The sequence below is a fragment of the Citrobacter sp. CFNIH10 genome, assembly GCF_002934585.1.
In the GTDB taxonomy this organism is placed as follows: domain Bacteria; phylum Pseudomonadota; class Gammaproteobacteria; order Enterobacterales; family Enterobacteriaceae; genus Citrobacter_A; species Citrobacter_A amalonaticus.
The window spans coordinates 1,671,784-1,787,126 of the sequence record NZ_CP026216.1 but is presented as its reverse complement, the minus strand read 5'-3'; the positions used below and the strand labels follow the sequence as shown (position 1 = coordinate 1,787,126).

Annotated in this window: 103 protein-coding genes and 7 pseudogenes (2 of these 110 only partly in view); 51 read left to right on the top strand and 59 right to left on the bottom strand. The window is 53.8% G+C overall.

What is annotated here, in order from left to right:
• From gltP to nrfA, 8 genes and pseudogenes are all read right to left on the bottom strand, one after another.
• On the bottom strand, window positions 1–576 hold the beginning of the coding sequence (gltP, locus tag C2U53_RS12030) for a glutamate/aspartate:proton symporter GltP (protein WP_042999068.1). Its footprint begins 735 nt before the window's first position; the window shows 576 of its 1,311 coding nt (coding positions 1–576); it begins with the start codon at window positions 574–576; its stop codon lies beyond the left edge, outside the window.
• A 397-nt stretch (window positions 577–973) separates the two neighbouring features.
• The gene (gene nrfG / locus C2U53_RS12020) at window positions 974–1,582 is read right to left on the bottom strand and encodes a heme lyase NrfEFG subunit NrfG (protein WP_104445950.1); all 609 of its coding nucleotides are present in this window, start codon (window positions 1,580–1,582) and stop codon (window positions 974–976) included.
• The gene (gene nrfF / locus C2U53_RS30725; RefSeq protein ID WP_369700154.1) at window positions 1,569–2,033 is read right to left on the bottom strand and encodes a heme lyase NrfEFG subunit NrfF; all 465 of its coding nucleotides are present in this window, start codon (window positions 2,031–2,033) and stop codon (window positions 1,569–1,571) included. The genes nrfG and nrfF overlap by 14 nt, the downstream gene beginning before the upstream one ends.
• Window positions 2,015–3,786 (bottom strand): annotated as a pseudogene (locus tag C2U53_RS12010) (heme lyase CcmF/NrfE family subunit); the annotation flags it as partial. The gene nrfF and the pseudogene C2U53_RS12010, both read right to left, overlap by 19 nt.
• A 26-nt stretch (window positions 3,787–3,812) precedes the next feature.
• Window positions 3,813–4,769, bottom strand: coding sequence for a cytochrome c nitrite reductase subunit NrfD (nrfD, locus tag C2U53_RS12005; protein ID WP_042999064.1), 957 nt, complete (start codon window positions 4,767–4,769; stop codon window positions 3,813–3,815).
• A complete protein-coding gene (nrfC, locus tag C2U53_RS12000) occupies window positions 4,766–5,437 on the bottom strand; it encodes a cytochrome c nitrite reductase Fe-S protein (protein ID WP_042999063.1) in 672 nt (223 codons plus the stop codon). The genes nrfD and nrfC overlap by 4 nt, the downstream gene beginning before the upstream one ends.
• Complete coding sequence (gene nrfB, locus C2U53_RS11995; RefSeq protein WP_042999062.1) at window positions 5,434–5,997, bottom strand: cytochrome c nitrite reductase pentaheme subunit; 564 nt, start codon at window positions 5,995–5,997, stop codon at window positions 5,434–5,436. The genes nrfC and nrfB overlap by 4 nt, the downstream gene beginning before the upstream one ends.
• 44 nt (window positions 5,998–6,041) lie before the next feature.
• Entirely contained in the window at window positions 6,042–7,478 is a 1,437-nt protein-coding gene (gene nrfA / locus C2U53_RS11990) for an ammonia-forming nitrite reductase cytochrome c552 subunit (RefSeq protein WP_042999061.1), read from the bottom strand.
• Between the two features lie 431 nt (window positions 7,479–7,909).
• Here nrfA and acs point away from each other — a divergent pair, with 431 nt between their 5' ends.
• The 3 genes from acs to actP all read left to right on the top strand — a co-directional run bounded on the left by acs (window position 7,910) and on the right by actP (window position 12,064).
• Window positions 7,910–9,868 (top strand): acetate--CoA ligase, encoded by a 1,959-nt coding sequence (gene acs, locus C2U53_RS11980; RefSeq protein ID WP_044257356.1) that lies wholly within the window; start codon window positions 7,910–7,912, stop codon window positions 9,866–9,868.
• Between the two features lie 235 nt (window positions 9,869–10,103).
• Window positions 10,104–10,418 carry a DUF485 domain-containing protein gene (locus tag C2U53_RS11975; RefSeq protein WP_042999058.1) on the top strand — a complete coding sequence of 105 codons (315 nt, stop codon included), beginning with the start codon at window positions 10,104–10,106 and terminating at the stop codon, window positions 10,416–10,418.
• The gene (actP, locus tag C2U53_RS11970) at window positions 10,415–12,064 is read left to right on the top strand and encodes a cation/acetate symporter ActP (RefSeq protein WP_042999057.1); all 1,650 of its coding nucleotides are present in this window, start codon (window positions 10,415–10,417) and stop codon (window positions 12,062–12,064) included. The genes C2U53_RS11975 and actP overlap by 4 nt, the downstream gene beginning before the upstream one ends.
• 42 nt (window positions 12,065–12,106) lie before the next feature.
• Here actP and C2U53_RS11965 read toward each other — a convergent pair whose 3' ends face one another.
• Both C2U53_RS11965 and C2U53_RS11960 read right to left on the bottom strand, forming a co-directional pair.
• A complete protein-coding gene (locus C2U53_RS11965; RefSeq protein ID WP_044257358.1) occupies window positions 12,107–12,796 on the bottom strand; it encodes an LrgB family protein in 690 nt (229 codons plus the stop codon).
• Complete coding sequence (locus C2U53_RS11960; protein ID WP_042999055.1) at window positions 12,789–13,199, bottom strand: CidA/LrgA family protein; 411 nt, start codon at window positions 13,197–13,199, stop codon at window positions 12,789–12,791. The genes C2U53_RS11965 and C2U53_RS11960 overlap by 8 nt, the downstream gene beginning before the upstream one ends.
• A gap of 103 nt (window positions 13,200–13,302) precedes the next feature.
• On the opposite strand from C2U53_RS11960, the gene C2U53_RS11955 reads away from it, so the two are divergent.
• Window positions 13,303–14,205, top strand: coding sequence for a LysR family transcriptional regulator (locus C2U53_RS11955; protein ID WP_042999054.1), 903 nt, complete (start codon window positions 13,303–13,305; stop codon window positions 14,203–14,205).
• A gap of 369 nt (window positions 14,206–14,574) precedes the next feature.
• On the opposite strand, the gene mgtU is transcribed toward C2U53_RS11955, so the two are convergent.
• The 4 genes from mgtU to C2U53_RS11940 all read right to left on the bottom strand — a co-directional run bounded on the left by mgtU (window position 14,575) and on the right by C2U53_RS11940 (window position 18,368).
• A complete protein-coding gene (gene mgtU, locus C2U53_RS30575; RefSeq protein WP_252997361.1) occupies window positions 14,575–14,661 on the bottom strand; it encodes a magnesium transporter protection protein MgtU in 87 nt (28 codons plus the stop codon).
• Between the two features lie 12 nt (window positions 14,662–14,673).
• Window positions 14,674–14,766, bottom strand: coding sequence for a protein MgtR (gene mgtR / locus C2U53_RS11950; RefSeq protein WP_094030729.1), 93 nt, complete (start codon window positions 14,764–14,766; stop codon window positions 14,674–14,676).
• An 18-nt stretch (window positions 14,767–14,784) separates the two neighbouring features.
• A complete protein-coding gene (gene mgtA / locus C2U53_RS11945) occupies window positions 14,785–17,517 on the bottom strand; it encodes a magnesium-translocating P-type ATPase (protein WP_104445949.1) in 2,733 nt (910 codons plus the stop codon).
• Window positions 17,518–17,672: 155 nt separating this feature from the next.
• Window positions 17,673–18,368 carry an MgtC family protein gene (locus C2U53_RS11940; RefSeq protein ID WP_042999052.1) on the bottom strand — a complete coding sequence of 232 codons (696 nt, stop codon included), beginning with the start codon at window positions 18,366–18,368 and terminating at the stop codon, window positions 17,673–17,675.
• 107 nt (window positions 18,369–18,475) lie between these two features.
• Between C2U53_RS11940 and C2U53_RS29915 the strand changes: the two genes are divergently transcribed.
• On the top strand, window positions 18,476–18,613 hold the full coding sequence (locus tag C2U53_RS29915; protein ID WP_154294380.1) for a hypothetical protein: 138 nt from the start codon (window positions 18,476–18,478) through the stop codon (window positions 18,611–18,613).
• Between the two features lie 491 nt (window positions 18,614–19,104).
• Here the strand turns inward: C2U53_RS29915 and C2U53_RS11935 are convergent, their stop codons facing one another.
• The 4 genes from C2U53_RS11935 to soxR all read right to left on the bottom strand — a co-directional run bounded on the left by C2U53_RS11935 (window position 19,105) and on the right by soxR (window position 23,984).
• Window positions 19,105–20,751 (bottom strand): Na+/H+ antiporter, encoded by a 1,647-nt coding sequence (locus C2U53_RS11935; RefSeq protein WP_042999051.1) that lies wholly within the window; start codon window positions 20,749–20,751, stop codon window positions 19,105–19,107.
• 149 nt (window positions 20,752–20,900) lie between these two features.
• A complete protein-coding gene (ghxP, locus tag C2U53_RS11925) occupies window positions 20,901–22,250 on the bottom strand; it encodes a guanine/hypoxanthine transporter GhxP (protein WP_042321123.1) in 1,350 nt (449 codons plus the stop codon).
• A 346-nt stretch (window positions 22,251–22,596) separates the two neighbouring features.
• Window positions 22,597–23,265 carry a glutathione S-transferase family protein gene (locus tag C2U53_RS11910; protein ID WP_054176721.1) on the bottom strand — a complete coding sequence of 223 codons (669 nt, stop codon included), beginning with the start codon at window positions 23,263–23,265 and terminating at the stop codon, window positions 22,597–22,599.
• 254 nt (window positions 23,266–23,519) lie between these two features.
• Window positions 23,520–23,984: a redox-sensitive transcriptional activator SoxR gene (gene soxR, locus C2U53_RS11900; protein WP_042321119.1), complete on the bottom strand. Its 465-nt coding sequence runs from the start codon at window positions 23,982–23,984 to the stop codon at window positions 23,520–23,522.
• Between the two features lie 86 nt (window positions 23,985–24,070).
• Between soxR and soxS the strand changes: the two genes are divergently transcribed.
• Window positions 24,071–24,394: a superoxide response transcriptional regulator SoxS gene (soxS, locus tag C2U53_RS11895; RefSeq protein WP_042321117.1), complete on the top strand. Its 324-nt coding sequence runs from the start codon at window positions 24,071–24,073 to the stop codon at window positions 24,392–24,394.
• Between the two features lie 2 nt (window positions 24,395–24,396).
• On the opposite strand, the gene C2U53_RS11890 is transcribed toward soxS, so the two are convergent.
• Complete coding sequence (locus tag C2U53_RS11890; RefSeq protein ID WP_042999049.1) at window positions 24,397–25,983, bottom strand: EAL domain-containing protein; 1,587 nt, start codon at window positions 25,981–25,983, stop codon at window positions 24,397–24,399.
• Window positions 25,984–26,579: 596 nt separating this feature from the next.
• Between C2U53_RS11890 and C2U53_RS11885 the strand changes: the two genes are divergently transcribed.
• Both C2U53_RS11885 and C2U53_RS11880 read left to right on the top strand, forming a co-directional pair.
• Entirely contained in the window at window positions 26,580–26,861 is a 282-nt protein-coding gene (locus tag C2U53_RS11885; RefSeq protein WP_042999048.1) for a YjcB family protein, read from the top strand.
• Between the two features lie 558 nt (window positions 26,862–27,419).
• The gene (locus C2U53_RS11880; protein WP_104445948.1) at window positions 27,420–30,128 is read left to right on the top strand and encodes a cation-transporting P-type ATPase; all 2,709 of its coding nucleotides are present in this window, start codon (window positions 27,420–27,422) and stop codon (window positions 30,126–30,128) included.
• Between the two features lie 65 nt (window positions 30,129–30,193).
• On the opposite strand, the gene C2U53_RS11875 is transcribed toward C2U53_RS11880, so the two are convergent.
• The 3 genes and pseudogenes from C2U53_RS11875 to ssb1 form a co-directional block, all read right to left on the bottom strand.
• The gene (locus C2U53_RS11875) at window positions 30,194–30,625 is read right to left on the bottom strand and encodes a universal stress protein (protein WP_042999046.1); all 432 of its coding nucleotides are present in this window, start codon (window positions 30,623–30,625) and stop codon (window positions 30,194–30,196) included.
• A gap of 287 nt (window positions 30,626–30,912) precedes the next feature.
• Window positions 30,913–31,176 (bottom strand): annotated as a pseudogene (tnpA, locus tag C2U53_RS11870) (IS200/IS605 family transposase); the annotation flags it as partial.
• A gap of 206 nt (window positions 31,177–31,382) precedes the next feature.
• A complete protein-coding gene (gene ssb1, locus C2U53_RS11860) occupies window positions 31,383–31,910 on the bottom strand; it encodes a single-stranded DNA-binding protein SSB1 (RefSeq protein ID WP_042999045.1) in 528 nt (175 codons plus the stop codon).
• A 252-nt stretch (window positions 31,911–32,162) separates the two neighbouring features.
• Here ssb1 and uvrA point away from each other — a divergent pair, with 252 nt between their 5' ends.
• A complete protein-coding gene (gene uvrA / locus C2U53_RS11855; protein ID WP_104445946.1) occupies window positions 32,163–34,985 on the top strand; it encodes an excinuclease ABC subunit UvrA in 2,823 nt (940 codons plus the stop codon).
• Between the two features lie 41 nt (window positions 34,986–35,026).
• On the opposite strand, the gene C2U53_RS11850 is transcribed toward uvrA, so the two are convergent.
• The 5 genes from C2U53_RS11850 to dnaB form a co-directional block, all read right to left on the bottom strand.
• Window positions 35,027–35,383, bottom strand: coding sequence for an MmcQ/YjbR family DNA-binding protein (locus C2U53_RS11850; RefSeq protein ID WP_042999043.1), 357 nt, complete (start codon window positions 35,381–35,383; stop codon window positions 35,027–35,029).
• A 126-nt stretch (window positions 35,384–35,509) separates the two neighbouring features.
• Complete coding sequence (gene aphA / locus C2U53_RS11845; protein ID WP_042999042.1) at window positions 35,510–36,223, bottom strand: acid phosphatase AphA; 714 nt, start codon at window positions 36,221–36,223, stop codon at window positions 35,510–35,512.
• Window positions 36,224–36,397: 174 nt separating this feature from the next.
• On the bottom strand, window positions 36,398–37,591 hold the full coding sequence (gene tyrB, locus C2U53_RS11840; RefSeq protein ID WP_044257367.1) for an aromatic amino acid transaminase: 1,194 nt from the start codon (window positions 37,589–37,591) through the stop codon (window positions 36,398–36,400).
• Between the two features lie 130 nt (window positions 37,592–37,721).
• Window positions 37,722–38,801, bottom strand: a complete 1,080-nt coding sequence (gene alr / locus C2U53_RS11835; protein ID WP_104445945.1) for an alanine racemase — start codon at window positions 38,799–38,801, stop codon at window positions 37,722–37,724.
• Window positions 38,802–38,896: 95 nt separating this feature from the next.
• Window positions 38,897–40,312 (bottom strand): replicative DNA helicase, encoded by a 1,416-nt coding sequence (gene dnaB, locus C2U53_RS11830; RefSeq protein ID WP_042321088.1) that lies wholly within the window; start codon window positions 40,310–40,312, stop codon window positions 38,897–38,899.
• Between the two features lie 64 nt (window positions 40,313–40,376).
• Here dnaB and C2U53_RS11825 point away from each other — a divergent pair, with 64 nt between their 5' ends.
• Window positions 40,377–41,360, top strand: coding sequence for a quinone oxidoreductase (locus tag C2U53_RS11825; RefSeq protein ID WP_054176725.1), 984 nt, complete (start codon window positions 40,377–40,379; stop codon window positions 41,358–41,360).
• A gap of 185 nt (window positions 41,361–41,545) precedes the next feature.
• Here C2U53_RS11825 and pspG read toward each other — a convergent pair whose 3' ends face one another.
• Together pspG and dusA are read right to left on the bottom strand one after the other, a co-directional pair.
• Entirely contained in the window at window positions 41,546–41,788 is a 243-nt protein-coding gene (pspG, locus tag C2U53_RS11820) for an envelope stress response protein PspG (RefSeq protein ID WP_044257370.1), read from the bottom strand.
• Window positions 41,789–41,921: 133 nt separating this feature from the next.
• Entirely contained in the window at window positions 41,922–42,959 is a 1,038-nt protein-coding gene (dusA, locus tag C2U53_RS11815) for a tRNA dihydrouridine(20/20a) synthase DusA (RefSeq protein ID WP_104445944.1), read from the bottom strand.
• Between the two features lie 90 nt (window positions 42,960–43,049).
• Here dusA and C2U53_RS11810 point away from each other — a divergent pair, with 90 nt between their 5' ends.
• Window positions 43,050–44,138, top strand: coding sequence for a site-specific integrase (locus C2U53_RS11810; protein WP_104445943.1), 1,089 nt, complete (start codon window positions 43,050–43,052; stop codon window positions 44,136–44,138).
• 92 nt (window positions 44,139–44,230) lie between these two features.
• Here the strand turns inward: C2U53_RS11810 and C2U53_RS11805 are convergent, their stop codons facing one another.
• From C2U53_RS11805 to C2U53_RS11795, 3 genes are read right to left on the bottom strand one after another with little or no spacing between them, the layout of a single operon-like run.
• Window positions 44,231–44,605, bottom strand: coding sequence for a hypothetical protein (locus C2U53_RS11805; RefSeq protein WP_104445942.1), 375 nt, complete (start codon window positions 44,603–44,605; stop codon window positions 44,231–44,233).
• The gene (locus C2U53_RS11800) at window positions 44,602–45,132 is read right to left on the bottom strand and encodes a lysozyme (RefSeq protein ID WP_104445941.1); all 531 of its coding nucleotides are present in this window, start codon (window positions 45,130–45,132) and stop codon (window positions 44,602–44,604) included. The genes C2U53_RS11805 and C2U53_RS11800 overlap by 4 nt, the downstream gene beginning before the upstream one ends.
• Window positions 45,113–45,343, bottom strand: coding sequence for a class II holin family protein (locus tag C2U53_RS11795; protein ID WP_104445940.1), 231 nt, complete (start codon window positions 45,341–45,343; stop codon window positions 45,113–45,115). Before C2U53_RS11795 ends, C2U53_RS11800 begins: the two co-directional genes overlap by 20 nt.
• A 226-nt stretch (window positions 45,344–45,569) precedes the next feature.
• On the opposite strand from C2U53_RS11795, the gene C2U53_RS11790 reads away from it, so the two are divergent.
• A complete protein-coding gene (locus C2U53_RS11790; RefSeq protein ID WP_172740572.1) occupies window positions 45,570–46,940 on the top strand; it encodes an acyltransferase in 1,371 nt (456 codons plus the stop codon).
• Here C2U53_RS11790 and C2U53_RS11785 read toward each other — a convergent pair.
• Window positions 46,875–47,572 (bottom strand): IS1 family transposase gene (locus tag C2U53_RS11785; RefSeq protein ID WP_223335778.1). Its coding sequence is split into 2 segments (ribosomal slippage): window positions 46,875–47,323 and window positions 47,323–47,572, totalling 699 coding nucleotides; the frame shifts between segments, so codons are not numbered across the junction. The two genes, C2U53_RS11790 and C2U53_RS11785, sit on opposite strands and share 66 nt — an antisense overlap.
• A 49-nt stretch (window positions 47,573–47,621) precedes the next feature.
• On the opposite strand from C2U53_RS11785, the gene C2U53_RS11775 reads away from it, so the two are divergent.
• Window positions 47,622–48,245, top strand: coding sequence for an SGNH hydrolase domain-containing protein (locus C2U53_RS11775; protein ID WP_371415065.1), 624 nt, complete (start codon window positions 47,622–47,624; stop codon window positions 48,243–48,245).
• 33 nt (window positions 48,246–48,278) lie between these two features.
• Here C2U53_RS11775 and C2U53_RS29910 read toward each other — a convergent pair whose 3' ends face one another.
• Complete coding sequence (locus C2U53_RS29910; protein ID WP_172740571.1) at window positions 48,279–49,643, bottom strand: hypothetical protein; 1,365 nt, start codon at window positions 49,641–49,643, stop codon at window positions 48,279–48,281.
• 122 nt (window positions 49,644–49,765) lie between these two features.
• On the opposite strand from C2U53_RS29910, the pseudogene C2U53_RS11770 reads away from it, so the two are divergent.
• From C2U53_RS11770 to C2U53_RS11710, 13 genes and pseudogenes are all read left to right on the top strand, one after another.
• A pseudogene (locus C2U53_RS11770) lies at window positions 49,766–50,014 on the top strand (transposase); the annotation flags it as partial.
• 64 nt (window positions 50,015–50,078) lie between these two features.
• Complete coding sequence (locus C2U53_RS11765; RefSeq protein ID WP_001254955.1) at window positions 50,079–51,230, top strand: IS30-like element IS30H family transposase; 1,152 nt, start codon at window positions 50,079–50,081, stop codon at window positions 51,228–51,230.
• A 9-nt stretch (window positions 51,231–51,239) separates the two neighbouring features.
• Window positions 51,240–51,668, top strand: a pseudogene (locus C2U53_RS11760) (IS3 family transposase); the annotation flags it as partial.
• A gap of 672 nt (window positions 51,669–52,340) precedes the next feature.
• Window positions 52,341–53,849 carry a group II intron reverse transcriptase/maturase gene (ltrA, locus tag C2U53_RS11750; protein ID WP_001189111.1) on the top strand — a complete coding sequence of 503 codons (1,509 nt, stop codon included), beginning with the start codon at window positions 52,341–52,343 and terminating at the stop codon, window positions 53,847–53,849.
• Between the two features lie 80 nt (window positions 53,850–53,929).
• Window positions 53,930–54,406, top strand: a pseudogene (locus tag C2U53_RS11745) (IS3 family transposase); the annotation flags it as partial.
• A 184-nt stretch (window positions 54,407–54,590) separates the two neighbouring features.
• Window positions 54,591–55,571, top strand: a pseudogene (locus C2U53_RS11740) (DNA polymerase); the annotation flags it as partial.
• Between the two features lie 5 nt (window positions 55,572–55,576).
• A complete protein-coding gene (locus tag C2U53_RS11735; RefSeq protein WP_039265745.1) occupies window positions 55,577–55,795 on the top strand; it encodes an ANR family transcriptional regulator in 219 nt (72 codons plus the stop codon).
• The gene (locus C2U53_RS11730; RefSeq protein ID WP_172740570.1) at window positions 55,785–56,078 is read left to right on the top strand and encodes a hypothetical protein; all 294 of its coding nucleotides are present in this window, start codon (window positions 55,785–55,787) and stop codon (window positions 56,076–56,078) included. Before C2U53_RS11735 ends, C2U53_RS11730 begins: the two co-directional genes overlap by 11 nt.
• Window positions 56,075–56,263 (top strand): hypothetical protein, encoded by a 189-nt coding sequence (locus C2U53_RS11725; protein ID WP_104445934.1) that lies wholly within the window; start codon window positions 56,075–56,077, stop codon window positions 56,261–56,263. The genes C2U53_RS11730 and C2U53_RS11725 overlap by 4 nt, the downstream gene beginning before the upstream one ends.
• A 4-nt stretch (window positions 56,264–56,267) precedes the next feature.
• Window positions 56,268–56,570 carry a VRR-NUC domain-containing protein gene (locus C2U53_RS11720; protein WP_047747099.1) on the top strand — a complete coding sequence of 101 codons (303 nt, stop codon included), beginning with the start codon at window positions 56,268–56,270 and terminating at the stop codon, window positions 56,568–56,570.
• Window positions 56,534–56,707 carry a hypothetical protein gene (locus C2U53_RS29905; RefSeq protein ID WP_172740569.1) on the top strand — a complete coding sequence of 58 codons (174 nt, stop codon included), beginning with the start codon at window positions 56,534–56,536 and terminating at the stop codon, window positions 56,705–56,707. Before C2U53_RS11720 ends, C2U53_RS29905 begins: the two co-directional genes overlap by 37 nt.
• Window positions 56,697–58,106 (top strand): DEAD/DEAH box helicase, encoded by a 1,410-nt coding sequence (locus tag C2U53_RS11715; protein WP_104445933.1) that lies wholly within the window; start codon window positions 56,697–56,699, stop codon window positions 58,104–58,106. Before C2U53_RS29905 ends, C2U53_RS11715 begins: the two co-directional genes overlap by 11 nt.
• Window positions 58,103–58,354, top strand: a complete 252-nt coding sequence (locus tag C2U53_RS11710; RefSeq protein ID WP_104445932.1) for a pyocin activator PrtN family protein — start codon at window positions 58,103–58,105, stop codon at window positions 58,352–58,354. The genes C2U53_RS11715 and C2U53_RS11710 overlap by 4 nt, the downstream gene beginning before the upstream one ends.
• 71 nt (window positions 58,355–58,425) lie before the next feature.
• Here C2U53_RS11710 and C2U53_RS30720 read toward each other — a convergent pair.
• Window positions 58,426–58,536 (bottom strand): annotated as a pseudogene (locus C2U53_RS30720) (tRNA dihydrouridine(20/20a) synthase DusA); the annotation flags it as partial.
• A gap of 36 nt (window positions 58,537–58,572) precedes the next feature.
• A complete protein-coding gene (gene traF / locus C2U53_RS11705; protein WP_104445931.1) occupies window positions 58,573–59,883 on the bottom strand; it encodes a conjugal transfer protein TraF in 1,311 nt (436 codons plus the stop codon).
• A 281-nt stretch (window positions 59,884–60,164) separates the two neighbouring features.
• Between traF and zur the strand changes: the two genes are divergently transcribed.
• Window positions 60,165–60,680: a zinc uptake transcriptional repressor Zur gene (gene zur / locus C2U53_RS11700; protein ID WP_042321076.1), complete on the top strand. Its 516-nt coding sequence runs from the start codon at window positions 60,165–60,167 to the stop codon at window positions 60,678–60,680.
• 77 nt (window positions 60,681–60,757) lie between these two features.
• On the opposite strand, the gene C2U53_RS11695 is transcribed toward zur, so the two are convergent.
• From C2U53_RS11695 to C2U53_RS11680, 4 genes are all read right to left on the bottom strand, one after another.
• The gene (locus C2U53_RS11695) at window positions 60,758–60,967 is read right to left on the bottom strand and encodes a CsbD family protein (RefSeq protein ID WP_043001802.1); all 210 of its coding nucleotides are present in this window, start codon (window positions 60,965–60,967) and stop codon (window positions 60,758–60,760) included.
• A gap of 130 nt (window positions 60,968–61,097) precedes the next feature.
• Entirely contained in the window at window positions 61,098–62,423 is a 1,326-nt protein-coding gene (dinF, locus tag C2U53_RS11690) for an MATE family efflux transporter DinF (RefSeq protein ID WP_104445930.1), read from the bottom strand.
• An 85-nt stretch (window positions 62,424–62,508) separates the two neighbouring features.
• Window positions 62,509–63,117, bottom strand: a complete 609-nt coding sequence (gene lexA / locus C2U53_RS11685; protein ID WP_042321072.1) for a transcriptional repressor LexA — start codon at window positions 63,115–63,117, stop codon at window positions 62,509–62,511.
• A 122-nt stretch (window positions 63,118–63,239) separates the two neighbouring features.
• A complete protein-coding gene (locus tag C2U53_RS11680; RefSeq protein ID WP_042999034.1) occupies window positions 63,240–63,608 on the bottom strand; it encodes a diacylglycerol kinase in 369 nt (122 codons plus the stop codon).
• A gap of 170 nt (window positions 63,609–63,778) precedes the next feature.
• Here C2U53_RS11680 and plsB point away from each other — a divergent pair, with 170 nt between their 5' ends.
• Window positions 63,779–66,199 (top strand): glycerol-3-phosphate 1-O-acyltransferase PlsB, encoded by a 2,421-nt coding sequence (gene plsB / locus C2U53_RS11675; protein WP_104445929.1) that lies wholly within the window; start codon window positions 63,779–63,781, stop codon window positions 66,197–66,199.
• Window positions 66,200–66,329: 130 nt separating this feature from the next.
• Here the strand turns inward: plsB and ubiA are convergent, their stop codons facing one another.
• The 5 genes from ubiA to malK all read right to left on the bottom strand — a co-directional run bounded on the left by ubiA (window position 66,330) and on the right by malK (window position 71,453).
• Window positions 66,330–67,202: a 4-hydroxybenzoate octaprenyltransferase gene (gene ubiA / locus C2U53_RS11670; RefSeq protein WP_042999032.1), complete on the bottom strand. Its 873-nt coding sequence runs from the start codon at window positions 67,200–67,202 to the stop codon at window positions 66,330–66,332.
• Window positions 67,203–67,214: 12 nt separating this feature from the next.
• Window positions 67,215–67,712, bottom strand: a complete 498-nt coding sequence (ubiC, locus tag C2U53_RS11665) for a chorismate lyase (RefSeq protein WP_042999031.1) — start codon at window positions 67,710–67,712, stop codon at window positions 67,215–67,217.
• Window positions 67,713–67,891: 179 nt separating this feature from the next.
• Window positions 67,892–68,836, bottom strand: coding sequence for a maltose operon protein MalM (malM, locus tag C2U53_RS11660; RefSeq protein ID WP_104445928.1), 945 nt, complete (start codon window positions 68,834–68,836; stop codon window positions 67,892–67,894).
• Between the two features lie 107 nt (window positions 68,837–68,943).
• A complete protein-coding gene (locus C2U53_RS11655; protein ID WP_042999029.1) occupies window positions 68,944–70,269 on the bottom strand; it encodes a maltoporin in 1,326 nt (441 codons plus the stop codon).
• 74 nt (window positions 70,270–70,343) lie between these two features.
• Window positions 70,344–71,453 carry a maltose/maltodextrin ABC transporter ATP-binding protein MalK gene (gene malK / locus C2U53_RS11650; protein WP_042321056.1) on the bottom strand — a complete coding sequence of 370 codons (1,110 nt, stop codon included), beginning with the start codon at window positions 71,451–71,453 and terminating at the stop codon, window positions 70,344–70,346.
• Between the two features lie 369 nt (window positions 71,454–71,822).
• On the opposite strand from malK, the gene malE reads away from it, so the two are divergent.
• The 3 genes from malE to malG all read left to right on the top strand — a co-directional run bounded on the left by malE (window position 71,823) and on the right by malG (window position 75,542).
• Window positions 71,823–73,013 (top strand): maltose/maltodextrin ABC transporter substrate-binding protein MalE, encoded by a 1,191-nt coding sequence (malE, locus tag C2U53_RS11645; RefSeq protein ID WP_042999028.1) that lies wholly within the window; start codon window positions 71,823–71,825, stop codon window positions 73,011–73,013.
• A gap of 79 nt (window positions 73,014–73,092) precedes the next feature.
• Window positions 73,093–74,637 (top strand): maltose ABC transporter permease MalF, encoded by a 1,545-nt coding sequence (gene malF, locus C2U53_RS11640; RefSeq protein ID WP_042999027.1) that lies wholly within the window; start codon window positions 73,093–73,095, stop codon window positions 74,635–74,637.
• 14 nt (window positions 74,638–74,651) lie between these two features.
• Window positions 74,652–75,542: a maltose ABC transporter permease MalG gene (gene malG / locus C2U53_RS11635; RefSeq protein WP_042999026.1), complete on the top strand. Its 891-nt coding sequence runs from the start codon at window positions 74,652–74,654 to the stop codon at window positions 75,540–75,542.
• A gap of 92 nt (window positions 75,543–75,634) precedes the next feature.
• Here malG and psiE read toward each other — a convergent pair whose 3' ends face one another.
• On the bottom strand, window positions 75,635–76,045 hold the full coding sequence (psiE, locus tag C2U53_RS11630) for a phosphate-starvation-inducible protein PsiE (RefSeq protein WP_042999025.1): 411 nt from the start codon (window positions 76,043–76,045) through the stop codon (window positions 75,635–75,637).
• 140 nt (window positions 76,046–76,185) lie between these two features.
• On the opposite strand from psiE, the gene C2U53_RS11625 reads away from it, so the two are divergent.
• Both C2U53_RS11625 and C2U53_RS11620 read left to right on the top strand, forming a co-directional pair.
• Window positions 76,186–76,695, top strand: a complete 510-nt coding sequence (locus C2U53_RS11625) for a GNAT family N-acetyltransferase (protein WP_104445927.1) — start codon at window positions 76,186–76,188, stop codon at window positions 76,693–76,695.
• Window positions 76,696–76,705: 10 nt separating this feature from the next.
• On the top strand, window positions 76,706–77,170 hold the full coding sequence (locus C2U53_RS11620; protein ID WP_042999023.1) for an acyltransferase: 465 nt from the start codon (window positions 76,706–76,708) through the stop codon (window positions 77,168–77,170).
• Between the two features lie 12 nt (window positions 77,171–77,182).
• Here C2U53_RS11620 and C2U53_RS11615 read toward each other — a convergent pair whose 3' ends face one another.
• From C2U53_RS11615 to pgi, 5 genes are all read right to left on the bottom strand, one after another.
• A complete protein-coding gene (locus C2U53_RS11615; protein ID WP_090050358.1) occupies window positions 77,183–79,279 on the bottom strand; it encodes a YjbH domain-containing protein in 2,097 nt (698 codons plus the stop codon).
• Entirely contained in the window at window positions 79,279–80,016 is a 738-nt protein-coding gene (locus C2U53_RS11610) for a capsule biosynthesis GfcC D2 domain-containing protein (RefSeq protein WP_042999021.1), read from the bottom strand. The genes C2U53_RS11615 and C2U53_RS11610 overlap by 1 nt, the downstream gene beginning before the upstream one ends.
• Window positions 80,013–80,651, bottom strand: coding sequence for a YjbF family lipoprotein (locus C2U53_RS11605; RefSeq protein ID WP_042999020.1), 639 nt, complete (start codon window positions 80,649–80,651; stop codon window positions 80,013–80,015). The genes C2U53_RS11610 and C2U53_RS11605 overlap by 4 nt, the downstream gene beginning before the upstream one ends.
• A gap of 63 nt (window positions 80,652–80,714) precedes the next feature.
• Window positions 80,715–80,957 (bottom strand): exopolysaccharide production protein YjbE, encoded by a 243-nt coding sequence (gene yjbE / locus C2U53_RS11600; protein ID WP_042321038.1) that lies wholly within the window; start codon window positions 80,955–80,957, stop codon window positions 80,715–80,717.
• A 404-nt stretch (window positions 80,958–81,361) separates the two neighbouring features.
• Window positions 81,362–83,008: a glucose-6-phosphate isomerase gene (gene pgi / locus C2U53_RS11595; protein ID WP_042999019.1), complete on the bottom strand. Its 1,647-nt coding sequence runs from the start codon at window positions 83,006–83,008 to the stop codon at window positions 81,362–81,364.
• Window positions 83,009–83,301: 293 nt separating this feature from the next.
• On the opposite strand from pgi, the gene lysC reads away from it, so the two are divergent.
• Window positions 83,302–84,651: a lysine-sensitive aspartokinase 3 gene (lysC, locus tag C2U53_RS11590; protein WP_042999018.1), complete on the top strand. Its 1,350-nt coding sequence runs from the start codon at window positions 83,302–83,304 to the stop codon at window positions 84,649–84,651.
• Window positions 84,652–84,748: 97 nt separating this feature from the next.
• Here lysC and C2U53_RS11585 read toward each other — a convergent pair whose 3' ends face one another.
• From C2U53_RS11585 to C2U53_RS11575, 3 genes are read right to left on the bottom strand one after another with little or no spacing between them, the layout of a single operon-like run.
• Window positions 84,749–85,534, bottom strand: a complete 786-nt coding sequence (locus C2U53_RS11585; protein WP_042999017.1) for a nucleotidyltransferase domain-containing protein — start codon at window positions 85,532–85,534, stop codon at window positions 84,749–84,751.
• A gap of 6 nt (window positions 85,535–85,540) precedes the next feature.
• Window positions 85,541–86,767 (bottom strand): RtcB family protein, encoded by a 1,227-nt coding sequence (locus C2U53_RS11580; RefSeq protein WP_104445926.1) that lies wholly within the window; start codon window positions 86,765–86,767, stop codon window positions 85,541–85,543.
• Between the two features lie 5 nt (window positions 86,768–86,772).
• Window positions 86,773–87,900, bottom strand: coding sequence for a slipin family protein (locus C2U53_RS11575; protein WP_104445925.1), 1,128 nt, complete (start codon window positions 87,898–87,900; stop codon window positions 86,773–86,775).
• Between the two features lie 451 nt (window positions 87,901–88,351).
• Here C2U53_RS11575 and rtcR point away from each other — a divergent pair, with 451 nt between their 5' ends.
• The 7 genes from rtcR to C2U53_RS11535 all read left to right on the top strand — a co-directional run bounded on the left by rtcR (window position 88,352) and on the right by C2U53_RS11535 (window position 95,646).
• Window positions 88,352–89,932: an RNA repair transcriptional activator RtcR gene (gene rtcR / locus C2U53_RS11565; RefSeq protein WP_104446884.1), complete on the top strand. Its 1,581-nt coding sequence runs from the start codon at window positions 88,352–88,354 to the stop codon at window positions 89,930–89,932.
• Between the two features lie 111 nt (window positions 89,933–90,043).
• Window positions 90,044–90,982: a ketopantoate/pantoate/pantothenate transporter PanS gene (panS, locus tag C2U53_RS11560; RefSeq protein WP_104445924.1), complete on the top strand. Its 939-nt coding sequence runs from the start codon at window positions 90,044–90,046 to the stop codon at window positions 90,980–90,982.
• A 247-nt stretch (window positions 90,983–91,229) separates the two neighbouring features.
• Entirely contained in the window at window positions 91,230–92,816 is a 1,587-nt protein-coding gene (locus tag C2U53_RS11555; RefSeq protein WP_104445923.1) for a PTS sugar transporter, read from the top strand.
• A gap of 27 nt (window positions 92,817–92,843) precedes the next feature.
• Window positions 92,844–93,686, top strand: a complete 843-nt coding sequence (locus C2U53_RS11550; protein ID WP_044253395.1) for a histidine biosynthesis protein — start codon at window positions 92,844–92,846, stop codon at window positions 93,684–93,686.
• 15 nt (window positions 93,687–93,701) lie between these two features.
• The gene (locus tag C2U53_RS11545; protein ID WP_104445922.1) at window positions 93,702–94,565 is read left to right on the top strand and encodes a Cof-type HAD-IIB family hydrolase; all 864 of its coding nucleotides are present in this window, start codon (window positions 93,702–93,704) and stop codon (window positions 94,563–94,565) included.
• Entirely contained in the window at window positions 94,552–95,310 is a 759-nt protein-coding gene (locus C2U53_RS11540; RefSeq protein WP_104445921.1) for a DeoR/GlpR family DNA-binding transcription regulator, read from the top strand. The genes C2U53_RS11545 and C2U53_RS11540 overlap by 14 nt, the downstream gene beginning before the upstream one ends.
• A 63-nt stretch (window positions 95,311–95,373) precedes the next feature.
• A complete protein-coding gene (locus tag C2U53_RS11535) occupies window positions 95,374–95,646 on the top strand; it encodes a DUF3811 domain-containing protein (protein WP_042321003.1) in 273 nt (90 codons plus the stop codon).
• Here the strand turns inward: C2U53_RS11535 and rluF are convergent.
• Window positions 95,643–96,518 (bottom strand): 23S rRNA pseudouridine(2604) synthase RluF, encoded by an 876-nt coding sequence (rluF, locus tag C2U53_RS11530; RefSeq protein WP_042999008.1) that lies wholly within the window; start codon window positions 96,516–96,518, stop codon window positions 95,643–95,645. The two genes, C2U53_RS11535 and rluF, sit on opposite strands and share 4 nt — an antisense overlap.
• A 349-nt stretch (window positions 96,519–96,867) precedes the next feature.
• On the opposite strand from rluF, the gene C2U53_RS11525 reads away from it, so the two are divergent.
• The 8 genes from C2U53_RS11525 (at window position 96,868) to C2U53_RS11490 (ending at window position 103,587) form a co-directional block, all read left to right on the top strand.
• Complete coding sequence (locus tag C2U53_RS11525) at window positions 96,868–97,815, top strand: sugar-binding transcriptional regulator (RefSeq protein ID WP_104445920.1); 948 nt, start codon at window positions 96,868–96,870, stop codon at window positions 97,813–97,815.
• 70 nt (window positions 97,816–97,885) lie between these two features.
• A complete protein-coding gene (locus C2U53_RS11520; RefSeq protein ID WP_104445919.1) occupies window positions 97,886–98,692 on the top strand; it encodes an SDR family oxidoreductase in 807 nt (268 codons plus the stop codon).
• Window positions 98,693–98,701: 9 nt separating this feature from the next.
• Window positions 98,702–99,109: a mannose/fructose/sorbose PTS transporter subunit IIA gene (locus tag C2U53_RS11515; protein WP_054176735.1), complete on the top strand. Its 408-nt coding sequence runs from the start codon at window positions 98,702–98,704 to the stop codon at window positions 99,107–99,109.
• A complete protein-coding gene (locus tag C2U53_RS11510) occupies window positions 99,109–99,603 on the top strand; it encodes a mannose/fructose/sorbose PTS transporter subunit IIB (RefSeq protein ID WP_104445918.1) in 495 nt (164 codons plus the stop codon). The genes C2U53_RS11515 and C2U53_RS11510 overlap by 1 nt, the downstream gene beginning before the upstream one ends.
• 262 nt (window positions 99,604–99,865) lie before the next feature.
• The gene (locus C2U53_RS11505) at window positions 99,866–100,663 is read left to right on the top strand and encodes a PTS mannose/fructose/sorbose transporter subunit IIC (protein WP_042999003.1); all 798 of its coding nucleotides are present in this window, start codon (window positions 99,866–99,868) and stop codon (window positions 100,661–100,663) included.
• A gap of 11 nt (window positions 100,664–100,674) precedes the next feature.
• Window positions 100,675–101,499, top strand: a complete 825-nt coding sequence (locus C2U53_RS11500; protein ID WP_042999002.1) for a PTS system mannose/fructose/sorbose family transporter subunit IID — start codon at window positions 100,675–100,677, stop codon at window positions 101,497–101,499.
• Between the two features lie 53 nt (window positions 101,500–101,552).
• Window positions 101,553–102,773, top strand: coding sequence for an L-sorbose 1-phosphate reductase (sorE, locus tag C2U53_RS11495; protein WP_104445917.1), 1,221 nt, complete (start codon window positions 101,553–101,555; stop codon window positions 102,771–102,773).
• 1 nt (window position 102,774) lies between these two features.
• On the top strand, window positions 102,775–103,587 hold the full coding sequence (locus C2U53_RS11490; protein WP_104445916.1) for a shikimate 5-dehydrogenase: 813 nt from the start codon (window positions 102,775–102,777) through the stop codon (window positions 103,585–103,587).
• 63 nt (window positions 103,588–103,650) lie between these two features.
• Here the strand turns inward: C2U53_RS11490 and C2U53_RS11485 are convergent, their stop codons facing one another.
• Window positions 103,651–106,341 (bottom strand): autotransporter outer membrane beta-barrel domain-containing protein, encoded by a 2,691-nt coding sequence (locus tag C2U53_RS11485; protein ID WP_246876152.1) that lies wholly within the window; start codon window positions 106,339–106,341, stop codon window positions 103,651–103,653.
• A 272-nt stretch (window positions 106,342–106,613) separates the two neighbouring features.
• Window positions 106,614–107,159 carry a hypothetical protein gene (locus C2U53_RS11480; protein WP_042998998.1) on the bottom strand — a complete coding sequence of 182 codons (546 nt, stop codon included), beginning with the start codon at window positions 107,157–107,159 and terminating at the stop codon, window positions 106,614–106,616.
• An 812-nt stretch (window positions 107,160–107,971) separates the two neighbouring features.
• Here C2U53_RS11480 and pepE point away from each other — a divergent pair.
• Window positions 107,972–108,661, top strand: coding sequence for a dipeptidase PepE (gene pepE, locus C2U53_RS11475; protein WP_104445914.1), 690 nt, complete (start codon window positions 107,972–107,974; stop codon window positions 108,659–108,661).
• Between the two features lie 93 nt (window positions 108,662–108,754).
• On the opposite strand, the gene C2U53_RS11470 is transcribed toward pepE, so the two are convergent.
• Window positions 108,755–110,386 (bottom strand): Na/Pi cotransporter family protein, encoded by a 1,632-nt coding sequence (locus tag C2U53_RS11470; protein ID WP_042998996.1) that lies wholly within the window; start codon window positions 110,384–110,386, stop codon window positions 108,755–108,757.
• Window positions 110,387–110,649: 263 nt separating this feature from the next.
• Window positions 110,650–114,333 (bottom strand): methionine synthase, encoded by a 3,684-nt coding sequence (gene metH / locus C2U53_RS11460; protein WP_104445913.1) that lies wholly within the window; start codon window positions 114,331–114,333, stop codon window positions 110,650–110,652.
• Window positions 114,334–114,526: 193 nt separating this feature from the next.
• Here metH and iclR point away from each other — a divergent pair, with 193 nt between their 5' ends.
• Window positions 114,527–115,343 carry the 5' portion of a glyoxylate bypass operon transcriptional repressor IclR gene (gene iclR / locus C2U53_RS11455; RefSeq protein ID WP_042320966.1) on the top strand. The gene runs 8 nt beyond the window's last position, so the window shows 817 of its 825 coding nt (coding positions 1–817); it begins with the start codon at window positions 114,527–114,529; its stop codon lies off the right edge, out of view.

The following is a 115,343-nucleotide window of genomic DNA, read 5'->3' as shown; positions in this document are numbered from 1 at the left end:
AATGGAGCGGAACACCGTCACCAGCGGCTCACGATGCGTTGCCGGTAGCGAGGAAAGCCCCAGACCAAACAGCACCGAGAAGAAGATGATTGGCAGCATGTCGCCTTTCGCCATCGAAGCAACGATGTTTGTCGGGACCAGCGACAGAATGGTGCCCATCAGGCCATGCGCGTGGCTCTGCACCTCTGCCGTCGTGTTCTGGTATTTCGAAATGTCCACGGTCGCCAGTTGCGACATATCAATGCCGGAGCCCGGCTGGAAGACGTTCGCCAGCGTAATCCCGAGGATAATGGCAATCGTCGTGATCACTTCGAAATAGAGAATGGTTTTCGCGCCGATACGTCCCAGTTGTTTCGCATCGCCGACACCGGCAATCCCGACAATCAGCGTGGAGATCACAATCGGCACGACGATCATTTTAATCAGATGGATAAAGATATCCCCTGCCGGAGAGAGCAGGTTTGCAATCAGCCACTCGCGGCTGTCGCTGTGATAATGCAGATAACTGCCGAGTAAAATGCCCAGCACCATGGCAATCAGGATCTGCCAGGCCAGACTGAGTTTAAAACTTTTCATAACGACGAACTTCCTCAATGGAACGCCACTCCTGTTCATCGCGCAGGAATGGATACATACTGAAAGGGTATGAATTGTGTTGCGTTGGTTAGTAGAGTTTTTTAACGCTATACCCTAAATAGTCCGAGTTGCAGGAAGCCAACACACCTGCAGCTTGAAGTATGACGGGTGTATAATCAGTACCATTTGCAGGGCATCTTGCGCAACCCTTTAAGAACAGGGCTTTTCGCTGAAATAATGCATAATAACGCGAATTTATCGGGTTTATATTGCATAACTATTTGTTATGGAAAGATTTTTAAATCTGCGTTTTTGAATTATAACCGTCATGAATTATTTTGGCGGCGAGGTTCATTTGCCTGTTTTTTAAACAGATAAATCGCGCAAAATCACAAATCTATTTCTGTCGGTTCTGTAATAACTTTGCCATATTTATCGAGTCTATCAGCTGCGCACGATTCACTCGCGGCGAATTCAAATCCAGGACTTTTTGCCACTGCAAAATCGCCTGTTTGTAATCCGCCTGCATAAATGCATCCGACGCCAGTAGCATCAGCGCAGTCACTTCCCCGGCATCCAGTGCCAGCGCCTTATCAATCATCTCGCGGGTCGCCGGCGTCATGTGCTGCCCGGCCTGGTAGTAGAGCACGGTCGCCAGCGCCGAATAGATCTCCGCATTCTCTCCACGGCTACGCAGCGCCTGACCATAAGCCAGCAGCGCATTATCGTAATCATTGCGCCACAGATAATACTCGCCGAGGAGCGCCCACTTTTCGCTGTCCTGTGGGTTGGCGCGAATCTGTTTTTGCAGGGCTATCAGTTGGGCCTCCGGCGTCGAGGTTTCTGCAAATTCATGCAGCGGATCGGCCAGTCGTCGTTGTTCGTCTCGCACGGCCTGCCATTTCGGCGACAGCAGATAGCCGCACAGACAGACGATGACCATCAGCACTGCCGCCAGGGTCAGTCGTCTGACAGGCATCGGGCGTGACGGTTCAGGTTGTCTCATCGTTGCCCCCTTTTCGCCTGCTGACGCGCCACAAAATCCCTCCAACCAGCAGCAACAGCAGGCACGGCAATGCCCACAGCAGCAGCGTCTGCCCGGTGAGCGGTGGGTTATAGCGGACAAAATCACCGTACCGCGCGGTCATCCAGGCGGTGATTTCAGCTTCATCTTTCCCTTCTGCCACCATCGTATAGACCTGGTGGCGCATGCTGACCGCAACCGGCGCATTGGATTCCAGCAAGTTTTGATTCTGGCACTGCGGACAGCGAAGCTGGCTGGCAATCGACAACGCCTTTTCCTGCTGCTGCGGGTTCTCAAAAGCCCAGGTATCAACCACCTGAGCGTGAGCGGAAAAGGAGATAACCAGCAGTAAGATAAACGCAATGATGGTGCCTGATGACGCTGCGCTTATCAGGCCTGCGCCGTGCTTAAACCATGCGCCGCCATCCGGCAATCCCCCCGACAAAAACCGCGGTTCATTACGCATCGCGCTTTCTCCCACGCCAGCCGCTGAGCAGCGCCCCGGCAATCATCAACAGCCCCCCGCCCCAAATCCAGCGCACGCCGCTTTGCACATACAGGCGCAGGGCATACCGCTCCTCGCCCGTTTTTTCACCCATCACCGCATACCAGTCATGAAGCAGATCCCAGTGAATGCCAGGTTCCATCATTTGCTGGCGACGGGCGGAATAAAAGCGCCGCTCGGGCGTCAGGCTACCTATTCGTTTCTCGCCCTGCCACAGCGTAATAAGCGCCTTTTCGGTGGTGTAGTTCCCTTTCGCGGCCAGATCCAGCCGTTCAAAGCGGAAGGTGTAACCCGCCAGTTCAACCTGCTGACCTGGGCTCAGGTTAAGGCTTACCTCCTGACGACTGCCGCTGGAGAAGAGGATCCCCGCGGCAAAAACCAGCACACCTGCGTGCGCCAGCAGCGCCGGAAGCTGGCGGTGTACGGCCCTCTTCCGGCTTCTGACCATCGCTGTCACGATTACCACCAACATCAGCAAGCCAAACGGCAAGGTGGCGCGGTTAAAATAGGGCGCGCCAACGGAGAGTCGCCCCCAGCCCAGCAGGCCATAAATCATCGGGTAGAGCGTTCCAATCAGTACGATCAGCAGCACCGCGCAAAAGAGCAGCAGCGCTGCCAGAATCAGCATTTCGCGTGACCAGCCGCTCAGACGAACGGCCTGTTGGTTAGCCCGCGCGCGCCAGCCGTACAAGCCGAGCGCGGCCAGACTCAGAATGGCAAAGAGGGCAAACAGCGGCACGGCGCGCACATTATCCAGCGCAAAAGCGTGTACAGAAACGAGAATACCGGAACGGACAATCAGCGTGCCCAGCAAAGAGAGGATAAGCGTAACAATGGCCAGCAGTAGCGACCAGTGGCGAAAAATGCCGCGTTCACGCGACACATACAGGCTGTGCAGCAGCGCACTGGCAGAAAGCCAGGGTAATAAAGACGCGTTTTCCACCGGGTCCCAGAACCACCAGCCGCCCCACCCCAGTTCGCAATAGGCCCACCATGAACCGAGAATGATGCCAAGCGTCAGCGCACACCAACCGGGCAGCGCCCAGCGCCAGCACACCCAGGCGGTCAACGTCGTGAAATCACCGCGCAGCAACGACGCCAGCGCCACTCCGGCAGCGACCATCAGGCCGCCGTACCCCAGATACAGCAATGGCGGATGCAGGATCAGCCCCAGATGTTGCAGCATCGGGTTGAGATCGCGCCCTTCTATCGCTGGCGGAAAGATACGGACAAACGGATCGGACCAGAACACCACAAACAGCAGCAGCAATGCGGTGATCGCCGAGAGTACGCCGAGTGTGAACGGAAACAGAGGATCATATTCGCGGCGATAGCGCCAGGCAAACAGCGCGCTCCAGCCGGACAGAAATAACACCCACAGCAGCAGAGATCCTTCGTGACCGCCCCACACCGCCGCCAGCTTGAGTCCCCACGACAACAGGCTGTGACTATGTTGGGCCACATAGATAACGGAGAAATCGCTGGTCAGAAAGCAAAACACCAGAATCAAGAAGGCGAGCAGCAGGCACGCAAATTGCGCCCAGACGCCCACGCTCGCCAGACGCATTACGCTCTGCCAGCGCTGGCGTTCACCTGCCAGTACGGCAAGCGGGGTCAACACGTTGACCCCGAGGCTGAATAACAGTGCCAGAAAACCGGCTTCAGGAAGGAGTACGTCCAGAAATCACCTTTCCCTCACAGCCATGCTTATGCAACCGTGAGCTGTCCAGCATAAAGAATGAAAAAGCGCAGTAACAGCACGCCCGTCAGGCTGGCACCACAGACCGCCAGCACACCATGAAACGTCGAACCGCGGTTGGCCCAGGGTTTCAGTAACATTGGAACGATCAGTCCCAGCCCCGCGACGCCGAGCCAGAACCACCAGGTCCAGAAGCCACCACCCAGTGCCGCCGACAGCGCGCGCATTTTGCCGTCATCGCCCAGAGCCAGCCCCACAAAGAAGGCGGCCAGCAGGAAGATCTCCAGCCACACCACCGGGGTTTCCACACGGTGAATAAAATGCGCCTCGGTACTGTGCGGATTACCACGCTGACGTAATGCCATCGCAATCAGCGCCACCGCCGCACCGGAGGAGATCCCGGAAAACAGGAACAGCACCGGCAGGATCGGGTTATTCAGGAACGGATACGATTTCAGCACCGAAAGCAGGAAACCGGTGTAGGCGCCCAGCAGTACCGCCAGTACCAACATTAGCGTTTCGAGTCCACGGTTGAACGGCGTTAACAGCGTCAACACTTTCTGCACCAGTCCAAGACGGGGGAACCAACGCTGTTGCAGAGCCATCACCTCTTTTTGAAAGATGATGGCCAGCCACAGAATCAGCACCACCATATAAAGCTGGAATAGCAGAACCCCCATCGACATCACCGACGTAAAGCTATAGTGGAACATCAGTTTCCAGAAGGTCCAGGGACGCGTCAGGTGGAAGATCAGAATCAGCAGGCCTAGAATAATCGCCCCCGGCCCCACGACCAGCGTGGTACGCAGCAGCGTACTGTCCGCTCCACCCGCCTCCGGATGGTAACGGCGCAGCAGGATTGACAGCGTCACCAGTCCGGCAGAGATGCCGATCAGAAACAGATAGATGGCGATGGGCCAGTCCCACACCAGCGATTCAAAGTGGAAAGCAGATGCGTTTGTCATTGGCTCACCTCCCCATATTTAAAGGGAACGCGGTAGACCTTCGGTTTGGTACCCAGCGCCAGCTTGTAGCGATAGGTGGTTTTCTGCCGCAGCAGCCGGGAAATATCGCTGTCAGGATCGTCCAGATTACCAAACGTCAGCGCCTTCGTCGGGCAAGACTCGACGCAGGCAGGCAGTTTGCCCGCTTTCAGATTGGTTTTACGGCAAAAATCGCATTTATCCGCTGTTTTCGTGACCGGATGGATAAAGCGCACGCGGTACGGACACGCGGCGATGCAGTACTGACAGCCGACGCAGAGATCCGGGTTCACATCCACGATGCCATTCGCGGCATCGCGATACGACGCCCCGGTCGGGCAGACGTCAACGCACGGCGCGTGATCGCAGTGCTGGCACGAATGGCGGAAGAAGCGGTACTTCACATCCGGAAACGTGCCCAGCGGTTCGCTGCGAATGATGGTCAGTCGCGACACGCCTTCCGGCACGTTGTTGACTTCCCGACAGGCATCCATACAGGCGGTACAGCCGATGCATAATGATTCATCATGCACCATGCCGTATCGCACGCCGTTGATATTCAACGTTTTCGCCACCACGCGTCCTGCAGTACCGCTGACGGCCACCAGCGCGCCGACGCCGGTGATGAACTGGCGACGAGAGCAACTCATGGATGCTCCTTAAGCAAGGGCACAGACGCCGGATTAAAGTTCGGGTTGTTACGCTGATCGCTGTGGCAATCGACGCAAATCTTAACTCGTCCTTTATCGCTTAACGTCTGCATCGTGTCTTGCTTCGGATGCAGCGAATGACAACTGGCGCAGGCCACTTTAGTCACGTGGACATCGTGCGGCCAGAACGCTTTTTGCAACTGTTCAGGCAAGTGGCAGGACAGACAAACGCTGTTCTGCTGCTCCACGTTATACATCGGCTCGTTAAAGCGCATCACATCCTTCGCCCCTTCACGGTGCTGAGGCGATGGCTTGCCATGACAGTTAGTACAGGTGACCGGCAGTTTATTGTTCGGATTGGTCACGGACGCATGCTTACCATGCATCCCTTCGGTATCCGGCTTGTGACAGTCCAGACACGCGGCATCCGGGCTACGCTGTGGCGTCACCTCCCAGCGTTCCGATTCCTGCGGCGTTGGCGTGGCGGTTATTCCACTCAGGCTCCATAACAGACCTGACGCCAGCACCCCAGCAGTTAATAACGAACGTAATACGCTCATATTCACTCCGTTGAGTTATCCGCCCCTTGCGAGGCGGAATGGGGTTATTGGCTTAACAAACCGTTTTTACGCGCCTGTTCTTCCCACTGCGGGATCACCGTTTTGATAAAGTCCTGTTTATCGGCGTTAATCTGCTGCATGTTCAGACCAATGGCCGCCTGGGCTTTCTCTTTGGTGGAGATATCCGGAATTGCGATTTCATGGGTGATGCCTTTGGTTGCCAACAGACGCGCCAGCTTAGTCCGCGCATCGGCGGCTTTGTCCATCGCGATACCTAACATCCGCAGACCTTCTTCCGGGGCGTGCATATGGATACCGTGAGAGGCAATGGCCAGATCCCAGCGCCACTGCGCGTGACGGATATCGCTCAGAATCGGCTTCATTTCCGCTTCCGTTGCGCCCGCATCCCAGGCCGCTTTCGCTTCGAAGTGCGCACGAACCAGTTGATCTTCAACTTTGATTTTCAGCCCATTGATTGCCTTCTTACGCTCAGCGACCACGTTTTGCAGAGAGGCTTTGTCCTGGGTATGGCAGTTCGCACAGGTTTGCGGGAAGTTGTCGAACGGATTGCCAATCTTATGATCGGTATAGAGTTTTCCTTCGGCGTTCTGCACTTTCGGCATATGACAGTCAATACAGGTCACATTGTTTTTGCCGTGAATACCCACGCTCCAGGTTTCATATTCCGGATGCTGTGCTTTCAGCATCGGCGCTTTTGACAGCGAGTTGGTCCAGTCAGAGAAGGTAATGGCGTCATAGTATTTCTCCATGTCTTCGACTTTCATGCCGTCATCCCACGGGAACTTCACGGCTTTGTCTTTGCCGTCAAAATAATATTCAACGTGGCATTGCCCGCAAACCATCGACTGCTGGTCGAAACGACCGGCTTTATCGAATGGCTTACCGATGGTCTCCATCGCACGTTCCGCATACGGACGAGACAACGTCAGCTCAGGTTTACCTTTCGCAAAGTCAGGTGACGCCGTGTTATGGCAGTCGCCGCAGCCCAGGTTATTCACGATTTCCGGGCCGCCGCGCGCCCATTTGCCGTGGAAGTAGCCATCTTCACCGTCTTTCTGGATCAAACGCGCCACGTCCGGGCTTTTACAGCTCCAGCAGGCCATCGGCAATGGACCGTCTTCAGCGTTTTTTGGGGCACCGGTACGTAAGGTTTCACGCACGTCGGTCACCGCATAGGCGTGCCCACGCGGTTTGTTGTAATCACGGGAGAACGGATATCCCGCCCACAAGATCACCAGACGGGGATCTTCCGCTAACGCGTCTTCACGTTTTGATTGCTCTGAAGTCGCTTTCCATGAGAGGTATTGATCGGGATGCTGAGGGGCGAAGACTTCATTCTTCGCTTCAACGGTAACTGATTTTGCGGGTTCGGGCGTTTGCTCAGCATAAACCGCAGAAATGAAAAACAGCGGTACGATCAGGCTGAAGAAACGACGTGCGCGTAGTGTAATCCTTGCCATAGAGGTCTCATCCAGATTGCGCCATTGCGTTCAATGACGGTTCTTTTTTATTCTATCCATGACCATAACCACACACACCGCCATGACATTGCCCTAATCTAGATGTAACAAAAAACCACACTCAAAATGTTGTCTTTAATCAATTGTAAGTGTATGTAAAATACCACTTTAGAGTTAGTCAAGCCGTTTTTTCTCTACTCCTTTCCTCTTTTTCGACCTCGATCACCGTTCGTGAATAATTAACATAACCCTCTGTAACGGAAAGATTTTACCAACTTTTGTTGGTTTCCTTCAAAAAACGTATTGCCGTTAATTTGCACAATTCCTGTATTGCGTGATCTGTCGCGCAAAAGCTAAACAAAACTGTCAAAGCCCCTACATTTAACGTTTGTGAGACATATTATTAACATCCTACAAGGAGAACAAAAGCCATGAGCCAAATTCACAAACACGCTATTCCCGCAAACATTGCGGATCGTTGCCTGATAAATCCGGAGCAGTACGAAGCGAAGTATCAACAATCTATTAACGAGCCAGATACCTTCTGGGGCGAGCAGGGAAAAATTCTCGACTGGATCACGCCGTACCAGAAAGTGAAGAACACCTCTTTCGCGCCGGGCAATGTCTCCATTAAATGGTATGAGGACGGCACGCTGAACCTGGCGGCCAACTGTCTCGACCGCCACCTGCAGGAAAATGGCGAACGCACCGCCATCATCTGGGAAGGCGATGACGCCTCGCAGAGCAAACATATTAGCTATCGCGAACTGCATCGCGATGTCTGCCGTTTCGCCAATACGCTGCAGGATCTGGGGATTAAAAAAGGCGATGTGGTGGCGATCTATATGCCAATGGTGCCAGAGGCCGCCGTCGCGATGCTGGCCTGCGCCCGCATTGGTGCCATACATTCGGTGATCTTCGGCGGTTTCTCGCCGGAAGCGGTCGCCGGTCGCATCATTGATTCCAGTTCGAAGCTGGTGATTACCGCTGATGAAGGCGTGCGAGCTGGTCGCAGCATTCCGCTGAAGAAAAACGTCGACGATGCGCTGAAAAACCCGAACGTGAAAACCATCGAGCATGTGGTTGTACTCAAGCGCACCGGCGGCAACATCGAGTGGCAGGAAGGTCGCGACCTGTGGTGGAGCGATCTGATTGAAAAAGCCAGCCCTGAGCATCAACCCGCAGAGATGAACGCCGAAGATCCGCTGTTCATCCTCTATACCTCGGGCTCCACCGGTAAACCGAAGGGCGTGTTGCACACCACCGGCGGCTATCTGGTATATGCCGCAACGACCTTTAAATATGTGTTTGATTACCATCCGGGCGATATCTACTGGTGCACCGCCGATGTGGGTTGGGTTACCGGACATAGCTACCTGCTGTATGGGCCGCTGGCCTGCGGCGCTACCACGCTGATGTTTGAAGGCGTGCCGAACTGGCCGACGCCGGCGCGCATGAGCCAGGTGGTGGATAAGCATAAGGTCAATATTCTCTACACCGCGCCGACGGCGATCCGCGCCCTGATGGCGGAAGGCGATAAGGCGATTGAGGGCACTGACCGCTCATCGCTGCGCATTCTGGGATCGGTTGGCGAGCCGATCAACCCGGAAGCGTGGGAGTGGTACTGGAAAAAGATCGGTAACGAAAAATGCCCGGTGGTGGATACCTGGTGGCAGACCGAAACCGGTGGCTTCATGATCACCCCGCTGCCGGGCGCAACCGAACTGAAAGCGGGTTCCGCTACCCGCCCGTTCTTCGGCGTGCAGCCGGCGCTGGTGGATAACGAAGGCCATCCGCAGGAAGGGGCCACCGAAGGCAACCTGGTGATCACCGACTCCTGGCCTGGACAGGCGCGTACGCTGTTCGGCGATCATGAACGCTTTGAGCAAACCTACTTCTCAACCTTTAAAAACATGTACTTCAGCGGCGATGGCGCGCGTCGTGACGAAGACGGTTACTACTGGATCACCGGGCGCGTTGACGACGTGCTGAACGTCTCCGGTCACCGTCTGGGCACGGCGGAAATTGAATCCGCGCTGGTGGCGCATCCCAAGATTGCCGAAGCGGCGGTGGTCGGCATTCCGCATAACATCAAGGGCCAGGCGATTTATGCCTATGTGACGCTGAATCACGGCGAAGAGCCGTCGCCTGAACTGTACGCCGACGTGCGCAACTGGGTACGTAAAGAGATTGGCCCGCTGGCGACGCCAGACGTGCTGCACTGGACCGACTCACTGCCAAAAACCCGTTCCGGCAAAATCATGCGCCGTATTTTGCGCAAGATCGCGGCGGGCGATACCAGCAATCTGGGCGATACCTCGACGCTCGCCGATCCTGGCGTGGTAGAGAAGCTGCTCGAAGAGAAGCAGGCCATCGCGATGCCATCATAATAAAAAGATGCCGGATGGCGTTGCGCTGATCCGGCCTACGCCCCTACAAGTTCTGACCCTACCCTCTCTTCATTGGGAGGGGAAATATAAAAACCTCCCCAAAGGATTTCGTGTCACAGGAAGGCGGCAAGCGAGCACACCCCCGGTCACATCGTTCACTATGTGACTGGGGTGGGCAAGTGCGGCCAACGCATCTGTGGCATGAAAGACTCAGGGGGCCTCTGGAGACTCTGTGATGAATGACACCATTTATCAGCGGATAGAAGACAGTGCGCGTTTCAGGGAATTAGTTGAAAAAAGGCAACGGTTTGCCACGATACTGTCGATCATCATGCTGGTGGTCTATATCAGCTTTATTCTACTGATTGCTTTTGCGCCTGGCTGGCTGGGAACCCCGCTTCATGAGGGAACCAGCGTCACCCGGGGTATTCCGATTGGCGTGGGGGTGATTCTGATCTCTTTCGTTCTGACCGGCATCTACATCTGGCGAGCGAACGGCGAATTTGACCGTCTGAACAAGGCAGTACTGCACGAGGTTAACGCATTATGAAGAGAGTCCTGACGGCGCTTGCCGCCACACTACCCTTCGCGGCCAACGCGGCGGATGCCATTAGCGGTGCAGTACAACGCCAGCCAACCAACTGGCAGGCGATTGTCATGTTTCTGATTTTCGTTGTGTTTACGCTGGGTATTACGTACTGGGCCTCTAAACGCGTGCGTTCACGCAGCGACTACTATACGGCGGGCGGAAATATCACCGGCTTCCAGAACGGACTGGCGATTGCGGGCGATTACATGTCGGCGGCGTCGTTCCTCGGGATCTCCGCACTGGTGTTTACCTCCGGCTATGACGGGTTGATCTACTCGCTGGGCTTCCTCGTCGGCTGGCCGATCATCCTGTTCCTGATCGCCGAGCGTCTGCGTAACCTCGGTCGCTATACCTTTGCCGATGTGGCCTCTTATCGCCTGAAGCAAGGCCCGATCCGTATTCTGTCGGCCTGCGGTTCGCTGGTGGTGGTTGCCCTTTATCTGATTGCACAGATGGTCGGTGCGGGCAAACTGATTGAACTGCTGTTCGGCCTGAACTACCACATTGCGGTGGTGCTGGTCGGCGTGCTGATGATGATGTACGTGCTGTTCGGCGGCATGCTGGCAACCACGTGGGTGCAGATCATCAAAGCCGTGCTGCTGCTGTTCGGCGCCAGCTTTATGGCCTTTATGGTGATGAAGCACGTCGGCTTTAGCTTCAATAACCTGTTCACCGAAGCGATGGCGGTTCACCCGAAAGGCTCTGCGATTATGAGCCCAGGCGGGTTGGTGAAAGACCCAATCTCCGCGCTCTCACTGGGGCTCGGCCTGATGTTTGGTACGGCAGGCCTGCCGCACATCCTGATGCGTTTCTTCACGGTCAGTGATGCCCGCGAAGCGCGTAAGAGCGTGTTCTATGCCACCGGTTTTATGGGTTATTTCTACATCCTGACCTTCATCATCGGCTTTGGCGCCATCATGCTGGTCGGTGCCAATCCGGCGTATAAAGACGCGGCGGGCGCATTGATTGGCGGGAACAACATGGCGGCGGTACATCTGGCGAATGCGGTGGGCGGTAACCTGTTCCTCGGCTTTATTTCCGCCGTGGCGTTCGCCACCATTCTGGCGGTCGTCGCTGGTCTGACGCTGGCGGGTGCATCTGCGGTTTCTCACGATCTGTATGCGAACGTGTTCCGTAAAGGGGCGACCGAACGTGAAGAGTTGCGGGTGTCGAAAATCACCGTACTGGTGCTGGGCGTGATTGCGATTATTCTCGGCGTGCTGTTCGAGAATCAAAACATCGCTTTCATGGTGGGTCTGGCGTTTGCTATCGCCGCGAGCTGCAACTTCCCGATCATCCTGCTTTCCATGTACTGGTCGAAGCTGACCACGCGTGGCGCGATGATGGGCGGCTGGTTGGGTCTGCTGACGGCCGTCGTGCTGATGGTTCTTGGCCCCACCATTTGGGTACAAATCCTCGGTCACGAAAAAGCTATCTTCCCGTATGAATACCCGGCGCTGTTCTCCATTACCGTGGCATTCCTGGGGATCTGGTTCTTCTCTGCCACGGATAACTCGACAGAAGGGAATCGCGAGCGTGAGCAGTTCCGTGCTCAGTTTATCCGTTCCCAGACGGGCTTCGGCGTCGAACAAGGCCGCGCCCACTAATCGACATGCTTTTCCCCGGTCACGCTGACCGGGGATCCATTCTCAGAACATCAGCCTTGCCACCAGCGGGGCGACCAGCACCATCACCACACCGGAAAGCATCATCACCAGGCTGGCAACCACGCCCTCCTGCTGACCAAGCTCATACGAGCGCGCCGTTCCCGCACCGTGCGACGCCGCGCCAAATCCTGCGCCTTTCGCCATCCCTTCACGAATCGACAGACGTAAAAACAGCGCATCCCCGACCGCCATGCCAAAGACGCCGGTCACCACTACAAACAGCGCCACTAAATCCGGCTGCCCACCCAATGGTTCAGCCGCCGCAAGGGCAAACGGCGTGGTCACCGAACGCACCGCCAGGCTGCGCTGAATTTCGTCCGGCAGGGTAAATAAGCGCGCCAGCCAGACGGAACTGGTCACCGCGACCACCGTTGCCGTCACCACGCCTGCGGTCAGTGACATCCAGTGACGTTTGATGATGGCGAAATTGTCGTAAACCGGCACGGCAAAAGCGATCGTTGCCGGGCCAAGCAACCACAGCAACCAGTGGGATTCACCGATATAGCTTTGCCAGGAGATATGCCCCAACACCAGCATCAACACCAGCAGCGCGGGCGTGAGGACCAGCGGCATCAACGGCAGCTTACGAAAACGACGGTACAGACGTTTATTGGCGAAATAGATAACCAGCGTAATCGCCAGGCAGAGCACGCTGAGCTGGAGATTAGTCACGGTTTAACCTGCTTATCTCATAGCGATAGACCTTATCCACCACCCATGCCGTGGCACCGAGCACCATTAGCGTACTGATCGCAATGACCGAAAAAATCCGCCAGCCGTCCACCAGCAGCAGATGGGCATAGTTCACCACCGCCACGACCGCCGGAACAAAAAAGAGCAGCATCTCCGCCAGTAGCCAGCGCGCCCCGGCGCGAACCCAGCTCAGCGGCAGGATGCGACAGACAATCAGCGCCAGCATCAACACCATCCCCACCAGATTGGCCGGTAACGGCAGATGCAGCCAGGAGACAAGATATTGCGCAACGATAAACAAACCTGCATACAGCAGTACCTGAACCGGAACCTGAAGCCGTTGCAAAACGGCAGGCGTAACGCGGCTTATCGCCACAGCCATGAGGGAACATCCTGAAAAATAATAGGGAACGCCAGTATAGAGAGCCCCCGCCGATGACTGAAATGAATTAAAATCATTACAGGCATAGTCGGAAGGAATACTCATGGATATCAGAACGCTGCGTTATTTTGTTGAAGTGGTGCGCCAACAGAGCTTCACCCGCGCAGCAGAGAAGCTCTTTGTCACCCAACCGACCATCAGCAAGATGTTGAAAAATCTGGAAGATGAACTGAACTGTACGCTGCTGATCCGCGACGGCCGCAAGCTATTGCTCACCGATACCGGTCGCGTGGTGTTTGAACGCGGGCTGGCGATTCTGGCCGAGTTTCGTCAACTGGAAGCCGAACTGGGCGACATCAACCATCTCAACAAAGGGCTGCTGCGCCTTGGCATTCCGCCGATGGTCGGCATGCTGATGGCCGGACCGATCGGCCTGTTTCGCCAGCGTTACCCCGGCGTAGAGCTCAAGGTTTCCGAGTTTGGCGGGTTAACGGTGCAGCAGGCGGTGATGAATGGTGAACTGGACGTTGCGATGACCGCGCTACCCGTGGAAGAAGAAAGTGGTCTGGCGACGTTACCCGTATTCAGCCACCCCCTGTGCGTACTGGTGCCACGTTCCGGTCAGTGGACCACCTGCCAGTCCGTATCGCCAGAAGCGCTGGCCGAGCATCCGCTGTTAATCTACAACGAAGATTTCGCCCTGAGCCGCCAGTTAATGCAGTTGTTCAGTGAGCATGACGTCAAGCCGCGTATCGCGGTACGCAGCGGACAGTGGGACTTTCTTGCGGCGATGGTGCAGGCGGGCGTGGGGATTGCCATTCTGCCGGAGCCCATCTGCGAACGGCTGGACAAAAATACGCTGCGCTGGATCCCGCTGGAAAGCGAGTTGCGCTGGCAGTTGGGGATGATTTGGCGCGAAGGGGTGTATCTCTCACACAGCGCCAAAGCGTGGTTATCGTGCTGCGAAGGTTTTTGGGCGGAGCAAGTGCCCTCAGTTGCCCGTTAAGCATCGCGCCATCGGTGGCCTGTGCGATATCGATTTGCGCAGAAGTGATGGTTTACCGCCATGCGGTGACAGGTCTGAATGTTCAGGGAATGAAAACCCATGCGCGCAAGATCGGTCTGATGAGGTATATTCCGGCCTGACGCAGGTAAGATCCGCCTGCTATTCGCTGAAAGTACAAAAAACCGCCTTAAAATGCCGAAATGACCATCCTCTCGTAGTGCCGGTTTGTCTGCTGGCGTACCAATAAAACAATGGTCAAATTTCAACCACCACATTCCAGGGCTGAAAAAACTCAATTTCCTGTATGTGAACAGTAGGCCGGGCATGACGTTAGCCGCTGCCCGGCAAACAGGCGAGACAAAAAGCCCCTTATCTAATCCAGATTGTCAGCAAAATAATGATGAATGCGATAATCACCACCCGGATAAAGACTTTATCCAGCGATCCTCTGCGCATCGCGCCCCCCTTTCAGAACAAGATTTGCCAGATTGCTAACAGCAGCACCAGCAGCCCCATCAGGAAAAATATCAGCGCGACGATAGTGTCCGGAGAACGGTTCATCTCAGCGCCTCCTTATCATCAGAACCACTGACCGAAACGTTTGATATAGAAACGCTTCATGCCCTGCGCCACCAGGCAATAGCTGAGCAGCGTCGCGACCAGCCACGGGAAGTAGCTTAGCGGCAGCGGCTCCAGCCCGACCATCGCTCCCACTGGCGAGAACGGAACGTAGATCCCGATCGCCATAATCACCGCGGTAGTGAGTAGCACCGGCAACGTCGCCCGACTCTGAATAAACGGAATTTTCTGCGTTCTCAGCATATGCACGACCAGCGTTTGCGACAGCAGCCCTTCAATAAACCACCCGGACTGGAACAGCGCCTGGGCTTCGACGTTATTCGCCGCAAACACGTACCACATCAGCGCGAAGGTGGTGATATCAAAAATAGACGACGTCGGTCCAATCCACAGCATAAAACGGCCGATGTTCTTCGCATCCCACTTGCGCGGTTTGCGCAAAAATTCGTTGTCCATTTTGTCCCACGGCAGCGAGAGCTGAGAGAGATCGTACATCAGGTTCTGTATCAGCAGATGAATCGCCAGCATCGGCAGGAACGGAATAAACGCGCTGGCCACCAGTACCGAAAAGACGTTGCCGAAGTTAGAACTGGCGGTCATATTCAGATATTTAATGATGTTGCCGAAGGTCTCACGGCCTTTGATCACCCCTTCTTCCAGCACCATCAGATCCTTTTCCAGCAGGATGATATCCGATGCCTCTTTGGCGATATCTGCCGCGCTGTCGACCGAAATGCCTACATCCGCATCGCGCAGGGCCGGCGCATCATTGATGCCGTCGCCGAGAAAACCGACGGTGTGCCCGTTTTTCTGCAGCATTTTCAGGATGCGCGACTTCTGCAGCGGCGTCAGTTTGGCGAATACCGCGCGCTTTTCTACTTCGCGCTCCAGTTCATTATCCGTCATCGCTTCAATCTGGGCCCCGGTCAGGATGCCGTGGGCATCAATGCCCACTTCCAGGCAAATACGCGCCGTAACCACCGGATTATCGCCGGTCAGGACTTTCACCGCCACGCCGTTGTCGCGCAGCGCGGCAATGGCTTTTCCCGCGCTCTCTTTCGGCGGATCGAGGAAAGTCAACATCCCTTCAACCGTCAGTCCCTGCTCATCGGCGGTGCACAGCGGCGTGGTCAGAGCGGAGTCATCCAGCTTGCGAGTTGCGACCAGCAGCACGCGGAAGCCCTGGGCGTTATAATCCTTCGTTTTGGCTAACAGCAGATCGCGTCGGGTTTCATCCAGCGCCACAACGTTATCGCCTTCACGAAGATGCGTGGCGACCATCAGCATCTCTTCGACAGCGCCTTTGCAGATCAGACTTTTGTCACCGTGGCGAACATCTTCCACCGAAACCGATACCCGACGGCGTACAAAATCAAACGGCAGTTCATCCAGTTTGACAAAATGCTCTTTGGTCGCTGACGCAATCCTGCCCTCGCCAAAGCGCAGCACCGCCCGGTCCATCAGGTTGCGCGCCCCGCTCTGGCTACTGCTATTCAGCCAGGCCAGCGTCAGCACCCGGTCGCTCTCATGACCGCTGACATCAAGGTGATGCTCAAGAATGATATTGTCCTGAGTCAGCGTGCCGGTTTTATCGGTACACAGCACGTCCATCGCGCCAAAGTTCTGAATGGCATTCAGCCGCTTGACGATCACTTTGCGCCGCGACATGGCGATAGCGCCTTTCGCCAGGTTAGAGCTGACGATCATCGGCAGCATTTCCGGCGTCAGGCCAACCGCTACCGCCAGGGCAAACAGCGAGGCCTCAACCCAGTCACCTTTGCTGAAGCCGTTAATCAGCAGCACAATCGGTACCATCACCAGCATAAATCGAATCAACAGCCAGCTGACGCTGTTTACCCCGCGATCGAACGCCGTCTGGGTACGCGTGCCAACGATGGATTTCGCCAGCGAGCCAAACCAGGTACGGTTTCCGGTGGCCACCACCACCGCCTGCGCCCTGCCGCTGGTCACGTTAGTGCCCATCAGACAGATGTTGCCCATCTCCAGCAGGCTTTTATTTTTGTTCGGCTCAGGAAGCCTGTCACACCCTTTGCCGGAAACGCTGGCCAGAACATCATACTTCTCAACCGGCAGCGACTCGCCGCTGAGTATCGACTGACTAACAAACAGGTCCCGGGACTCCAGCAAACAGACGTCCGCCGGAACCAGATCCCCTGCTGCCAGGAAGATGATGTCACCGGGCACCAGCTCCTCAATGGCAATCTCCTCCTGCACCGACCCCAGATTCCCGGGACCGCGACGCAGCACGGTAGCCGTGGTGCGGACCATGGATTTCAGCGCCTGCGCCGCTTTGTTGGTACGAAACTCCTGCCAGAAACGCAATAACCCGCTCAGGCTAACCATCGTGACGATAATGATGATCCCGGTCAGATCGGTCTCTTCGCCGTTACGCAGCGGTAGCCAGTAATCGGTCACGAAGCTGACGGCGGCCAGCGCCATCAGGACATAGATAAACGGGTTATTGAATGCCTGCAAAAGCTGGATCAATGCTGGCGGCGCCTGCTCATGCGCCACTTCATTGCGGCCATATTCATCCAGTCGTTCAAGGGCATCTTCGTTGGTGAGCCCGTGGCGACTGCTGTTTAACCGCGCCAGCGTATGATCCGGGCTGTTAAATGCCTCGGTTTCAATGGCGAAGCTTTTTTTATGCTGCTTATCATTTTCTGACGCAGACCGGTTTATTTTCCGGTTTACTATTTTCATGTCAGTCATGATTAATCCTCAAATTTAAGACGTCGTTATCCCTGCATAAATGATTTATGCATAATTCATTTTTACGTTATTAAACGCTTATTACTTTAATTGCCTGGGAATATTCATCATTCCCTCCTTAGACAAATGATTGTCGGTGTAGAATAGCCGCGAGGCTAACTCCCCTCGACACACCAGCGGACTGACGTAATGTTTTCGTCCCCGCCAACTCTTGACATAATAAGGTCTCGCGCTTTGCGGCAGTCAGTATTACCCACCAGTTCGATGCGAATTTCTTTATGCCCTTGTTCTTTTGCTGCTGTTGACACCAGTCCCTGAAGGCTGAGCGTCATCTCTTTACTGATATTAAGCAATAGCTGACGAATCGCGTTTTCATATTCGCTTTGACAGACAATATTCAGAACGTAGCATTTCTCTTCTTCTGTCGCGCCGGGGATCTGATTAATTCTCTGCGCCGCTTCGCGCAGTAGAATATTGGCGCAGAGGATTATCAGCGTTGCCGCCGCCGCTTGCCAGAACTGGCCCAGTCCACACAGCACGCCAATCGCCGCAGAGCACCACAAGGTTGCAGCGGTATTCAGGCCGCGCACGTTCATGCCTTCACGCATGATGACGCCGGCACCGAGAAAACCAATTCCGGAAACCACCTGCGCGGCAATACGTCCAGGGCTGTCCGGAGAGGTTGAAATGGAGCTCAGAATAAAAACCGCCGCGCCGGTGGCGACCAGCGCGTTAGTGCGCAGGCCGGCCATACGCTGACGCCACTGTCTTTCAGCGCCAATCAGCGCACCCAATAGCATCGCAGCGAGTAAATTTGCGATATAAGGAAACATCAACATAGCTTCCTCCATTTATGTTGGAAGAATTAACTACGTGCTTTATTAAGCACACGACGAATTGTCGCCGGAAAGGCGATTAACGTCGCGTTGACGGTGGAGGGAATAATGTATTTTTAAACATGAACATGACGATTATCCTCGCAGCCATGCTGCGTTATTCTTTATGGGATGCAATCGTCTGGATGAGGAGATTGCTGCCCGCCGGTAGGCAAGCAGCGCAGAAAAAATTACGTCAGCTTGCCTTTATGTTTAAATAAGGGTGACTGTCCAACATATTTCTCCTGTGTGAATTTGTGCTCATTATAATCATTCAATTATTCGAGTAAAGTTAAAATCTCGCTTTAGTGACGATTTGTTTAGAATGACCTTAATGCGCAAAGCCCACCCCGGCGTGAACCGGGGTTAATTCACTAATCAAAGACGTCATTAATTATCGACGTCACGATCGCCGCAATCAGCACCTAATCCTGCCCTACCATGCACCAATCATAGCGGGATAGAACTAAGCAGCCTGAAGGCTGCAAATTTAAAATCTGCCGTCTCCCGGTCCTGTTGTTGCCATACACTACGCGGGATACGCATGACCTGACTACTTTTCTACAGACTGAAAATCGGTATGGCTCAGAATGACGTCGTTTCGCTCACCAGGCGATTCCAGGACATATCCGTCAGGGATTCGACGGTCCGCTGAATCTGCCGCCCGGGTCGATGCCCGGTAAGCGTAGCGCCACCGGGCAACATGACGGTGTTACTGATTTTCGATCAGTAACGCTTCCAGCAGGTCGAGATCGTGCAGCAGTTTTTGCAACGTTTCATTGCTGATTTCACGCGTGGCGCGCAGGTGATACAGCTCCGCCCGCTCTGAACGCAGCGCCGCGAGACGGAAGCGGCGCTCCAGATTCTCTTCCTGGAGCGAACTCTCAACATCGTTACGCCCGTCGGCACGACGCCGCAGGTTACCGATGACGCGGGAACTCACCTCGGTCAGCAGCTGATTATCAATGTTCTCTTCGGTATCCGCCGCCAGACGCTCTTCCATCTTCTGAATGGCGACAATCGCCACCTCCGCCGTCGCCGCGCGGGCAATCCGCTCCTCTTTCAGTTGCTGAGAATGATCGGCCACTTCCAGATGTTGCAGCAGAATCGGCAGCATAATCACGCCGACAAACAGCGAGAACAGAATCACACCAGCGGCCAGGAAGACCAGTTCGTAGCGCGCCGGGAAGACGTTGCCATCTGGCAGCAGCAGCGGGATAGACAGGACACCCGCGAGGGTGATAGCCCCGCGAACGCCCGCAAAGGAGGCGATCAAAATTTCCCGTGTCGTCCAGGAGCCAAACTCCATCGGTTTCTTTTTCAGGAAACGCATGCTGAAGTTTTTCATCGTCCACAGCCAGCCGAAACGCACCAGCATCAGCGCCACATAAATCAGAATGATATCGGTAAATAGCATCCAGATTTCCACGTTCGGATCGGCCTCCGCTGCCACCAGCGACGACTCGAGAATGCCCGGCAGTTGCAGGCCCAACAGCAAAAAGACCATGCCGTTAAACACAAACTCAAGCATCGCCCAGGTACTGTTGGCGCGCAGACGCATCGCCAGCGGCGCACGGCGCATCACCCCGGAGCGGGTGATGGTCATCCCGGCGGCGACCGCCGCGAGGATCCCGGAGACGCCGATATGTTCTGCGATCAGGTACGATGCGAACGGCAGCAGGAACAGCAGAACGATTTGCGTCGCTGGCTCATCGCCGCCCCAGCGGCTGAGAAAGCGCAGCGAGCGACCGTACAGCCAACTGACCACAAAGCCCGCGAGGATACCGCCGATCGCCACCTTAAAGAACTCCACCGTCGCGCCGCCGACGGTAAACACCATCGTGCCCATCGCCACCGCAACGGCAAATTTCAAAGATACCAGACCGGAGGCGTCATTCATCAGCGCCTCACCTTGCAGGATACCCATGATTTTCTTCGGGATCCGCCCTTCACCGACAATACCGGAAAGCGCAACCGCATCGGTTGGCGACAGCACGGCAGCCAGCGCAAAGGCCGGAATCAACGGAATGCCCGGCACCAGCCAGTAAATCAGAAAACCAATCCCGACCACGGTGACCAGCACCAGCGCCAGCGCCAGACCGAAAATCTCTCGCCCATGTTCAAGAAATTCTCGCGTTGGCGTCTTCCAGCCATCCGCAAACAGCAGCGGCGGGATAAACAGGACCAGAAACAGTTCGGGGTCAAATTCTACGTGCAGACCAAACGTGGGCCACGCCAACAGCGCGCCGATAGCAATCTGCATGAGGGGTAAGGGGAGCTGGAAGGGCAATACGCGCGTAAATACCCCGGACAGCGAGACCACAAGGGTCATGATGAGTATTGTGAAGAAGATTTCCATGCGTTCCCTGTTTGCGATGTTTCTTATGTGTTTGAGAGGCGTCGTGCCTCAATTTTACCTTTCTCAGAGTATCGCAAAAGACAACGAGTGTGTGCTGAAAATAAAAACGGGCGGCAAACGCCACCCGTTTTTCGGAATCACTTTCGGAATCAAATGGCCCAGCCACCGGCATAGAACGCCACCAGCGCCACGGCGATCACTACGGTGCCGATGTTCAGCTTGCGCCATTCACCCGACACAACACGGCCAATCACCAGCGTGGCAAAACCAATCATGATGCCGGTCACGATGTTACAAGTCAGTACAATGAATACCGCCGTCACCAGACCCGCCATCGCATCGACAAAGTCAGCGAAATCGATTTTCGCCACGTTGCTCAGCATCAGCAGACCGACGTACATCAGCGCAGGCGCCGTGGCATACACCGGAACGAGGTAAGAGAGCGGGGAAAGGAACAGGATCAGCAGGAACAGCACGCCAACGGTAATGGCGGTCAGGCCAGTTTTCCCCCCCGCCGCCGTACCGGCTGCCGACTCAATGTAGACTGCTGCCGGCGCCGCACCCACCAGACCGGAGAACACGCTGCTCAGGGAGTCTGTGGTCAGTGCTTTACCGCCGTCAATAATCTGCCCGTCTTTATCCAGCAGATTCGCCTGACCCGCCACGGCACGGATGGTGCCGGTGGCATCAAACACAGCGGTCATTACCAGCGCCAGAACGCTTGGCAGAACAACCGGGTTCAGCGCGCCCATGATATCCAGGCTGCCAATCAGTGATTTACCGGTTTCATCGCTCAGCGACGGCATGGCAAAAATGCCGGAGAATTTCACCGCCGGATCGAAAATCAGACCAACGACAGAAATGCCGATAATAGTCAGCAGAATGCCGCCCGGCACTTTCAGTTTCTCCAGACCGATAATTACCGCCAGACCCACCAGCGACATAATCACCGGGAAGGTAGCGAAGTGACCGAGCGCCACCGGCAAACCGTCCAGCGGGTTCTTGATAACCAGACCCACGCCGTTCGCCGCAATCAGCAGTAAAAACAGACCGATACCGATACCGGTACCGTGCGCGATACCCTGCGGTAAATTGCGCAGGATCCAGCTACGAATCCCGGTGGCGGAGATAATGGTAAACAGTACACCCATCAGGAATACCGCACCCAGTGCGACCGGAACGCTAATCTGCTGGCCCAGTACCAGACTGAACGCGGTGAAGGCGGTCAGCGAGATGGCGCAACCAATCGCCAGCGGCAGGTTGGCCCACAACCCCATGACGATAGACCCCAGACCGGCCACCAGACAGGTCGCGACGAACACCGCCGCGGGCGGGAATCCGGCTTTACCCAGCATGCCAGGCACGACGATAACGGAGTACACCATCGCCAGAAACGTTGTTAAACCTGCCACCACTTCCTGACGGACAGTGCTTCCACGTTGTGAAATTTTAAACCAGGCGTCGAGCGAACCGCCGGTACGCGCTGAAGGCGTAGACATAGAAAACATCCCCTGAGAGTTTATTATTCGTTCTTATGCGTGGTGGACAATCCACTGCCAGCGCAACGTCAACTCCCTGTGCTCTGATCGCGACAAAGAGGGGTGTCGCAAAAAGCAAACGTTTAGCTCCGCGCATAAAAAAACGGGTTGTAAAAAAAGCAAACGATTATCCAGCGATCATACGAGGATTTTCAACTGAACTTTGCCGCTTTTTACTCATTTCTTGCACTAACGCTGAAGAAATCACCAACTGATGCGCAAACGTTATCGTCAATGCGCAATCCGGCAACATAGTTAGCCGGATCGCGTCGCAAATGCAGGAGGCAAGACGGTTAAAAAACCGCCATCAACCACCGGGAATGGCAAAAGGTCCTCCCTGCTGAATGGCACGTTGCCAGGCAGGACGCATTTCCACGCGTTTTTTCCACGCGCTGATATGGGGAAGATCGGCAATACCACCGCGCGCCAGTAGCGCAAAAAGAGGAAAACTCATCTGGATATCCGCCATGCTGAGATGGTCTCCGGCAAACCACGGACGCTCAGCGAGGTGCGCGTCAATAAAGCGCGCGTGGGTTTCCAGTTGCGGATTGAGATACGCTTTTTGTACGCCCTGCCCCAGCGCGCCGCCCAGCGTGCGCAAACCAAAAGGCATCGGCGGTTTCCCCAGACTGGTGAAGACCAGCTTCATTAACAGCAACGGCATCAGCGAACCCTCGGCGTAATGCAACCAGAAGCGATACTGGAGAACGGATTGTGCATCAGCCGGTTTAAACTTCCCTTCGCTGTCATAGGTGTCCTGCAAATAGTCGAGAATCGCCCCTGACTCCGCGAGGATCGCGCCGTTATCTTCCACTACGGGGGATTTCCCCAGCGGATGAATTTTCTTCAGTGCCGGCGGAGCGAGCATGTTCTTTTCACGCTGGTAACGCACAATCTGGTAAGGCAGCGATAGCTCCTCCAGCGCCCAGAGAATGCGCTGTGAGCGGGACTGGTTTAAATGATGCACCGTCAGCATGATGTTCTCCCGTCATTTCCTCATACTCACTCTAGTAAATTATGGGAGATGGCGAAAAAAATTCGCCTAAAAAGTCGCCAGATACACTGGCAAACGGGATAACGCGGCTTACACTTACAGTATCAACACAAACCGGAACCTCCACCACGTGCTCGAATGAGGGGTGTTGACGTCGGGGGAAACCCTCCCGTGAACCAGCGGGATAGAGAGAAAGACAAAGACCGGAAAACAAACTAAAGCGCCCTTGCGGCGCTTTAGTTTTGTTCATCTTCCAGCAGACGCGCGCCCGTACCCTCTTCGCCCAGCCGATCTCCGGGGTTACGTAACGGACAGTCTTTGCGCGACAAGCAGCCACAGCCGATGCAACCATCCAGCTCATCACGCAGCGCCACCAGCGTATGAATGCGACGGTCCAGCTCTTCGCGCCATTGCGAGGAGAGTTGCTTCCACTCTTTAGCGCTGAGGGTATGACCTTCCGGCAGCACGCCCAGCGCTTCACTGATAGTCGCCAGTGGGATACCGATCCGCTGAGCAATCTTGATAATCGCGACATAACGCAACACGTCACGCCGGTATCTGCGCTGATTGCCGCTGTTGCGGATACTGCTGATAAGCCCCTTGCTTTCATAGAAATGCAATGCGGACACCGCCACGCCGCTACGCTTTGCCACTTCGCCCGGCGTGAGCATCGCTTTTATACGCGGTAATTTCTTTTCCATAAATCGCTTTACCTCAAGTTAACTTGAGGAATTATACTCGCCCGCAGACAAATAGACGAATCGAACACTGAGAAGGAGGCAGCAATATGTCCCATCAGCAAATTATTCAGACTCTTATTGAATGGATTGATGAACATATCGACCAACCGCTGAACATTGATGTGGTCGCGAAAAAATCAGGTTATTCAAAGTGGTATTTACAGAGGATGTTCCGCACAGTAATGCGCCAGACGTTGGGTGACTATATCCGTCAGCGGCGGCTGCTGTTGGCCGCCGTTGAACTGCGCAACACCGAGCGACCGATATTCGATATTGCGATGGATTTAGGTTATGTGTCGCAACAGACATTTTCCCGCGTGTTTCGCCGGGAATTTGATCGCACCCCCAGCGACTACCGCCACCGCCTGTAGTATTACTGCCCGCGCTGCATCAGGAGTGCGGGCGGTTGTTGCAGCCAGTGAATGAAGTCCTGCGGCGGCAGCGCCTTCGCAAAGTGCCACCCCTGACAGTACTGCACCCCGCGTTTAAGCAGCCAGCTCACCTGATCCGCCGTCTCCACGCCTTCTGCGATGGTTTTCAGACGCAGGCTTTGCGCCATCTCAATGATATGTTCCGCAATCAGATGGCTGGTACTGTTGGTGGTCAGCGTATCGATAAAGGACTTGTCGATCTTAAGAATATCAACGTTCAGGGAATAGAGGTTGTGCAGGTTAGAGTAGCCGGTGCCGAAATCATCAATCGCCACTTCATAGCCTGCCTGACGAAATGCCTGGATCACCGGCGTGGTTTTCGGCACATCGATAAATCCTCGCTCGGTCACTTCGACTTTTATTTGTTGCGCAAGCACGCCATGTTCGCGCGCTTTATCCGCGATCATGGCAATCAATCGTGAAGAGTGGAAATCCGATGCGGAAAGGTTGATAGAGATATACAACTGTGGATTTGCAGCCAGAAACGTCCCCATATCACTGAACACTTCTTCCACCACGTAGTCGGTAATCTGCGCGATCATCCCCTCTTTTTCCGCCAGCGGGATAAACTCCGCCGGACTCATCACCTGATCTTTACAACCCGGCCAGCGCAGCAGCGCTTCCGCCCCCACGCATTTCTCGTTTTTGATATCAATGATCGGCTGATAGTGCAGGCAAAGCTGACGCTGTTTAAGCGCGCGCTGGAGCATGCGCCGCGGCGAGTAGTATTGCCGACGCGCCCGAGACCAGAACATTAATAGCAAAATACTGCTGATGACCGCCAACGGAAGCGCGATCAGCAATTGCTGATACAGATTCTGATAAAACCGCTGCATCGAAGTCGACACAATGACCGCTATGGGGCGTTTATCCGATTGGACGACGGTATAAAAACGGTCGTCCTGCCGGAAGACAGACTGATTACGCTGGACCAGTGGCAACAGTTGAGCCGCCCAGGCCTGTTCGCTAAGGGAGAAAAAGGTGTTGGTTACCGTGTCATAGACCCCCCAGGCCAGCTCGGGGTCTTCGGACATCACTTCGCTATATGACAATGGATTGATCACGGCAACATAGTTTCCACGTTGCATATACGTCATTTTATAACCGGTGAAAAAAGGCGTATCGCGAAAGTAATAAATAGCGATATTGGGTTTTCGTTTATAGTTTGCCGTTGGCATAATATAGGGCGCTGACGGTGCCATTACCGTTGAGCATAAAAAACGATCGCCTTGCGCATAAATTAACTCGTTGATATACAGGCGCCCTCGGATAATATTCAACATTCGTTGTTGATGCGCCGGCGTACACGCTTGTCCCTGATACTGTTCAGCGGCATCGCGGGCTAAGTCTGCCTGTAAAACGACCAGTTCTGTTTTATCTAAAGCCAGATGAGCAAAAATGCTCAGTTGCTTACTGGTTTGGGACGTTGCTTGCAGGTGGGCAAACCATAGCGCCAGCATCACGGGGAGCAAAACCACCATGATTATCCCGAGGAACCTCAGCACCTTGCGTCGCACTCGATGATTCATTTCAGCCCTATATCCCTGCATTTCATATGCCTGTTATCATCAAGACAGGATGCTAAATTACACAGGTGGTTACGTTGCATGAATCTATCAATATTAGCAACAGACTTTTATTAGCAAAAGTCTGATATTGCAGGATGGTGATAATATTCGACCATAAAGCAAACCCGCAGTGACGATTAATTTTATTAAGGGTAATCCATTCAGCGAAAGGAGTCGTGTTTTATGAAAGTTTTGTTGGCTCATTCTCAAAATGAAATTAAGTTAAATTTCTTCGTCTGCTTATTTTTTGACAATACAAACAAGGTAAAGCCATTGCCTCTTTATTACGTCGCGCTTTTCGGTTGCACCACGGTGAAAGTGTGTCGATCATTGAATCAATAACCATGTTTTTATTAAGGTTATAAAGCAGGCAAAAAAGAAGTCGACAGGCTGGCGAATGGTCGCCTAACCGTGATATAGTTCACAAATATTATGAAACAAAAACAATGTTTCATTCGGTGTTGATGTGAATGCCCATCGATAGCCAGAGTGCGCCACGCCTCCCGTGAAAACGCCGCGCTGTCCAGGGCACCTGCTATTCTCAGAGGAAATCTTTCATGGCTACCCTAACCACTGGCGTGGTTCTTCTCCGCTGGCAGCTGCTGAGCGCTGTGCTCATGTTTCTCGCCAGCACATTGAATATTCGTTTTCGTCGCTCAGATTACATTGGTCTGGCAGTGATCAGCAGTGGTCTCGGGGTTGTCGCCGCCTGTTGGTTTGCGACGGGATTACTCGGCATCACCCTGATGGATCTCTCCGCCATCTGGAACAACATTGAATCCGTGATGGTTGAAGTAATGAGCCAGACGCCGCCGGAATGGCCGATGGTATTGACCTGATGTCACCTAAGCCTCCCTGACGGAGGCTTTTTTATTGTTTCCAGATAATCCCATCGGTGTTTGTTGTGGACACACTCGATTCCCCTTCGATTTCAGCAAGCCCGCCTTGATTATTCGCTTATATGGCGCGGCCCGTTTATTCGGCAGGCTGCGCTTCATAATATATTTCCCCGTTGTCTCTGATTTCCCTAATGTCATTATTTTTCAGGATTTAAAAGTTATGTAAGGAAGACTGTTTTTATTATTCTCATCCCAGATATTTTACAAAGAAATAGGTTGAAATACCGCTAATTGCCGCCACAGCGATTGCAAGCATAATCAATAAAATCAATCTCTTGGCATTGTATATTCCAAACATAAACACCTCCTTTCCTAAATTTACACTTCCATTTACCCTCATAAAAAAAAAGGGAAAATATCATCTTCACTCAAAGATAAAATAATATTTACCGAAATACCATTGATTAATATCAAACATCTTAAGGCATTATTCAAATAGTATGCGCGTGTTTCAAAATATTAAAATTTTATTCTTTGAGGAAATTTACTTTGACCAGAATGCCGAACAGCAATCGTCTCCATTCTGCGCCATGCGCTGGAAAAAAGCCGTACCAGCTAACCGTTGAGGAGGTTCTGAAAAATCAGCAGAGCCAACCTTCCGGGCTGACTCACAATGAGGCCAGCGCACGTCTTGCCAGAGATGGCCTTAACGCACTACCGGAAAAAGCGGGTAAACCCGCCTGGCTACGCTTTCTGGCCCATTTTCACGATGTTCTGATCTACGTCCTGATCGCCGCAGCGGCCCTCACCGCCGTAATGGGGCACTGGGTGGATACAGCCGTCATCCTCGGCGTCGCGGTGATCAACGCCCTGATTGGCCATATTCAGGAAAACAACGCGGAAAAATCGCTGAAAAGCATCCGCAATATGCTCTCCGCATCCGCTGTCGTGGTCCGTAACGGACAACATGAGACGGTCGCGACGACCGATCTGGTTGTCGGCGATATCGTGGTACTGCGTGCGGGTGACCGTATTCCCGCCGATCTTCGTGTCATGGAAGCCCATAACCTGCGGGTTGAAGAGGCTATCCTGACCGGTGAATCCACCGTTGTGGACAAAACGGCAGAGGCGCTGACTGGCGAACTGCCGCTGGGCGATCGCAAAAACCTGCTGTTCTCTGGCACCACCATCAGCGCCGGGGCGGGGCTTGGCGTGGTAATCGCCACCGGCGAGGCGACGGAACTGGGCCATATCAACCAGATGATGACGGAGATCGAAAAGCACCGTACGCCACTACTGGTGCAGATGGATAAACTCGGTAAAGCGATTTTCGCCCTTATTCTCGCCATGATGCTCGGGTTGTTTATTTTCAGTCTGCTGCTGCGCGATATGCCGATGGGTGAACTGCTGCTTTCGTTAATTAGCCTGGCTGTCGCGGCCGTTCCGGAAGGTTTACCGGCGATTATCTCGATCATCCTGTCGCTGGGCGTACAGACCATGGCCCGCAAACGCGCCATCATCCGCAAACTGCCTACCGTGGAAACGTTGGGTGCCATGTCGGTGATTTGTTCCGACAAAACCGGCACGCTGACCATGAACGAGATGACGGTTAAAGCCATCATCACGGCGGATAAAAATTATCGCGTGCAGGGCAACAGCTACGAACCAACGGGCGAGATCCACGTCGAGGAAAACGACGCGCAGGCAGAGATTGCGCCTGGCAGCCTGCTTGAAAGCTATCTGCGTACTATTGATCTGTGCAACGACAGCCAGTTGATTCGCGATGAACAGGGGCACTGGGGAATTACCGGCGGGCCAACGGAAGGGGCGCTGAAAGTGCTGGCCGCCAAGGCCATGTTGCCTGCCGTCGAGAGCGAACTGCGCAGTAAAATCCCGTTCGATTCCCAGTACAAATATATGGCGACGCACTATCGCATCGGCAACGACGAGCGCGTACTGGTGACCGGGGCACCGGATGTGCTGTTTAAACTCTGCCGGTTGCAACAAACCGCGAACGGCACGGAAGCCTTTACCCAGCCGCACTGGGAGGCCGAAATCGCCCGCTATGCCAAAGAAGGTTTGCGGATGGTGGCTGCCGCCTGGAAGCCTGCGCGTGCTGATGCCGATGCGCTGACCCATGACTGTCTGAGTGAGGGGCTCATTTTCCTCGGCATCGCCGGGATGATGGATCCGCCGCGCCCGGAAGCCATTGCGGCGATCGGTGCCTGCCAGCAAGCCGGGATCCGCGTCAAAATGATCACCGGCGATCACCCGCAAACCGCCATGAGCATTGGCGGCATGTTGGGTATCCATAACAGCACACATGCGGTGACGGGCTATGAACTCGAGCAGATGGATGAGGCTGAACTTGCCGAAGCGGCCGTCACCTACGATATCTTTGCCCGTACCAGCCCGGAGCATAAGCTGCGTCTGGTAAAAGCCCTGCAAGAAAAAGGTGAGATCGTCGGCATGACCGGGGATGGTGTCAACGACGCGCCGGCGCTAAAGCAGGCCGATGTAGGCATCGCGATGGGTATTAAAGGTACCGAAGTGACGAAAGAGGCCGCCGACATGGTGCTGACGGATGATAACTTCGCGACCATTGCCAGCGCGGTACAGGAAGGGCGCCGCGTCTACGACAACCTGAAGAAAACCATCCTGTTTATCATGCCCACTAACCTGGCGCAGGGTCTGCTGATCATCGTCGCGCTGCTGGCGGGTAATCTGATCCCGCTGACGCCAGTGCTGATCCTGTGGATGAACATGGCAACCTCCGCCACGCTGTCATTCGGTCTGGCGTTTGAAGCCGGTGAGCGCAACATCATGCGCCGCCCACCGCGCCAGAGTAATGAGAACGTGATGGATGGCTTTGCTATCTGGCGCGTAGGATTTGTCGGTACGCTAATTGCCGCCTGTGCCTTTATGCTGGAAGCCTGGCTGCAGCCGCGCGGTCACAGCCCGGAATTCATCCGCACCGTCCTGTTGCAAACGCTGGTGACAGCGCAGTGGGTGTACATGCTCAACTGCCGCGTTTCCGATGGCTTCTCGCTGGGTCGCGGTCTGCTGATGAATAAAGGCATCTGGCTGGTCAGCGGTATTCTGTTACTGCTGCAGTTGGCGATTATCTACGTGCCGTTCCTGCAGATGTTGTTTGGTACTGAAGCTCTGCCGCTGCGCTACTGGGGAATTACCTTTGCCATCGGCATCGCGCTGTTCTTCATTGTTGAGATTGAGAAACCCCTCACCCGCAAATACCGCCGGAACTAACCGGCGGTATCCGGCAATAAAAAGGCCTCCCAAAACCGGAGGCCTTTTTCGTCTACGATGACGGATTAACGAACAACCATTACCGGCACCTTTGCGTAACGCAAAATATTAGCGGCTGCCGAGCCCAGCAAATGGGTGGCAATCCCCGGTTTGCGTGAGCCGATAATAATCATTTCGGCATTATGCGCCGCTGCCGCGTCATTCACCTCATCGCGAATATTGCCATGTCGGACTTCAAAGCGAATCCTCTCCAGCGGCGTTTTGAATTTTCTCGCCAGCGCGAGCATTTTCTCCTGCGCATCGTTGGTCATGTACTCTTCGTATTTTTTGATATCCGAAGCAAAGCCGCGCATTGGCGACGCCTGCAGCTTAGGGAAAACGTGCAGCAGATGTAGCACGCCCTCTTCTTTATTGAGCATGTGATCGGCCCAGGCAATCGCTTTATCAGAAAGGTCCATCGCCAGAATATCAACCGGCATTAAAATGGATTTGTTCATTCTAATTTCCTTATGTTCGCTGACAGGCTGATCGTGTTTCCCTGAAAAGCCCGGCAAGGTTCAGTCTTAATGGGTGAAAGTTGCGAACGCAGGATAATCGATAATCGTCGTCACGATTTGATCTCAGGCAGTTTATTTATCTTCCTGATAACTCTGCAGATTTATTTACGTAGCGTGAGAAAAACTGACAAAAAAATATCCTCCGGCATAGCCGGAGGTTTTTCTGATACGCCGATAAGGCTCTGTTACTAGCCGCGCCCTAACAGGCGCATACGATCTGACATTTGCATCAGACTACTTTTCCCTTTCAGATACGCCATAAAGCCGTATACGCTCATTTTGGGTGGGATCTCCACAAGCATATGGATATGATCTGCACAGCATTCCGCTTCCAGGATTCGTACGTTTTTCCACTCACACAGCTTTCTTAAGATGCTGCCTACCGCCCTGCGTTTCTCTCCGTAGAACGCTTGTCTTCGGTATTTTGGCGCAAAAACTATATGATATTTACAGCTCCATCGGGTGTGCGCTAAGCTCTTTTCGTCCCTCATTGGGACCCCCTTTTGATTTCTTGTTTAACTTTTGCAGTTGCCAGACCGCAAGGGGTTTTAACAAATCAAAAGGAGTTTTAATAACTGTCTCAAAATTGAAAGCTTCCCGGAACCTCCAGCCTGGCTGGGGTTTTATGCGTACAAAAAAGCCCCGTCAGAAACGGGGCTTTTCTATTTTTATTTAGCACAGCGCTAAACTGGCTTGATCAGAACGGGATATCGTCGTCGAAATCCATTGGTGGTTCATTAGACGGTGCTGCCGGTGCCGACTGCTGCTGCGGGCGAGACTGCGCGCCGCCGCTGAACTGGTTGCCACCCTGTGGCTGCTGAGGTTGACCCCAACCACCCTGTTGCTGCTGACCGCCTGCCGGTGCGCCACCACCCTGACGACCACCCAGCATCTGCATGGTACCGCCAACGTTCACCACCACTTCCGTGGTGTATTTCTCTACGCCGGACTGATCGGTCCATTTACGGGTACGCAACTGACCTTCAATGTAGACCTGAGAACCTTTACGCAGATATTCGCTGGCTACTTCCGCCAGTTTGCCGAACAGCACAACACGGTGCCATTCTGTCTGCTCTTTCATTTCACCGGTCTGCTTGTCACGCCAGGATTCGGAAGTAGCCAGCGTGATGTTGGCAACTGCGCCACCATTCGGCATGTAGCGTACTTCCGGGTCCTGGCCCAGATTACCCACGAGAATAACCTTATTTACGCCTCTGCTGGCCATGATCGAGTCTCCTGAAAACGTTTCTTAATAAGTGTAAACGCGCGATTGTAGCATTACCAATAGCGAATTTACTATGTTGCGACGCGGATTCCGCGAAACAACCTCAGCCGGACATTGTTACATAAGACTCTGCGTTTTGCATTCCAATACTGTATATCCATTCAGGTTTTATTGTGTCATAATTAACCGTTTGTGATCGCCGGTAGCACCCTGCTGCGCCGGGCAAAAAAGCGTTTAATCCGGGAAAGGTGAATGGATAAGATCGAAGTTCGGGGCGCCCGCACCCATAATCTCAAAAACATCAACCTCGTCATCCCCCGCGACAAACTGATTGTCGTGACCGGGCTTTCGGGGTCAGGCAAATCCTCGCTCGCTTTCGACACCTTGTATGCCGAAGGGCAGCGTCGTTACGTTGAATCCCTTTCTGCCTATGCGCGTCAGTTTCTGTCGTTAATGGAAAAGCCGGATGTCGATCATATTGAGGGGCTGTCTCCCGCCATCTCAATTGAACAGAAATCGACGTCCCATAACCCGCGCTCGACGGTCGGCACCATTACCGAAATCCACGACTACCTGCGTCTGCTGTTTGCCCGCGTTGGCGAACCGCGCTGCCCGGATCACGATGTTCCGCTGGCGGCGCAGACCGTAAGCCAGATGGTGGATAACGTCCTGTCGCAGCCGGAGGGCAAACGCCTGATGCTGCTGGCCCCGGTGATTAAAGAGCGTAAGGGCGAGCACACCAAAACGCTGGAAAACCTGGCAAGCCAGGGTTATATCCGCGCCCGTATCGATGGCGAAGTGTGTGACCTCTCCGATCCGCCAAAGCTGGAACTGCAGAAGAAACACACTATCGAGGTGGTGATCGATCGTTTCAAAGTGCGTGACGATCTCAGCACTCGTCTGGCGGAATCGTTTGAGACCGCGCTGGAGCTGTCCGGTGGGACGGCGGTGGTTGCCGATATGGACGACGAAAAAGCAGAAGAACTGCTCTTTTCCGCCAACTTCGCCTGCCCAATCTGCGGTTACAGCATGCGCGAACTGGAACCGCGCCTGTTCTCCTTTAACAACCCGGCGGGCGCCTGCCCGACCTGCGATGGGCTCGGCGTACAGCAATATTTCGACCCCGATCGCGTGATCCAGAACCCTGAGCTGTCGCTAGCGGGCGGGGCCATTCGCGGTTGGGATCGCCGGAACTTCTATTACTTCCAGATGCTGAAATCGCTGGCAGAACACTACAAGTTTGACGTTGAAGCCCCGTGGGCCAGCCTGAGCGCAAACGTACACAAAGTGGTGCTGTACGGTTCTGGTAAAGAGAGTATTGAATTCAAATACATGAACGATCGTGGCGATACCTCCGTGCGTCGCCATCCGTTTGAAGGCGTACTGCACAACATGGAACGCCGCTATAAAGAGACGGAATCCAGCGCCGTTCGTGAAGAGTTAGCCAAGTTCATCAGCAACCGCCCGTGCGCCAGTTGTGAAGGAACCCGTCTTAAGCGCGAAGCGCGCCACGTCTTCGTTGAAAATACACCGCTGCCGACCATTTCCGACATGAGCATCGGACATGCGATGGACTTCTTCAACAATCTCAAACTCGCCGGTCAGCGGGCGAAGATTGCAGAGAAAATCCTCAAAGAGATTGGCGACCGCCTCAAGTTCCTGGTCAACGTTGGCCTCAACTATCTGACGCTGTCCCGTTCTGCGGAAACGCTCTCCGGCGGCGAAGCCCAGCGTATTCGACTGGCAAGCCAGATTGGCGCCGGTCTGGTCGGCGTGATGTACGTGCTGGATGAGCCGTCCATCGGCCTTCACCAGCGCGATAACGAACGTCTGCTGAGGACGCTGATCCACCTGCGCAATCTCGGCAATACCGTGATTGTGGTAGAGCACGATGAAGATGCGATTCGCGCCGCCGACCACGTGATTGATATCGGTCCGGGTGCCGGCGTCCACGGCGGCGAAGTGGTTGCCGAAGGTCCGCTGGAAGCGATTATGGCGGTGCCGGAGTCCCTGACCGGCCAGTACATGAGCGGCAAACGCAAGATTGAAGTGCCGAAACAGCGCGTTCCCGCAAACCCGGAGAAAGTGCTGAAACTGACCGGCGCGCGCGGCAACAACCTGAAAGACGTGACGTTAACGCTGCCGGTCGGCCTGTTCACCTGCATCACCGGCGTGTCCGGTTCCGGTAAGTCGACCCTGATTAACGATACGCTGTTCCCGATTGCACAGCGCCAGTTGAACGGTGCGACGATCGCCGAACCGGCGCCGTACCGCGATGTGCAGGGGCTGGAGCATTTCGATAAGGTCATCGACATCGATCAGAGCCCGATTGGACGTACACCGCGTTCCAACCCGGCAACGTACACGGGCGTGTTTACGCCAATACGTGAGCTGTTTGCTGGCGTACCGGAATCACGCTCACGCGGCTATACGCCGGGGCGTTTCAGTTTTAACGTTCGCGGCGGGCGTTGCGAAGCCTGTCAGGGCGATGGCGTAATTAAAGTCGAAATGCACTTCCTGCCAGATATTTACGTGCCGTGCGACCAGTGCAAAGGCAAGCGCTATAACCGCGAAACGCTGGAGATTAAGTACAAGGGCAAAACCATCCACGAAGTGCTGGATATGACTATCGAAGAAGCACGTGAATTCTTTGATGCCGTCCCGGCGCTGGCACGTAAGCTGCAAACCCTGATGGATGTCGGTTTGACCTACATTCGTCTCGGCCAGTCGGCGACAACGCTCTCCGGTGGTGAAGCTCAGCGTGTGAAGCTGGCGCGCGAACTGTCGAAACGCGGCACCGGCCAGACGCTCTATATTCTGGATGAACCGACTACGGGTCTGCATTTTGCCGATATCCAACAATTGCTGGACGTGCTCCATCAGTTACGCGATCAGGGCAATACCATCGTAGTGATTGAGCACAACCTGGACGTCATCAAAACGGCGGACTGGATCGTGGATCTCGGTCCAGAAGGCGGTAGCGGCGGTGGGGAAATCCTCGTCTCCGGTACGCCGGAAACCGTGGCGGAATGTGAAGCCTCACACACGGCCCGCTTCCTGAAACCGATGCTGTAAAAGACAAAACGCCGTTCATCTTTCACACTGAACGGCGTTTTTTACGGCTGTACCAGCAGCTTGCGTTTCTCTTCCGGCAGCGTATTCACCGCCTGTTGGTACGAAGCATCCACCAGATAATAAATTTGTGAATCCGGCAGCGAGCCGTCGAGGTAGACGGTGCTCCAGTGTGCCTTATTGAGATGTCGGCTCGGACGCACATCACTGTGCTGCTGGCGTAACAATTCCGCCAGTTCGGGGCTGGTTTTCAGAGATACCGCCGGGCGACCTTCCACCTCTTTCACCATGGCAAAGAGCACATCTTCAACTTTGATTTGTGTGGCTTTCCAGTCACTGTGCACACTCTGCTCCGCGCCGATTTTCGCCATGCAGTATTGCAGTAACTCCGAATTGGTCATCGTTAATCCCCTCGCAAGCGTAATACTCCACTGAAATGTCATCTATTCAGTGTGCAGCAAGACAGCAAAAGGTAAAAGCTGGCAGATCAATTTTGTTTAAAAAAACAGCAGACGCTCAGCCGCCGGTTAATACTCCGAATTTACGATCACCTCTTCACCATACGCGCCAGCCTGCGGCAACGGTCTGTAGGTCGAGTTTGAGGCGCGCAGAATACGGATCCCACGGATGCCCGCATCACGCGCGGCGGTAATGTCGTTATCCGAGTCGCCATAGAACATGCGGATATTTTTATCCTGCAGCCACTGCGTTTTGGTGTTCTGACCCGGCTTGTCCCCGGCAAAAATCACCGGATTCATATTTGCCGCCGGAATGTGGAAGTTATCTGCCAGCGTTTTCGATACGGTCTCGGTTTTGGTCGGCGAACGACCGGTGATAAAAAAGATGCTGTCGCCACGACGGACGTGCATGTCGATCAACTGACGCGCGACCTCTTTTGGAATACTGAACTCATCCCAGCCGTTGTTCATTTTCTCCCAGAATGCCGGGTTCTTCAGATACGCCTCGCTGTCCGGGGACCAGGTTTTCTTTCCACGCCAGAAACCAGGACTGGAAAACAGCACAGTATCATCAATATCAAAACCGACGGCCATTGGCGGACGACCGGTCAGCGTGTTTTCGATCTGCGCCACGGAAACCCAGTGAACAGGAGCTTGTTCCGCGAGTTTCGCAACGTTAGTACCGGGATTTAATGGGGAAGGTGAAGAAGCCAGCGCGCTGGCAGGATGGTTCAACGTGAAAAGTAAGCAGATGGCGCTCAACGCCAGTGTGATCTTTCGCATATTTTTCCCTTTTAAGTCATTTAGTTATGATTTTATTAGTACGACTATTCGACAAACTCTCTGACCATAACCCCAGCGGCAGATGAAAGGAAGGATTTTCTGCGGTTTAACCCTGGAAAAAGAGGAGGATCACATATAGAAGGAAAAAGGCCGGTTCAACCGGCCTGAGAGGAATTACATGACCGCAGCAAAGGCCTTCGCTACACGCTGCACATTCGCCACGTTCAGACCGGCCACGCACATACGCCCGCTGGCGATCAGATAGACGCCAAACTCGTCGCGCAGGCGATCGACCTGAGCCGCGCTTAGCCCGGTGTAGCTGAACATGCCGCGCTGTTGCAGCAGATAGTCGAAATTACGGCCCGGAATGGTGGCGGTTAGCACGTTCACCAGCTCCTGACGCATGGCCAGAATACGGGTTCGCATTGCCTCCACTTCCGCCAGCCAACTGGCTTTCAGCGCGTCATCGCCGAGCACCGTCGCGACCACCTGCGCCCCAAAGTTCGGCGGGCTGGAGTAATTACGACGTACGGTCGCCTTCAGTTGCCCCAGTACGCGGCCTGCGGTGGAGGCATCTTCACAGACGACAGAAAGCCCACCGACACGCTCGCCGTACAGAGAGAAGATTTTCGAGAATGAGTTGCTGACCAGGGCAGGCAGTCCGGCGCTGGCAATCGCACGGATAGCATAAGCATCATCATCCATACCAGCGCCAAAGCCCTGATAAGCAATGTCGAGGAACGGGATCAGATCATTCGCTTTCAGGATCTCAATCACCGCATCCCATTGCGCGTGCGTTAAATCCGCACCCGTCGGGTTATGGCAGCATGGATGCAACAGGACGATACTGCGCGCAGGCAGCGTTTTCAGGGTCGCCAGCAGATCGTTGAAACGCACGCCGTTGGTGGCATTGTCGTACCAGGGATAGGTGCTGACGGTAAATCCAGCCCCTTCAAAAATCGCGATATGGTTTTCCCACGTCGGATCGCTGACCCACACGCCGGAATCCGGGAAATAGCGCTTGAGGAAATCGGCCCCCACTTTCAGCGCGCCAGAACCGCCCAATGTCTGGATCGTCGCCACACGCTGCTGCTGGAGAACCGGATGATCAGCCCCAAACAGCAATGGCGCGATAGTATGACGATAGGTATTCAACCCTTCCATTGGCAGATACAGCGAAGCGCCGTGCGGCTGCGCGTTAAGACGCGCTTCGGCTTCCGCCACCGCTTTCAACTGCGGGATAATCCCGTCTTCGTTGTAATACAGACCGATACTCAGATTCACTTTGTCACTACGCGGATCTTCTTTGAACCGCTCCATGAGCGACAGAATCGGGTCGCCAGCGTAGGCGTCAACTTTTTGAAACACGCGATGGTTCTCCAGGTTTACAGGCAGAGGTTAAGACACAATAAACCGGATGGAGAGGAAGATCGAGCGCCTGGTGGGAATATTGCCGGATAAGGCGTTTACATCGCCATCCGGCACTCCACACGCCCGCTTAATCGATATACTTCATTGCCACCCGTGAAGTCAGGCGGGTAATCAGCTCGTAAGCACTGACTTTAGTCATCGCCGCAATGCGTTCCACCGGGAGTCCCTCTCCCCATAAAATCACCGGGTCACCGGCCAGGTCTGTCGCCTGCGGCCCGAGATCAACGCAAATCATGTCCATCGCTACGCGACCCACAATCGGTACTTCGCGACCGTTCACCAACACCGGCGTACCGGATGGCGCAGCGCGCGGATAACCATCGCCATAGCCCATCGCCACGACGCCAAGACGTGTATCACGTTCGCTGATCCATGTTCCGCCATAGCCTACCGGCTCGCCCGCTTTATGCTCGCGCACGGCAATCAGGCTGGAAGTCAGCGACATGACCGGCTGGCAGCCAAAATCGGCCCCTGTGGACTGGTTTTCCAGCGGCGACACGCCGTAGAGAATAATGCCAGGACGAACCCAGTCAAAATGCGACTGTGGCCAGAGTAAAATCCCGCCGGAGGCGGCAATCGAGCGTTGACCCGCTTTGCCTTCACAAAAGGTATTGAACACATCAAGCTGCCGTTCGGTCGCTCCACATTCCGGCTCGTCCGCACGGGCAAAATGGCTGACGATATTAACTGGTTGGCGCACGTTTTTACATTGCGTCAGGCGCTGCCAGAAGGCGTCCGCTTCTTCAGGAAGCACGCCCAGACGATGTATGCCGGTGTCGAGTTTCATCCACACGGTCACTGGTTCATCCAGTTCGGCGGCTTCCAGCGCGGCCAGTTGTTCCTGGTTATGGACCGCCGTATGCAGGTGTTGTGCGGAAATGGTGGGCAGATCGGATGCCTCAAAAAAGCCTTCCAGCAGCAGGATGGGTTGCGTGATCCCCCCTGCTCGCAGACGTAAAGCTTCTTCGAGACGCGCCACACCAAAAGCGTCAGCATCGGGGAGCGTTCGCGCGGTCTCTAACAGACCGTGTCCGTAAGCGTTCGCTTTCACGACCGCAACCAGCTTGCTGGCAGGCGCCAGTTCACGCAGACGTTGCAGGTTGTGTCGCAGAGCGCGGCGGTTAATAACTACAGTTGCCGCTTGCATTGTCATTCCTTGCCTTAATAAAGAAATAATCTTCTCAATCATTTGCGTCACAGCAAGACGGTCAACGCCGCTGCGGCACAAAGGATGACGAGGATTTACTCGTCGTCGTACTGCGGTCCCGCATAATTATCGAAGCGCGACCATTGTCCGTTAAAGGTCAGTCGCACCGTCCCGATGGGGCCGTTACGCTGCTTACCAATGATGATTTCCGCAATCCCTTTCAGGTCGCTGTTCTCGTGATAAACCTCGTCACGATAGATAAACATGATCAAGTCGGCATCCTGTTCAATGGAGCCGGATTCACGCAGGTCGGAGTTGACCGGGCGCTTATCAGCACGTTGTTCCAGCGAGCGGTTAAGCTGCGACAGCGCCACGACCGGCACATGCAGTTCTTTTGCCAGCGCTTTCAGCGAGCGGGAAATTTCAGCAATCTCCAGCGTACGGTTGTCGGACAGCGATGGCACGCGCATCAATTGCAGGTAGTCGATCATAATCAGCCCGATACCGCCATGTTCGCGAGCGATACGGCGCGCGCGGGAGCGCACTTCCGTTGGCGTCAGACCGGAGGAGTCATCAATATAGATGTTACGTTTTTCCAGCAGAATGCCCATCGTGCCGGAAATGCGCGCCCAGTCCTCATCGTCCAGTTGCCCGGTACGAATACGGGTCTGATCCACGCGGGACAGCGAGGCCAGAGAACGCATCATAATCTGTTCAGAGGGCATCTCAAGACTGAAGATAAGAACCGGTTTATCCTGCAACATCGCCGCATTTTCGACGAGGTTCATCGCAAATGTGGTTTTACCCATTGACGGACGCGCCGCGACGATTATCAGATCCGAGGGCTGCAGGCCTGCGGTCTTTTTGTTGAGATCGTCATAGCCGGTGTTAACCCCCGTCACCCCGTCGTGCGGTTGCTGGAACAGTTGTTCGATACGCGCAACGGTCGCGTCGAGCACATCGGCAATGTTTTTCGGGCCTTCGTCTTTATTGGCGCGGCTTTCCGCGATTTTAAAGACGCGGGACTCGGCGAGATCGAGGAGATCCTCACTGGTGCGCCCCTGCGGATCAAAACCCGCATCCGCAATTTCATGGGCGACGGCAATCATGTCGCGCACCACCGCACGTTCGCGAACAATATCCGCATAGGCGCTGATGTTCGCGGCACTTGGCGTATTTTTGGAGAGTTCAGCCAGATACGCAAAGCCGCCGACGCTGTCCAGTTGCCCTTGTCGCTCCAGCGATTCCGCGAGCGTAATCAGGTCTATCGGGCTGCCGGTTTCCTGCAACCGCCCCATTTCTGTGAAGATGTGACGATGTGGACGGGTATAAAAATCTTCCGCTACCACGCGCTCGGCGACATCGTCCCAGCGCTCGTTATCCAGCATTAAACCGCCCAACACCGACTGTTCCGCTTCAATCGAGTGCGGCGGTACTTTCAGTCCGGCAACCTGTGGGTCGCGATCACGGACATCAGTCTGTTGTTTGTTGAAGGGTTTATTTCCTGCCATAGTGAATGGAGTTACCGAGATAAAAGTGAGTTGACGCTAATCTTCCGATGATACTGGAGAAATCATGGCAACACGAATTGAATTTCACAAGCATGGTGGCCCTGACGTGCTTCAGGCCGTGGACTTTACCCCCGCCGATCCGGCGGCGAACGAAATCCAGGTCGAAAACAAAGCGATCGGCATTAACTTTATTGATACCTATATCCGCAGTGGGCTCTATCCGCCCCCCGCGCTGCCCAGCGGTTTAGGGACCGAAGCAGCGGGCGTCGTCAGCAAAGTCGGCAGCGACGTCCGTCATATTAAAGCAGGCGATCGCGTGGTGTATGCGCAGTCCGCACTCGGCGCCTACAGTTCGGTCCACAACGTACCGGCCGATAAAGCCGCTATCCTGCCTGACGCCATCTCTTACGAGCAGGCTGCCGCTTCTTTCCTGAAGGGACTAACCGTTTTTTATCTGCTGCGCAAAACTTACGAAATCAAGCCCGACGAACCGTTCCTGTTCCATGCGGCCGCTGGCGGCGTAGGGCTGATTGCCTGTCAGTGGGCGAAAGCGCTGGGCGCGAAACTGATTGGCACCGTCGGCAGCGCGCAAAAGGCGCAGCGAGCGCTGGATGCCGGCGCATGGCAGGTGATTAACTATCGCGAAGAGAACATTGTCGAGCGGGTTAAAGAGATAACCGGCGGCAAAAAAGTCCGCGTGGTGTATGACTCGGTCGGTAAGGATACCTGGGAAGCCTCACTGGACTGTCTGCAGCGTCGGGGGCTGATGGTCAGTTTTGGCAACGCGTCAGGCCCGGTGACCGGCGTGAACCTGGGGATTCTGAATCAGAAAGGTTCGCTATACGCCACGCGCCCTTCTCTTCAGGGCTACATCACCAACGCGGAAGAGTTGACCGAAGCCAGTAACGAACTGTTTTCGCTGATCGCCAGCGGCGTGATCAAAGTGGATGTGCCAGACCGTCAGAAATATCCGCTGAAAGAGGCACGGCGCGCGCATGAAGTGCTGGAGAGTCGGGCAACGCAGGGTTCGAGTTTGCTGATCCCTTGATTCCCTTGCTCCTGAAAGAAATTGGGCTTCCCATTCAACACGGGAAGCCCTTTCTTTTTTAGTTCGGCTGTATGTAGGGTACAGCTCGATGAATCTGTTAGTCGCGCAATACTGACAGATTTGGTAGTCAATTCCTATTTGGTTCTGACGCCAAAGTTACAGGTTGTGACGCATCCCTCACATCTTTAGTAACGCCAACGGTTATTGCGCTGATATTGTGGGATTTTTGGCGACTTAATCGCTTTAATCACCCACACCACCGCAACAGCCAACAGCAGCCACGGCAAGAGTTTGATCATCAGTGCAAACATGCCGCCAAGGAACATCACGAACGCGGCAACAACCAGCGCGGCCAGAATGCCCAATAGCGAGACGCCGGTGACCATCAGCATGATAAAGAAGCCAAGCACAAAAAGTAGTTCCAGCATGATGCTCTCCCATAATGAATTCCTGCCCAGACCATTACAAAAATCATGCCAAACTTAATTTCTTGATTTTTCAGCAAAACGCCCCGCAAAACTTTGCAGGGCGTGGTGAAATTGACTACTTTTTAGTGAAAATCTAACGCTTATCAGCCACCAGCTTCAGCGCATGCTCCAGCACATTAACATCGGCACCGGCTTTATGGGCGTTTTCGCTCAGGTAGCGACGCCACTGGCGCGCCCCCGGGATCCCCTGAAACAGCCCCAGCATGTGGCGCGTAATATGACCAAGATACGTGCCCTTGCTCAGTTCACGTTCGATATAAGGATACATGGCCCGCACCACCGTAACCGGATCGGCATCAGCAGTTGAGGAGCCAAATATTTCGCGATCGACAGCGGCCAGAATGCCAGGGTTCTGATAGGCTTCGCGCCCGACCATCACGCCGTCCATATGTTCAAGATGCGCCTTCGCCTGTTCCAGCGACGTAATGCCGCCATTAATGGACATCGTCAGCTGCGGGAAATCGCGTTTCAGTTGATATACACGCGGATAATCCAGCGGCGGGATTTCACGGTTTTCCTTCGGACTTAATCCGGAGAGCCAGGCCTTACGAGCGTGGATGATGAACATCTCGCACTCACCGCGACCAGACACCGTATTGATGAAATCGCAAAGAAATTCGTAGCTATCCTGATCGTCAATACCAATACGGGTTTTCACGGTCACCGGAATCGACACCACGTCACGCATCGCCTTCACGCAGTCTGCCACCAATTGCGCATTGCCCATCAGACAGGCGCCAAACATGCCATTTTGTACACGATCGGACGGACAGCCGACGTTGAGGTTGATCTCGTCGTAGCCGCGCGCTTCAGCCAGCTTCGCGCAGTGCGCCAACGCTGCCGGATCGCTGCCGCCTAGCTGCAGAGCGACCGGATGCTCTTCTTCGCTGTATGCCAGATAATCGCCTTTGCCATGAATAATCGCCCCCGTCGTCACCATCTCGGTATAGAGCAGCGTCTGGCGAGACAATAAGCGCAGGAAGTAGCGGCAGTGTCTGTCCGTCCAGTCGAGCATGGGGGCTACGCTAAACCTGCCATGCCAGTGTAAGCCTGACCTTTCAGGTACCGCACTGTCGTGGCAGGTTTTTTTATTTTCTGTATTATGGTGCATTTTCGAACATTTTATATTATTTTTGCATTCTCAGTACACCATTGAGGACACCATTTAAATGGTGTACCGAAAAGCAAAACTGGTTAAATAATGGCTTACTATAACATAGTTAAACGACCAAAAGCTGACGGCACGATCCGGTATCGCTGCACCGTTGGTATTAAATCCGGTGGTAAGCACATCCATCGTGAAACAAAAACGTTCAGCAAACTGGCGCTGGCAAAAACATGGGGCGGTCGCCGCGTACTGGAACTTGAAGCCGACGGCATCCCGGATACTGGAGACGCAAGCAAAATAACAACCGGGGAGCTGATCACCCGCTACACGAACGACCCCTCACTGGGCGGTAAAGCAGGTCGCACAAAGCGTTATGTTCTCAACATGCTGGTCGATTGCGATATCGCCAGAATCACGCTAACCGATCTGGCTGTAGCAGATATTATCACGCATTGCCGTGAGCGCGCGGGAGCCGGTGCAGGGCCAGCAACAATTAGCCAGGATATTAGCTATCTTTCGGGTGTACTGGCGTCGGCAAAACCTGTATACGGTATTGAGTACACCCAGAACCCGGCAAGGGAAGCACGCCCGGTACTGATTCAAATGGGGCTTATTGGCAAATCCCAACGCCGGAGCCGTCGCCCGGTAGGCGACGAACTTGATCGGCTGGAAGAAGGACTGAGAGCCCGTAGCGCGCACCGGAGTGCAAAAATTCCCTTCATAGACATTCTGCGTTTCTCAATACTGAGCTGTATGCGTATTGGTGAAGTATGCCGGTTGCGTTGGGAGGATGTAGACGACAAGGAGCGCGCCGTACTGGTGCGCGACCGGAAAGACCCGCGTAAAAAAGAAGGTAATCATATGCGGGTAGCCCTGCTGGGTGAGGCGTGGGATATTGCTCAGCGTCAGCCCAGAACCAGCGAGTTAATATTCCCCTACAACTCAAGTTCTGTAACTGCTGGTTTTCAGCGCGTCAGAAACGCCCTGGGCATTCAGGATTTGCGGTATCACGATATGCGCCGGGAGGGTGCCAGCAGGCTTTTCGAGGCGGGTTTTAGCATAGAAGAAGTGGCCCAGGTTACAGGCCATCGCTCGCTTAACGTGCTCTGGCAGGTTTATACTGAATTATTTCCGAAGTCTCTGCATGAAAAGTACAACGAGCTGCACGCTAAAAAGAGGTAGCTTTATACCACGCCTGCCAGCGGTACTTATCCAGTCGTAACTGCCGCAAGCATTCAGCAGTTTCTATATCTGCCTGCAGATCTTCATCGCTGTCAGTTCCTGCTTTGGTCGCTCCCTTGCACGGTTCCTGCATCAAATCCGCTGATGGAGTTGGCCGCGTCGAGGGCTCGCTGACGCAGCTGCACAGCGTGATCGTCAAAATCGCACTTAGTATGATTCGGGTCGTTAACATATTTCACCACATCACGGTAAATGGTCCGGTAAATCACTTTGCCTTCGGCGCTGGCGGTAGCCGCTTTCTGTTCGCCGGTGGCGACGGTCTTCTCAGCCTTTTTACTCTTCGCCTGATACTCGCTGTTTACCTTGTCGCTATGGGCGTACCAGCCTTTCAGATAACCGGCGTAGTATGTACCAGCGAACAGCGCCAGCAGAACGGCCAGCACTGACAGTTTTGCTTTAAGGGTCACTGGTCTATCTCCCAGCACGTAAGTGCGCTTTCCTGATCGCGCCGTGGTGGCTGACCATAACAATTATTTGACCGGATGCGGCAATCCTTTCCGCCGTCGAATATCCAGCGCCGGATTTCAGCACAAGCCCCCTTACGATCACCGGCGTTAAGCTTTCGGTAAAAAGTCGAGGAAAAGCATTTACCAGGACCGATGTTGTACGGGCAGAACGATGCGATGCCTGCTTTCTGCGGTTCTGTCAGCGGCACCTTGATATTACGTTCTACCCAAGCCAGCGCTTTATCGCGCTCAATGGCGTTTACCTGGTCACATTTAGCCTGCGTCAGCTTCATGCCCTGAACTACCGGCTTGCCATCAACCATCGTGGCGCCACGGCAAATCGTCCATACCCCACCGCCATCACGATACGCTGTCAGGCTGTTGCCCTCTTTCTCATTCAGGAACTGGTCGAGAATCACCGATGCCGGCGCACCGGCGAGTACCAGTCCCAGAACAGCAGCGCTAAGCTTAGTCCTGGTGCTGGTCATAGAGTTGAGCCTCTTTGCGACGATCTTCTTTAATTTTGAAATAGAGATTGGTCAGGTAGGTCACAAGCCCCAGGAAGATACTCGCCAGCACACCAATAGCAGCCCACTGGCTGGGACTTACCTTATCAAGAAGTTGCAGCAGCCAGAAGATGCCACTGCCCCCGGACGTGATATAGGAGGCACCTGCCGCCAGATCTGAATGGTTGTTCATCCTCATGCCTTACCCCCGTGGGGTCCACTTAATTTAGTGATGAGGGTAAGGCGTTGGCGTGGTCGGAATCCCGACTAAAACAGCAATGTCATAACAAAGCGGCATAAATCTCCCACCATGATCGGGGAAGCCCCTAATACATACAGCATTATCAATTGGTGGGTTGTCGATCAACATGAAATTGAGTGATAGAATATAACTAACTGAAAACTACAAGATTATGGATATGTCAATAAAATACAGACCAGAGATAGACGGTTTAAGAGCATTAGCTGTTACTTCAGTGGTTTTTTACCACGCTTTTAAGGATCTTCTCCCGGGTGGATTTGTCGGAGTAGACATATTTTTTGTAATATCTGGATACCTGATAACATCTATTCTTATCAAAGAAAACAAACAAGGTGAATTCTCTATACTTGAATTTTACCGAAGAAGGGTTAACAGAATTTTCCCTGCTCTTCTGGTGGTAATGCTATCTGTAATGGCTTTTTGCTGGTTTACTTTCTTCACTGATGAATATATGCAGTTAGGGAAGCATGTAGCAGGAGGCTCTGGCTTCGTCTCTAACATAGTTCTTTTCTATGAGTCAGGTTACTTTGACGCTTCATCAGTAACAAAACCTTTCCTGCATTTGTGGTCATTAGGAGTTGAAGAGCAATACTACATTGTTCTACCTATCCTACTGTGGTTACTTTATAAGGTGAGAATCAATGTTACGGCTTCTCTATGTGTTATAGCCATAACCTCATTTATTTTTGGTGCAATTGAGGTTTACAGAGATCCAACTGCTGGTTTTTATCTTCCTCAATATAGAGCATGGGAGTTATTTTCAGGCTCTATAATCGCCTGTCTTCACATGTCTGGAAAGACTGATAGAATCCCTACTGTTGCAAAGAAAATTTTCGCTGTTGCTGGGATTTCAATACTTATTGGTTGCTTCATCCTGTACAGAGACACAATTCCTTTCCCTGGTATATATGCTCTAGCACCGGTGGCGGGATCTTGTTTAGTCATCCTGTATGCAAACTCTTTCAGACCAGTAAATGTACTGCTTAGCAACAAACTTGTCGTCTTTGTTGGATTGATTAGTTACCCATTTTACCTGTGGCACTGGCCTGTCATATCAGTAATGCGGATTATTAATGGCGATGATGTTTCCGCAATGGTTCAGGCTTCTGGTGTTGCACTCTCTTTCTTTTTATCCTGCGCTACATATCTTTTAATTGAAAGGCCACTAAAAAGAGTTAAATCCGTGTCCTTTAAAACTATACCGCTTGTCGCGATTATGTTTTGTACCGGTATTTTTGGTTACTATGTTTTTTATAACAATGGGCTGGAGACAAGAGGTATCATAGAAAACAGCAAGGCAGTTAACCGTCAGTTAAATGGTGCTCTGTGGCAATATATTAACAATAGTAATTGCAAGAATAGATATCATTTCGCAGATCAAGACGAGATGCCGGTATGGTTTTGCGAGATGAAATATAATAAATCTCCAGATGTTATCCTGATTGGTGGTAATGACTCCAACTTAATGATAGTGTTTTATGTTCAGATAATGCCCGATGACCTTGTCATGCAGCTCCACCGATTTTGAGAACGACAGTGACTTCCGTCCCAGCCTTGCCAGATGTTGTCTCAGATTCAGGTTATGTCGCTCAATGCGCTGAGTGTAACGCTTGCTGATAACGTGCAGCTTTCCCTTCAGGCGGGATTCATACAGCGGCCAGCCATCCGTCATCCATACCACGACCTCAAAGGCCGACAGCAGGCTCAGAAGACGCTCCAGTGTGGCCAGAGTGCGTTCACCGAATACGTGCGCCACAACCGTCTTCCGGAGCCTGTCATACGCGTAAAACAGCCAGCGCTGGCGCGATTTAGCCCCGACGTATCCCCACTGTTCGTCCATTTCCGCGCAGACGATGACGTCACTGCCCGGCTGTATGCGCGAGGTTACCGACTGCGGCCTGAGTTTTTTAAATGGCGGAAAATCGTGTTGAGGCCAACGCCCATAATGCGGGCGGTTGCCCGGCATCCAACGCCATTCATGGCCATATCAATGATTTTCTGGTGCGTACCGGGTTGAGAAGCGGTGTAAGTGAACTGCAGTTGCCATGTTTTACGGCAGTGAGAGCAGAGATAGCGCTGATGTCCGGCGGTGCTTTTGCCGTTACGCACCACCCCGTCAGTAGCTGAACAGGAGGGACAGCTGATAGAAACAGAAGCCACTGGAGCACCTCAAAAACACCATCATACACTAAATCAGTAAGTTGGCAGCATCACCCTGATTGGTAACAGTTACGCTAACCATCTTTATCCAGGTATTGCCAAAAATTCAGATTCAACTAATGTTTTATCTATTGGAACATCAGATATAACATATGGGTTAGTATCTGGAGAAGGAAGCATTGGTCATCGCCAGATGAACTTCATCAATGAAATTATTAAAAGTGAGTCATCTATCAGAACAGTGATAATTGGTGGGGTAAACAATAATCCTGACAATAAATATATTGATAATTTCTTAAAGAGAATTGAATTAATATCTTCTACAGGTAAGAAGATCATCATATTCTACCCGCATGTGAAGATGAATAAAAACATAAAAGCATGCTTCACCAGGCCTCTGAAACCTGCTACTCAGGATTGCTCTACAAATGAGAGAGAGGTTACAGAAATCAGGAGTAACTTCACAAGACTAGAGAGAGCTATCAGGGATCGGCACCCTGATGTTATGTTCTTTGATCCTAATACAGTTTTCTGTAGTAAGTCAGGATGCTCGTCTGTTATTGATGGATTGCCTGTTTTCAGGGATGACTACAAACACTTCTCTGAATATGCAAGTGAGAAAGTAGGTGATAAGTTCTTTGACTGGATGGAGAAAGAAAACGTATCTCTCTAACTAAAAAGGCGGCCGTAATGGCCGCCATATTCATTATACTTCCCACCATCCATTTGATAGTTTTCTCAGCCTTAAAACCCATCCGTCACCGCTTACCGAACGGTTAGTACCTCCAAGCAATAAGATCCTTTTGTCTGTATCAACGCCTGACGCAGCATGCGATATAGTGACAGATGAACCGGAAGACGCACCTCTTATGGTGATGAGCATGCCGTTTATTCCTCCCTGTATTGTTGTCAGCCCATATGAAGTAGTGCTTGTAAAATACTCACCTACGTCTGCATGAGCGAACCCACCACCAAAAATGCTAAGATCTCTGATTCTAGAAGCACTTTCACCAATTAGCCCTCTCTGAGATGCCGTGTTCGGAGTGAGATTTCCCGTTGACGTATTACCAGAACCAAATACAATTGCCGCTGAACTTATAGCTGCATCACTCGACGAAAGCATCTCAAAGTAACAATCTTCAAACTTATTGTTTATTGAGTTATTATCCTGAATTATCACATAAAACGTCGATCTCTTAAGACCAGTGAAAGAACAGGCTCTGAACACACTACGTAAAGAAAGGGAAGCTAAATACACAGGACTAATCGTAGACGATGTTACCTGGTCTTTGAACTGACAATGATCAAAAAGAATCCCATCTGTACTTAGGGTATAAAGATCACGATAATTATTGAAGAATTGGCAGTCTTTAAATGACAATCCATAAACAGATACGTAATCCGGGTTTGAACTTGGTCCAGCATTCAACCCTATATAAGAATTTCTAAAAATGCATGACTCAAATGATGTAGACCCTTTATTTCCATAGAACCTTACGCACGTGCTGTTTACTGTGGAGTTGTTCCAGAATTCGCACTGTTTATAAAGTATTGAGTGATTGTAGTTAGTCCATGACGGGAGTGGAACTCCAGTACTACCATCTTTATTAACCATCAACACAGCTGACTGATAGTTAATTGCAGTAAGAGTAGTACCATCCTGTTTAAACTTGCAACTTTCAAAGGTTACGTTCTGTGAGAATCTTGAAATATTTCTGTCACCAGAATAAACGTATGTCTCTGATTTTACGTTAAATGTATTGCAGTAAAAGAATTTGACATTATAGCAACTGGCAACCCGCAGGAATCCATCACATGAAAGCAACGTAGTACCGTTAAATTGCTCAACATAGATATTATATGGATGGCGCCCGTTAGTCATGGAAGGGTTTGTGGCCGGGTCTGTGGGCTGTTCCCCATATTCGAAGTTACATCCGAATCGCCAGTCACCTCCATTGACGCTTATTTTCCTGACATCAATACCATCAAGCTCACCTGTGCCGGCAAGTACACAACCTTTAAAAATTGATGCGTTAACTTCAACATCGTGAACAGAGATATGCCTGGTCATTGCTGACCCAAGATACTGACCTCCTACCCAGAAAATATGGGTTGGAATGCTCGTATCTGTGAATCGCCACGGGTTTAACAGACACCTCAGAGTCATTTAAGATGGCTTAAAGAGAGGTGCCCATGAGCGGTAAGCGTTATCCCGAAGAGTTTAAAATTGAAGCAGTCAAACAGGTTGTTGATCGCGGTTATTCTGTTGCCAGCGTTGCAACACGTCTCGATATCACCACCCACAGCCTTTACGCCTGGATAAAGAAGTACGGTCCAGATTCTTCCACTAATAAAGAAGAGTCAGATGCTCAGGCCGAGATCCGCCGTCTCCAGAAAGAGCTGAAGCGGGTTACCGACGAACGGGACATATTAAAAAAAGCCGCTGTAGATTCAATTGGTCAACGCAACAGTCATGTGAAAACATGTAGTTGCGGAGGATTGTTGAATGAGACGAACATTTACAGCAAAGGAAAAAACATCTGTTTTTGAACTGTGGAAGAACGGAAAAGGCTTCAGTGAGATAGCTAATATCCTGGGTTCGAAACCAGGGACCATCTTCACGATGTTAAGAGATACTGGCGGCATAAAACCCAATGAGCGCAAGCGAGCTGTTGCTCACCTGACGCTGTCTGAGCGCGAGGAAATACGAGCCGGTCTGTCAGCTAAAATGAGCATTCGAGCCATCGCTACAATGCTGAATCGTAGCCCTTCAACAATCTCACGTGAAGTTCAGCGTAATCGTGGTAGGCGCTATTACAAAGCCGTTGATGCGAATAACCGGGCCAACAGGATGGCTAAAAGACCAAAACCGTGCTTACTGGATCAGAATATGCCGTTGCGAGAGCTTGTTCTGGAAAAGCTTGAGATGAAGTGGTCCCCAGAGCAAATATCAGGATGGTTAAGGCGAACGAAGCCGCGTCAAAAAACACTACGAATATCACCTGAGACAATTTATAAGACGCTTTACTTTCGTAGTCGTGAAGCGCTACACCACCTGAACGTACAGCACCTGCGCCGATCGCACAGCCTCCGTCATGGCAGGCGCCATACTCGCAAAGGTGAAAGAGGCACTATCAACATAGTGAACGGAACGCCAATCCACGAACGTTCCCGGCATATCGATAACAGACGCTCTCTGGGACACTGGGAAGGCGATTTAGTCTCGGGTACAAAAAACTCCCATATAGCCACACTTGTAGACCGAAAATCACGTTATACGATCATCCTGAGACTCAGGGGCAAAGACGCTTTATCAGTGAATCAGGCTCTTACAGATAAATTCCTGAGCTTACCACCTGAACTCCGGCGATCACTGACATGGGACAGAGGAATGGAGCTGGCCAGACATCTGGAATTTACTGGCAGCACAGGAGTTAAAGTTTACTTCTGCGATCCTCAGAGCCCCTGGCAGCGGGGAACAAACGAAAACACTAATGGGCTAATCCGACAGTACTTTCCCAAAAAGACATGCCTTGCCCAATATACTCAATATGAGCTGGATCAGGTTGCAGCTCAGCTAAACAACAGACCGAGAAAGACACTGAAGTTCAAAACACCTAAAGAGATAATTGAAAGGGGTGTTGCGTTGACAGATTGAATCTACAGCGGCGTACTTCGCAAAGCTGTCCGACTGAGGTACGCCTTTATCCGTGACAACACCTGTTGCTGGCCTGTTCGCCTGCTCTGTCGGGTGCTGGATGTTCATCCCAGTGGTTTTTACGCCTGGCTTCAGCAGCCGCATTCACAACGCCATCAGGCAGACCTGAGGCTGACAGGGCAGATTAAACAGTTCTGGCTGGAATCGGGATGCGTCTATGGTTATCGCAAAATCCATTTGGATCTGCGGGACAGCGGGCAACAGTGCGGAGTGAACAGAGTCTGGCGACTGATGAAACGTGTCGGGATAAAGGCTCAGGTCGGATACCGGAGCCCGCGGGCACGTAAAGGCGAGGCCAGTATCGTGTCGCCCAACAGGCTCCAGCGACAGTTCAATCCGGATGCTCCGGATGAGAGTTGGGTAACGGACATAACCTACAGTGTGCCCGGAGTTCAGGGCGGGCATGGATGCTTAAATGAACCGCGAGTCTGTCTGGAATATTGAACCGGTAACTCACGATGAGAAACCCAACAATCCCACCGGGTGTGACGGTGGAGAACCTGAGCGGCAGTGACCTGCGGCATGCCCGCAGGGTGATGTAACCCGCTGACAACGGGGATTGAGGCGAGATCACTAAGCCGAGATGATCCTCAAGGTTAAGTACTGAAAGGCTGAAGAACATGAACCCGTTAATCCGCCTCTGTGGGTTGAAAACGTCACCACGGCCTACGTGATCTGACAGGCCGTGCAGGAGGAACTGGCAGTGATACGTAAGCACTGCCGGTCGAAGGTGTTTTGACATGTATGCGAAACACCGGGGCAGCAGCGTCTATCACGCTTGCGTTGCTGACTTCTGCCAACTTGCGGCAAGCAAGGATAAAGAGTGCGACGGGCAGCCTCCTCAGTATGCCTGAGTCCAGGCAGGTAAACCGGGGAAGGTCAGCGACGGATGTTAAGGGGGCATGGCTCCGATGACGCGCTGGCTGGCGGAGCTTCCGTAGTAGTCCGCGATGGGGAAAGCCCATTACATGGCGAAGGGAAGCAGTTTGAATGTGTTTGCGACGTGAATTAACTGACCTAACGAGGTGAAGACCTTTGATAATCAGCGAAATGCAACGCAAGCTTGCCACATGGGCAGCCACCGATCCGTCCCTACGGATTCAACGGCTGCTGCGTCTGATAACACAACCAGAATGGCTGGCTGAAGCGGCGCGGATCACGCTTTCATCAAAGGGGGCGCATACCCCCGGCGTTGATGGCGTGAACAAAACAATGCTACAGGCCAGACTGGCTGTTGAGCTGCAAATCCTCAGGGATGAATTACTCTCAGGCCACTACCAGCCCTTGCCCGCCAGACGGGTTTACATCCCTAAAAGCAACGGCAAACTGCGACCACTGGGTATCCCCGCGTTGCGGGATCGTATTGTTCAGCGGGCCATGCTGATGGCGATGGAGCCGATATGGGAGAGTGATTTTCATACGCTCTCATATGGCTTCCGGCCTGAGCGCAGTGTCCACCACGCGATCCGCACGGTGAAATTACAGCTCACAGACTGCGGTGAAACCCGGGGACGCTGGGTGATTGAAGGCGACCTGTCCAGTTACTTCGACACCGTACATCATCGACTGCTGATGAAGGCTGTACGCCGCAGGATCAGTGACGCACGTTTCATGACTCTGCTGTGGAAAACCATCAAGGCGGGACATATCGATGTCGGTCTCTTTCGGGCGGCCAGTGAAGGTGTGCCACAGGGCGGTGTTATATCGCCGCTATTATCGAACATCATGCTGAATGAGTTCGATCAATACCTGCATGAGCGCTACCTGAGCGGGAAAGCCAGAAAAGATCGGTGGTACTGGAATAACAGTATCCAACGGGGCCGAAGTACGGCGGTCAGAGAAAACTGGCAGTGGAAACCCGCGGTGGCGTACTGCCGCTATGCCGATGATTTTGTCCTCATCGTCAAAGGCACCAAAGCACAGGCGGAAGCCATCAGGGAGGAGTGTCGGGGTGTGCTCGAAGGCAGTCTGAAACTCAGGCTGAACATGGATAAGACTAAAATCACCCATGTTAATGACGGCTTTATCTTTCTGGGGCACAGGATCATTCGCAAACGCAGTCGTTATGGCGAGATGCGAGTGGTCTCAACGATCCCGCAGGAGAAAGCCAGAAACTTCGCCGCATCGCTGACAGCACTGTTATCAGGCAACTACAGTGAAAGCAAAGTCGATATGGCTGAACAACTCAACCGAAAACTGAAAGGCTGGGCCATGTTCTATCAGTTCGTTGATTTTAAGGCCAAAGTCTTCAGTTATATCGACCGTGTCGTGTTCTGGAAGCTGGCTCACTGGCTGGCCCGCAAATACCGTACAGGTATCGCTTCCCTGATGAGGTGGTGGTGTAAATCACCGAAACCGGGTCAGAGCAAAACGTGGGTTTTATTTGGTAAAACCAATCACGGCAAGCTCAGCGGCGAAATACTGTACCGGTTGGTGGGGCAAGGCAAGAAGCTGTTCCGCTGGCGGCTACCCGAAGGTAATCCCTATCTGAGGACGGAGACCAGAAACACGTATACATCGCGCTTTACAGAAGTGGCAATGGCGTTCGCCAGCATTTAAATGGAGAGCCGGATGCGCTGAAAGGTGCACGTCCGGTTCGGGGAGGAGAGGCAGGGAAATAGTCCGACTACGCCCTGCCTCTTACTCTACTCAGGACCCACGAAGGCTGGCTGTATCTTGCCGTGGTTGTTGATCTGTTCTCACGCAAAATTATCGGCTGGTCCATACAATCCCGGATGACAAAGGACATTGTCCTGAACGCACTGCTGATGGCTGTATGGCGGCGTAATCCCCAAAAACAGGTGCTGGTTCATTCGGATCAGGGCAGTCAGTACACAAGCCATGAGTGGCAGTCGTTCCTGAAATCACACGGCCTGGAGGGCAGCATGAGCCGTCGCGGTAACTGCCATGATAATGCGGTTGCAGAAAGCTTTTTCCAGTTGTTGAAACGTGAACGGATAAAGAAAAAAATCTACGGAACGCGGGAAGAAGCCCGCAGCGATATTTTTGATTACATCGAAATGTTTTATAACAGTAAGCGTCGGCATGGTTCTAGCGAACAGATGTCACCGACAGAATATGAAAACCAGTATTATCAACGGCTCGGAAGTGTCTAGATTATCCGTGGCGATTCAAACCTCACTCATGCCGTTATTAGTGGCCTCAACCCGCAAGCTAAAGCGGTGATAGATCCTGCAACTGGAATTCGTTACCCCTCTATTACACAAGCCGCCAGACAATGCCGCCGCTCTCCACGCACTATTCGGGCAATTTTCCTTCGCGAAGGGGGCTCCAATGGCTAGTGTTATGCAATTGGCAAGCTCAGCGCTGCGCGGCTGCATCATGGCACCAGATGGCAAAAAGCTGGTTGTCTCTGACCTGTCGAACATTGAGGGGAGACAACTAGCCTGGCTTGCCGGGGAGCAGTGGAAGCTGGACGCGTTCCGGGAGTACGACGAGGGGACCGGGCCAGACCTGTATAAGCTGGCCTACGCCCGCGCCTTCAATATTTCGCCGGATGACGTCGATAAATACCAGCGTCAGATCGGCAAGGTGATGGAACTGGGCCTCGGCTTTGGTGGTGGCGTTGCGGCGTTCCTGACCTTCGCCCTGGTCTATGGGCTTGACCTCGACGAGCTGGCGAACGCTGCGCTGCCGAATATCCCCCGCGATGTTATCCGCGAAGCGAAAAGCTGGTACGACGAATCGGTTAAACGCAAGGCGACCTACGGGCTATCGGAGCGCGTTTTCATCGCCTGTGACTCGCTTAAGCGTCTCTGGCGCAGAGCCCATCCGGCAACCTGCGATTTCTGGTACGAGCTGGAGCGCACTGTCCGCACCGCCATTGCCACCCCGAAAAAGACGCTGTACTGCGGTTATCTCAAAGTCCGGCGCGATGGTGCATGGCTGCGTATACAACTGCCGTCCGGACGCGCACTTTGCTACCCGTCCCCGTCCATTGAGAAGGGAAACATCACCTATCAGGGCGTTAACTCCTACTCGCGCAAATGGCAGCGGCTCAAAACCTACGGCGGAAAGCTGGTGGAAAACGTTACTCAGGCAGCCGCCCGCGACGTTCTGGCCGGAAACATGCCGCTGATCGAGGACGCCGGATACAGCATTGTGCTGACAGTACACGATGAGGTGATCACCGAAGCGCCGGACACTGACGATTTCAACGACACGGCGCTTTCCGCGCTGCTCTCCACTAACCCCGAATGGGCGCCCGATATCCCGCTGAACGCTGGCGGCTTCGAGGCATATCACTACCGTAAGGAATAATCCCTATGTCATTTAAATATCGGGACAGTCCGCTTTATTACCGGACTGCGCGGGAGGCTTTGCGCCTTGAGCAGTCCGGCGAGTATGACCGGGCAGCTAAAGTCTGGGCCAAAGCAAACCGCGAATCACGTAACGAACTGAATCAGGACTGGAGCGAGCGCCGGTCTGATTTTTGCCTGATGCAGAACATGCGCGAAAAGCGTAAGGCGGTGGATGATGCGTAATAAAAGTCTGAACGATGATGTACTCGATGAAATCATCGCTGCGCCAAAAACTCCTCTGGAGCAGATGCTTGCTCTGGCGCTAAAGCAAGAACGCGCGGACACGCTCAGTTCGCTGGAAGCTATTTCACGTTTGAATAACGCAATGTATCGCTGGACTTCCTGTATGTCTTACAACGCTTCATACGTTGGCGAGCCTGACGGATTATTTAAAAGCAGCATCCGTGAGATAGAGAAAATTTGCGATGCTTGTCGCGAGTCCCTGAAAGAGGAGTCTGGCGAGTGAAAACATTAATCCGCGTTCTTCTCTGGATTGGCGGAATTTCGCTGTTTGCTCTGCTGGTTTGTTTTGCCGGTGAGCACGGCCGCGAAGATTGTGAGGTTCGCATTGCCAAAGAGCTGAACACCACCGCCGTATACATCAACGGCCATTGCATGGTCAAAGGCTACGGTCGTTTCGACGGGAGATAGTGTTATGGCTTACGAACGTGAAAGCCTTATCGAAAAGCACCTCGTCGCCGAAGTGAAAAAAGCTGGCGGAGTCGCCTTTAAGTTCGTGTCACCCGGTCGCCGCTCGGTACCGGATCGCATCGTCCTGTTACCCGGCGGCCGTCTCGTTTTCGTTGAATGTAAAGCACCCGGCAAACCACCACGCGCAGACCAGCTGCGCGAACACGAACGGCTCCGCGCGCTGGGCTTTACCGTGGTGGTGCTGGATAGCAAAAATCTGGAGGGGATATTGTGCGAAAAGTCCAACGACGCAGTAAATTCCGCCTGATTGGTGGCCCGTACGATGGCGCTATCGTGATGCTCTTTACCGCCGGTACTCTGGAGTTTACAGCTAAAGGGCAGACCGGGCGATATACAGGACAGAGCGGCGACAGGCTACACTGGGAGGAAAAACGTGCCAGATAACTCCCCTTCTAAAATTTTCACGCCCCGCCCTTATCAAGACCTCATCATTAACCACGAAATCGATATTCTGCGCTGCAACATCTGGGCGGGTATGGGTATGGGTAAAACCGTGGCGACGCTCACCACACTGGAAGATCTCTTCATGGCGGGAGCGGAGACTCAGCCCACGCTGGTCCTTGCGCCGCTGCGCGTGGCCGCCAGCACGTGGCCGGATGAAGCGGTTAAATGGGGGCATCTGCGCAATATCGAGGTGCAGCCAATTGTCGGTAACGCCAAAGCGCGCGCTGCGGCGCTGGTGAACAGCAATGCCAGCGTGTTTACCATTAACTATGACAATCTGGTCTGGCTGGTGGAAGAGCTGGGCGGCCGCTGGCCGTTCGGTACCGTTATCCCCGACGAAAGCACCCGGCTGAAATCCTTTCGGTTGCGCGGGGGCGGTAAGCGCGCGGCGGCGCTGGGCAAAGTGGCGCATAAGCACGTCCGGCGCTGGATGAATCTCACCGGTACGCCAGCGCCAAACGGCCTGGTGGATTTGTGGGGGCAAGCGTGGTTTGTCGACCAGGGGCAGCGCCTCGGACGCACCTACGGCGCGTTTACCTCCCGCTGGTTCAACTCAATACAGTTTCCGGGGCAGAGCTGGACGAAGCTGGAGCCGTTCGCACACTCGCAGGACGAAATACAGCGTGCACTGGCCGACGTGACTATCTCGCTGGACGCCGCCGACTGGTTCGACATCAAAGAGCCCATCCATAACGTGATCCGCGTGGACATGCCGCCGAAGGCCCGCCAGCAGTATCGCGAAATGGAAAAGGAAATGTTCCTTGAGCTGAACGGAGAAGGCATCGAAGCGCCGAACGCTGCGGCAAAGACAGTGAAGTGTCTGCAAATTGCCAGCGGCGCAGTGTACACCGACGACGCCGGGAGCTGGTCAGAACTGCACGACGCGAAGCTGCAGGCGCTGGAAAGTATTCTCACCGAAGCAGCTGGCGCACCGGTGCTGGTGGCCTACCACTGGAAACACGACCTTGAGCGCCTGCTTAAAGCATTTCCGAAAGGTCGCCATCTTGACCAGGACCCACTGACCCTTCGCGACTGGAACGCCGGAAAAATCCCGGTCCTGTTCGCGCACCCGGCCAGCGCGGGCCATGGCCTGAACATGCAGGACGGCGGCAACATACTGGTGTTTTTCTCCCACTGGTGGGATCTGGAGCAGTACCAGCAAATTATCGAACGCATTGGGCCAACCCGGCAGATTCAGGCCGGACACAACCGCCCGGTGTTTATTCACCACATTATCGCCGCCGACACTATGGACGAAATGGTGATGGAACGGCGCAACTCAAAACGAACAGTGCAGGACATCCTGCTCGATGCCATGAAAAAGAGAGGTATAGCATGAACACTATGTTTTTGCTGATGGCGGAATTCGAAACATCAACGATACCGTTATCGGTAGTTGCTGAGCGATACCTCGGTATGCGACCCGCGACAGCAGATAAAAAGGCGGGTTGCGGTGAACTACCAATTCCCACATTCAGAGTGGGTGACAGTCAGAAATCCCCGAGAATGGTCCACGTCAGCGACCTTGCCGAGTTCATAGATATGAAAAGAAAAGCGGCGAAAGAAGAACTGAAATCCTGCCAGTAAGCCCCGCAGCAGGTACACCAATAGTACACCAGTAACATTTAACAGATTGATTAATAAAGTATATTCTCCCCATCGAGCATAGGCGCGATGGAAAAACGGTGAGCGGGAAAGGCAGATTGTGATTCTGGTGACATGGTGGTTTTTTGAGCGTCCTGTAAATTGGGGGCGCTACTATAGCACAGGCAAAACCGGAGACGTAATGTCTCCGGTTATCCCCATCAGAACGTCACGCTGACCTGCGCGCCTGCGCCCCAGGTTTCGTCCTCGCCATACAGTCCCATCAAATCAAGATGGACACGATTGAACGGGGCAAACCCGACGCCGCCGGTAAAGACGTTGCTGTCGTTATCTTTCACGTCAGCACGATAACCGGCACGCACGGCCAGCCAGTCGAGCGGCCGGACTTCAGCACCAACGCCGACATACTGTGAGTTTTCCTCGCTTTTGAAACCTTTGGTTTCGGTCAAATCACCGTCTGCACTCAGCGTCAGCAGCTCGTTTTGCCACGCCATACCGGCGGTGACCAGCGGGCGAATCTGGTACGTGTCTTTGTAGTTTCGCGTTTCACCCGTCATGCCGTGGGTGATAGTGATCGATTTGGTATCCAGATCGCGTGAAATGAGGTTCTGCCCGCTGATCCCCACCGTCCAGTGTTCACCAAAGTCCGCCGCAATCCCGGCGTCGACGTTAAAACCAGTGTCATCATTACGATAACGACTACTGTTCCAGTCGCTGCTGTCGTAGTTATAGATAGAGGTGGTGTAATTGTAGAGCCAGGTTTTTTGCAGTTTTGGCGTAACGCCAATCGACACCGGCACATCGCCGAACGTAAACTGTCGGGCAACGGCGATACCATAATCTGAAACAATTGCCGCGCGTCCCGATGCCGTCGAGTTGAGGTGTTTGGTTATCTCATCTGAGCCTTCAATCGCCGCCTTCCCGGCTTCAACGAGCGCATAGGTATCGCTGCCCTCAATCCGGCGCAGATAGTCAATATCACCCTGATCAATGGATGAACTGACCCGTCCATGCGCATAGCCCTTCGCCACGAAAGCCAGGGAAAGCGTCTCATTGGGAATGCTCACCGCCAGTCCCGCCCCTGCATTGGCGCGTGCCGTTTTCCCTTTCAGGTATTCGAGTTCATCGGCAAGATCGCGTGCCGCGCCCTGAAACTGATTCAACACGCCGCGCGGGTTGAGCAAAACTTCCTGCGGCGTCAGATTATCAACCACCTCATCGTAGTAATCGATTTTGTCGCTGATCTCATCAATTTCATCCTGAAGATTATCTTTGTCGGTGATTTGTGCACCGACCGCCGGAAGAATCACGGTAACGCTGTCTTCAGGCTTCGCTTTCGCCAGCAACGCCGGGTTAATGAGAACCCCGCTACCATAATTTGCCGACGCCACGCCCGTTCCGCCCATCGCGTCGTTACGCGCTTCCGCCCAGGTATTCGCCGCGTTCGCCTGTTGGGAAACCAGGAACGAGACCACAATTGCCACCACCGAAAAATTAAAATTTTTATTCACAGTAAACCTATTTTATTTGCAGGTGAAATAATGCCTCAGCCAGTATCAACGCGGCTGAGTAGGACTATTGCTGTGATAAAATGGGTGAAGATGACGCTATTCGCTCCATGCAGAACTTGCTGGAATGTTTTTATTATGTGACAGACATCAATATGTATAGAAGAGAATGCGAAACAGGGAAAGATTAGCAGGCGATTTATCGTGCCGGCCTGGATCTCGGCGTTTCTCCCATAACATGATAAAGTGAGGGTTTTCTTACTTCACGCGATCCGAGGTGCCCAATGGAAAAGACCACAACGCAAGAGTTGCTGGCGCAAGCTGAAAAACTGTGCGCGCAACGCAATGTGCGCCTGACCCCACAGCGCCTTGAGGTGTTGCGTCTGATGAGCCTTCAGGAAGGCGCAATTAGCGCTTACGATCTGCTCGACCTGCTGCGTGAATCAGAACCGCAGGCCAAGCCGCCAACGGTCTATCGCGCACTCGATTTTCTGCTTGAACAAGGTTTTGTGCATAAGGTTGAATCCACCAACAGCTATGTGCTGTGTTACCTGTTCGATCAGCCAACTCATACTTCCGCGATGTTTATCTGCGACCGCTGTGGTGCGGTGAAAGAAGAGTGTGCGGAGGGCGTGGAAGACATTATGCATACGCTGGCGGCGAAGATGGGGTTTGCCCTGCGCCACAATGTGATTGAAGCACACGGATTATGCTCAGCCTGCGTGGAAGTGGAAGCCTGCCGTCACCCTGGCGAGTGTCAGCACGATCATTCGATTCAGGTTAAAAAGAAACCCCGTTAATGAAGTGGGCGGCATGCTATGCCGCCCGAAGCAAACAGAGGGGCTTACATCCTTGTACTCACGGGTATGAGGGTAGCTTACCACCGATAGTCGTTGCGTTTTTCCCAGCTATCGACCTCTTTCTCCGCCTGGTCTTTCTCGTAACCATAACGTTCCTGAATCTTACCGACCAGTTGATCACGCTTACCTTCAATGACTGTCATATCGTCATCGGTCAGTTTGCCCCACTGCTCTTTCACTTTACCTTTAAATTGTTTCCAGTTACCGCCGGCTTCGTCTTTATTCATCATAAAGTCCTCTTTATTAGGCTGTGAATAGTGAGAGTAAACCGCCCAACTGCGTTCGTTTTCTGCTGGACGTGAGATTAAGTGTAGTCAGAGATTCTGGGTTCAATTCACTATTCAGAATCTTTAACCATCACGAAGCCGAAAACCAGGTCCCATTCCGCCAGTGGCGCCGCCAGATCCAGGCTAATGACAGTCCGCGCAGCGCCAGGAAAACCGCCAGCGCCAGCCACAAACCGTGATTCCCCAACACGGGGAGGGTCAGCAAGGTCAGCGCAAACCCGGCAGCCGCGACCGCCATACTGTTACGCATTTCAGCCGCCCGCGTTGCACCGATAAACATACCATCCAGCAGATAGCACCAGACGCCGACCAACGGCAAAATCACTTGCCAGAGCAGATAGCGATCGGCCAGTTGCTGGATTTGCGGGAGTGATGTCAGCAGCGCGACGATCTGTTCGCCCGCGAGCAGATAAACCACTGAGAACAGCAGTGCGACAATACCTGACTGACGGCACGCCGCGCGCCAGACCTCCAGCAACTGACTGCCATCGCGGGCGCCATAGGCCTGACCGGAATGCGCCTCCACGGCGTAGGCAAAGCCATCCAGCGCATAGGCCGTAAACGTCAGCAACGTCATCAACACGGCGTTAACGGCGATGATATCGCTACCCAGTCTGGCCCCCAGCACGGTAATGGCACCAAAACAGAGTTGCAGCAGCAGCGAACGCAGCATGATGTCGCGATTAAGCGCCAGAAGACGACGAAAGTTGCCGCGCCAGGCCTGCCTGAGTATGACGAGAGAGACGCCCCGCAAGTGCAAGACCTTACGCACCATCAACAAACCGATCAGCAACGTCGCATATTCCGCAATCACCGTCGCCAGTGCGGCCCCCTGCACGTTCATATGCAGCCCCATTACCAGCCAGAGGTCGAGCACAATGTTCAGGATATTGCCGACAATCAGCAGGATCACCGGCGCACGCGCGTATTGCACGCCCAGTAACCAACCGAGCAGAACCAGATTCGCCAGTGACGCCGGCGCGCTCAGCCAGCGAATGGCCAGGAATCGCCTCGCCTGTTCCAGCACCGCTTCGCTGCCGCCGACAATGTGTAGCGCCAGGTCGATAATCGGCGTGCGGAAGATAGCAATTAATGTCCCTGCGCCCAAAGCCAGGACCAGCGGTTGCACCAGAGCCCTCGCCAGCGCCTGAGGATTCTTCGCGCCGAATGCCTGCGCCGTCAGCCCGGTAGTGCTCATCCGTAAGAAGAGCAGTAGCATAAACAGAAAGCTGGTTGCGGTTGCGCCTACTGCCACACCGCCGAGATAGACGGGGCTGTCCAGGTGACCAATGACCGCCGTATCCACCAGTCCCAGCAGCGGAACGGTGATATTGGAGAAAATCATCGGTAAGGCGAGGCGCCAGAGTGCTTTGTCAGCAGAAGCAAAAAAAGGCATGGAGACGAGCCTGAGAAGAGGTCATAACGAGAGTGGTGAGAGTGCCGGATAACGACGTAAACGCCTTATCCGGCCTAAAGAAGTACTACAGCCATTCACCATTACGGATGACGCCAACGGCCAGTCCTTCGATGGTAAAATTCTGTTCGCGAAGGTCAACCAGGATTGGTTTAAATTCGCTGTTTTCGGGCAGCAGTTCAACTTTATTGCCCTGTTTTTTCAGGCGCTTGACCGTCACTTCATCGTCGATACGCGCTACAACCACCTGACCGTTACGCACGTCCTGGGTTTTGTGTACCGCCAGCAGATCGCCATCCATAATGCCGATGTCTTTCATCGACATTCCGCTGACGCGCAGCAGGAAATCGGCGTTCGGCTTAAACAAAGATGGATCCACCTGATAATGGCCTTCAATGTGCTGCTGCGCCAGCAGCGGCTCGCCCGCCGCAACGCGACCGATGAGCGGTAACCCTTCCTCTTCTTCCTGCAGCAGTCGAATGCCGCGAGAAGCACCGGAGACGATTTCAATCGCCCCTTTACGTGCCAGCGCCTTCAGGTGTTCTTCAGCCGCGTTTGGGGAACGGAACCCCAAACGCTGTGCGATCTCCGCACGCGTCGGTGGCATACCTGTCTGGCTGATGTGATCCCGAATGAGATCAAACACCTCTTGTTGCCTGGCCGTTAACGCTTTCATTCCGCCCCCTGGGTGTATATACAGTTATGCTGTGAGTATATACAGCTAAAGGTGATTTTGGAACCACAAACTACACATTCGACAGCAGATTTAGCCGGTTATGGAATCAGGGTCGAAAAACGTTAGCGAAAATGTGGCCACAACAGGAGTCCCCAGGTGATCAGCGCCACAATGATAGAAAGCAGTACCGCCGCCGACCCCATATCTTTTGCGCGACCAGAAAGTTCGTGATAATCAGAGCCGATACGGTCCACTACCGCCTCGATGGCGCTGTTCAGGATTTCAACAATCATGACCAGCATGACAGAGCCTATCAGCAGAACGCGCGTAATGGCATCCACGTCCAGCCAGCAGGCGATAGCCACGGCCAGCAGCGCCGCCACGCTTTCCTGACGGAACGCGGCCTCGTTAATCCACGCGGCGCGAAAACCTTTCCAGGAATAGCCTGCAGCTTTGATAATTCGGGTGAATCCAGTGGTATTATTAGCCATTAAAAGAACCTTTTTGCATTATTGGCGTCAATGACATTGTCTTGTTAACTCATGTAATTCGAGTTAGGGCAACGCGGCGCGAAGTATGACGGGATAGACCAGAAATTCACATGACTTTCTGATATCCTTGCAACGCAATTGCATTATTAACCAGAGGCTTTACATCGTTTATGTCCGGCTGGCCACGAATTTACTACAAAATACTGAATTTACCATTAAGTGTACTGGTAAAAAGCAAGTCTATTCCGGCAGATCCTGCCCCGGAATTGGGACTCAACACCTCTCGCCCAATTATGTACGTTTTGCCGTACAACTCCAAAGCGGACTTGCTGACGCTGCGCGCGCAATGTCTGGCGCACGATCTCCCCGACCCGTTAGAACCGCTGGAGATCGATGGCACACAGTTGCCGCGCTATGTGTTCATTCACGGCGGACCGCGTGTCTTCACCTATTACACGCCGAAAGAAGAGTCCATCAAGCTGTTCCATAACTATCTCGACCTGCATCGCAGCAATCCGGATCTGGATGTGCAAATGGTGCCGGTGTCGGTGATGTTTGGACGTTCTCCGGGTCGTGAAAAGGGCGAGGTTAACCCGCCGCTGCGCATGCTTAATGGCATTCAGAAATTCTTTGCCGTCTCCTGGCTTGGCCGCGACAGCTTTGTCCGCTTCTCGCCTTCCGTCTCTCTGCGCCGAATGGCCGATGAGCACGGCACGGATAAAACCATTGCGCAGAAACTGGCTCGCGTGGCGCGTATGCACTTCGCCCGTCAGCGCCTGGCCGCGGTGGGGCCGCGTCTACCTGCGCGTCAGGATCTCTTCAACAAGCTGCTGGCCTCCAAAGCGATTGCCCGCGCGGTGGAAGACGAAGCGCGCAGCAAGAAAATCTCCCATGAAAAGGCGCAGCAAAACGCCATTGCGCTGATGGAAGAGATCGCCGCCAACTTCTCTTACGAGATGATTCGCCTGACCGACCGTATTCTGGGCTTCACCTGGAACAGGCTGTATCAGGGGATTAACGTTCACAACGCAGAACGCGTTCGCCAACTGGCGCACGACGGGCACGAAATTGTTTATGTTCCCTGCCACCGCAGCCACATGGACTACCTGCTGCTCTCCTACGTGCTCTATCACCAGGGGCTGGTGCCGCCGCACATCGCTGCAGGTATCAACCTGAACTTCTGGCCGGCAGGCCCGATCTTCCGCCGCCTGGGCGCGTTCTTTATTCGTCGTACCTTTAAGGGCAATAAGCTCTATTCCACGGTTTTCCGTGAGTATCTGGGCGAACTGTTCAGCCGCGGCTACTCGGTTGAATACTTTGTCGAAGGTGGTCGTTCCCGTACCGGCCGTTTGCTGGACCCAAAAACTGGCACGCTGTCGATGACCATCCAGGCGATGCTGCGCGGCGGCACCCGTCCGATCACCCTGGTGCCGATTTACATCGGTTACGAGCACGTGATGGAAGTGGGAACCTATGCCAAAGAGCTGCGCGGCGCGACCAAAGAGAAAGAGAGCCTGCCGCAGATGCTGCGTGGCCTGAGCAAGCTGCGTAATCTCGGTCAGGGCTACGTCAACTTTGGCGAGCCAATGCCATTGATGACCTACCTGAATCACCACGTGCCGGAGTGGCGCGAGTCTATCGATCCGATCGAAGCCGTGCGTCCAGCCTGGCTGACGCCGACGGTAAACGGGATTGCGGCGGAGCTGATGGTGCGTATTAACAATGCGGGTGCGGCGAACGCCATGAACCTGTGCTGCACCGCGCTGTTAGCGTCTCGCCAGCGTTCGCTGACCCGCGAACAATTGACCGAGCAGCTCAACTGTTACCTGGATCTGATGCGCAACGTGCCGTATTCCTCTGATTCGACCGTGCCGTCTGTCAACGCCAGCGATCTTATCGATCACGCGTTGCAGATGAACAAATTCGAAGTCGAGAAGGATACCATTGGCGATATCATCATTCTGCCGCGCGAGCAGGCGGTCCTGATGACCTACTATCGCAATAACATCGCGCATATGCTGGTGCTACCGTCACTGATGGCGGCGATCGTCACCCAGCATCGTCATATTTCCCGCGAAGCGTTGCTGCAACACGTTGACGTGCTCTACCCGATGCTGAAAGCCGAGCTGTTCCTGCGCTGGGAGCGCGATGAGTTGGCAGACGTGATTGATGCGCTGACGGCTGAAATGCAGCGTCAGGGGCTGATTACCGTTCAGGATGATGAACTGCATATCAATCCGGCTCATTCCCGTACGCTGCAACTGCTGGCCGCGGGTGCGCGCGAAACGCTGCAGCGTTATGCCATCACCTTCTGGCTGCTGAGCGCTAACCCGTCGATCAACCGCGGGACGCTGGAGAAAGAAAGCCGCACCGTGGCGCAGCGTCTGTCCGTGCTGCACGGTATTAACGCGCCGGAATTCTTCGACAAGGCGGTGTTCAGCTCACTGGTGCTGACTCTGCGTGACGAGGGTTACATCAGCGATACCGGCGATGCGGAGCCGGGCGAAACGATGAAGGTGTATCAGATGTTGGCGGAACTCATCACGTCGGATGTACGCCTCACCATCGAAAGCGCGACGCAGAGCGAGTAAAGAAAAAGCCGGTCAAGATGACCGGCTTTTTTATGTTAGATTGCCGGATGGCGGCGTTCCGCCTGATCCGGCCTACATCGGCTTACGGTTTAGTAGGCCCGATAAGCGCAGCGCCACCGGGCAAGATGCTTTATGAGTGCCAGTAGCTCATTGCCAGACCGATAAACAACACCAGCCCGACGTAGTTATTGTTCATGAATGCTTTAAAGCAGGCCTCGCGTTCGCGGCTGGCAATCAGTTTCTGTTGATAAACAAACAGCGCGCCCGCGACCAGCACAGACCAGTAATAACCCAGCCCCAGACCGTTCAGCCAGCCAATCAGCGCCATCAGCGCCAGCACCGCCACCTGCAAGATACCGATAATCAGCTTGTCATGTTCGCCAAACAGAATGGCCGTCGATTTAATGCCGATTTTCAGATCGTCATCGCGGTCAACCATCGCGTACTGCGTGTCGTAGGCCACCGCCCACAAGATATTGGCCAGGAACATCAGCCAGCAGCTCAAGGGTACCGACTCACTCACCGCCGCGAAGGCCATCGGGATCGACCAGCCAAACGCCGCCCCCAGCACCACCTGCGGCAGGTGGGTGTAGCGCTTCATAAACGGATAGACCCACGCCAGCGCCAGTGCTGCAACCGACAGCAATATGGTCATGGTGTTGAGCGTTAATACCAACAGAAAAGCGAGCAGTACCAGCACCACAAACAGCGTCCGGGCCTCTTTTTCCGTCACCGCGCCGCTGGGCAGTGGGCGGTTCGCCGTGCGTTTTACGTGTCCGTCAAATTTTCGATCGGCATAGTCATTAACCACGCATCCGGCGGCACGCATCAGCCAGACCCCGGCGACAAACACCGCCAGGATCCACCCTTGAGGGACGCCAGGGGTCGCTACCCACAGAGCCCATAGCGTCGGCCAGAGCAGCAGTAAGGCGCCGATGGGCTTATCCGTACGCATCAAGCGGTGAAACGCCAGCAGCTTATTTTGCGTCAGACTCCACTCCATTTTATTTTCCTCTTAGTACAACGGCGATGCAGGTAAAAACAGTTCGGTCAGCATTAGCGGCTTACCGCTCAGTCGCAGGCGGGAACGACGTCCCCACAGTCCGGCATCACAACCAATCTCAATAAAATCTCGGGTCAACGTCGATGATGTAAACAGATAACGCCCCAGCGGGGTTTTGCCTAAGTGTTGTAAGGCCAGTTCGGGGCCGGACAGCGTGGATTCAGGCACCACGGTGCGTCCAGCCAGCCAGGGTTCATCATCGGCACAGAGCAGGATTTCACGCAGCCAGTAGCGGGATTCTTTTGGCAGTCGCGTCAGCTCTTCCACCACCTCATTTTGACCGACAAATCCCTCCCTGATCAGGGTCACAGTGACCCGTTTTCCCTGTTGTTCAAAACGTTTTGTCATGGAATCTTCCAGTAGCAGCCAGTCGAGCTGTTCTGGATCCAGGGCGGGAATCTCTTCAAAATAGCGCAGCGCACGCAGTTGCGTTAACGCGGGGTGTGACATGCCTGACTCTCCGTTTCATAACTGAAAGGCATTGTATCGCAGAAAAGCGCTTACGGAAGATGGAAACATAATTAAGTGATCTGTTACGCAACAGAAACGTAACAAGTCGCAGGAAATGCTAAAAAAAAGGTGCGCCAGTTGACGCACCAGTTGTTGCAAATCAGCAATGTGGGGAGAAATTACCCCTTGCCTTTTACACTGCTGATAAAGGTGGAACGGGCAGATGTTGATCCCAGACGTTCAGCTTCATCAAGCAGTTTCAGCGCTTTATCAACGTCACCTTTCGCGACGGCGTCTTTAATCGCTTTGTTAAAGTAGCTTTCGGTGTCGTTCAACATCGGCTCGCTTTTCTTCGCGGGCGCAGGTGCAACCACCGGCGCGGAAGCAGGTGCAGCATAGGTTGGCGCAGGTGCAGCGGTATTGCCCACCGTCACCGGACCCGGGCCGGAAGAACCAAACAATGGCCCCACCAGCACGCTGGAACTGCTGCTGGTTTTCACTTTCAGCTTCAGCAGACCGTCGGTGGTATGGCGGGCGATCGGATCCGGAATATCCGGCACCGAGTTACCCACGCCTTTGGCGTAGGCTTTCGCTGGATCGAGCAGTTTGGTGGTCTGCTGGAGATCTTTCTCGGTCGTAAAGACCAGAACATAAAGCTTCTGCTGGCCCAGCGCTGGCGTCAGGCGCATCACCCCTTCCAGACGATCCGCGCTCATCACGCCCGGTTCCTGGTAGGTGAAATAGCTGCTGGGGAAGAACGCAGAAGGCGTCATGTTCTGATCGAGAATCAGGACGTTGGGCGCGAAGACGCTGGTTTGTTTGTTCACTTCGCTGGTGAGCGTTATGTTTAGCTCCCCTATGTTCGCCGGTACGCTGTAAGCGGCAACCGGACCGGAGATGCCCGCGACATCAAGACGCTGACCGCCGGTCGAAAGCTGTGTGGTTTGCGTGTTGGACTGGTCAACCGGCGTCCAGGTTAACTGCTGGAGTGCCGCCGTCGGAATCGTCGGTGCGGCGCTGGTATTCTGTGGAACGTAATTCACGTCAGCCAGGCTGATGCCCGGCGCACTGGCAACTAACCCTGCGGATAAACAAAGGGCGACGAGACTTTTCTTCATTTTCATTGTTATCACCTCAGAAAGCGTGGGTTCAGCGGTGGCCAGGCAATAGCGCGCTAAACCGCGAGAAACAGAGGGGCTTACGCCCCTCGCTACGTCAGGTTAGTGCCGGATTACCACCAGATTTCCATCTGAGCACCGAAGGACCACTCATCGTTGTCGCCACGGCTGTAGGTGCGCGCGCTGGTATCGCTGTAGGCAATGCCGTTGTCGTAACCCCATTTCTCATCCCACTTCGCGTAGGTCGCGAAGACACGGATAGCCGGGCGGGACCAGATGCTGTCGCCAGCCTGCCACTGTTGCGCCAGGGTAATTTTGTACTGGTTGTTGGTGTCGTCGGTACGCTGAGACTTCACGTTGTCGTAGCCGATTTCCATCAGGGTGCTCATGATCGGTGTCCATTTGAACATCGGACGCACACCGACGGTATACCAGGTTGAACCGTTGTTATCGTCACGGTCGATATCCTGATACATACCGACGTACATCAGGTCCCAACGGTCGCCCAGAGAGATTGCACCGTGGTCGAGGATACGCACCAGACTACCGTTGTTGTTGATTTCGTTGTTAACGACGCCAATTTCCGTATCTGGGTTGTAGTTGTTACCCGTGAAGGAGCCCTGCGGGATCCCTTTACCCTGAGTCGTCATTGCGTCGGTAGCGTACTGAACGACAAACTTGTTGTAGCCTTTCAGCATGCTTTGCGTGTGTTCAGCGGTGAACATCCAGCCGTCTTTAGTGGCACCGTCGGCATAGCTGTAACCGTCAGTTTTGTTCGCACGACCGTAGTCAACACCCAGTTCCAGCACGCCGTCCGGGTTCGTTTCCAGACCGGCTAAACGCACGTCGAAAACGTCGTTCGCCGTGTCTTTGTAACGGTCATAGATATCATTGCTGCTGAAGATGTAAGAGCCGCCGGCTTCCTGAGAACGGGTGGCGGCCAGAGACAGTTTACCGAAGCCAAGATCGATATTTTCGATACCGGCGCCAGGACCTGAAATATCCCAGTAGTAGAAGTCGATCATGTGAACGTCATGACGCTGATAGAAGCGCTTACCTGCCCAGATGGTGGAGCCAGGCAGCCAGTCGATCAGGTTTTTACCCTGTACGTTCGCTTCACGGAATGCCGGGTCGGTGGCTTCCCAGTCATTCTGCTGTGCCACGGAGTAGGCAACGTTGGTGTCAAAATAGAAGCTCTTATCGCCCTCTTTCCAGACTTCCTGGCCCAGTTTAAGTTCCGCGTACGTTTCACATTCGTTGCCAAGACGGTATTTACTTTGAGCACCGGTTGCCTGGAAACATTGTTGTTCGCCGCCACTACCCGTCCAGCCGATACCGGAACGAGCATAACCATGGAAATCCACTGCCATTGCCTGAACAGACATAATGCCTGCTGCGACGGCAACCGCCAGGGGGAGTTTGCGCAGAGTAATCATCATTCTATCTCCTGAGATCATTGCTTTTCTTTGCACGCTTCACCGTAGGGTTTTGCGCTTTTTTTTAATGGGACACCTTAAACACCGGGCTCTTTATGCAACCGACGACATGCGGTGCCATCTTCACGGAACAGATGACAACGCTCTGGCGGCAGGCCAATAGCGAATGTGGCGCCCTCTTCTACCAACACCACGTCGTTCTGGCGGTACACCAGGTTTTGACGAATGGCGGGGATCTGAATATGAATCTGTGTTTCGTGACCAAGCTGTTCGACGACCTGAACCTCGCCTTCCAGCGTGACATCGGCGATATCACTGGGCAGCAAATGCTCCGGACGAATACCTAACGACATATTTACGCCGACCTGCACATCACGGCTGTCGACCGGTAGCCAGACGTGCTGACGGTTCGGCAGTTCCACTTGCACCTGGTCGATGGCGGTTGCGGTGACTTTCACCGGCAGGAAGTTCATCTTCGGTGAACCAATAAAGCCTGCGACGAAGCGGTCTGCCGGGTAGTGATACAGTTCCAGCGGCTTGCCAATCTGCGCGACGCGACCGGCATCCAGCACCACGATTTTGTCGGCCAGCGTCATCGCTTCGACCTGATCGTGGGTGACGTAGATCATCGTGCGACCCAGGCGTTTATGCAGACGGGAGATTTCGATACGCATCTGCACGCGCAGCGCGGCATCAAGGTTGGAGAGGGGTTCATCGAGCAGGAACACACGCGGTTCCGCCACCAGCGTACGGCCAATCGCCACGCGCTGGCGCTGTCCCCCTGAAAGGGCTTTCGGTTTACGCTCCAGCAGATGCGCCAGTTGCAGCACTTCGGCAACCTGGTTAACACGCTGATTCATTACCTCTTTTTTCGCGCCCGCCAGTTTCAGGCCAAACGACATATTTTCGGCAACGGATAAATGGGGGTAGAGCGCGTAGGACTGGAAGACCATCCCGACGCCACGTTCCGCAGGGGGGATATCGTTCATGCGGGTTTCCCCAATATAGAGGTCTCCGCTGGTAATCGTTTCAAGTCCGGCAATCATACGGAGCAGGGTCGATTTGCCGCAGCCTGACGGTCCAACAAACACCACGAATTCCCCTTCGTGAATGTCGAGATTGATATCTTTCGATACCACCACATCACCCCAGGCTTTCGTTACATTTCGCAGCTGTACGCTCGCCATGCCTTCTCCCTTCGTTACAACCTGTCATTGACAGCAACATTCATGATGGCCCGACTATGCGGGATTCACTGCGAGCGTGAATCCTCCACCCCCCAGCTTTTTTATGGGGGAGGAGTCGGGAGGATGAGGGAAGGAAGTCTGAGACCCTGGCCGGGGGACATCGCGTAATTTCGTGATGTTCCCCGCAAAAATGAGTCTGTTTTTATGTGCGCCAGTACGCATTACTCATATTTCTGCAACACAGATCACATAAAGAGCGGGTGGGGCGTAGGGGTAAGGAGGATGGAAAGAGGATGTCAAATAAGGAGACTGAGTCACGTTGAACCACTGAAGTCTTACCACGAGCACATCACCAAAAGGATGGCAGATATGAAGATCAAGACTGGCGCACGCGTTTTCGCATTGTCCGCCCTCGCAGCAATGATGATTTCCGCACCGGCTCTGGCCAAAATTGAAGAAGGTAAACTGGTTATCTGGATTAACGGCGACAAAGGCTATAACGGCCTGGCCGAAGTGGGTAAAAAATTCGAGAAAGACACCGGTATCAAAGTGACCATCGAGCACCCGGACAAGCTGGAAGAGAAATTCCCGCAGGTCGCGGCAACCGGTGACGGTCCGGACATCATTTTCTGGGCGCACGATCGTTTTGGCGGTTACGCACAGTCTGGCCTGCTGGCTGAAATCACGCCGGATAAAGCGTTCCAGGACAAACTCTATCCGTTCACCTGGGATGCCGTGCGTTACAACGGCAAACTGATCGCCTATCCGATCGCGGTTGAAGCGCTGTCGCTGATTTACAACAAAGACCTGGTGGCAAACCCGCCGAAGACCTGGGAAGAAATTCCGGCACTGGATAAAGAGCTGAAGGCGAAAGGTAAGAGCGCGCTGATGTTCAACCTGCAAGAGCCGTACTTCACCTGGCCGCTGATTGCTGCCGACGGCGGTTACGCATTCAAGTTTGAAAACGGCACGTACGACGTGAAAGACGTGGGCGTCGACAGCGCAGGCGCGAAAGCGGGTCTGGGCTTCCTGGTTGACCTCATCAAGAACAAACACATGAACGCCGACACCGACTACTCCATCGCCGAAGCGGCCTTTAACAAAGGCGACACGGCGATGACCATCAACGGTCCGTGGGCATGGACGAACATTGATAAGAGCAAAGTGAACTACGGCGTCACCCTGCTGCCAACCTTCAAAGGCAAACCGTCTAAACCGTTCGTCGGCGTGCTGAGTGCCGGTATTAACGCCGCCAGCCCGAATAAAGAACTGGCAAAAGAGTTCCTGGAAAACTACCTGCTGACCGATCAGGGTCTGGAAGAAGTGAACAAGGACAAACCGCTGGGCGCCGTGGCGCTGAAATCCTATCAGGATCAATTAGCTAAAGACCCACGTATCGCCGCCACCATGGATAACGCCCAGAAAGGCGAAATCATGCCGAACATCCCGCAGATGTCTGCGTTCTGGTACGCGGTTCGTACGGCGGTCATCAACGCCGCCAGCGGTCGTCAGACCGTTGACGCAGCACTGAAAGACGCGCAGGGCCGTATCACCAAGTAATGCTGTCGATGTGCCTGATGGCGCTGCGCTTATCAGGCACATTCACGACAAGATTTCACCGTTGTAGAGGAAGATCCCCATGGATGTCATTAAAAAGAAACATTGGTGGCAAAGCGACACGCTGAAATGGTCAGTGATAGGTCTGCTGGGCCTGCTGGTGGGTTACCTTGTTGTTTTAATGTATGCACAGGGGGAGTACCTGTTCGCCATCATGACGCTGATTTTAAGCTCTGCTGGCCTGTACATTTTTGCCAACCGTAAGACCTACGCCTGGCGCTACGTTTACCCTGGCATGGCAGGTATGGGACTGTTTGTCCTGTTTCCGCTGATTTGCACCATCGCCATTGCCTTTACCAACTACAGCAGCACCAACCAGCTCACTTTCGAACGCGCCCAAGAGGTGCTGATGGACCGCTCTTATCAGGCGGGTAAATCCTTTAACTTCGGGCTGTATCCTGCCGGTGAAGAGTGGCAACTGGCCCTCACCGACGGCGAAACCGGAAAGAATTACCTCTCCGACGCTTTTAAATTTGGTGGCGAGCAAAAGCTGGCGCTGAAAGAGACAGACGCCCTGCCGACCGGTGAACGCGCAACGCTGCGCATCATCACCCAGAATCGCCAGGCGCTGAATCAGATTACCGCCGTGATGCCCGATGGCAGTAAAGTGATCATGAGCTCGCTGCGCCAGTTCTCCGGTACGCAGCCGCTGTACACCCTCGCTGATGACGGCATGTTAACCAACAACCAGAGCGGCGTGAAATACCGTCCCAATAACGGCATCGGCTATTACCAGTCCATCAATGCGGACGGCAACTGGGGTGATGAGAAGCTGAGTCCAGGCTACACCGTGACCATCGGCTGGGATAACTTTACCCGCGTCTTTACGGACGAAGGGATCCAGAAGCCATTCTTCGCCATCTTCGTGTGGACGGTGGTTTTCTCAGCGCTGACCGTGATTCTGACCGTCGCCGTGGGGATGGTGCTGGCGTGTCTGGTGCAGTGGGAATCGCTGAAAGGTAAGGCCATTTACCGCGTCCTGCTGATCCTGCCGTACGCCGTGCCGTCGTTTATCTCAATTCTGATTTTCAAAGGGCTGTTCAACCAGAGCTTTGGTGAAATCAACATGATGCTGAGCGCGCTGTTTGGCATTAAACCGGCGTGGTTCAGCGACCCGACCACTGCGCGTTCGATGATTATCATCGTCAACACCTGGCTCGGTTACCCGTACATGATGATCCTCTGCATGGGCCTGCTGAAAGCCATTCCGGACGACCTGTATGAAGCCTCGGCGATGGACGGCGCGGGTCCGTTCCAGAACTTCTTTAAAATCACGCTGCCGCTGCTGATTAAGCCGCTGACGCCGCTGATGATTGCGAGCTTCGCCTTTAACTTTAACAACTTCGTCCTGATTCAGCTGTTGACCAACGGCGGGCCGGATCGACTCGGCACCACCACCCCGGCTGGCTACACGGACCTGCTGGTGAGCTACACCTACCGCATCGCCTTCGAAGGCGGCGGCGGTCAGGACTTCGGTCTGGCGGCAGCAATTGCCACGCTGATCTTCCTGTTAGTAGGCGCCCTGGCGATTGTGAACCTGAAAGCCACACGTATGAAATTTGACTAAGGAGGGCATAGATCATGGCAATGGTACAACCCAAATCTCAGAAGATGCGCCTCTTTATCACGCACCTGCTGCTACTGATATTTATCGCGGCGATCATGTTCCCGCTGCTGATGGTTATCGCCATCTCGCTGCGTGAAGGTAACTTTGCGACCGGGAGCCTGATCCCGGAAAAAATCTCCTGGGAGCACTGGCGGCTGGCGCTGGGCTTTAGCGTTGAACACGCTGATGGCCGCGTCACGCCGCCCCCCTTCCCGGTACTGTTATGGCTGTGGAACTCGGTGAAAATCGCCGGGATCACCGCAATGGGTATCGTGGCGCTGTCCACTACCTGTGCCTACGCTTTTGCCCGTATGCGCTTCCCTGGCAAAGCCACGCTGCTCAAAGGAATGCTGATTTTCCAGATGTTCCCGGCGGTGCTGTCGCTGGTCGCGTTGTACGCGTTGTTCGATCGCCTCGGTCAGTACATTCCGTTTATCGGTCTGAACACCCACGGCGGGGTGATCTTCGCCTATCTCGGCGGTATCGCACTGCATGTGTGGACCATCAAAGGCTATTTCGAAACCATCGACGGCTCGCTGGAAGAAGCGGCCGCACTGGATGGAGCAACCCCATGGCAGGCGTTCCGTCTGGTGTTGCTGCCGCTGTCGGTGCCCATTCTGGCGGTGGTCTTTATTCTGTCGTTCATTGCCGCCATCACCGAAGTACCGGTTGCCTCACTGTTGCTACGTGATGTGAACAGCTACACCCTGGCGGTCGGGATGCAGCAGTACCTCAACCCACAAAACTATCTGTGGGGCGATTTTGCCGCTGCCGCCGTGCTGTCCGCGATTCCAATCACTCTGGTCTTCCTGCTGGCGCAGCGCTGGCTGGTCAACGGCCTGACGGCGGGCGGAGTCAAAGGCTAAGTTTCATCGAAGTACCTGTAATGCCACTGCACCCTCAACTTGTTTTATCCAACTTGTGACTGTAATTCGGCGCTCCACGGAGCGCCCTTTTTTTACTCGCGCTTCAGGCGTTTCGAATTACACATCCAGAGGGTGATCACCAGCAGCAGGATCGCCGCCGAATAGATCAACACGTCCATTGGCGATTTGTGATCGACGATGATCAGCCGGACAATCGCGGTGATCCCGATATAGATGAAATAGCGCAGCGGAAAGTGAAAGCCTGACTGAAAGTACTTCACAATCAGCGCGATAAATTCGAAATAGAGAAAGTAGACAACCAGCCCTTCCACCAGCTCATACTTGCTGGCTTGCTCAGGCGCGAAAAGCACATCAGCCAGATGCAGTGTCTCTTTGCCGAGGAATACGACCAGGATCAGGCCCAGACTCAACAGCCCAAGGTTCAACACGGTCTGTAGGATCGTAGAGATAAACTCCACGCGCGGACGAGATAGTGACGTCATAACAGCACCTCTTTCTCAGTGGTGAGGTTCCTGTATAACGCAAAAATGTGACGGAGAACTATATTTTTTGTTTATGCTTTGTGCAATCAGAAAAGGGTGTGACAATCCATTCAACCCTAACATTCTGAAAGGAAGGCGAAATGCTTCGGTTTCAAATGGCAATACGCGACGATGCCAGCCTGTTGAGCACAATGGGATATACCAGCTATCGTCATCATTTTGCCCATCTGTGGAAAAATGATGACGAACTGGCGGCGTATCTTGAGCAGGAATATTCTCTGCCCGCTATCGCCAGAAGTCTCGCAGAAGCGGGCACCTTCTGGTTGATCGCTTTTACTGACGTCCCGATTGGTTTTGCGAAGTATTCGTTACATCAGACCCTTGAGCCACAAGACCCGCCGGGGACATTGCTGCATAAGATCTACCTTCTGCCGGGCGAAACTGGCAAACAGTACGGTGAACAGCTTTTTGCCGAAGTGGTCCGTCAGGCCAAAGCGCAAGGGGAAACACGGATCTGGCTGGAGGTACTGGCGGATAACCCCCGGGCACGTCAGTTCTATGAACAGCAGGGAATGACCTTTGTGAAAGACACTTTTTTTTCCACCACGTTGCAGACCACTACGCTTCACGTTATGGAAAAACCGCTCTGAGAGACCCAAAATGGCAACGATTCGTCAGTCCACTCTCCGCAATGTCACCTGTGGTGAAAATGTAGTGATTTATGAACCCGCCAATCTCTACGACTGCCGGCTTGGCGACAACGTTTTTGTCGGCCCCTTTGTCGAAATTCAGGGAAATACGCAGATTGGCGCAGAGACAAAAATCCAGTCGCATACCTTCATTTGCGAATATGTCACCATCGGTTCCCGCTGCTTTATCGGCCACGGCGTCATGTTCGCTAACGATATGTTTCGGGAAGGAAAACCCAATGCCGACCGCAGCAGTTGGGGACGAATTACTCTTGGTGACGATGTCTCCATTGGTAGCGGCGCGACAATACTGGCGGTCAGTATCTGCGATGGCGTAGTTATCGGTGCGGGTAGCGTGGTGACCAAATCAATCACCGAAAAAGGCGTATATGCGGGTAATCCAGCCAGATTATTACGCCGTCTTCCGGCTGGATAAAACCACGTTAACTCAGCGGAAATTCACACTTTTATCGCTGGTCATGTCATAGAGCTGGAATTTACGTCCGAGCTGCTGACCCCCATCACGCGTCAGCGGCGTCCAGCCGATGGCCGCACGACTGCGGGTCGGGCCGGAAGAGAAGAGATCCAGCGGAATCGACACGTAGACGCCTTTGGTGAAATCCCCTTCGCCATACTCATCCGGCGAGACGTTGGTAAGCGTGGCGTAACCACCCACCACCACGCCGCTGTCAAAGCGTTTAGAGATATCCAGCGTGCCGCCTTTATCCCCCGCCAGATACTGACCGACGCTTGCTTTCACCAGCACGTCCTGGGCGAATGACGGCGTCCAGTAGGCCGTCAGGTGTCCGGTCTTCACGCTGTAGTCGGTGAATTTCATCATGTCCTGCGCGCTGCGCCAGTCACGCTGTTTCACGTAGTTTGCATCCAGACCAAACGCCCAGTTGCTGTCGACCGGACGGTACAGCACTTCTGCCCCCGCCCCGCCATACATGGTTTCAAGATAACCCCCGTAGACCTGACCATAGAAACCATTACCCAAGTACTGGAAATAGTTAGCTTGCAGGTTGTTCACATAAACGTCGTTCTGCACATATTCACGCACGCGGGTACGCACACGCGGCAGCTTCGAATCGTTCGGTGGATTGGTGTAGTTGAATTTATCGTAGTTATTGGCGAGATTGCCAAACAAGCTTCCGGTGGTCAGCAGGTGATCGGTCATCCACAGATCCGCCGTCGCCATCACACCCAACTGGTACATGTAGAAGTTTTCCGGTCCGCCCACGGACTGGTTCAGCACCGGATCGAGGTGGAAGTCGAAGCGCGACTTGTCGATATACCAGCCCTGCTCAGTGCGTTCCGGTACTATCGGCTCAAGGCGCTGTTGCGCCAGCGGCGTTTCCTGTCCCAGCGGTTCGCCTTCCAGATGGCGTTTCAGGCTGCTGACGTCCGTTTCGGTGGTGACCTGCGGCAGGTTGAGACGGTTTTCCGTCACGCGGATCGTGCGGATCCCCTCTGGCAAATCGTTCATCACGATCCGATTCGCCCGTTCAATACCTTCACGCGAGTCGCGGTATTTCACCTGCTCGCCGGTCACGTACAGCGTGTCGCCTTTCACCTGAATCTGCGGATCTGCCAGTCCGGCGTTGTATTTCAGCAGCGTCAACTGATTCGCCACCACTGAGTGTTGCAGGATCGCGTCCTGCGGTTGCGGCTGGTATTTCGGCCGCGCGTTATCGTTATACGATGGGCGTAAGTCGTTGAAATTAGTCCGCAGCGTTACCCCAAACATAAAGGTGTTACCACGTTCATAGCTGAGGTTAACGTCGGCCCAATCGGTGACGCGGTAAATGGCGCCGACGTTAAACTTGCTTTTCTGTTCCAGCTTGCCCGCAAAATCCTGCTGGTAGTTATTGCCCTCATATTCCAGCTTCAGTCGCAGGGGCTGCCACGGCGTCTGGTACTCAACGCCGCCAAACAACGATGCCGGGCCGTGGAACATCTGGCTGCCATCAATGGAGCCAGCTTGTTTATAGCGGTTATCGCGGTAGCAATATTTATCGCTGTACGAACAGAGCGGGTTACTGACGTTGCCGCTGGTTCCCAGATATCCCCAGCCGAGGCCGAGTGAGAAATCAAACGGTCCCCAGGCTTTGTTCGCCACGAGGTATTCCGCATCAAACAGGCCAGTCCCGCCGATATCTCGCGCACCGACCGACACCTGCGGCATCCAGTAGCTCTCTTCCCACAGGCGTAACTTCAGATCGAACGCTTTATCTTTGTAGGTTTGATCGCCGGAAAACGATTCGACGCTGCTGTACTTTTTGGTCCGCACATCGGTGTAGCGCAGCGTGGTTTCCAGCCAGGGGAAAAGCTGTACGGAGGCGGAGTAGTAACGGTACTGATCGTTATCACGATAGTTGAGGCTCAACTCCCCTTCACGCGCCATGCGCGCGGTTGGGGTCTGTAATAATCCCACGCCGCCAAAATCCGACTGAGAGGGTCCAATCGGCGCCGGATACGTTTCGGCATGGCAGGCTGCGCTGATGCCCAGCGCCAGTAAGCTGAGCAGATATGTTTTTTTCATTATTCAGGTATCCGCTGCGTCAGGGTATGAAGAATGTCGGCGTTCAGCGCTTCCGGTTCGCTGCTCCAGAGAGAATCATCCAGCCCGACAACAATGATGCTGCCAGGCATCGGTTCAACGTGACGCTTATTCCAGTACGCCACCGGCACCTTCTGCGTTCGGCCATCGGGATAAACAAGCCACGCATAGCTGCGATCCGCGCCGCTGAGCCGGTCTTGTCCATCGAGATAGCTGACGACGTCGCGTCCGGGCATAAACGGCTGCTTACCGGGACGGCTTATCAGGCCAAAGAGCGTGACGTCCGTCGGCTGCCCGCCGACCCACAGCGTGTAGTTGCCCTGCAACGGCGGATTGCCGCGCTCGCTGACCCGCACGATGTCCGGATCGAGATTCACCAGCTGTCGACCCGTCACCTTCAGCGCCTGAACTTGCTGGCGCAACGCGTTAATGGCGGCGGCATCGTCCCCGCTTGCGTTGGCGCTTAACGCCGCCAGGCGCGCCAGCAGCGCCTGCTGTTGGCCCTGCGCTTTCACGGTCGCTTTCTCTTCAGCGATCACCGCGCCAGGCCACCAGCTGTTCGCCAGTCTGGGCTGTCCCACCAGATCGATAAGATGATCAGCGCCGGTAAGCGTTTTCGGCTCTGTGCTACCGGCGCTAAAGACCTTAACGGTCCCCGCAGCAAAAACAGATGACGCGCTCAGACTGAAGATCAGCGCTGCAAGAGTCCGTTTCATCATGATTTTGCCGCCTTAATCAGCGTGGTTTTCACCGGGAAAAAGTTCGCGCCCAGATACTGCTCCGACTGGCGAATTTGCCCTTCGTTATCGATCCAGTAACGGTTATGCCAGCGCGCTTGATCGGTCGTGACAGTTTCGTCCAGCACGCGAACCGGCGTCTCTTCGCTACCGACTTTTACCGTGTCGTTGCCATCCCATGTAAAGACGGAGCGCGCGGTGGCATAGCGCACCTGCTTGTATTCCGTCCAGCCCATCGTGCGGGTCCAGGTGGCACCGTCGACGATCTGATTCGGTTTACTCAGCGGGTCATCTGCGAGGTTATTCACATCGATAAGGTTGTCGCCGCCAAGCAACGTTTTCACCAGACGACCATGCTGGGTCACGAGAGTGGCCTGATCCTGCGTCACCCATTTCTGCTGCCCGTTCTCTGCGAAAGCGAGCACCACAAACAGCTGCGGCCCGCCGTTGAGCTGCATGTACTGGCTGGCGTAGGGCATGTTTTGGATATCATCGTCCGTTAGCTGGACGCCGGGCGTGCCAAACAGACTGTCCCACAGTGAGTTGCCCAGCTGCTTTGTGGTGGCTGAGCAGGCCTGTAACAGCAGGCAAAGTAATATGAGCGCAGGTCGCTTCACGACTCTTCTCCAGAGGGGCAAAATAACCACACCGAAGTGTGGTTAGAGTTAAACGTACCGGTGTTACTGGGTACTGGTGGTGGTTGTGGTGGTGGTCCCGGTATTGGAACCGTCACCGCCGCCGGTTGCCGCCAGAGCGACACCCACCGCCGAACTTACGGTGCTCACGCTGGATGCCGAGGAGCTACCCGCCGACACCGACGTTGCTGCCGAGCCTGCTGCTTCACCCACCTGAACGGGGGCTGCATAGACAGAACTCGCCGCAAGCGCAGATATGGCAAAAATGCCATACAGAACTTTTTTCATAACAATTTCCCTTCATTGAATGAATGGAGATTTGCCCAAAAGCGTTTCGGGCGGGATCGAGTATACACAACTAAAGCATGCGAATTACGGTAGGGGGAAATAGCGGAATGGTTTTAGGATAATTGGACTTTTGTTGAATTATTTACTTTAATTAAAATAAAAATAAACATTAAAAACAATTAGTTATCATTAAAACCTGACATCTGGACGATCCGTATTATCCTAAAATAACACGGCGTTATTTTCCGGTTATTTATTATTTTAGGATTATGCTCAATATAGAACGGTGGAGAACAACACGAACAACCGGAATTATCTTATAAAAAAAGCCGATAATAATATCGGCTGATTTCATTATTAATTTGCCGGATAAGGCATTCGCCGCCATCCGGCACGCTGGCAGATTAACGCCAGGCTTTATAACGGTTAATCAATCCGTTAGTCGAGCTGTCGTGGCTTTCGATCGCCTTATCATCTTTCAGCTCCGGCAGAATACGGTTTGCCAGCTGTTTACCCAGCTCAACGCCCCACTGGTCGAAGGTAAAGATGTTCAGGATGATGCCCTGTGTAAAGATTTTGTGCTCATACAGGGCGATCAGCGCCCCCAGGCTGAACGGGGTGATTTCACGCAGCAGGATGGAGTTAGTCGGGCGGTTGCCCTCAAACACTTTGAACGGTACCACGTGTTCCAGCGTGGCCGGATCTTTACCCTGGTCACGGTATTCCTGCTCCACCACTTCGCGGGATTTCCCGAACGCCAGCGCTTCAGTCTGGGCGAAGAAGTTAGACAGCAGCTTCGGATGGTGATCGGACAGCGGGTTATGGGTAATCGCCGGGGCGATAAAGTCACAAGGCACCATTTTGGTTCCCTGATGAATCAACTGGTAGAACGCGTGCTGACCGTTGGTTCCCGGCTCACCCCAGATGATCGGACCCGTCTGGTAATCCACCGGGTTGCCGTTACGGTCAACATATTTCCCGTTGGACTCCATATTGCCCTGCTGGAAGTAGGCCGCGAAACGGTGCATATACTGGTCGTACGGCAGGATGGCTTCCGTTTCAGCACCGAAGAAATTGTTGTACCAGATGCCGATCAGCGCCAGCAGCACCGGCAGGTTGCTCTCCAGAGGCGTGGTCGAGAAGTGCTTATCCATCGCATGCGCGCCGGACAGCAGTTGCACAAAGTTGTCGTAGCCGACAGACAGGATGATCGACAGACCAATCGCTGACCACAGAGAATAACGACCGCCCACCCAGTCCCAGAACTCGAACATGTTGGCGGTATCAATACCGAACTCACCAACCGCTTTCGCATTGGTAGACAGTGCAGCGAAGTGTTTCGCAACGTGTTTTTCATCACCGGCGGTTTTCAGGAACCAGTCACGCGCGCTGTGGGCGTTGGTCATGGTTTCCTGCGTGGTGAAGGTCTTGGACGCCACGAGGAACAGGGTAGTTTCCGGATTCACTTTCTTCAGCACTTCGGCGATATGGGTACCGTCGACGTTAGAAACAAAGTGCATATTCAGGTGATTTTTGTATGGGCGCAGCGCTTCGGTCACCATGAACGGGCCGAGGTCAGAGCCGCCAATACCGATGTTGACCACGTCGGTGATCGCTTTACCGGTATAACCTTTCCACTGACCCGAAATAATGGCTTCGGAGAAAGATTTCATCTTCTCCAGCACCGCGTTGACTTCCGGCATCACATCTTTGCCGTCAACCATAATCGGGGTATTGCTACGGTTACGCAACGCCACATGCAACACGGCACGATCTTCCGTACGGTTGATTTTCTCGCCGGAGAACATGGACTTGATGGCGCCCGCCAGATCGGTCTCTTTTGCCAGATCCTGCAGTTTCGCCAGCGTCTCTTCGGTGATACGGTTTTTGGAGTAATCCACCAGCATCAGATCGTCAAACGTTGCGGAGAATTTGCTGAAGCGATCGTTATCCTTCGCGAACAAATCCGCGAGGGTAACGTCCTTCATGTCGTCAAAGTGTTTTTGTAGTGCCTGCCAGGCAGAGGTCTGCGTTGGATTGATGTTTTTCATTAGCAATACTCTTCTGATTTGAGAATTGTGACTGAGATCGATTGTAACGCCAGTCACAGAAAAGTGTGATTGTTTTAGTGCCGTTGCCCTGGCTTCGGTCAAATACAGTGAAAAAACAGCGTTGTTATAAGTACGGTTACTCAGCCACTTGCCAGCATGAAAAATCCGCATAATCCCGGCGTTGACAGTGTCGTCTGCACATTTTATTTATAAATACGGTATTTGCGCCTGCACCGGTTTCTGTTCTGCCTTTGTGCCCAGGTCGCTTTCTCACTCCCTGACACGAGGTTGTTATGACAGAAATCGTTGTTTCCAAATTTGGCGGTACCAGCGTCGCTGATTTTGATGCCATGAACCGCAGCGCCGACGTGGTGCTTTCCGATGCAAACGTGCGCGTAGTGGTGCTCTCAGCTTCTGCTGGCATCACCAATCTGCTGGTGGCGCTGGCAGAAGGACTGGAACCACAGGCTCGCTTTGAGAAGCTCGACGCCATCCGAAAAATTCAGTTCGATATCCTGGAGCGTCTGCGTTATCCCAACGTCATTCGTGAAGAGATTGAACGCCTGCTGGAAAATATCACCACGCTGGCGGAAGCGGCCTCATTAGCCACCTCCCCGGCACTGACGGATGAACTGGTCAGCCACGGCGAACTGATGTCCACCCTGCTGTTTGTTGAGATCCTGCGTGAGCGTAACGTTCAGGCGCAGTGGTTTGATGTGCGTAAAGTGATGCGAACCAACGATCGCTTTGGCCGTGCCGAACCTGACGTAGCGGCGCTGGCGGAGCTGGCGACATTGCAACTGACCCCGCGTCTGAGCGAAGGGCTGGTGATCACGCAAGGGTTCATCGGCAGCGAAGGCAAAGGGCGTACCACCACACTCGGACGCGGCGGCAGCGACTACACGGCCGCCCTGTTGGCCGAAGCGCTGCATGCGGCGCGTGTCGATATCTGGACGGATGTTCCGGGCATCTATACCACCGATCCTCGCGTGGTGCCTGCCGCCCAGCGTATCGATGAAATCGCCTTTGAAGAGGCGGCGGAAATGGCCACCTTCGGCGCGAAAGTGCTGCATCCGGCCACCCTGCTGCCGGCGGTGCGCAGCGATATCCCGGTCTTCGTTGGATCCAGTAAAGATCCGAAAGCAGGCGGCACGCTGGTTTGTAACAAAACGCAGAATCCACCGCTGTTCCGTGCGCTGGCGCTGCGTCGTAAGCAGACGCTGCTGACCCTGCACAGCCTGAATATGCTGCACTCGCGCGGTTTCCTGGCTGAAGTGTTCGGCATTCTGGCGCGCCATAATATCTCCGTAGATTTGATCACCACCTCTGAAGTGAGCGTGGCGCTGACGCTGGACACCACCGGTTCCACCTCCACCGGCGATACGCTGCTGACGCAGTCGCTGCTAATGGAACTGTCGGCCTTGTGTCGGGTGGAAGTGGAAGAAGGTCTCGCGCTGGTCGCGTTGATTGGTAACGATCTGTCGAAAGCCTGCGGTGTCGGCAAAGAGGTGTTCGGCGTACTGGAACCGTTCAATATCCGCATGATTTGCTATGGCGCTTCCAGCCATAACCTCTGTTTCCTGGTGCCTGGCACCGAAGCAGAACAGGTGGTACAGAAGCTGCACCATAATTTGTTTGAGTGAGACAGGCCTGAATGCCGGATGGCGATGAAACGCCTTATCCGGCCTGGAGGCCAGCCGGTGTCGGCCCGATAAGCGTGAGCATCATCGGGCAACAAGGTCATGACATCACCGTCTCGTAAAGCAGTCGATCCAGTGCCTTCACGTCGCCTTCGCGGCTATCCGGTAACGTTGGCGGGATTTCGCCTCGCGCCAGTTCGGCGTGGATAAACGCATGCAGCAGCGGACGACGCGGACCATACTCCGCCTCCCCAGCCCGCTGTTTGCGCACCAGCAGTTCATCTATTTCCTGACGTAACGGCGCATCCAGATCGCTTCCCGCCAGCAGTTCGGCAAACCGCATGGGCGGAACGCCTTTTCCTGCTTCAACCCAACGCACCGCCAACAGCGGACGCAGGACGTAGAAGTACTTTTTCAGACGCACCGTTTCCCCCTGCAAGTAGCCGCGAAAGTTTTTTCGCGCCATCGAGTAGTAGTGCCAGCGCGCACGAAGCGGAGAAAACCACTGCGGTATCATCGCTTTAAGCGCACTGACCGTAGCATCATCCTGCTGATAAACCACCGGGGAATCCAGCCACTCGATCAGCGTTGGGTTAGCGCCCTTCAGCAGACCCAGCGCTTTACGCCACTCCCAGCCGCACACATCCAGCTCATCGTCGATTGGCAGCTCGATGACGTCACGCGGCGCATCAACCCGCAGATACCACTCCGGCGGATGAACATACAAAAACCGCACATCGTAATCGCTATCCGTCGAGGCAAATCCCCAGCCACGACTCCCCGATTCGCAGGCATACAGCACCCTGACGCCGTAGCGGGTTTCTATCTCTTTGAGCTGCCGCATGACCCGTTCGCACATTGCGGCACTCACTGCATTTTTGGTCATCTTCTTTTATCCTTTTACACATACCACCTGCCGCAACGTATGCACGATCTCCACCAGCGAAGACTGCGCCGCCATCACGGCATCAATGTCTTTGTAGGCCAGCGGAATTTCGTCGATCACCTCGCTGTCTTTACGGCATTCAACGTGGGCCGTCGCGCGGATCTGATCCGCCACAGTAAAGCGTTTTTTGGCCGCCGTTCGGCTCATGGTTCTTCCCGCTCCATGACTGCAGGAACAGAAGCTCTCTTCATTTCCCAGCCCACGCACAATGAAGCTTTTCGCCCCCATCGATCCGGGGATGATCCCCATCTGGCCTTTTTGCGCGGAAACGGCGCCTTTACGCGTGACCAGCACCTCTTCACCAAAATGACGCTCTTTTTGCACGTAGTTATGGTGGCAATTCACTGCTTCTTGTTGCGTGATAAACGGTTTACTCACGCTACGCGACAGCGCGGCCAGCACGCGGGACATCATGACTTCCCGGTTTTGTCGGGCAAAATCCTGCGCCCATTCCACCGCTTCGATGTAGTCGTTGTAGTGCCGACTCCCTTCCTGGAAATACGCCAGGTTTCGGTCCGGGAGATTCGCGATATGTTGCTGCATATCCTGCTGTGCCAGGGTGATAAAGACATTGCCGATGGCATTCCCCACGCCACGCGAACCGCTGTGCAACATCACCCAGACACGCTGCTGCTCATCCAGACACACTTCAATGAAGTGATTACCGGTTCCCAACGTTCCGAGATGCTTATAGTTATTGGTTTTCAGCAGCGAGGGATACTTGTCAGTCAGGCGCGTAAAGCGCGGTGCCAGTGTCCCCCAGTGAGTACTCACCTCCTCTGGCGGCGTGTCCCACGCGCCTTTATCGCGACGGGAACGTGTATTGGTCCGCCCGTGGGGAACGGCCTGCTCAATCGCACTCCGCAACCCGCTGAGGTTATCCGGCAGATCGTCAGCCAGCAGCGAGGTACGTACCGCAATCATCCCACAGCCGATGTCCACCCCCACTGCTGCCGGAATAATCGCTCCTTTGGTCGGAATCACGCTGCCAATCGTTGACCCTTTCCCCAGATGCACATCCGGCATGACCGCCAGGTGTTTAAAAATAAATGGCATCTTCGCCGTGTTCAGCAGTTGCTGGCGTGCCTCGGGTTCCACCGGGACGCCGTGCGTCCACATTTTCACCGGCGCCGCGTTCTGCGACGTCAACAGCGCATAGTCGTGATGTGCCATGTTTCTTATCCTTTAATGTTCACTAAGCCGTGCAGAACCTGGTCCAGGCCACCGAATACCGAGATTTTATCGATACGCTCTGCCACTCTTTCGAGGGTTTCCAGCTCTTTTAAACGCAAAGCCACCGGGTTGTTTTCCATCACTTTCGCCGTATTCAACAACGAGCGCGTCGCTGCCGTTTCTTCACGACGGCGGATCACGTTGGCCTGCGCCGATTTTTCCGCTTCAACCAGACGGGACAGAATCGTTTTCATATCCCCCGGCAACACAATATCCTTCACACCCAGCGACGCCACGTCGATACCATATGGCGCCATGCGGTCTTTCACCTGTGCGCTGACCACCTCATCAATTACCTGTTTATCTTCCAGCAACTCATCGAGCGTGCGCGTCCCGACGGCCTCACGCAGCGCGAACTGCAGTTCGCGGTACAGATGATCGAGCGGTTTAGTGAGCTGTGCAAACGCCTGCAACACATCGCGGTAACGCCAGTTCGCCGCGAGGTTCAGGCGCAGATTGACCTTATCTTTGGTCAAAATTTCCTGACCGCCTACTTCCAGCACCTGCAAACGGGTATCCACCACTTCGGCGTCAACCAGATGATTCACTTTCCAGTACGCCGTCAGACCCGGCGGCAGCAGTGCCTGCGTCTCGCCATCAATTTTCAACACTCCGGCGTGCCAGGCAGGCACCTGTACGGTGAGCATCGCTTCACGACCTTTTACCGCGCCGCTACGTCGCGGTTGCAGAACCGCATTCATGACCTCAGCAGGCACCTGAACCTGACGCGTATCCATCCGTACCAGTTTCAACGCCTCGTCGGTCCGCCAGTACAAACGGCGCGTTGACGGAGGCAGGATCTCCTGCAACACCTCATTCATGTATAACGCGCCCGCTTCGCTGTCGTTAAGATCAACGGCCAGGGCATAACGTGATACCCAGTCTGGTTGAAAGCGGCGTAAATAATTCGCCAGCGCTTCCGGCACTTCGCTGCCGTCCAGATTAACCACCAGCACCTCTGGCGTGTTGAACCACGGCAGACGGTGTTCACCCGCCTCCAGAACCTGATAGTAGTCGCCGTTTTTGGCTAACAGACCTAATTGCCCTTTACGAATAGTGATTTTCTTCGTCATTTTTCTCTTTTCCTTATCAAGTCAGGTGCGGGTGCGGAGGCGACGCTACAGGGGAATTCCCTTTTGCCTGCGGCGCGGCATCGTGACCGGCGACCTGTTTTGGGGCTTGTTAACTGCACAGTGCCCGTTTTTATTTCTTTGATTAACAACCAGTTTCATTGGGAGAATGAATCGGGAATCGAACCCATTGTTCAGGTGTCATCGGTTGACGGAACACCTCCGGAATACAGCCTCAGCCGTTCCTGATGTGCCGGCGGGGTTTAACCCCCTGCGTTTTCAACGTGTTGACGAGAGGGTTATTGCCAGAAGCGTGCCAGAACGAAAAAAAAACGAAATTATTTTTTAGTTAATTGATAAATAAGGAATTAATTTTCACCATCAAAAATGATGATTGCAGACGTCTCGCCTGTTTTTTATCCTTATCTATCGAATTTTATCTTTTTGGATAAACATGAAAAAGCGACGGGTGGTGATTGGTGTACTGGGCACGGTGTTGGATAAACGCGGCAAACGGGCAAACCGGTTAAAGAAATGGCGGCCCACGGTCGGACTGTGCCAACAGCCGGATTTCCCGGTCGATCGGCTGGAGCTTATCCACCAGCCACGCGATGCCGGGATGTGTCAGCAGTTAGCGGAAGATATTAGCCTGCTCTCACCACATACTGAGGTTCGTCCACATGCCATCCCCATTACCGATCCCTGGGATTTCGAAGAGGTCTACGCCGCGTTCCTCGACTTTGCCACTCATTACACCTTCGATACCGAGAATGAAGAGTATCTGGTGCACATCACTACCGGCACTCATGTGGCGCAAATTTGCTGGTTCCTGCTGACGGAAGCCCGCTATCTGCCCGCCAGCCTTCTGCAAACCGGACCCGCACCGAAGGGCGCTCCGCAGGAGGATGTTGCCGCTGGCACCTGCTCGGTGATCGATCTTGATTTAAGCCGCTATGCCACACTCACCAGTCGCTTTCAGCGTGAGCAGCAGCAATCAATCTCCTTCCTCAAAGGCGGTATCGAGACGCGCAATGCCACGTTCAATAAACTGATTGACCGTATTGAGCGCGTCGCCTTGCGCTCTGGCGATCCTATCCTGCTCACCGGCCCCACCGGTGCGGGGAAATCCTTCCTCGCAAAACGGATTTTTCAGCTTCGTCAGTCACGGCATCTGGTGGGTGGAAAACTGGTGGCAGTGAACTGCGCGACGTTGCGCGGCGATAACGCCATGTCGACACTGTTCGGTCATGTGAAAGGCGCGTTTACGGGCGCACTGTCGTCACGAACGGGACTGTTACGTGAAGCCGACGGCGGGGTGTTGTTTCTGGATGAGATCGCGGAACTGGGGTTGGATGAACAGGCCATGCTACTGAAAGCGATCGAGGAGAAAACCTTCTTCCCGTTTGGCTCAGATAAAGAGGTGTACAGCGATTTCCAGTTGATAGCCGGAACCCATCGCGATATGCCGCAGTGGGTCGCCGAAGGGCGTTTTCGCGAAGATCTCTACGCACGGATAAACATGTGGCGCTTTGCCCTGCCCGGCCTTGCACAGCGGCGTGAAGACATCGCCCCTAACGTGGAGTATGAGCTGCAACGCTTCTCCCGCAGCCGACAGAATCAGATTCGTTTTGATAAGGAGGCGCGTGAACGCTATCTGGTGTTTGCCTGTTCACCTCAGGCGCAGTGGCGTGGCAATTTCCGCGAACTGAGTTCCTCCGTCGCGCGAATGGCGACGCTGGCCGAGCAAGGACGTATCACGCAGGCCCTTGTCGACGAAGAGATTGCGCTTTTGCAGGAGAGCTGGGGAGAGGCGCCGTCGCAACCGGAACTGGAGATGGAACTCGACCTCTTTGACCGCCGCCAACTGGAAACCGTGCTTGAGGTCTGTCGCCGCAGCGCATCGTTGTCCGAAGCCGGACGTGAACTCTTCGCCGTCTCACGACAAAAGAAAGCCAATCCCAACGATGCCGACCGTCTGCGTAAGTACCTGGCTCGGTTTGGTCTGAGCTGGGAAAATCTCAAAGTCAGAACATAAGCATAATTTGTTTGAATAATACCTCTTCACACGATACACAATAATGATGGTTGGGCTCGATCCCAACCCGTGAATAACAAGCAAACACAACATACGTGCAAGGAAAACAACATGCTCGCCACTCTCACCAGGCTGTTCCCGTTATGGGCGCTGCTGCTCTCTGCTATTGCGTATTACACGCCATCCACCTTTACGCCTGTCGGCCCGTGGGTGACGACATTGTTGATGCTGATTATGTTCGGCATGGGCGTCCACTTGAAAGTGGATGATTTTAAACGTGTGCTCTCACGCCCGGCACCGGTTGCGGCGGGAATTTTCCTGCACTATCTGGTGATGCCGCTGGCGGCCTGGGTACTGGCGATGGCATTTAACATGCCGCCGGAACTCTCCGCCGGGATGGTGCTGGTCGGAAGCGTCGCCAGCGGCACGGCATCTAACGTCATGATCTATCTGGCGAAAGGCGATGTCGCACTCTCGGTAACGATCTCTTCCGTCTCCACTCTGGTGGGCGTGGTCGCCACACCACTGCTGACGCGTCTGTATGTCGATGCGCGCATTCAGGTGGATGTGATGGGGATGCTGCTCAGCATCCTGCAAATTGTGGTGATCCCAATTGCGCTGGGCCTGGTGATCCATCATCTGTTCCCGCGCGTCGTGAAGGCAGTTGAACCTTACCTGCCCGCGTTTTCGATGGTCTGCATTCTGGCGATCATCAGCGCAGTGGTTGCCGGTTCCGCCGCGCATATCGCGTCCGTCGGCTTCGTGGTGATTATCGCGGTGATCCTACACAACACCATCGGCCTGCTCGGCGGTTACTGGGGCGGGCGCTTGTTTGGCTTTGACGAGTCAACTTGCCGCACGCTGGCGATCGAGGTGGGAATGCAAAACTCCGGTCTCGCCGCCGCGCTGGGTAAAATCTACTTCGGCCCGCTCGCGGCCCTCCCCGGCGCACTGTTCTCGGTCTGGCACAACCTTTCCGGCTCTCTGCTGGCGGGGTACTGGTCCGGTAAACCGATTGATGAACAGCAGAGTGCTGTCAAAGAAAATTGATCCCCTGCGAATGGGGGATTTCCCCCATTCCTTGCCTTCCTTGTTTGAACCTCATCACAAAACAACAAACATCAACACAAAACAAAAATATAATTAATACCTTTATTTTCAATTAATTATTATAAATTTATTATTTTATAGAGAGCTGGATTCGTTCTTTTAATGTTGCTTTATTTTGTTTTGCTTGGGAATATGATTCCACTACAACACAGATAACCCCCTACCCTATCTTTTCTTTGAGGCCGCTATGAAAAAAATTGCGATTATTGGAAGCAGTGGAGGCAACCTCTACAACCTGGGTGGCGCAGAGCCAGAGAAGTTACTCCAGGAGATTTATCAGCAGTGTGAAGCCGCGGGTGTCACCGTCGCTGCCGTGCAGTTCATTGCAGCAGAGGCGTCGATGGATGTCGCCAAACCTGACACCCCAGCAGCCGTCTATGCCTTAACCACAGAAAACAACACAAAACCACAACGTATCTTCCAGGGCAAACTCTCCGAGGTGAATGCCTCCGTCGTCGAGAGCGATCGCCAGATAGCCGGGATGATCCGCCGCGGTGAGGTCGACGGGATCGTAGTGATGAGCGCCGATCCGGTAAAAGCTAACCAGGCCGTTTTTGATGCCGCCGTAGAAATGAAAACCCCGATTGTCGGCACTGGCGGCACCTCGATGGCGCTGGTCGCCGCAAAGGGCGCCAATGTGGTCGCCACCTCAGGCACCACGGGGACCACCAGCCGCACTCGCGCGGTCTCTTTCGTCGCCTCGCTGTGTAAATACTGGGGTATCAAATACAAACCCCAGTTGGGCAGCGCGTCGCCTGCACAAGGCGGTTCCGGAAAGAGTCTGCTTAAGCGCTTTAACATCCGCAGCATCATGATCCCGGCGCTGCCAGGCTTTATCGCGATGGCGATCGTACTCGCCCTGAGCCACATCCCCGGACTGGAAAAACTCAACGATATCTTTGAAATCCTGCTGAAGGGTCTGCCGGTGCTGGTTGCCGTGCTGGCGGCAAAACAGATCTCCGAACTTGATGAAGTCTCCATTGTGGCCGGGGTCGTCGCCGGGGTGCTTTCCGTTGAAGGCGGCCTGATCGGGGGGATTATCGGCGGTCTGATGGCCGGGATTTTTGTGCGCTGGTTGTTTGAGCTGTGCCTGAACTGGCGTTTCCCGATGACCACCGTCAACATCGTTGCCGGCGGGATTTCGGGTCTGGCTGCTGGCCTGATCATGCATTATCTGCTGAGTCCCCTGGCGCTCTCCGCCGGTAACTACATCAAGCTGGCTATCGAAAGCACGCTGGCATTCAGTCCGATTCTTGCCGGGCTGCTGGCCGGTCTGGTGATCTGGCCCGCGATTCTGGGTGGTGTCTATCACGCGGTCATTCTACCGCTGGTGCTGCTGGAGATGGAGAAATCCGGCGTCAGCTTCCTCGGCGCTGTGGATATGGTGGGTCTGGTGATGGTTGCTGCCGGCATCAACCTGGCTAACGTCATCGCACCACGCGAAAAAAGCGAAGCGGCCGTCGCCACACCGGGCCTGCTTATCAACCTGGGCTTCGGAACGTTTGTGGAATCCGCCTACCCCTTCATGTTCGCCAACAAAATCGTCTTTGGTTCCGCCATCTTCTGGGCCGGAATGGGCGGCATGATGCTCGGCTTCTTTAACGTCAAAGGGGTGGCCTACGTCCCGGCGTTCGCCTCACCGTTCTTATCCAGCAACGCATTACAGATGGCGATTGTGATGGTCACTGTCATGGCAATGACCTGTATCACCACCATCATTGCGAACCGTTTTAAGGCTGTCGTACAGAGTGAATCTGTGGCGTCTGCCCGTTAATAAATGCACCAACACCAGAGGTACACCATGTTTAAAGGCGATATGAATAAAAAACGCGCCAAAGCGTTACAGAAAGTGAAAGATGCCATCGCGCTGCACGGCGGGCAAACCATCCTCAGCACGGGGATCACCGGCGACGATGCGCGCCTGGCAAAAGCGGTCTGTGAGGCAGGCGTGAAACTGCTCGAACCGAACCATCCTGCGCTGGCGCTGGCGCGCGGACACAAAGGGGTGAGTAACATGCACGCGGCGGAGCAAATCCGCCACGAAATCACCAACGGTCAGATGGCAGAAGCCGTGCACGGCGTGCGTAATGTAGTCCCGGACGACATTTTTATTACTGTGGGCATTGCGGGCGGTTTTACCGAAACGCTGCCCGTCCCGCTCAGCGAAACAGAGATTCTGGAGATTGCCCGCGCCGGGGCCGACGGTTTACATACCCATAAATCAGACTGGGACGACCTGCAGGACATCGTCAACCTCGCCCATCAGTATGGCCTGACCGTGGATGCCTACATTGGTCATCCGGATGATTTGCATACCTTCGGTATTCCGGCACGTACCCCGGAAGAGGTCGCCAGCGTAGCGAAACGTATGCAGGAGATTGGCGTCGATATGATCGGCCTGATGACCGGCATGAGCTATGAAGGCGTGGCGGCAGGCGATATCCCGCAGATGATTAAAGACCGTCTTCGGGCGCTGGTTGGCGCGGTGGACGTCCCGACGCTGGCGGAAGGAGGCATTAACCTCGCCAATGCCAAAGCGTTTAAGGACACCGGGGTTAATATCCTGGTCGTCGGTACGGCAATCGACAATATGGTCTGCAATGCCGCCAAAGAGGCCGTGACCCCGTTTATCGCTCATGCCTAACGACAGAGAACAATAATGCTACTGGTTACCGATCTGGATGGAACATTGCTGACGTCGCAGAAGACTATCACGCCACGCACACGTCAGGCGCTGGTTGACTTTCGTCAGCGCGGCGGTCTGCTGGCCGCCTGTTCCGCCAGACCGGTCTCCTCAATGGCGCGCCTGTTACAACAGCAGCAGGTTGAGACACTGTTTGACTGGTGCGCCGGCTTCAACGGCGGACAGATCCTTGAACTGGCGTCACACCGCATTCTGCATTCTGCGGCCCTTACCCGGATGGATCTCAGAGAGATTGACCGCCATATTTCGCTGTCCCGTTATCCTCACCATTTTTTTACTGCCCAGGCGATTTATCACCGCGACGATCGCCTTATCGCCCCGTGGACATCCTATGAGGCCAGTTTATTTGCGTTACCGCTTATTAGCGCCGCACCAGGGAATATCTTTAATCGTCGCGATATATTTAAAATTACGCTGGTCGCAGAACACGCCAGGATCGACGATCTCTGTCGGGAAATAAGTCGTCAGTTACCCAATGACTATAAGGCGACAATCACCGGTGGGAATTATATTGATATTCAACGTAGCGAAATAAATAAAGGCTATGCGCTAAATGAAATCGCCCGACAATTAAACCTGTCACCCACCGGGATTGCCGCCATTGGCGATCAACAGAATGACATCAGCATGTTCGCCGTTGCCGGGTTCGGCATCGCAATGGGCAACGCGCCAGATAGCGTGAAACATCAGGCGCGGTATGTAACCACCACCAATGATGATGAGGGTATCGTCTGCGCGCTGGAGTGGTTGCGTTGCTCTGCGCATCCAGTTACCATGCGGCAAAGTTCGACCCTGGCGGAAAATAATGAACCCGATTAAAAGAAGAAAGCATATTCTTGATGAATTAAACAAGTTCGGTGAAGTGACCGTTATTAAATTATCAGAAACGCTGAACGTGACCTCGGAAACCATTCGCCGCGATCTCTCTTTGCTGGAGTCTGAAGGTCAAATCACCAAAATTCACGGTGGCGCGGTCAAAAAACAGGTTGTTCAGGAAGATGCATTTGGCGCGAGAATTGATGCCCATCGCGAAGAAAAAATGGCGATTGGCAAAGCGGCGGCGGGAATGGTCAGCGAGCGCGATACGCTATTTATTGATTCCTGTACCACGAATCTTATTCTTGCCGAACACTTACCCCCTCTCGCGTTTTCCGTTATTACCAATTCCGCCTTAATTGCCGATAAAATAAAAGAGCATAATCTCCAGGCGCGAGTCTATGTCTTAGGCGGTGAATACGATTACCATTTCCGCGCCAATCTGGGCGTCTCTGTGTGCCAGCAGATTAATGCGATTCACGCTGATATTTGCTTTATCGGTGCGGGTGGCATTTCGCCGCAGCATGGTGTACTCGTGAAGAGCTTTGACGAGGCATACGTTGCCAAAGCGATGATTGCGATGAGTAAAAAATCCGTGATTCTCGCTGACCATACTAAATTTGGTCAGGACGGCGTGATGTGTATCGCGACTCTCAAAGAGATCGATTACGTCATTACGGATAAGGGATTTAAAACAACGGGTTATACACAACAGGATTTCGCCGGAAAACTGCGTATTGCTGACTGAGCGCTATCCGCCCGAGGCGTATTGCCGTACACTGAAATCACCAGGCAGACAGAGGGCACCCGTATGGCACTCCCCCGCATTACCCAAAAAGAGATGACCGAGCGCGAACAGCGCGAACTGAAAACGTTGCTGGATCGCGCCCGTATCGCGCATGGTCGTCAATTGACCAACGCAGAGACTAACAGCGTGAAGAAAGAGTACATTGATAAGCTGATGGTCTTGCGCGAAGCCGAGGCAAAAAAAGCCCGCCAGTTGAAGAAAAAGCAGGCTTATAAACCGGATGCTGAAGCCTCTTTTTCCTGGTCTGCGAATACGCCAACGCGCGGCAGACGTTAACGTCCTTTCTTCTTACGCCCCGGCGAGGTAAAGCGTTTGCCGTTTGCCGCCGGGCGCGCTTTCTCTTTGTTCGCCGTCTTTTCGATTTTCACCACCGGACGCTTGATTCCCGCGGTTTTCGGCTTCGCTTTCGCCTTCGGTTTCGCTTCTGAAGAAGAGTTTTCGATAAGCTTAAACAGCGTAATTAGCTCATCATCCGTCAGGTCACGCCATTCTCCCAGTGGCAGACCGGACAGGCCAACGTTCATGATGCGCGTGCGTTCAAGCTTCACCACTTCATAACCGAAATGTTCGCACATGCGGCGGATCTGACGGTTCAGCCCCTGAATCAGGGTAATCCGGAATACAAACGGCGCCTCTTTCTTCACCTTACATTTTTTTGTGACAGTACCCAGAATCGGCACGCCGGCACTCATCCCACGAATAAACTCATCCGTAACCGGTTTGTCGACCGTGACCAGATACTCTTTTTCATGATCGTTACCGGCACGCAGGATCTTATTCACCAGATCGCCGTGGTTGGTCAGGAAGATCAGTCCCTGGGAATCTTTATCCAGACGGCCAATCGGGAATATGCGCTTGCTGTGGTTAACGAAATCAACAATATTGTCACGCTCGCTGTCTTCGGTGGTGCTCACGATCCCCACCGGCTTGTTCAGCGCGATAAAGACCAGATCTTCCGCTTCACGCGGCTCAATCAACCGACCATTCACTTTCACGACGTCGCCAGGCATCACCTGGTCGCCAATGGTGGCGCGTTTGCCATTAATGAAGACATTCCCTTGCTCAATGAAGCGATCCGCTTCGCGGCGCGAGCAGATTCCGCTTTCACTGATGTATTTGTTGAGTCGTGTTGATGAGTCGGGCAGCATAATTTCTCCTTTGAATGCGGAATATACCCTACCTTGCTGGCGATAAAAAATAATCGTGCAAAATGGCCTCGGCGCTATTTGTGATCCGCCACACCTTTCGACACAAAAGTGTCTCCGATCTTTACGTGCAATTTTGTTGAATGAAAATTAACAGAATCAAGACATTAGGATTATGTGCACATCTGTGCCAACAACGAGCGCTCCGCACATCATATGTGCAACATTAATCGCCAGCCCATGACGCACAAAGAAGAGAAAATCGCTTTGAACTCCCCCTTTTATGAGGTTATATCAGATCAAGAGGGCAGATTGGTGATTTGCACAAATGTGCAGGAGTCTACAAAAGGCGATGGAAAACAGTGATGATATCCGCCTGATCGTAAAAATAGCGCAGCTCTATTACGAACAGGATATGACACAAGCGCAGATCGCCCATGAACTGGGGATTTATCGCACCACCATTAGCCGCCTGCTGAAACGCGGTCGTGAACAGGGCATCGTCACTATCGCCATCAACTACGATTACAACGAAAACCTGTGGCTGGAACAGCAGCTTAAACAACGATTCGGCCTCAAAGAAGCGGTGGTGATCACCTGCGACAACGAGCAGGAAGAGGAACAACTTGCCATGATGGGCGTGCACGGCGCGCAGTTGCTGGAACGTTTACTGGAACCCGGCGACATCATTGGTTTTTCCTGGGGACGCGCGGTACGCGCACTGGTCGAAGGGTTGTCGCCAGCCAGCCAGTCACGCCAGCTGATCTGCGTGCCGATTATCGGCGGGCCATCCGGGAAGCTCGAGAGCCGCTATCACGTCAATACGCTGACCTACGGCGCGGCGGCAAAGCTGAAAGGCGAATCACATCTGGCTGATTTTCCGGCACTGCTGGAAAATCCATTGATTCGCAACGGTATTATGCAGTCCCAGCACTTTAATTCGATTTCTGCCTACTGGGACAATCTGGATGTTGCGCTGGTAGGGATCGGTTCTCCGGCAATTCGCGACGGTGCAAACTGGCATGCCTTTTACGGCAGCGAAGAGAGTGACGACCTGCATGCCCGGCAGGTTGCCGGAGACATTTGCTCGCGCTTTTACGATATTAACGGCGTGACGGTGGAGACCACGATGAGCGAAAAAACGCTCTCCATCGAAACCAACAAATTAAAGCAAGCGCGTTATTCCATCGGCATCGCAATGGGTGAAGAAAAGCTTAGCGGCATTCTCGGCGCATTACGTGGAAACTATATTAATGCGCTGGTCACTAATAGCCATACCGCTGAATTATTGTTGAAGTAAATATACTCATCTTGATCCTGACGTAATTTATTTTATGCAGGATCCCCTTCTCTGAATTTGGGAGTTAATTATGCAAACGTGGTTAAATCTACAGGATAAAGTCATTATTGTAACCGGCGGCGCATCCGGAATTGGCTTAGCCATTGTCGAAGAATTATTAGCACAAGGCGCGAATGTCCAGATGGCGGATATTCATGGCGGCGAAGCAAAGCATAAAGGTAATAACGACTATCACTTCTGGCCGACAGATATTTCCAGCGCCAAAGAGGTTAATCACACCGTGGATGAAATCATCCAGCGCTTTGGTCGTATTGACGGTCTGGTCAATAACGCTGGCGTTAACTTTCCTCGCCTGTTGGTCGATGAAAAAGCGCCTGCAGGAAAGTATGAATTAAACGAAGCCGCGTTTGAAAAAATGGTCAATATCAACCAGAAAGGCGTGTTTTTAATGTCACAGGCAGTGGCGCGCCAAATGGTGAAACAGCGTAACGGCGTTATCGTCAATGTCTCTTCGGAAAGCGGGCTGGAAGGGTCAGAAGGCCAGAGCTGCTATGCCGCAACGAAGGCGGCGCTGAATAGCTTCACCCGTTCCTGGTCAAAAGAGCTGGGTAAACACGGCATTCGCGTGGTCGGCATTGCTCCCGGGATTCTGGAAAAAACGGGACTGCGCACGCCGGAATATGAAGAAGCGCTGGCCTGGACCCGCAATATCACCGTTGATCAGCTGCGTGAAGGCTATAGCAAGAACGCGATTCCGATTGGCCGTTCGGGACGCCTGAGCGAAGTTGCTGATTTCGTTTGTTATCTTCTGTCTGAACGTGCCAGCTACATTACCGGAGTAACCACTAACATTGCGGGCGGAAAAACGCGCGGCTAAGGAGGCGTTATGGTCCATGCAATCTTCTGTGCTCACGGCAAACTAGCCTGCGCCATGCTGGAATCGGTGCACATGGTCTACGGTGACGCCAACGTTGAGGCGGTCGCCTTTGTCCCCGGCGAGAACGCCAGCGACATCGTCACAAAGCTGGAAAAGTTAGTGAGTGCTCACACTGATAGCGAATGGCTGATTGCCGTAGACCTGCAGTGCGGCAGTCCGTGGAACGCCGCGGCAACGCTGGCGATGCGCAATCCGGCCATCCGGGTGATCAGCGGCCTTTCCCTGCCGCTGGCGCTGGAACTGGTAGATAACCAGAGCAGTATGAATGTGGATGAATTGTGCGAACACCTGACGACCATTGCACAACAAACCTGCGTGGTCTGGCAGCATCTGGAAACGACCGAAGAGGATTTCTGATGAATATTACCCTTGCCCGTATTGATGACCGCTTGATCCACGGTCAGGTCACCACCGTCTGGTCGAAGGTGGCGAATGCCCAGCGGATTATTATCTGTAATGACGACGTTTATAATGATGAAGTGCGCCGGACATTATTACGCCAGGCCGCCCCACCGGGAATGAAGGTCAACGTGGTGAATATCGAAAAAGCCGTCGCGGTTTATCATAATCCACAGTATCAGGACGAGACTGTATTTTATTTATTTACCCGCCCACAGGATGCGCTGGCGATGGTCAAACAGGGCGTAAAAATTGCCACCTTAAATATTGGCGGCATGGCCTGGCGACCGGGTAAAAAACAATTAACCAAAGCCATATCCTTAGATGACGATGATATTAATGCGTTTCGCGAACTGGATAAATTTGGCGTCACCCTGGATTTACGCGTGGTCGCCTCCGATCCCTCCATTAATATTCTCGAAAAAATAAAAGAACAGTCGTTCGCGGAATAAATAAAAGCGCCTGTATTTATTACACAGTCATTCTGGAAGCATCACGGCGGCAAATGAGTGAATCCACAGGAACATAAATAACGATGTGACTGGGGGTGAGTCACAAATCTGTCGGGAACAGATTTGAACGTTGCGAAGCGACGGCCCGTCAGGGCGAGTCTCATGGATGAGACGAGTAATTCAGCCAACAACGAGGCAGCCTGAAGGACGACGTGTAAATGCTTTAACAGGCAGGGATGTTCACATTTTAAGGTGACCCATTATGGAAATCAGTACCCTACAAATTATCGCCATATTTATATTTTCCTGTATTGCCGGAATGGGCAGCGTGCTGGATGAATTTCAGACCCACCGCCCGCTCATTGCCTGTACGGTTATCGGCCTGATCCTCGGTGATTTAAAAACCGGGGTGATGCTCGGCGGAACGCTGGAGCTGATCGCGCTTGGCTGGATGAACGTTGGTGCCGCGCAATCTCCGGACTCCGCGCTCGCCAGTATTATCTCCGCCATTCTGGTTATCGTCGGGCAACAGAGCATCGCGACCGGTATCGCCATCGCACTGCCGGTCGCGGCGGCAGGCCAGGTCCTGACCGTCTTCGCCCGGACTATCACCGTGGTGTTCCAGCATGCGGCGGATAAAGCCGCAGAAGACGCACGTTTTCGCACCATCGACATCCTCCATGTCTCTGCGCTGGGCGTCCAGGCGTTACGCGTCGCCATTCCGGCGTTAATTGTCTCGTTGTTTGTCAGTGCAGATATGGTCAGCAATATGCTCAACGCCATCCCGGAATTCGTCACTCGCGGCCTGCAGATTGCCGGTGGCTTTATCGTGGTGGTCGGTTACGCCATGGTGCTGCGCATGATGGGCGTGAAGTACCTGATGCCCTTCTTCTTCCTCGGTTTTATCGCCGGTGGTTACCTCGACCTGAGTCTGCTGGCCTTTGGCGGCGTCGGCGCGATTATTGCGCTGGTCTATATCCAGTTGAACCCACAGTGGCGTAAGGCCGAACCGCAGACGCAGACCTCCTCCTCCACCGCTCTTGACCAGCTTGATGACTAACGGAGCCCATCATGGAACAGAAAAAACTGACCAAATCTGACCTGTTTAGCATGTTTGTTCGCTCCAACCTGCAGCAGGCGTCTTTCAACTTTGAACGTATTCATGGGCTGGGTTTTTGCTACGACATGATCCCCGCCATCAAGCGCCTGTACCCGCTGAAAGAAGATCAGGTGGCGGCACTCAAGCGTCATCTGGTGTTCTTCAACACCACGCCCGCGGTGTGCGGCCCGGTGATTGGCGTGACCGCCGCGATGGAAGAGGCGCGAGCGAACGGGGCGGAAATCGATGATGGCGCGATCAACGGCATCAAAGTCGGTTTGATGGGGCCGTTGGCGGGCGTTGGCGACCCGTTAGTCTGGGGCACGTTGCGACCGATCACCGCCGCGCTCGGCGCGTCGCTGGCGTTGTCCGGCAACGTGCTCGGCCCGCTGCTGTTCTTCTTTATTTTCAACGCAGTCCGTCTGGCGATGAAATGGTACGGCCTGCAAATTGGCTTCAATAAAGGGGTCAACATCGTCAGTGACATGGGCGGCAACCTGCTGCAAAAACTGACCGAAGGCGCATCGATTCTCGGCCTGTTTGTGATGGGGGTGCTGGTCACCAAGTGGACCAGCATCAACGTGCCACTGGTGGTATCGCAAACCCCCGGCGCGGACGGCGGCACCGTCACGATGACCGTGCAGAACATCCTCGATCAGCTCTGCCCCGGCCTGCTGGCGCTGGGCCTGACGATGCTGATGGTTCGTTTGCTCAACAAGAAAATTAACCCGGTATGGCTGATCTTCGCCCTGTTTGGTCTGGGGATTATGGGTAACGCACTGGGCTTCCTGTCCTGATTTTTTCGCCCCGGTGGTCAGCCGGGGCTATCGCTCAACATGAGGTGGAATATATGTTAACAACAGCTCTGCGCCTTTATGGCAAACGCGACCTGCGCCTGGAAACGTTCGAACTTCCAGAGATGCAGGACGATGAAATTCTGGCTACCGTGGTCACCGACAGCCTGTGCCTCTCTTCCTGGAAAGAGGCTAATCAGGGTGAGGATCATAAAAAGGTGCCGGACGATGTAGCGACCCACCCAATCATCATCGGCCACGAGTTCTGCGGCGATATTATCGCCGTGGGGAAAAAGTGGCAGCACAAGTTCCAGCCCGGCCAGCGCTATGTGATTCAGGCGAACCTGCAACTGGCGGATCGCCCGGATTGCCCCGGTTACTCCTTCCCGTGGGTAGGCGGCGAAGCCACACACGTCGTGATCCCCAATGTGGTGATGGAACAGGACTGCCTGCTGGCTTACGAAGGCGAAACGTACTTTGAAGGATCGCTGGTCGAGCCGCTCTCCTGCGTGATCGGCGCGTTCAACGCCAACTATCACCTGCAGGAAGGCACCTATAACCACAACATGGGGATTCGTCCACAGGGTCGCACGCTGATCCTTGGCGGGACGGGGCCAATGGGGCTGCTGGCGATCGACTACGCGCTGCATGGCCCGATCAACCCGGCGTTACTGGTGGTGACCGATACTAACCACGACAAGCTGAGCTATGCCCGTAAACACTATCCTTCTGAACCGCAAACGTTGATCCACTACCTGCACGCACAGGATGCCGCTTACGACACGCTGATGGCGCTGACCGGCGGCCACGGTTTTGATGATATTTTTGTCTTCGTGCCGAACGAACAACTGCTCACCCTGGCCTCTTCCCTGCTCGCCCCCGACGGTTGTATGAACTTCTTTGCCGGCCCGCAGGACAAGCAGTTCAGCGCCCCAATCAACTTCTACGATGTGCATTACGCCTTCACTCACTACGTGGGCACCTCGGGTGGGAACACTGACGATATGCGCGCAGCGGTTAAACTGATTGAAGAGAAGAAAGTGCAGGCCGCCAAAGTGGTCACGCACATTCTTGGGCTGAATGCCGCAGGAGAAACCACGCTGGAGCTGCCGAAAGTGGGCGGCGGTAAAAAGCTGGTCTATACCGGGAAAGCGTTACCGCTAACCGCTCTCAGCCAGATTGACGATCCCGCGCTGTGCGCTATTCTGGAACGCCATCACGGGATTTGGTCTAAGGAAGCCGAACAGTATTTACTGTCGCACGCCGAGGAGATTTAACATGATTAACCGCGACACTCAGTTGTGCATGTCGCTTGCCGGTCGGCCCGGTAACTTTGGTACCCGCTTTCATAACTATCTGTATGAAAAGCTGGGTTTAAATTTCATCTACAAGGCGTTTACCACCCAGGATATTGAAGCGGCGGTGAAAGGGGTTCGCGCGTTAGGCATTCGTGGCTGCGCGGTATCGATGCCGTTTAAAGAGAGTTGTATGCCGTTTCTCGACGCGGTCGATCCATCGGCAAAAGTCATTGATTCCGTCAATACCATCGTCAATGACGGCGGCAGACTGACGGGCTACAACACCGATTATATTGCGGTAAAAAGCCTGATTGCCAGCCACCAGCTCGACACCACTGCGCGGGTGATGATTCGCGGCAGCGGCGGGATGGGCAAAGCGGTGATTGCCGCCTTTCGCGACGCCGGTTTTCGCGATGTGATCGTCGCCGCTCGAAACCGGGACAGCGGTCCGGCGTTGGCGAAACAGTATGGCTTTCAGTGGCAGCCGCTGCTGGAAGGCATTGCCTGCGACATTCTGGTCAATGTCACGCCCGTCGGCATGGCCGGAGGTAAAGAGAGCGATGAGCTGGCGTACAGCGAAGCCATGGTCGCCAGCGCCAGCGTAGTGTTCGATGTCGTTGCCCTGCCGCCGGATACCCCGGTGATCAAACTGGCGCAGAAGCTGGGTAAAAAGACCATCAGCGGCGCAGAAGTAATTGCGTTGCAGGCCGTTGAGCAGTTCGCAATGTACACCGGCGTACGCCCGGATGACGCGCTGATTAGTGAAGCCGCTGAATTTGCCCGGGCGGGGTAACATGTGCAAATAACCCTCCTCTGATGACGCTGAGGAGGGTTATTAAACGCGTAATCACAACGTTCAGAAACTGTAGCGGATACCCAGTTGACCACTATAAGGCGTCTCGATATGTTGGCCTTTTTCGTAGCTGACTTCTCCCCATGCGGACCACCGATCGTTTAGCTTCGCGGTCATCCCCAGGCCATATTTGCCGCTTGTCCCCGACAGGTCATTTTTGAACTTCTCAGTGTGGTTAATGACGACGTCGTTGTTCTTCATAAACTCATGACGAACGGCCACTCTCGCATACGGCTGTAACAGTGTCCCATCTACCAGCGTCACATTCTTACCGAAGGTTAACCCGGTTTCCCCTTTTAACGATCGCGCAGCATCCGCTTTAACCGACATGCCACTGTCGAGTTTGTAGTGAGTCTGGTCGCCAATAAACCATGATGCCTGGAGATAGGGTTCAACAAACCACGTCTCAAGCGCAATATGCTTACCGATCTCGACTGAAGCCCCGCCGCCAACGGTATTATCTTTCGCATGGGTGCGTCCGCCGTTGAAGTAGGGGTTGTTCTCCGTACGGAAATAGTTGGCTTTCAACACACCATCGATGTAATAACCGCTGTTGTGTAACCAGGTCGTGTACAGTCCAATGCCGTAACTGTCCGCTTTGCCATTGGTACTGGATGAGTCGAGATCCGCACGCGTATAGGAAGCCATACTGCCCATAATCAGTGCGCTATTTTCTAAATCAAAACGCTTATCGCCACCGAGCATCACACCGTTCACATCCTGACGGTAAGCCACGTGCTCTGTGGAAACGCGGTAGCGGCTACTGATGTATTTACCCCATGCACCCTCTTCGTAGTCACGCATCTGACGAATTTCACCGAGACGGGTTCGCAGCGTTGACAACTCAGCGTCCCACAAAGTGGGTGTCACATTCGCCATGGCAATAACCGCTTTCGCGCTTTCTGATAAATCCGGCTTAACTCCCGGTTCAGGATTCGGTTCAGGCGAAGGTCCCGGACCCGGCTCAGGATCCGGGCCTGGCTCAGGTTCTGGCGTATTCGCCTGCGGTGACAAATACCAGTTATCCTTATCGCTATCGGCGCCATGCACCAGATAGTATTTGTACGCACCAAGATCGACGCTGCCGTTGGTCATCGCAAAGGTGTCTGCCCCGCTCCCATTCGCATAAATTAAGTGATAAGGAGTAGCCGCTCGACTGCGTAACTCACTTCCGGAATCATGCACCGTGACCTTAAATTGCCCCGTCACGGCATCGGAAACGTTCAGAAAATCCCCAATCCCGCCGGACAGATTGGTGTTCATAACGAAAGTCCCGGTCCCCTCCAGCGTGGTGAGTTCAAGACGGTTAAACTGTCCCGCGTCGCGTCCCTCTGGCGCACTAAAATTGACCACACCATTATGCGTTAAGGCTTTAATCGTCGTGACGGATTCCGCAGTATCCGCGTTGTGTTTTAAGTACAGAACGGAAGAAGGGCCTTGTAAGTCCACCGACGCGGCCCAGGCACCCTTACCCAGATTCCCCGTCCAGTCGTGTACACTTCCCCCTTCCATAGTCAGTGAACCGTCTTCTACCGTCAGTGTCCCCGTTGAATAGCCTCCATAGGCAATCAGGCTGCTCCCGCCATTGCGAAGCGTTGTGTTCGAGATATGCCCCAGCGCAAGCACTTCCTGACGGCCGCCATCGATAACCGTATTACTGGCTTCACCGTACCAGGCAAGTTGCTGAAGGCCGCCCGCATGAACGGTCGTATTTGTCGCGTTAGCGCGAATGCCACCGGTCCATCCAGATTGCTCCACCCAGTTTCCCCCAACCCAGCCACCTTTCTGACCATTGACAAGTTGAGTGCCATAGACCTGTGTGCCATCGGCATTGCCGGTTTGAATACGTTGCAAACCACCGGCATGGATAGTGGCGTCTTTCGCCTGCTGCCCGTTGACACGAACGTTGGAATTACTGTCGGAAACCCAGTCTCCATCGCTCCATTGACCGTCTACGCCGGTAATCACCTGCGTGCCATAGACCTGCGCATTTTCTGAAATACCCGAGGTTATCGTTTGTCGCGCACCGGCATAAACGGTGGTATTGCGGTCCGCAACGAACTCTTCGCCTTTACCGCTAAACACCTGCTGGAATGCGCCGTTATACAGGTACGTATCCAAAGCCAGACCGCTGGCAAGCTGATAGCTGTTGGCGCCGATGTGCGAGTTTTTCGCGGTCCCGTTATAAATGATTTGCTGGCCGCCATTTTGCACAATGGTATCTTCAGCCAACGCCGTACTGGTGACTGAGAGCACCTGAATACCGCCATCGATGAGATTCGCCTGAGCATAAGCACGGCCTCCAACAGTCTGTCGACCACCGGCTTTCACCACGGTGTCATACGCCTGTGAATCACCATTCATCGTCAGGGCACCGTTATTCTCAACCAGCGTATGGAAGGCTTTCCCGTCGCCATTAAGTTGCAATACACCTGTTTCAATATTCCCTTTACTATTGGTGTATTCCCCTTTCACCGTGGTATTCACGGCTTCAGAACCGGCGGCATCGTATATACCGTCACCGATATTAAGCTGCACAGAATTCAACGTATTGTTATAACTATACGACTCATTTAATAACGTCACGACCTGTTTAGAAAAAGCAGGATTGATCAGCGTAATTTCTTGGTTAGCAATATATTTTTTATCTTTGATGGAAAAAGTGGAATAGCCTTTCTCCCAGGTTTCTTTCACCCAATCCCAGTGATTCGTATAATCCGAATTCGATAATAAGTCGTCCGGCATCGTGGTAGTTTGCACGGGTGGATAAGGTATGGGAAGCATTTCCGCCGCAGTCAGTGGGTACGCGGTTAAACATAACGCGGGGAAAAAAGCATGGTAAAAAACGCGTTTCATATCTACATCCATAGTTAATAAGATCCCTATTAAACGGGCAGTTCTATCTTGCTTATAAATATTCCACTGGACGCTCAGGCATCAGAAATATTCATACTGGACAATGATGATTAATTCGAAATAAGGAGATGTTCGAGTTTTCGTACTTTAAATTTCCGCGCGACTGTAGTCTTCCATCCCTGTAAGGTGGAATACGCGCGGCAGTGTTTCTCTTGTAAATAGCCCATACTTCCCCCTTCAAGATAATGCCGCAGAAGTAAAACGTCTCTTGAAGAGAGTAAACAGGCAGGCCCCGGGAAGGACCAGACGATCTGCCGCCCGGTCGCGACAGTATCCAGACCGCGAATAACATCATGAACAGAGCAACGCGATTCGAAGATTGCGCTGACGGCGTGACATTTCAGGTGCCAGAAAAAAGCCAGCGGCATGAGTCGTTGGGTTGAAATAATAATCAACTGATAACCACTCTTGCTCAATTGAGAGAACGATCGAAAAAAAAGCTTTAAGGTATAACTATTAAGATTAATAAACAGATAGTCTGAGCCGGAATGAGAATTAGTCACTTTTCTGGCCAGCGCAGAGATACCCGTGGAAAAATAAACATCATTTTCAGGCCAACTGGCAATATGGCTCTTCTTTACATATTCCTTTGTCATACAGATGATGCTCCCTATATCCTGGACAGCCTGTTTTTTATTTTCAGGGGGTATTTATTATCCGGCGAGGTTATTTATTCTGACGATGTCCGGCACACCCACTCTGCTGCTGTCGGTATAATATTGATTCAAACAGAATAGTACATGAGCAATATTGATTGTCAAACCTGATCGATATAACAAAATCAATAGTTAAAGTCTATCACTTGAAAGGTATCGATCGTTGTAATCGATCTTTTTTTCGGAATTTACCTTACTGTTTGTAAGTAAAACAAAAAGATACATAAATTTAAATTTTTGGTAAAAATCCTATATTTCAGTTAGTTACAATAATTTTTCCATTCGAATTGAAATGTTTAGTTACATAATAATGAAAATAGCGACACTGTTGTTGATCAGAGGACAGACGCCAATGCTTCAGCATGGGCCAGAAACCTCATAGTGCTTATCGCAATACGCTTAAGCCTGTTCGGGATAAATCCAGGGCAATGCCGCAATGTTGCTGTTTTAAATTAGTAACCGTCAAAATTTAAAAATCCCCTTCTCACTTTTCATAAAGAGTGAATAAACATTTCAACTACGATAAATTCAATCACACCTGGTTTATTGTATTATCAAGGCGTTACATGTTCATACTGGCAGAGTGAGAAATATCTTCACTCGCTTTAATACGCATATCGTGCATTTTTCATTATTGAGTCAGTGGTCCTTTCTACACCCCCTTCCAACATCGTGAGCCATGTCAGTAAGGCGCTACACTGTCAGTGGTAGCATGACCGCGTTTTGTCATTTACTGATTACAGGGAGAAAGAATGGAACTGCTTTTATTGAGTAACTCGACACTGCCGGGTAAAGGCTGGATGGAGCATGCGCTGCCGCTGATTGCGGAGCAACTTGAGGGGCGCCGTTCGGCAGTATTTATCCCCTTTGCAGGCGTCACGCAAGCCTGGGATGAATACACAGAAAAAACGGCTGCAATCTTCGCCCCGATGGGCGTCAAGGTGGTGGGTATTCACACCGTGACTGATCCGGTGGCGGCCATTGAAAATGCGGAAGTGGTGATTGTCGGTGGCGGTAATACTTTTCAGTTACTGAAAGAGAGCCGCGAGCGCGGGTTGCTGGCACCGATTGTTGACGTGGTTAAACGCGGTGCGCTGTACATCGGCTGGAGTGCGGGTGCCAACCTCGCCTGCAAGACCATCCGCACCACCAACGACATGCCGATTGTTGATCCGCAAGGTTTTGATGCGCTGGGCCTGTTCCCGTTGCAGATTAACCCGCATTTCACTAACGCGCTGCCGGAAGGACACAAAGGCGAAACGCGTGAACAGCGTATTCGCGAGCTGCTGGTTGTCGCGCCTGAACTGACGGTGATCGGTCTGCCGGAAGGCAACTGGATTAAAGTGAGTAAGGGTCAGGCGGTGCTTGGCGGTCCGAACACCACCTACGTGTTCGAAGCCGGTAAAGACGCCATTGCCGTTGAGGCAGGTCACTGCTTTTAACCGACGTTGTCGGATGGCAGCGTAAATGCTTTATCCGGCCTGCAATGAGCGCAATTTGTAGGCCGGATAAGCGCTATCCGGCCTTACCGCCTGTTAGTAATCATCCCGCTCGTCATCTTCGTCCGGCTGTTCCAGCACGCTGTAAGCCACGGAACAGAACAACGAGTTCAGACGTTGCATATCCCCCAGTAATCCCAGGTGCAGGGAGCTGGTCTCGATACTTTGTACGTTCTGCTGATGCAGACGATCAACGTGCGCATGCGAGTAACGGCGATTCAGTATGCGGAAACGATGCTTGCTACGGCGCAACCGCCGGGCACTGGTCACGTCGCCGGAGAAGAAGACCGACATCGCCAGTTGCAGGTTGCTGAGCAACTGGTCGTACAGCGCATCCAGCTCTTTTAACCCCTCAATAGAAAACGCCCGCCGCGCCGCCAGCGATTTATCAGCAATCTCGCTCCCCATGCGCTCCACAATATCCGACGCCTGTTCAAGGTTAAGCGACATCTCGATGATCTCCGCCCAGCGGCGCGACTCCTCTTCCGCCAGTTCCTCTTTCGGCATCCGCGCCAGATAGAGTTTGATGGCAGTGTAGAGCACGTTGATGTCATCCGCGATTTTGCGCAGCTCCTTCTCTTCGCGCGGCTCGCCATGCATCACCTTCTTCAGTCCTTCCATCATCTGTTCCATCGCATCGCCGATGCGCAGCGCCTCACGGGCGGCATTGGCGAGCGCAAGGGTCGGCGTATCCAGCGCGCTAACGTCCAGATGCTTTGGCTTGAGATGCGCATCCAGCTCAGGCTCGTCGCGGATGATGCGCTTACAGAAGCGCGCCATCGGCTCGGCAAAAGGAATCATTGCCAGGCAGCGGACCAGGTTGTAGAAAACATGGAAATAGATCACCAGCTCGGATTTCGCCAGCGGCAATTCATCCATCAGATTCGCCAGCGGATGGACAAATGGCAGAATAATCAGGCTGCCCACCAGCTTAAACAACAGACTGCCAAGCGCCACGCGACGAGCCGCGGCATTAGCCGCGCTGTTGTTGAGCATCGCCAGCAGGCCGGAACCGAGGTTGGCGCCAATCACCAGACACAGCGCCACCGGGAAGGAGATGATCCCCGCCGCGGTCAGGGTGGCCGTGAGCAGTACCGCCGCCAGGCTGGAATAACTGATGATCGCGAACATCGCGCCAATGAGCGCATCCAGCATGATATCGCCGGTCAGCGAGGCAAAAATGACCTGTACGCCGTTGGCCTGGGTTATAGGGGTGACGGCCTGGACAATCAGTTCCAGCGCCAGCAGGATCAGGCCAAGGCCGATCCCCACGCGCCCCAGTTGTCCGGCGCGTGACTGTTTACGGCCGAGGAAGAAGATCACGCCGATAAAAATCAGCAGCGGCGAGAGCCACGATAAATCGAAGGTGAGGATACGCGCCATCAGCGCGGTCCCTACGTCTGCACCAAGCACAATCACCAGCGCAGGCGTCAGTGCGACCAGATCCTGAGCAACAAACGAGGTCACCAGCATGGTGGTGGCATTACTGCTCTGCACCAGCGCAGTGACGCCAATTCCCGCGCAGAAGGCGAGCGGTTTCTTTTCGACGCTACGGCTAAGCACGGTTCGCAGGCGGGCGCCGAACACACGCATCACGCCAGTACGCACAATATGGGTACCCCAGACCAGCAGGGCGACAGCAGAAAGCAGGTGGAGCAGGGTTAGCACGGAATCAGGTACTCCTTATCATTTACACTTTATCCTTCAAGCTGCCTCTTTGTTGGCTGCGCCTGCTCACTCCAGTCACTTACTTCAGTAAGCTCCTGGAGATTCCCAGGCTTGCCGCCTCGACGCAACTTGAATGATTGCGTGTAAAAATATAACCAGAGAGGTCATAGCCTTCTTCCAGTATAAGGGTTTAAACGCAAGAAAGAGACAGGGTGCCCGACAAGCACCCTGTTAGTTGTAAGGAAAGATGACAGTTTCGTGAATCAGTCGGCGTCGTAGCCCAGGTTAGGGGCCAGCCAGCGCTCAACGTCAGAAACACTCATCCCTTTACGGAACGCGTAGTCTTCCACCTGATCGCGCTGAATCTGTGCAACCGCGTAATACTTGCTGTCCGGATGGCTGAAGTACCAGCCGGAAACCGATGCGCCAGGCCACATGGCGAAGGATTCGGTAAGCTTCATGCCGGTGTGCTTTTCCACTTCCAGCAACTGCCAGATGGTGCCTTTCTCGGTATGCTCCGGACAGGCCGGGTACCCCGGCGCCGGACGAATTCCCTGGTAGTTTTCGCGAATCAGCTCTTCATTGCTGAGATTTTCGTTCGGCGCATAGCCCCAGTAGACCTTACGCACGCGCTCATGCAGGTATTCCGCGAAGGCTTCCGCCAGACGGTCGGCAAGCGCTTTCACCATGATCTTGTTGTAATCATCGTGCTGCGCTTCAAACGCATCCGCCAGCGCGTCCTCCTCCAGACCACCGGTCACCGCAAAAGCACCGATGTAGTCCGCTTTGCCGGTCAGCTTCGGCGCCACGAAGTCAGACAGACAGTAGTTAGCAAAGCCCACTTTTTCAGTCTGTTGACGCAGATGATGGCTGACCGTCAGCACGTGCGTTCGCGTTTCGTCACGATAGATTTCGATGTCATCACCCACGCGGTTTGCCGGGAACAGCCCCACCACACCGCGCGGATTCAGCGCCTTCTCTGCGCTCAATTTATCCAGCATGTCGTTGGCATCGTTAAACAGGCGCTTCGCCTCTTCACCTACCACTTCATCTTCCAGAATGCGCGGATACTTCCCGGCCAGCGACCAGGTCATAAAGAACGGCGTCCAGTCGATGTAGTTACGCAGCGTTTCGATGCTGGCTTCGACCTCCTGCACACCCAGACGGTGCGCCACTGGCGGGGTATAGCTTTCCCAGTCAAACGCCAGATCGTTATCCCGCGCGGCGGCGAGCGTCACCGGCGGCGTGCGCGGTTTCTTACGCCCATGCTGGATGCGCACGGTTTCATACTCTTTACGGGTACGGGCGACAAAGTCATCGCGCTGGGTATCAGAAAGCAACGCGGCGACCACGCCGACGGTGCGCGAAGCGTTCTGCACATACACCGTAGGGCCGCTGTAGTTCTGCTCGATTTTCACCGCCGTGTGCGCTTTCGAGGTCGTCGCGCCGCCAATCAGCAGCGGTATGGTGAAGCCCTGACGCTCCATCTCTTTCGCCACGTTGACCATTTCGTCCAGCGACGGGGTAATCAGCCCGGAAAGGCCTATCAGATCCGCATTCACCTCTTTGGCGGTTCGGAGAATTTTCTCCGCCGGCACCATCACGCCAAGATCGACGATTTCGTAGTTGTTACATTGCAGGACCACGCCAACGATATTTTTGCCGATATCGTGGACATCGCCCTTCACGGTGGCGATGACCATTTTGCCATTGCTGGAGCCTTTCTCTTTACTGGCTTCGATAAACGGTTCGAGATACGCCACCGCCTGTTTCATTACGCGGGCGGATTTCACTACCTGCGGCAGGAACATTTTTCCTTCGCCGAACAGGTCGCCGACGACGTTCATCCCGTCCATCAGCGGCCCTTCAATCACCTCAATCGGGCGGGCCGCCTGCTGACGCGCCTCTTCGGTGTCCTGCTCGATAAACTCGGTGATGCCTTTAACCAGCGAGTATTCGAGGCGCTTTTTCACTTCCCAGGTGCGCCACTCCGCCAGTTGTGCGTTGGCCGCCTCATCACTCTTGCTACCGCGATATCTCTCCGCCAACTCCAGCAATCGTTCGGTGCCGTCATCACGCCGATTGAGGATCACATCCTCCACCGCATCGCGCAGCTCGGCAGGGAGATCGTCGTAAATCGCCAGTTGCCCGGCGTTGACAATCCCCATGTCCATACCGTTACGAATGGCATAGTAGAGGAACACCGCGTGAATGGCTTCGCGCACCGGATCGTTGCCACGGAACGAGAATGACACGTTGGACACGCCGCCGGAGATCAACGCATGCGGCAGCTCGCGTTTGATGTCTTCACAGGCACCGATAAAGTCCTGCGCGTAGTTGTTGTGCTCATCGATCCCGGTTGCTACTGCGAAAATATTCGGGTCGAAAATGATGTCTTCCGGCGGGAAGCCCACCTCCTCGGTGAGGATCCTGTACGCCCGGCGGCAAATCTCGATTTTACGCGCACGCGTATCCGCCTGGCCCTGCTCATCAAAGGCCATCACCACCACCGCCGCACCGTAGCGGCGCAGCAGCTTCGCATGATGGATAAAGGTTTCAACCCCCTCTTTCATCGAGATGGAGTTAACGATGCCTTTCCCCTGGATGCACTTCAGCCCTTTCTCGATGACGTCCCATTTTGAGGAGTCAATCATGATCGGCACACGAGCAATGTCAGGCTCACCGGCGATCAGGTTGAGAAAGCGCACCATCGCCGCTTCGGCGTCGAGCATCCCCTCATCCATGTTGATATCAATAATCTGTGCGCCGCTTTCTACCTGCTGACGGGCAACGTCCAGCGCTTCGCTGTATTTTTCTTCTTTGATCAGGCGCTTAAATTTGGCGGAGCCGGTAACGTTGGTACGCTCACCGACGTTTACAAACAGGCTGTCGTCGCCAATATTCAGCGGTTCGAGACCGGATAAGCGGCAGGCCACCGGGATCTCCGGCAACGGGCGCGGTGCCAGTCCCTCGACCGCCCTGCTCATTGCCGCGATGTGTTCCGGTGTGGTGCCGCAGCAGCCGCCAACGATATTCAGGAAGCCCGCTTCGGCCCATTCGCGGATCTGTTTTGCCATCGTATCGGCATCGAGATCGTATTCACCGAAAGCGTTGGGCAGCCCGGCGTTCGGGTGTGCAGTCACGTAACATTCAGCAATGCGAGACAGTTCCTGCACATACTGACGCAGTTCATCCGGCCCCAGCGCGCAGTTGAGGCCGAAAGTGAGAGGTTCAGCATGGCGCAGGGAGTTGTAAAACGCCTCTGTCGTTTGCCCGGAAAGGGTACGTCCAGAAGCATCGGTGATGGTGCCGGAAATCATGATCGGCAGGTCGATGCCCAGCGCTTCCAGCTCCTCTTTCACCGCAAAAATCGCCGCTTTCGCGTTCAGCGTATCGAAGACGGTTTCGATCAAAATCAAGTCACTGCCACCTTCCACCAGCGCTTTGGTGGATTCGCGGTAAGCAGCCACCAGTTGATCAAAGGTGATATTACGAAATGCCGGGTCATTCACATCCGGCGAGATCGATGCGGTCCGGTTGGTTGGGCCGAGAACGCCCGCAACATAGCGCGGTTTTTCCGGGGTACGGGCAGTCCACTCATCGGCACAGGCACGCGCCAGTTTCGCGGCGGCAAAGTTGATCTCCGCCGACAGGGATTCCATCTGGTAATCCGCCATCGCGATGGGGGTGGAGTTAAACGTGTTGGTTTCAATGATGTCCGCGCCCGCGTCAAAGTACGCGTTATGAATCGCGGCGATCACCTCTGGCTTACTCAGCACCAGCAGGTCATTGTTGCCTTTCAGGTCGCACGGCCAGTCGGCAAAGCGTTCACCACGGAAATCCTCTTCACTCAGACGATAGCTCTGGATCATCGTGCCCATACCGCCGTCCAGCACCAGAATACGTTCATTTAACTGCGCACGCAGTTGTTCAACTTTGCTGCTCACACTTGCTCCCGACAACGCTTAACCAGACCGAAAAAGTCAACAAAACATAGTGGCATAAACAGGGCTGACGGAAAAGCCAACAACGGGCAACATGAGACATGTTCAGCTTCACTCATCCGATCAGTACAAGACTTCTTGCATTATAATTGAATAAAACGAAAATGATTTCCACGATACAGAAAAGGAATGCACTATGGTTGCACCCGTTCCCGCCAAACGCGGCAGAAAACCCGCCGCGACGACCGCCCCCGCTGCCGGACAGGTTCAGTCGCTGACCCGTGGTCTGAAACTGCTGGAATGGATCGCGGAATCCAACGGCAGCGTGGCATTGACCGAGCTGGCACAGCAGGCTGGCCTGCCGAACTCCACGACTCATCGCTTACTGACCACTATGCAGCAGCAGGGCTTTGTGCGTCAGGTGGGTGACCTTGGACACTGGGCGATAGGCGCGCATGCGTTTATCGTCGGCAGCAGCTTTTTACAGAGCCGCAATTTGCTGGCGATCGTCCACCCTATTCTGCGCAAACTGATGGAAGATTCCGGCGAAACGGTGAATCTGGCGGTGCTGGATCAAAGTGATCATCAGGCGATTATCATTGACCAGGTACAGTGTACCCAACTGATGCGTATGTCCGCGCCGATTGGCGGTAAGCTGCCGATGCACGCCTCTGGCGCAGGCAAAGCGTTTTTAGCACAACTGAGCGAAGAACAGGTGACCCAGTTGCTGCACCGCAAAGGGCTGCATGCATACACCCACGCGACGCTGGTCTCCCCAGTTCATCTGAAGGACGACCTCGCCCAGACCCGCAAGCGCGGTTATTCCTTTGATGATGAGGAACATGCGCTCGGTCTGCGTTGTGTCGCGTCGTGCATTTATGACGAACACCGCGAGCCGTTCGCGGCAATCTCTATCTCTGGCCCGATTTCGCGCATCACGGACGACCGCGTGACCGAGTTTGGCGCGATGGTGATCAAGGCGGCGAAAGAGGTGACGCTGGCATACGGCGGGA

Coding starts and splice junctions, on each gene's coding strand:
- nrfG (WP_104445950.1), bottom strand. CDS start 1,582: ATGAGACAACCTGAACCGTCACGCCCGATGCCTGTCAGACGACTGACC.
- nrfD (WP_042999064.1), bottom strand. CDS start 4,769: ATGACAAACGCATCTGCTTTCCACTTTGAATCGCTGGTGTGGGACTGG.
- nrfC (WP_042999063.1), bottom strand. CDS start 5,437: ATGAGTTGCTCTCGTCGCCAGTTCATCACCGGCGTCGGCGCGCTGGTG.
- nrfB (WP_042999062.1), bottom strand. CDS start 5,997: ATGAGCGTATTACGTTCGTTATTAACTGCTGGGGTGCTGGCGTCAGGT.
- nrfA (WP_042999061.1), bottom strand. CDS start 7,478: ATGGCAAGGATTACACTACGCGCACGTCGTTTCTTCAGCCTGATCGTA.
- acs (WP_044257356.1), top strand. CDS start 7,910: ATGAGCCAAATTCACAAACACGCTATTCCCGCAAACATTGCGGATCGT.
- C2U53_RS11975 (WP_042999058.1), top strand. CDS start 10,104: ATGAATGACACCATTTATCAGCGGATAGAAGACAGTGCGCGTTTCAGG.
- actP (WP_042999057.1), top strand. CDS start 10,415: ATGAAGAGAGTCCTGACGGCGCTTGCCGCCACACTACCCTTCGCGGCC.
- C2U53_RS11960 (WP_042999055.1), bottom strand. CDS start 13,199: ATGGCTGTGGCGATAAGCCGCGTTACGCCTGCCGTTTTGCAACGGCTT.
- C2U53_RS11955 (WP_042999054.1), top strand. CDS start 13,303: ATGGATATCAGAACGCTGCGTTATTTTGTTGAAGTGGTGCGCCAACAG.
- mgtU (WP_252997361.1), bottom strand. CDS start 14,661: ATGCGCAGAGGATCGCTGGATAAAGTCTTTATCCGGGTGGTGATTATC.
- mgtR (WP_094030729.1), bottom strand. CDS start 14,766: ATGAACCGTTCTCCGGACACTATCGTCGCGCTGATATTTTTCCTGATG.
- mgtA (WP_104445949.1), bottom strand. CDS start 17,517: ATGACTGACATGAAAATAGTAAACCGGAAAATAAACCGGTCTGCGTCA.
- C2U53_RS11940 (WP_042999052.1), bottom strand. CDS start 18,368: ATGGAGGAAGCTATGTTGATGTTTCCTTATATCGCAAATTTACTCGCT.
- C2U53_RS29915 (WP_154294380.1), top strand. CDS start 18,476: ATGAACATGACGATTATCCTCGCAGCCATGCTGCGTTATTCTTTATGG.
- C2U53_RS11935 (WP_042999051.1), bottom strand. CDS start 20,751: ATGGAAATCTTCTTCACAATACTCATCATGACCCTTGTGGTCTCGCTG.
- ghxP (WP_042321123.1), bottom strand. CDS start 22,250: ATGTCTACGCCTTCAGCGCGTACCGGCGGTTCGCTCGACGCCTGGTTT.
- C2U53_RS11910 (WP_054176721.1), bottom strand. CDS start 23,265: ATGCTGACGGTGCATCATTTAAACCAGTCCCGCTCACAGCGCATTCTC.
- soxR (WP_042321119.1), bottom strand. CDS start 23,984: ATGGAAAAGAAATTACCGCGTATAAAAGCGATGCTCACGCCGGGCGAA.
- soxS (WP_042321117.1), top strand. CDS start 24,071: ATGTCCCATCAGCAAATTATTCAGACTCTTATTGAATGGATTGATGAA.
- C2U53_RS11890 (WP_042999049.1), bottom strand. CDS start 25,983: ATGAATCATCGAGTGCGACGCAAGGTGCTGAGGTTCCTCGGGATAATC.
- C2U53_RS11885 (WP_042999048.1), top strand. CDS start 26,580: ATGGCTACCCTAACCACTGGCGTGGTTCTTCTCCGCTGGCAGCTGCTG.
- C2U53_RS11880 (WP_104445948.1), top strand. CDS start 27,420: ATGCCGAACAGCAATCGTCTCCATTCTGCGCCATGCGCTGGAAAAAAG.
- C2U53_RS11875 (WP_042999046.1), bottom strand. CDS start 30,625: ATGAACAAATCCATTTTAATGCCGGTTGATATTCTGGCGATGGACCTT.
- ssb1 (WP_042999045.1), bottom strand. CDS start 31,910: ATGGCCAGCAGAGGCGTAAATAAGGTTATTCTCGTGGGTAATCTGGGC.
- uvrA (WP_104445946.1), top strand. CDS start 32,163: ATGGATAAGATCGAAGTTCGGGGCGCCCGCACCCATAATCTCAAAAAC.
- C2U53_RS11850 (WP_042999043.1), bottom strand. CDS start 35,383: ATGACCAATTCGGAGTTACTGCAATACTGCATGGCGAAAATCGGCGCG.
- aphA (WP_042999042.1), bottom strand. CDS start 36,223: ATGCGAAAGATCACACTGGCGTTGAGCGCCATCTGCTTACTTTTCACG.
- alr (WP_104445945.1), bottom strand. CDS start 38,801: ATGCAAGCGGCAACTGTAGTTATTAACCGCCGCGCTCTGCGACACAAC.
- dnaB (WP_042321088.1), bottom strand. CDS start 40,312: ATGGCAGGAAATAAACCCTTCAACAAACAACAGACTGATGTCCGTGAT.
- C2U53_RS11825 (WP_054176725.1), top strand. CDS start 40,377: ATGGCAACACGAATTGAATTTCACAAGCATGGTGGCCCTGACGTGCTT.
- pspG (WP_044257370.1), bottom strand. CDS start 41,788: ATGCTGGAACTACTTTTTGTGCTTGGCTTCTTTATCATGCTGATGGTC.
- dusA (WP_104445944.1), bottom strand. CDS start 42,959: ATGCACCATAATACAGAAAATAAAAAAACCTGCCACGACAGTGCGGTA.
- C2U53_RS11810 (WP_104445943.1), top strand. CDS start 43,050: ATGGCTTACTATAACATAGTTAAACGACCAAAAGCTGACGGCACGATC.
- C2U53_RS11800 (WP_104445941.1), bottom strand. CDS start 45,132: ATGACCAGCACCAGGACTAAGCTTAGCGCTGCTGTTCTGGGACTGGTA.
- C2U53_RS11795 (WP_104445940.1), bottom strand. CDS start 45,343: ATGAACAACCATTCAGATCTGGCGGCAGGTGCCTCCTATATCACGTCC.
- C2U53_RS11790 (WP_172740572.1), top strand. CDS start 45,570: ATGTCAATAAAATACAGACCAGAGATAGACGGTTTAAGAGCATTAGCT.
- C2U53_RS29910 (WP_172740571.1), bottom strand. CDS start 49,643: ATGACCAGGCATATCTCTGTTCACGATGTTGAAGTTAACGCATCAATT.
- C2U53_RS11765 (WP_001254955.1), top strand. CDS start 50,079: ATGAGACGAACATTTACAGCAAAGGAAAAAACATCTGTTTTTGAACTG.
- ltrA (WP_001189111.1), top strand. CDS start 52,341: ATGCAACGCAAGCTTGCCACATGGGCAGCCACCGATCCGTCCCTACGG.
- C2U53_RS11735 (WP_039265745.1), top strand. CDS start 55,577: ATGTCATTTAAATATCGGGACAGTCCGCTTTATTACCGGACTGCGCGG.
- C2U53_RS11730 (WP_172740570.1), top strand. CDS start 55,785: ATGATGCGTAATAAAAGTCTGAACGATGATGTACTCGATGAAATCATC.
- C2U53_RS11720 (WP_047747099.1), top strand. CDS start 56,268: ATGGCTTACGAACGTGAAAGCCTTATCGAAAAGCACCTCGTCGCCGAA.
- C2U53_RS11710 (WP_104445932.1), top strand. CDS start 58,103: ATGAACACTATGTTTTTGCTGATGGCGGAATTCGAAACATCAACGATA.
- zur (WP_042321076.1), top strand. CDS start 60,165: ATGGAAAAGACCACAACGCAAGAGTTGCTGGCGCAAGCTGAAAAACTG.
- C2U53_RS11695 (WP_043001802.1), bottom strand. CDS start 60,967: ATGAATAAAGACGAAGCCGGCGGTAACTGGAAACAATTTAAAGGTAAA.
- dinF (WP_104445930.1), bottom strand. CDS start 62,423: ATGCCTTTTTTTGCTTCTGCTGACAAAGCACTCTGGCGCCTCGCCTTA.
- lexA (WP_042321072.1), bottom strand. CDS start 63,117: ATGAAAGCGTTAACGGCCAGGCAACAAGAGGTGTTTGATCTCATTCGG.
- C2U53_RS11680 (WP_042999034.1), bottom strand. CDS start 63,608: ATGGCTAATAATACCACTGGATTCACCCGAATTATCAAAGCTGCAGGC.
- plsB (WP_104445929.1), top strand. CDS start 63,779: ATGTCCGGCTGGCCACGAATTTACTACAAAATACTGAATTTACCATTA.
- ubiA (WP_042999032.1), bottom strand. CDS start 67,202: ATGGAGTGGAGTCTGACGCAAAATAAGCTGCTGGCGTTTCACCGCTTG.
- ubiC (WP_042999031.1), bottom strand. CDS start 67,712: ATGTCACACCCCGCGTTAACGCAACTGCGTGCGCTGCGCTATTTTGAA.
- malM (WP_104445928.1), bottom strand. CDS start 68,836: ATGAAAATGAAGAAAAGTCTCGTCGCCCTTTGTTTATCCGCAGGGTTA.
- C2U53_RS11655 (WP_042999029.1), bottom strand. CDS start 70,269: ATGATGATTACTCTGCGCAAACTCCCCCTGGCGGTTGCCGTCGCAGCA.
- malK (WP_042321056.1), bottom strand. CDS start 71,453: ATGGCGAGCGTACAGCTGCGAAATGTAACGAAAGCCTGGGGTGATGTG.
- malE (WP_042999028.1), top strand. CDS start 71,823: ATGAAGATCAAGACTGGCGCACGCGTTTTCGCATTGTCCGCCCTCGCA.
- malF (WP_042999027.1), top strand. CDS start 73,093: ATGGATGTCATTAAAAAGAAACATTGGTGGCAAAGCGACACGCTGAAA.
- malG (WP_042999026.1), top strand. CDS start 74,652: ATGGCAATGGTACAACCCAAATCTCAGAAGATGCGCCTCTTTATCACG.
- psiE (WP_042999025.1), bottom strand. CDS start 76,045: ATGACGTCACTATCTCGTCCGCGCGTGGAGTTTATCTCTACGATCCTA.
- C2U53_RS11625 (WP_104445927.1), top strand. CDS start 76,186: ATGCTTCGGTTTCAAATGGCAATACGCGACGATGCCAGCCTGTTGAGC.
- C2U53_RS11620 (WP_042999023.1), top strand. CDS start 76,706: ATGGCAACGATTCGTCAGTCCACTCTCCGCAATGTCACCTGTGGTGAA.
- C2U53_RS11615 (WP_090050358.1), bottom strand. CDS start 79,279: ATGAAAAAAACATATCTGCTCAGCTTACTGGCGCTGGGCATCAGCGCA.
- C2U53_RS11610 (WP_042999021.1), bottom strand. CDS start 80,016: ATGATGAAACGGACTCTTGCAGCGCTGATCTTCAGTCTGAGCGCGTCA.
- yjbE (WP_042321038.1), bottom strand. CDS start 80,957: ATGAAAAAAGTTCTGTATGGCATTTTTGCCATATCTGCGCTTGCGGCG.
- pgi (WP_042999019.1), bottom strand. CDS start 83,008: ATGAAAAACATCAATCCAACGCAGACCTCTGCCTGGCAGGCACTACAA.
- lysC (WP_042999018.1), top strand. CDS start 83,302: ATGACAGAAATCGTTGTTTCCAAATTTGGCGGTACCAGCGTCGCTGAT.
- C2U53_RS11585 (WP_042999017.1), bottom strand. CDS start 85,534: ATGACCAAAAATGCAGTGAGTGCCGCAATGTGCGAACGGGTCATGCGG.
- C2U53_RS11580 (WP_104445926.1), bottom strand. CDS start 86,767: ATGGCACATCACGACTATGCGCTGTTGACGTCGCAGAACGCGGCGCCG.
- C2U53_RS11575 (WP_104445925.1), bottom strand. CDS start 87,900: ATGACGAAGAAAATCACTATTCGTAAAGGGCAATTAGGTCTGTTAGCC.
- rtcR (WP_104446884.1), top strand. CDS start 88,352: ATGAAAAAGCGACGGGTGGTGATTGGTGTACTGGGCACGGTGTTGGAT.
- panS (WP_104445924.1), top strand. CDS start 90,044: ATGCTCGCCACTCTCACCAGGCTGTTCCCGTTATGGGCGCTGCTGCTC.
- C2U53_RS11555 (WP_104445923.1), top strand. CDS start 91,230: ATGAAAAAAATTGCGATTATTGGAAGCAGTGGAGGCAACCTCTACAAC.
- C2U53_RS11550 (WP_044253395.1), top strand. CDS start 92,844: ATGTTTAAAGGCGATATGAATAAAAAACGCGCCAAAGCGTTACAGAAA.
- C2U53_RS11545 (WP_104445922.1), top strand. CDS start 93,702: ATGCTACTGGTTACCGATCTGGATGGAACATTGCTGACGTCGCAGAAG.
- C2U53_RS11540 (WP_104445921.1), top strand. CDS start 94,552: ATGAACCCGATTAAAAGAAGAAAGCATATTCTTGATGAATTAAACAAG.
- C2U53_RS11535 (WP_042321003.1), top strand. CDS start 95,374: ATGGCACTCCCCCGCATTACCCAAAAAGAGATGACCGAGCGCGAACAG.
- rluF (WP_042999008.1), bottom strand. CDS start 96,518: ATGCTGCCCGACTCATCAACACGACTCAACAAATACATCAGTGAAAGC.
- C2U53_RS11525 (WP_104445920.1), top strand. CDS start 96,868: ATGGAAAACAGTGATGATATCCGCCTGATCGTAAAAATAGCGCAGCTC.
- C2U53_RS11520 (WP_104445919.1), top strand. CDS start 97,886: ATGCAAACGTGGTTAAATCTACAGGATAAAGTCATTATTGTAACCGGC.
- C2U53_RS11515 (WP_054176735.1), top strand. CDS start 98,702: ATGGTCCATGCAATCTTCTGTGCTCACGGCAAACTAGCCTGCGCCATG.
- C2U53_RS11510 (WP_104445918.1), top strand. CDS start 99,109: ATGAATATTACCCTTGCCCGTATTGATGACCGCTTGATCCACGGTCAG.
- C2U53_RS11505 (WP_042999003.1), top strand. CDS start 99,866: ATGGAAATCAGTACCCTACAAATTATCGCCATATTTATATTTTCCTGT.
- C2U53_RS11500 (WP_042999002.1), top strand. CDS start 100,675: ATGGAACAGAAAAAACTGACCAAATCTGACCTGTTTAGCATGTTTGTT.
- sorE (WP_104445917.1), top strand. CDS start 101,553: ATGTTAACAACAGCTCTGCGCCTTTATGGCAAACGCGACCTGCGCCTG.
- C2U53_RS11490 (WP_104445916.1), top strand. CDS start 102,775: ATGATTAACCGCGACACTCAGTTGTGCATGTCGCTTGCCGGTCGGCCC.
- C2U53_RS11480 (WP_042998998.1), bottom strand. CDS start 107,159: ATGACAAAGGAATATGTAAAGAAGAGCCATATTGCCAGTTGGCCTGAA.
- pepE (WP_104445914.1), top strand. CDS start 107,972: ATGGAACTGCTTTTATTGAGTAACTCGACACTGCCGGGTAAAGGCTGG.